Source organism: Nocardia citri (genome assembly GCF_054065835.1).
Map to the genome: position 1 here is coordinate 1 of NZ_JBSUQM010000013.1, position 112,888 is coordinate 112,888.

Here is a 112,888-nt window from a genome sequence, read left to right on the forward strand (position 1 = left end):
GGGGTTCAAATCCCCTATCCTCCGCCGGGAAACGGCCAGGTCAGACACGGTTTTTGCCGGATCTGGCCTGGCCACACGGCAACAGCTACGGCAACAGCGGTCGAACGGGAACATCTGAGGGGATGTCGGCGGACACTGATCCGACCACCTTGAAGGACACACGCTGATGGCCAGCATCCGCACGCGCACATCCAAACGCGACGGCAACATCACCTACCAACTCCAGTACCACTGCCGCGGCAAACAGCCCTCGATCGAATTGCTGCGGTCCTCACCGCCGACGATGCCGATCAGGTGAGAGTCGGACAGTGGTTGCCGCGTGGCCCACAGGGTGGGATCCACCGCGGGACGATGACGGTCACGGTGTGCGTGGATACCTGTGGACCAGGCTCATCGGTGCCACCGCTCGACGAGGTGATCCCGATGTTGGACGGTGCCCCACGGGCGCAGGCGCCGACACCGTGACCGCCGAAACAACGCGCCCCGCCTTCGTTGATTCGGAAGGCGGAGCGCGTTCGGCGTCTCTGCGCGCCTACATGCCCATGCGTTCAAGCCCCCAGTCGACCGCAGCGTCCTGATCACCAGCTGGGATGGAGCGTGTGTAGTGCAGGGGCGGTGTGATCCACTGCCAGCGCCGCCAACCCTGCAAGGGGCGGATCGTCCAGCCGCCGAACTCCCGCCGCAGCGGGTACCCCTGTCCCGGGCTCGGGGCCAGGCGTTCGACCAGCATGCGGAGCAAGAACCAGCGCCGTCTCAGGGTTTGTCGCAGATTCATCGTGGTCTTGCCTTTCAGCACGTGATGATGGTCGGAATGGTCGCGCCTTCGGGGTGCTGACGGTGACGCCGTTCACGGTCACCCACATCGTAGCGATGCCTTGCCATGCTCCGGGCTCGCATCGCCCGGCGTAGGTGGCGATGTTGAGGCGCGGGTTGGGGATCTTGGAATCGGTCGCTGCCGCGCGGCGAACCCAGCTGCCGCCAGTCTGCTTGTACATCAATTCCAGTGAGACATGGAAGGTTTCGGGCGCCGGATCGCAATTGGCGTAGCCGCCGACAAGAACCGCGTCGCTCGCGAAGTACGGAACCCCCGGACCGGCAAATGTGAAATCGCAAGGCGAGCTTGCTGCTTGGGCTGTTGGCGATTGGACTGTTAGTACGACGCCCAGTGCTGCCAGGACTGAGGCGATAATGGCCAACCGGATCATCTTGAACATGGATATCCCTCCATTACCTACTACTCCCGTACCCCACGGGAGAGATCAGCCCGCCCCGGTCACGCACGACCGGGGCGGGAGTTGTGACGGGCACGCGTCACAACAGCCAGCCCGGTCGGTTGTCGATCCAGACGACAGGCCGGGGGATGGTGCCGTCGCCGATGCACGCCCACAAGGTGGTGGTGGGCATCCCGTGGTAGCGGGCCTTGATGGCGGCGGTGTCGGCGAATCGCACGACCGGCGGCCGCGGGAACGGGTCGCCGTCGGGGCTCCATGCGTGAACGCACGCCAGCGACCAACCGGGATGGTCACCGACCTGAATATCGGGTGAGGGAACCCAGGTGTGGGTGCTGTGTCGCCAGGCCGACAATTTCGAGGCCGATATTCCGGCGATCAGCGCGAATTGGGAGAGCCCGAAGTAGCGGCGGATTCCGGCGTCGCGGGAGTCCGGCCGGTAGGCGGCGGCGGTGGGCATCCGGCTGGCGGGGATCATCACAGGGCGGCCTCGGTGAGGATCATGCTGCGATCACGTTTTGCGGGGTTCCGCAGGAACCGTTCGACCTGATCGAGTGACCCCCATACCGCTACGGCACCGTTGCTCTTGACCAGCTCCCACCCATATGGCGGGTGCGGGTAGCGGCGCAGCTCGTATCCGTGCGGTGCTGCCAACTCGCTGATGGTTTCGAGCTGGGCGGCGATCGAACTGTTGTCGTCGCTCATCGCGGATCCTGCTGCTCACCCGGTTCCGGTTCGGGGTCCGGTTCTCGGAGCTTGACGACGACGTACGCCAGCCAAAGCGTGTAGACGATGACGTCGACCGCGGCGATCCAGGTTGTTGCGCTCATGATCGGCCGCCCTGAGACAGGAACTGTTGGATATGGGTAGCACCCGATGGCGGGGTCATAGACGGTCCGCCACCGGGGCGTTCTGGGGTCGCCCATTCGGAGAGGGCGACGTGGGCGCGAGCGATTTCGTCGCCTCGCGCTGGGCTGGGGATGAGGCTGCGGGTGGTGTCCCATTCGGTGAGGCCATAATCGCGGAACGCCGCGATCGCCTCGGCAGGCACATCGCAGCGAACCGGGCGGGGCGGACCCATGAGTCCGGCTCGCTCAGGCAGTGTTTCTGGGCCGTGCATTCCTCGTCTCCCCGGTTCGCTCGACAGTGGAAAGCGCCCCGGCGCCAGTGGATTTCGCCTCATCTGGCAGCGTCCAAAACGCCACTGGTGCCCAGATGAGGGCAGGGGCACCGCCAGCGCGGGGGCTCCTTCGAGCGTCGTTGACCAGCCGCTTGGTTCCCAGGCATAGGACCGCACGAAACCGATACGCTTCCGGTACACCGGATTGCAGGCGCGGGATGGGGGCGGCCGATGATCGTTACCGATTGGACGGGTGTTGAAGTCAAAGCGCTGTGGCGCGTGGCCCTGCGGATGACTCAGGAGGAGTTCGCAGAACAACTCGGCTATCAGCCTGTGACGGTGCGCAAGTGGCAGCGTGCTACGGCAGAGCGGCCAGTACGCGGCAAGTCAGCGCATGACCTCGACACCACGCTTGCGGGGCTGAATCAGGAGCAGGCAGAACGGTTCTGGTCAGCGGTCAAGGCGGCGCGCCCGCTGAATTTTGTGCATCCTGGTGTACACGAAACCGATGGGTCCGATGGTGCGCTGGGAATCTATGCGTGGGAAGTCGATGGAGACGTGAGACGGCGGGAGTTCGGCAGGTTATCGGCCATGGCTGGGGCCGCGACGGTCCTGGGCTCTTGGGACATCACCGCCGCGCATCAGCTCGGCTTGTCCGATGCGCGGCGGCTACTCGATCGGGTTGATGAGCTGGAACAAGAGGACCAGCGTGCTGGTGGCGCGCAGCTCGTCAGCTACGCCATCGAGGGTTTGGCACGCGCCAAGAACCGGCTCGAAACATGCGAGTTCGACTTGGCGGCGGGAGACGCATACGCTTGCGCCACTGGAGAACTCGCGGTTATGACGGGCTGGTTGGCGTTCGACGCCGACATGCAGCCGCTTGCCCGCCGCTGCTACTCCGACGCGATGGCGTTGGCTGGCCAGGCAGACGACCCGGACCTGATCGCGCACACCTGCCTGTACGCCGCCAACCAATCCATCGCGCTAAGCGCGAGTGGCCAGGCGAGCCCGCACCATGCGCTGAAACTCATCGACCGAGCGCGCCACCTCATGCGCGGACGACCGCCGGGGCGGATCCACGCGCTGATCGCGATCCGGCAAGCCCAAGCCGCGGCCTTGCTCGAAGATCGTTCCGCTTTCGGGCGCGCTATCGCGACTGCGTGGCGCGAGGTGGACCAGGCAGTCGAGCACGAACCGCTCGAGGAATGCCCACCCTGGCTGCGGTTCGTCAACCATGCCGAGGTCAGCGGGCACGAAGCACGCGGATACGGGCGCGTTGGCCAGCACGCGAAGGCGGTGGAACTGTTGGAAGCCGCTGCCGGCGAACGGACTTCGGTGCGCAACACCATCAACGCTCGGGCATGGTTGGCTTCAGCGCGTGCGGCGGCCGGAGACGTCAACGGGGCACTCGATGAAGCGTTCCCAGTCCTGGACGACCTCGGGTCCAAGATCTCCTCACCCCGCACATTGAAGGTCCTCGAACAAGTGAGACACGTGTCCATAGCGTTGCCCCGTGGGGCCGATTTCGATCATCAATTCGACGCTCTGACCAAGCAGACAGCGATCACCGCATGAGCTTTCCCGAACGGATCGAGTTCCGGCACCTGGACGCAGTGAGGGCCCGCGATATGCGGGCATCGGTTGAGGACATCTATCGTCGCTCCTACGTCGATGCGATCGCCTCCGGCGACCCGTTCGACTCACCTGCGGCATTCATGCACCGGTTCGACAGCTATACGGATCCGGCCCGCGGCGGCGAGTTCGCCATGGTGATCGCTGAAGCGGACAGGCACGCAGCTGGCCAAACCTGGGGTTGGACGCTGCGCCCGAACGCTGCATGGTGGACCAACTTCCAGCCCGACGAAACGGTCAGCGACCGTCGCGCGTTCACCGAAGAGGACGGCGCCCGCACGTTCGCGTTGTCGGAGATCATGGTGTGCACCGAGTACACCGGACGCGGTCTCGCGCGTGCCCTGCATGACGAACTGCTGGGCAGCCGTCCAGAGCGGCGGGCGACACTGCTGGTCGAACCGGATAACGTACGCGCGTATCGCGCCTATCGGCACTGGGGATGGAACCGTGTTGGAATCAGCAAGCCGGGCTGGCCTGACGCGCCGACGTTCGATGTGCTTACTCGTGATCTGAGAGCGGCCTGACCGCTCGCGGCTAGGCGAGGTCGGTTGACGCCTCGTACTCAGCGTCGGTGTTCGGCGACGCCGCCGGTCGCTGTGACCTGATCCCGGCGCAGCTTCGCCAGACTCTGTGTTTGCGCGGCAGCGCCGATCTTGGGCAGCAGGGCGCCGCCAGGTGCACGCCGGCGTCGAGGTCGCCGGGCGACCGCGCTGATCCGGGTCCCACTGGGTCCACTCCGATTTGAGGTTGAGCAGCGAGGGGTCCTGTCCGAATCCGCATCGGTCGATCTTGACCGCCCTGGATCGAATCTGTCACGGCACGCTCGACCATCCAAGACGCCCCCGTGATCCGAATGCGAATCGACAAGATCTCTGCACTGTGAAAGGTAATAGATGGGCACAGGCAAGCACAGAAAAGTCAGTCCGCGTCAACGGAAGGTGGGGTCGATGGTAGCGGCGGGAGCGGTTCCCGTTGTTCTCACTCTGGTGGGCAGCAGTGGTACCGCGCACGCCGAATTCGACCGGTATGTTCCGGTGAGCCTGACCGAGGACGGCGGCCACGTTACCTTCGTGGCCGACGACACGGATTCAGGCGAGGGGACCCCCGCCGCCCAGGCAGAACAGTCCCCGGACTGGCCCGCCGCCCAAGTTCCGAATGTGCACCCGTACCGGGGAACGCGAATCCCGGACGACACGCGCAGTTCGCTGCAGTGGGCGCGGCCGGTACCGAAAGACGAGTACCTGTCGCCGGTCGAGTCCCTGCACGGCCCGGTCCCGGTCGCGCCGGTGCCGCCGATCGCGCCACCGCCGGGCATGTTGCGTTTCGGCAACGTACAGGTCGAGGCACCGGATTGGCTGCCACGGGAGCCCGCCATCCAACTCAACGACGCCGCGGCGGTCACCGAGGCCAACCTCGCAACGTTCTTCGACTCGGTCGGTATGGAACGCACCCGCTCCGATCGTGTGGCAAGTCAGACCGTCGGCTCCGCGGCGCTCGGCGCTGCCGCGGGCGCCGCGGTGGCGAGCCCGTTCGCACTGATCGGCGCAGGTGTCGGCGGTGCACTGGCTCTGGCGATCGGCTTGCCGTTCGCACCGATCGGTCTCGCCGCGGTGCCCATCGGCGCCACCTATGGCGCGGCCCTCATGGTGGCACCGCTCGCCGCCATCGGCGCGGGAATCGGGGCGGGTCTCGGCGCGACGCAGGCGCTCACCGCACCCCCACGAGCCCTCGCCCCGGCTGATACCGCGACAGACGAACCCGCGACCGATTGAAGACCGGTTCCACTTTGTCGAACAGGTCGCGATAGCACCCGAAATGGACCGGCAGATATACGCCTTCGGCAAGCAGTGGGTTCAAACCCTTCGCCCTCCGTAGAAGATACGCAGGTCGGGGGCGGTTTCGAACCGTCTCCGACCAGCGGTCGACACAATGGCGCATATGCGGGCCCGCCACCGATACGGCGGGTGGGGCCCCTACTTGCCGTCGGGGTGACCGACGTCGGCCAGGGCCGTGGTCCAGTCGGCGGCTATGGCGTTCTGGGCGTCGGTCAAGGCGACCTTGCCGGAACACACCAGCGCATGCAACGTGTTCTCGACGGCGTCTTTCGGATTGTTCGGCCCCGCGCCCGGCTTGTGATCGGGTGACGGTGGCTCCACCCACAGGTTGCGCGGATCGTTCGGGTCGCCGCCGAGCTCCAGCGACACCAGGTGGTCGTACTCGGCGTCGTGCAATGGCCCGGTGTAGTCGTAGGACTTCGCGTCGGCGTCCTTCTCCCGGTTGGTGATGTTGGCCGGCGGGCGGATCGAGGAGGTGTATCCGCCCTTGCAGATAGTGTCGCCGAGGTTGTCCGCGGCAACGCTCGGATTGACCGCTCCCGGGGTACACGCGGGATCGGGCAGTGGCTGCCCGTCGGCCGACTTGCGATAGTGGCAGCTGCCCGGAGCCGGTTGCGCCTGTACCGTGTACGTGCCGGAGGGTCCGGGACCGACCGGAACATTCAAGGTCTGTCTGGCGGCAGGGGATTGAATCACTGCCTGCGCGACGGTTTTCGAGCCCTCATGCGCGCAGCCGGCAACCAACAATGGCGCCAGCGCTGAAACCAACAGCGTCTTGCGAATATTCATGGCTTACCTCTGGCCGAACCTACATCGGTGTCCAATTGTGCGGCATAGCAGGCATACTGCTGGCATTCGGCACGAAAACATCAGCGGGCTAGATGGTGTGGAATCCGAGACTCGAACTCGGCGCTGCCGCCCGGGCGTGCGTGGAATTACCGCGCGAATCACCCGGCAGCGGCTCGCGACTATTCCAATTCTCCTACGGCACAGTCGAATACCTCGTCCAGCGCAGCGCGCAGCAGGTCGGCATAGCTATCGATGTCCGGCACCGCGGCGGTGTCGGCATGGATCGAGACGGTGACGGTATCGCCGAGTCCGTGAACTCCGTGGGTCAGCCGCATCACCGAGCCGATGGCGGGGAAGCCGCTGGTGAAGCGGACGCGAGCGCCACCGAAGGTCAGGTCGGCGGGGCCGCGGTGCACGCTGGAGACCACGGTGTGTCCGGCGATCGAGTCGGGGACGGTGTCGATCGGGTAGCGCTCGATATCGCGACGCAGTAGTGGGGCGGGGGTAACGGCGATGACGCGATCCTGCGCGCTCAGCAACGGGTGGCGAGCGCGGATACGGCGATCGGTGAGCGCGGCGGCGATCTTGTTCGCGCGGACCACGAGATCCGGTTCGTCGATGAACAGTTCGACACCGAGGCTGCGGTAGTTATTGCGAGCCGCTGTCCGATTGTCGGACAACGCCATCGGCACCTGCACGCCCAGACGGTCCACCCGCTCGCCGCGCGCCGTGAGGTAGCGATCGAGTGCGATCGACACGGCGGTCAGAACGACTACTGTCACGGTGTGGCCGGGGATGCGCATCCGTTCGGCATCGCAGACGATCATCCGCGCCTGATGAGCATGCCGAGCTGTCGAATCGCTCCGGTTCACCAGGGTCGGCGCGAACCCGGGCCCCGGAGCCGGAAGCCTTCCCGCAGTGGTCGATGCGGCTAACTCCTGCTGCGCCCGAAAAGCCTGGTACCCACGAATCAGCGTGCGCACGAATTGAATCGGCATCCGAAGCAGCGCGAGCACCGAATGCACATGCATGGGACCCACCGACGCCGCTTCGGTCGGCGACGCACCGAGGCGAGCGGTTCGCACAGCAAACCCACGAGCAACCGATCGGCGTAACGCAGCAACCGAGGCAGCAGCGACACCCGAGGCGCTGTCGGCAACCAGCGTGGCATCGGCAATGGTCGGGGCCTCGACAGCCGCCCCGGACCGCTCGGCCCGAGCAACCGGTGACCGCCCAGCCAGCGACTCACCCCGCGCAACCGACTCGGTCCCGCTGCTCTCGGAAAACAACGCCCTGGCGAGCTCGGCACCCCGCCGCCCATCCGCCAATGCATGTGACATCTGCAGGACAACCACCATCGCAGGTCCGGTACCCGCCGGCGCACCGTCGACTCCGCGGAACACATGCAGCCGCCACGGGCGCACCGCGGCATCGACTCCGGTGCCGAGCAGTTTGCCGAGCACCGTACACACACCCGACCAATTCGGTTCCGGAAGGAAATGTTCCACAAATTGCTCGGCACGGAATTCACATCGAACCCACGCCGGATAGTCCAGATCACCGGGTAGTGGACGCAGCCGAACCGACAGATCGGCAATGTCGGAACTGCGGTGCGCGACGAACTCGCGCAGTTGCGCGCCGGTTCGCCCGGAATCGTCGAAGCAATACAGCATGAACAGGTCGTTTCGGGTGCGGCCGGATAGCCAGTACATCGTCGCGTCCTGGGCGGCCACAGTACTCACGGCTCGACGATAATGGCACAGGTCACCGAGGGTAACGGGTGCCGCCCGGGGAAACTGAATGATCTTGCTCTACATTGCGATCGGGAAACCTATCGATTCCCGGCCCATCCCCTGCTACCGTCTGTAGTAGAACGTGTACCACCACTCATCCAGAGCGGGGTGTCGGCCATGGCTATTGACGTAGGTCGCAAGGTAGGCGAACAAGCCAACTCCTTCGACGAGCGATATCAGGCCGCGAGATTTATCAAACGGTCGATCAACAAGGTTTTCCCGACCCACTGGTCGTTCTTACTCGGCGAGATCGCGCTCTACAGCTTCATCATCCTCGTGCTGTCCGGTACCTATCTAACGCTGTACTTCGACCCATCCATGGCCGAGGTCACCTATAACGGCGCCTACAAGCCGCTGCGTGGCGTAACCATGACTCGTGCCTACGAGACGGCGCTGAACCTGTCCTTCGAGGTCCGCGGTGGCCTATTCGTGCGCCAGGTACACCATTGGGCCGCCCTGCTTTTCGCGGCCTCGATCATCGTGCACCTGTTCCGAATCTTCTTCACCGGCGCCTTCCGCAAGCCGCGCGAGGCGAACTGGGTGCTCGGCTCGCTGCTGCTGATCCTGGCGATGTTCGAGGGGTACTTCGGCTACTCGCTGCCCGACGACCTGCTCTCGGGCACCGGACTGCGGGCGGCGTTCTCGTCCATCGTGCTCAGCATTCCGATCATCGGCACCTGGACGCACTGGTTGCTGTTCGGCGGCGACTATCCGGGCGAGATCATCCTGCCGCGCCTTTTCATCGCACACGTGCTGCTGTTCCCCGGCATCATGCTCGCGCTGATCGCCGCGCATATCGCGCTGGTCTGGTACCAGAAGCACACCCAGTTCCCGGGTCCGGGCCGCAGCGAACGCAATGTGATCGGCACTCGCATCGTGCCGGTGTTCTCCCTGGATCAGGGCGCATTCTTCGCGTTCACGCTCGGTGTCGTCGCGCTGATGGGTGGCCTGCTTCAGATCAACCCGATCTGGGCCTTCGGCCCCTACAACCCATCCAAGGTCTCGGCGGGTACCCAGCCGGACTTCTACATGATGTGGACCGACGGCATGATGCGCCTGATCCCGCCCTGGGAGCTGTATCCGGGCCGCTATACGGTGCCCGCACCGTTCTGGGGTGCGCTGATCATGGGCCTGGTATTCACGGTGCTGACCACCTACCCGTGGATCGAGCGTCGACTGACCAGGGACACCGCGCACCACAATCTGCTGCAGCGCCCGCGTGACGTGCCGGTCCGCACCGCGATCGGCGCGATGGCGATCACCTTCTACGTGGTGCTGACGCTGTCCTGCGTGAACGACATCATCGCCTTCAAATTCAATGTATCGCTGAACGCGACGACCTGGGTCGGCCGGATCAGCATCCTGACCTTGCCCGCCGTGGCCTACTTCGCCGCCTACCGTATCTGCCTGGGCCTGCAGCGCAGCGACCGCGCGGTGCTCGAGCACGGCATAGAAACGGGCATCATCAGGCGGCTGCCGCAGGGCGAGTACATCGAGATCCACCAGCCGCTCGGCCCGGTCGACGAGTACGGTCATCCGATTCCGCTGACCTACCAGGGCGCGCCGGTGCCGAAGAAGATGAACCGGCTGGGTTCGGCAGGCAAGCCTGGGACCGGTGGATTCTTCCGCCCCGATCCATGGCAGGAGTCCCGCGCCAATCTGACGGCCGAACATAAGGAAGAGCGCAAACAGCTGGCCGTATTACGTGCCGCTCAGGAGCAGACCGACGGCGAGCACCATTGAAAAAGGGGCCGCTCATAGCCCGCGAAGGCCCCGAGTCCGTGCCGACCCGGGGCCCGTGCTGTTGGTTCGGACGTACCTGGGATTCAGGCGCGTCCGAACTCCCCCTCTGACATTCCATTTAGGAACGCATCCCACTCGCCTGGCGTGAACGCCAACAACGGACCATAGCCGTTGTCTTTGGTGTCGCGGACCGCCACGTTGCCGTCGACGAGAAATGCGACTTCCACACAGTTCCCATCGGGGCCGCTGTATGTGCTCTTACGCCACACAGCGCCCGTCAAGTCAACTTCCACGGCACTAGCTCCTTTGCTGCGTTGAGAACGAGAGATTTCTTCTGACGTCGTTCTACCTAGCACCGGCATCCGGCGCGGAATGCCGAATCCCGCGGTGCGCCTTTCCAAAGCGCGCGCGCTAAACATAGCAGGTTCATCCAGAATTTGCCGATCTCTTGCCCATTCCACCACCGCATTTGCCAATCTTGCGAAGATTGGAAGTTGCGGAAGCATTGCCGGAAGATGACATTCATTCATATGTTTGCTGGCCAGCAAACTTTTCACAATGTGATTGCTCCGTGATCCGTCAATTATTCGAGATCGACAGAACACGGTGGACGCCTCCGACTCAGTCCGTGGATGATGGGCAGCATGGTCGAACGCCCGCGCGACGAGGCAGGTCGCGCACGTAATCCCCGCCCACGTGACCGGTTCGGGCGGCCACTGCCGGTAGGCAGCGTCGGTGTGCCACGAATTCCGGACGATCTGAATCTGCCTCCGCAGCAAACTCTGTCCTACGCCCAGCAACTGCTGGATGACGGTCTGGCATTCAATGCGCATGAGGTATTGGAGGCCGCGTGGAAGAACGGGCCGTTCGCCGAAAGGATGCTGTGGCAAGGTCTGGCGCAATACGCGGTCGGGCTGACGCACATCCAACGAGCGAATCCGAAGGGCGCGCGCACCCTGCTCACCCGTGCGGTGACCCGGCTACGTGCCTACGAAGCCGGGCCGGACGCCGACATATCGAACCGAAACAGCGATATGCCATACGAAATCGACCGCGCGGGTCTGATCGCGCACGCCGAGGCACTGCTGGCCGCCCTCGACAGCGGCATCTCGATTACCGAAGACCGACTCAAGCCGCGTCTGCTGATCCGATGAGCCGCGCCGTAGCCCCTAGCATGGCAAACGTGCCAGTAACCAGAACTCCAGCGGGCAGGTACGCCCCGAGCCCATCGGGCGATCTGCACCTCGGAAATCTGCGCACCGCGGTGCTGGCTTGGCTGTTCGCGCGGTCGACCGGACGCCGATTCGTACTGCGCATCGATGATCTGGATCGCGTCCGGCCCGGCGCCGAACAGCGCCAGTTGGCGGACCTCGCCGCGATCGGCCTGGACTGGGACGGTCCGGTCGTCCGGCAGAGTGACCGGCTGCCGCACTACCAGGCGGCCATTGATCGGCTCACCGCCGCCGGGCTCACCTACGAGTGCTATTGCACCCGAAAGGAAATCCAGCAGGCGGCGACCGCACCGCACGGACCGCTCGGCCACTATCCGGGCACCTGCCGCGATCTGACCGCGGCCGACCGCGCCGCGCATCGCGCCGACGGACGTCCGGCCGCGCTGCGGTTGCGCTCACACGCGCGCGAATTCGAGATCACCGATGAATTGCACGGGCGCTACCGCGGCCCCGTCGACGATGTCGTGCTGCGCCGCGGTGACGGAATTCCGGCGTACAACCTGGCCGTCGTCGTCGACGATGCGGAGCAGGGCATCGATCAGGTGGTCCGCGGCGACGATCTGCTGCCGTCGACACCACGGCAGGCCTATCTCGCGACACTGCTGGAGCTCGCGGTTCCGCACTACGCTCATGTGCCGCTGGTGCGCAATGTCGACGGCAAGCGACTGGCCAAACGCGACGGCGCGGTGACGCTCGCCGATCAACTCGCGCTGGGCAATCCACCCGACCGGGTCGCGGCCGCACTGGCCTGTTCACTGGGCTATCCGCCGGTTTCACCCGCCGAGCTACTCGACCATTTCGACCCGGCCGATCTGACCGCGGAACCGTGGATACTCGACGGGAATGGGTTGTTGCAACCCGCGCGATGTCCGTAACGTACCCACCGACCGATCTACCGATCACTGACGAGGACACACATATGACTAGCGGTGGGTACGACCCCAACCAATATCCGCAAGGCGGGCAGCAATATCCGGGCGGCCAGCAGTACCCGCAGGGTGGACAGCCGTACCCGCAGGGGCAGCAGCCCCAGTACGGGCAGCAGCCACCGCAGTACGGACAGCAACCCCAATACGGGCAGCAGCCACCGCAGTACGGACAGCAACCCCAATACGGGCAGCAGCCACCACAGTACGGACAGCAACCCCAATACGGGCAGCAGCCGCAGGATCCCTACGGCCAGCAGCAGCCCTACCCCCAGCAGTACGGTGAGTACGGCCAGCAGGGTTTCGGTGCGGGTCAGCCGGGTGAGCTGCTGCCCCGGTTCGGCGCCAGGTTCATCGATGGTCTGATCGTCGGCATCCCGGCCTACATCATCGACCTCATCTTGTCCAAGATCGGCATAGTCGGCTCGATCCTCGGCTTCATCGTCGTCATCGCGGCCCCCATCGCGTACTTCGTGCTGATGGAGACCAATATGGGGACCACGCTGGGCAAGAAGATCCTCGGCCTGCGCGTCGTCGCACCCGGTGGCGCCGCCAAGATCACCCCGGAGGTTTCGCTGAAACGCAACCTCTACCTGGTGGCCAACATCATTCCGTGCCTCGGCCAGCTGGTCGCGCTCGGCCTCGCGATCTACATCGCGGTCACCATCGAGCAGGACCCGAACAAGCAGGGCTGGCACGACAAGTTCGCCGGCGGCACCCAGGTCGTCAAGGCCTGATCAGGTCGCCGATCCTGGATACAGCTCAGGGGCGCTCCCGAATACGGGAGCGCCCCTGATGTTTTCGAACGGCTAATGCGTCGCTGTCAGCGCTACATCGAGCACGATATAGGTGATCCAGAGCACGATCGCACCCGCGCCGATCCAGATTCCGGCCAGGGCCATGCCCCGACCTTGCTGTCCGCTCTCCTTGATCTGATTCAGTGCGATAACACCGAGGATGATTCCGACAATCGCGCCGACACCGCAGCTACACAGCCCGATTATCGAGGCGACCAGCGAGCCGATCGCAAGCCCATTGTTTCCCTGCGGCTGCTGCGGATAACCGTAGGGCTGATAGGCGTTCGGATAGGCCGGGGTCTGCGGATACGGCTGCTGCGCGCCGGCGACCGGTTGCTGCGGGTAGCTCGGGTACTGCGACTGCGGCTGTGGTGGCGGCGTCGGGGCCGGCTGCCGCGGGTACTGCGGCGCGGAAGGGTACTGGGGTGCCGCGGGGTACTGGGGTGCCGCGGGATACTGCGGTACCGATCCCTGGGCGCCGGCATCCGGCGACACGCCCTCGCCGCTGTACTGTTTCCACCATTCGTCGGAATCGCCGGGATTCGTCATTGCTACAGCCTATTCCACAACCTGGTTGGATGAAGCGCGTGAGTGAGTCCATGACAGTTGAAGAACACCCAGAATCTGGGGGCCCCGCAGCGGCCCACGCGGCATTCGCCGTCGCCGCGCGGGGCTACTACACCCCCGTCGTCGCGCTGTTCACCGCGACGCTGATCATCTCGAATATCTGCGCGACCAAAGGCGTCCAATACTTCACCGATCATTCGGTCAAGCTGGGCCCGGTCGAAATCCTGCCGATCTCGACCGACGGTGCGTGGTTCCTGTTCCCCCTGGCCTACATCATCGGCGACGTCATGAGCGAGGTCTACGGCTTCAAGGCCGCCCGCCGGGCCATCTACTACGGTTTCGCCATCCTGCTGCTCGCGGTCGTCTGCTTCGAGATCGCCATCGAGCTGCCCGCCGCGAGCACCTACGACAATCAGGAGGCCTTCCGGTCCGTCATCGGCAAGACGCCACAGCTGGTCGTCGCAGGCCTGTCCGGCTACTTCGTCGGTGAGATGCTCAATTCGGCGTCGCTGGTGCTGATCAAGGAGAAGACCAAGGAAAAGCACCTGTGGGCGCGACTGATCGGCTCCACGATCGTCGGTGAATTCGGTGACACGCTGATCTTCTGCTCGATCGCGGCCACCGCCATCGGTATCGACAGCTGGGGACAGTTCGTCAACTACCTGATCGTCGGATTCGTCTGGAAGACCCTCGCCGAGGTCATCGTGCTGCCGATCACCTACCGGGTGATCGCCTTCCTGAAGAAACACGAGCCGAGCTACGCGCCCCGCGAAACCACCGCCATCCTGAACTGAAAGTTGTGACGCGACAGGCTCGCTCGGCATAACCACAACGGAGCGAGTCTTACGAGCGAGGAGTTCGCGGCCCGTCTCAGGGGGCCGCGAACACGCCGCGCCGAAGGCGCGGCAATCAGACAGAGCTGCGACCTTTCCAGCGGCCTAACGTTTCGGCCTTGTACTCGTCGAAAAAGCCGCCCGCGATGCTCTCACGAATCCGGTCGACGAGCCGAATCGTGAAGCGCTCGTTGTGAATTGTGCACAGCGTCGAAGCCAGCATCTCCTTGGCCTTGAACAGGTGATGGATATAGGCCCTGGTGTAGTTCGCGCAGGTGTAGCAGTCGCAGGTGTCGTCGATCGGGGTGAAGTCGCGGCGGAATCGGGCGGTATTGATATTGAATCTGCCTTCGGCGATGTAGATCGCCGCATTGCGCGCGACCCGGGACGGGTTCACACAGTCGAAGGTATCCGCGCCGTTCTGCACCGCGACGAAGACGTCCTCGGGTTCGCTGATGCCGAGCATATGCCGCGGCTTGTCCTCGGGCAGTTCGTCGCAGCACCAGCCGACAATGCTGCCGAGGTTGTGCTTCTCCAGCGCACCGCCGATGCCGTAACCGTCGAAACCCGTTCCGGCGCTGCCGCGCAGCGATTCCAGTTCCCGGCAGGCCTTGCGGCGCAGGTCTTCGTATTGCGCGCCCTGGATCACCGCGAACAGCGCCTGATATGGGCGGTGCGTGCGCGCGGCGGTCAGCCGTTCGTGCTCGTCGATACAGCGTTGCGCCCATTCGTGCGTGCGCTGCAGCGACTTCTCCTGGTAGGCACGGGTATTCAGCAGGGTGGTCAGCTCGTCGAAGGCGAACAGGATGTCCGCACCGAGCCGATGCTGGATACCCATCGAAACCTCCGGTGTGAACCGGTGCTTCGAGCCGTCGAGATGTGAGCGGAAGGTGACGCCGTCATCGTCGACGGTGGCCAGGCGCTCTTTGCCCGCGGCGATCACGTCATCGCTTCGGACGTCGACCGCCTCCATGGCCAGCACCTTCTTGAAGCCGACCCCCAGCGACATCACCTGGAAGCCGCCGCTGTCGGTGAAGGTCGGGCCGGACCAGTTCATGAACTTGCCGAGCCCACCCGCCTCGTCCACGATGTCCGGTCCCGGCTGCAGATACAGGTGGTAGGCATTCGCCAACAGCGCCTGCGCACCGAGTTCCTTCATGGTCTCCGGCAGCACCGCCTTCACCGTCGCCTTGGTGCCGACCGGAATGAATGCGGGCGTCGCGATATCACCGTGCGGTGTGCTGATCACACCCGTTCGACCGTGTCGTCCCGGAAGACGGGTACCGACGGTGAACGAGAAGTTTTCGGGATCGGACACGCGAATATCCTCCCAGGACCACATTCGGCCGGGCCCACCAGGCACCCGGCCGATGTGGCGGTCAGGCCTCGGCGGCGGCCGCGGCGAACTGGGCGTTGTAGAGGCGGTAGTAGGCGCCGCGTTCTTCGAGCAAGCGCTCGTGGTTGCCGTGTTCGACGATGCGGCCCGCCTCCATGACGACGATCAAGTCGGCGTCGCGAATGGTGGAGAGGCGGTGCGCGATGACGAAGCTGGTGCGGTCCCGGCGCAGCGCCGCGGTCGCGTGCTGGACCAGCGCCTCGGTGCGGGTGTCGACCGAGCTGGTCGCCTCGTCCAGGACCAGGATGGACGGTTTGGCCAGGAAGGCGCGGGCAATGGTGATCAGCTGCTTCTCACCAGCGCTGACGCCCGAACCCTCCGCATCGATGACCGTGTCGTAACCATGCGGCAGCGCGTGGACGAAGCGGTCGACGTAGGCGGCGCGCGCGGCCTCGAGAATATCCGCTTCGCTGGCATTCGGATTGCCGTAGGCGATGTTGTCCCGGATGGTGCCCTTGAACAGCCAGGTGTCCTGCAGCACCATGCCGATCCTGGAGCGGAGGTGATCGCGGGTGATCTCGGTGATATCGACGCCGTCGATGGTGATCGTGCCCGCATCGAGTTCGTAGAACCGCAACAGCAGATTCACCAGGGTGGTCTTGCCCGCACCGGTCGGGCCGACGATGGCGACCACATGTCCGGGCTCGGCGACCAGTGACAGCCGCTCGATGACCGGCGTCTCGGGTTCGTAGCGGAATGACACCGCCTCGAATTCGACCCGGCCGCGATCGACCGGACGGGTGTTCTCCATGACCGGATCCGGCGACTGCTCCTCGGCATCGAGGATTTCGAAGATCCGCTCGGCCGAAGCGACACCGGATTGGAGCAGGTTGGCCATGGCGCCGATCTGGGTCAGCGGCTGGCTGAACTGCCGGGAGTACTGGATGAAGGCCTGCACCTCACCGAGCGACAGATTGCCGGTCGCCACCCGCAGACCGCCGACCAGCGCCACTAGCACGAAGTTCACATTCCCGAGGAACATGATCGAGGGCATGATCAGCCCGGAAATGAACTGCGCCTTGAAACTCGACTCGTAGAGGTCGTTGTTGCGCTTGTCGAATTCCTGACCGACCTCGCGGTTGCGGCCGAATGCGGTGACCACCTCGTGCCCGGTGAAGGCCTCCTCGACCTGCGCGTTCACCATGCCGGTGTACTTCCACTGGTTCACGAAGTGTGGTTTGGAGCGTTTGGCGATCTGTGTGGTGACAATAATCGCGGCGGGCACGGTGAGCAGGGCGATCAACGCGAGCAGCGGCGAAATCCAGAACATCATGATCAGGATGCCGATCACCGAGAACAGCGAAAGGATCAGCTGGCTCATGGTCTGCTGCAGCGTCTGCGACACATTGTCGACGTCATTGGTGACGCGGCTGAGCAGGTCACCGCGCGGGGTGGAATCGAAGTAGCGCAGTGGAAGTCGATGGATTTTGTCCTCGACCTCGCTGCGCAGCCGCTTGACCGTGCGGTTGATGACGACATTGAGCAGGTAGGACTGCAGCCAGCTGAACACCGCCGCGCCGATATAGAGCAGCAATACCAGCATCAGCACCCGGCCGACCGCGCCGAAATCCACACCGACACCCGGGGTGACATCCATCGCGCCGAGCATGTCGGCGAAGGTGTTGTTGCCCGCGGCCCGCAGCCGCTGGATCGCCTCTTCCTTGGTGATGCCACTCGGCAATTGGCGGCCGACCACACCGTCGAATACCACATTGGTGGCCTTGCCCAGAATGTACGGCCCGAGCGTATTCAGCACCACCGAGACGATCGCAAGCCCGACGATCACACCGACGTATACGCGCTCGGGCGCCAGCCTGCGCACGAGTCGCTGCAGCGACGGACCGAACGATTTCGCCTTCGCATCCGGCGCACCGGGATGCACCGCTCCGGGTCTCATCGGATCTCCTCCCGCCGGCTCCGATACCCGTCACCGCTCGCGCCGGGCGGCGATCCAGTGCGCTTGGCCAGGGCGACCGCGGCCTCATCGGCACCGAGCTGGGAGGCGACGATCTCCTGGTATTCCGCGCAATCGCGCATCAATTGCTCATGCGTGCCGATCCCGGCCACCACACCGTCCTCTAGCACCACGATCTGATCGGCATCCCGGATGGTGGTAACCCGTTGCGCCACAATGATTACCGAGGCATCCCTGGTCTCCGGCCGCAAGGCCGCGCGCAGCCGGGCATCGGTGGCGACATCCAGCGCGGAAAACGAATCGTCGAACAGGTAGACGCGCGGCTTCTTCACCAGCGCCCGCGCGATGGCCAACCGCTGACGTTGTCCGCCCGAAACAGTGGTGCCGCCCTGCGCGACCGGCGTTTCCAGACCCTGCGGCATATCGCGCACGAAATCGGCGGCCTGAGCGATTTCCAGACATCGCCACAGTTCCTCGTCGGTGGCCTCCGGATTGCCGTAGCGCAGATTGCTGGCGACGGTGCCGGAGAACAGATACGCCTTCTGCGGGACCAACCCGATCTGCGCGCGCAGCACTTCGAGGTCGATATGACGGACATCGGTGCCGCCGATATAGACCGCGCCATCGGTCACATCGATGAGCCGGGGAATCAGATTGAGCAGTGTCGTCTTGCCCGCACCGGTGGAGCCGACGATCGCCGTGGTCGTACCCGGCTCGACCTGGAATCGGATCGCCGAGAGCACCGGCTTTTCCGCACCGGGAAAGGCGAATTCGGCGAATTGCAGATCGACCTGCGCCGGATCACTCTTGAACGGCTGCGGCAGCCGCGGCGGCAACACTGAGGTTTCGGTATCGAGCACCTCGCCGATCCGGTCGGCGGAGACGGCCGCGCGCGGTGCCATCATGGCCAGGAAAGAGGCCATCATCACGGCCATCAGGATCTGCATGATGTAGGACAGCATCGCGGTGAGCGAGCCGATCTGCATTTCGCCGTCGTTGATCAGATGTCCGCCGAACCAGATCACCCCGACCGCGGTGACATTGCTGATCAGCATCACCAGCGGGAACATCAGCGCCATCAGCCGCCCGACGCGCAGCGCGGATTCGGTGAGTTCGGTATTGGCCAGCCCGAAGCGCCAGGTCTCCTGTCGCTCGCGCACGAAGGCGCGCACCACCCGGATACCGGTGATCTGCTCGCGCAGCACCCGGTTGACCTCGTCGATTCGGTGCTGCATATCGCGGAAGCCGGGCACCATCTTCGCCACGATGACACCCATCGAGATGGCCAGTGCGGGCACCGCGATGAGCAGCAGCCAGGACAGCCCGAGATCCTCGCGCAGCGCCATGAAAATGCCGCCGATACACATGATCGGCGCCATCACCAGGATGGTCGCCGACATCACGATCAGCAGCTGAACCTGCTGAATATCGTTGGTATTGCGGGTGATGAGCGAGGGCGCGCCGAACATACCGACCTCGCGCGCGGAGAAGGTGCCGACCCGATGCAGCAGCGCACCGCGCAGATCCCGGCCCGCACCCATCGCGGCCTGCGCGCCGAGATAGACCGAACACGACGATGCGATGATCTGCACGCCGGTGACCGCGAGCATCCACAGTCCGGTGGTCCAGATGTAGCCGATATCACCCTTGGTGACGCCGTTATCGATCAGGTCGGCGTTCAAGGTCGGCAGGTACAGCATCGCGATGACCGAGATGAGTTGTAGGCCTACGACGCCCGCCAATTGGGCCCGGTACGGGGCCAGATGAGTGCGAAGCAGTCTGATCAGCATAATGAAAAGGAGGCTACCGTCATTCCGCGCGATCCGTCGCGGACATTCCTGACCAGCAGCGATGTTGGCGCGCGAGGCTTTCGGTCGGCATGACTCGAGGCGAATCAGCGCCGCGCCCACGCACCGGGATCCTCGATGAGCGTGCCGATGAATCCGGGCAGCCGGTCCTGCGCGATGTCGTCGATGGAGACATTCTCCAGTACCGCACGGATATTCACCCGCAGCGCGATCCACACCCGCTGCAATGGTTCGCCCGCACCCGGATAGCGCACATCCTCCGGACGCTCACCGCGTACCGAGGCGAGCGGGCCCTCGATCGCGCGGATCACATCGGCGATAGAAATCCGCGCGGCGGGGCGGGCCAGCCAATAGCCGCCATCCGGACCGCGCCTGCTGGTCACCAGATCAGCTCTGCGCAATTCGGCGAGTACGGTCTCGAGCACCTTGGGCGGGATATGCTGCGCGGTCGCGATCGCCTCGGCCTTCACCACCGGCGCGACCTGCACGGCGACCGGATCCGGCGCACGATAGGCCTGGGGTGCGCGGGCGATCTCCAATAGGGTCCGCACCGCGTAATCGACCCTCGCGGTGATGTGCACGGCGGCTACTCCCTGACCTCTTCGATGTTCGAACGAATCTACGCGCTGTGGCAGCCGGTAAGAACACAGGTGGCCGCGTCCAGCAGCGTGCGTTCCACTACGGAATCCTCGACGCCGGGCACGAGTTCGGTGGACAGCAGTGCCACCCTGAGCACCTCCAGCGCCGCACTGACGCGCAGCTTGGCGACATCGTCGGCGTCGGGTCCGGCGAGCCATTCGCGCAGTACCCGAGTCGAATCCAGGATGTTCGGACACCGGTCGGCCATGACATTGACGATGGCGACGGCGTCGCGGACAAATAGCGCGCCGGCGTCGCGATGACGGATCATGCCGCGCAGATAGGCGCACAGCACAGCGCGCACACCCTCCGCATCGCGTGGAACCGCATCGATATCCTCGATCACCGAGCGCATGTGATCGACGATCGGATCGACGATCGCCAGCAGCAGATCGAGCTTCGAGGCGTAGTGATAGTAGAGCGAAGCCTTTGTGATTCCCACCACATCCGCGACCTCACGCAAACTCGTCTGTTCGAATCCTTTGGCCCCGAACAGCTTCACCGCGGCGTCGCGAATTGCCATTTTTGTGCCGCCGACAGCGACGACGTCGCCCGCGTCACGAACGGTCATGGGGTGATCCTCTCATTACATATGCGCTGAGCCAGCATCGCCCTCAAAGTCGAGGTTGTGCCTCCGCTTATCTCCTGGGTAGTCTACCTACCGCACGGTAGGCAGGAAGTGTCAATGGAGGCGGGGTAGGCAGGACAACCCCCGCGAGTGCTTGTCTACGTGCCGCGAAATCAGCACGTAACCAGCCACTCATTAGGAGAACCCTTCGTGTCCGTTTATCTGTACAGATGGGGAAAGTTCGCTTTCCGCAGGAAATGGATAGTGCTTCCGGTCTGGCTTGTCCTGTTCCTGCTGCTCGGCGGCCTAGGCACGCAGCTGAAGGAGCCGATGAGCAATGACTTCAGCATGCCCGCCCTGCCGTCGGCCCGCGCCAACGAAATCCTCGACAAGCACTTCCCCGGCGCCTCCGATGCCTTCAAATTCGACGCCGTGACCGGCACCTATGTCATTGCCGCACCCGAAGGACAGAAACTGACCGATCCGGCGAACCGGGCGGCACTGGAGGCCTTCATCGCCAAGCTCGGCACACTCGACATCGTCGACCACAGCAAACCGGTGATCAATCCGGTCGAGACCGCCGAGAAGTCGGGGTGCATCGCCGACCCGGATCCGTCCAAGTGCAGTGGCGCACCGCTGAACGTGCTCAGCAAGACGGCTCCCGATTCGGTCTCCTTCTTCAGCGTCCCGTTCACCATCAAGAAGTTCACCGACGTGACCGACGCGCAGCGCCACGCGGCCTACGACATCGCCAGCGATGCCCGCAACGCCGGGCTGCGGGTGGAGATGAGCGGCTCGATCGCACAACAGAACGCGGCCCCGAGCGGTAGGTCCGAGCAGATCGGCATGGCCATCGCGTTGGTCGTCATGATCATCGCCTTCGGCGCCATCGTCGCCGCCTTCGTGCCGATCATCACCGCGATCGTCGGCCTCGGCGCGGCCACCTCGCTGATCTTCCTTGGTACCTCGATCATCGAGGTCCCCAGCTTTACAACCTTCCTCGCGTCCATGATCGGCATCGCCCTGTCGATCGACTACGCGTTGTTCATCGTGTCACGCTACAAGCACGAACTGGCAGTGCAGGATTCGCCGGAGGAGGCGGCAGGTACCGCCCTCGGTACGGCCGGTTCCGCCGTGGTCTTCGCCGGTCTGACCGTGATCATCGCGCTCGGCGGACTCAGTATCGTCGGCGTGCAATTCATGACGTTCATGGGTTTGGGAGGTGCGATCGCCGCGGCGTTCGCAGTGCTCACCGCCATTACGCTGATGCCGGCGCTGCTCGGTGCGTTCGGCCGGTTCCTGTTCAAGCCGAAGCTGCCGATCGTGGCCCAGCACGATCCCGAGGACGACGAGTCCGTCACCAACGGCATGCGCGTCGGCCGGTTGATCGGCCGGGCGCCCGCGGTGACGCTGCTGCTCGGCGTGGTAGTGCTCGGTCTGCTCGCCGTACCCGCCGCCGGTCTGAGCCTCGGCCTGCCCGGCGACGACAGCCAGCCCAAGACCTCGACCATCCGCAAGGCCTACGAGTTGCGCACCGAGGGCTTCGGTGAGGGCAGCAACGGCGTACTCAATGTCGCGGTCGACCTCACGAAGGTGCCCGCCGACCGGCGCGAGGCCGCGGTGACCGCGCTGCGGTCCAAGCTCGCGTCCTACGCGGGCATGGATTATGTGACCGAGCCGAAGTGGAGTGGTGCGGACAAGGCGGGCGCGCTGCTCGACGGCGTGCCGAAGTCGGGTCCGAACAACCAGGCCACCAAGGACCTGGTCAATGCCGCCCGCGATGCCGAAGCGCAGATGCAGTCCGAGTACGGCATCGAATACGGCATCACCGGCACTACGGCGATCTATGCCGATGTCGACCATGTGCTGCTGAGCAAGATTGTGCCGTATCTGGCCATCGTGGCCGGTGCCGCGTTCCTGCTGCTGATCCTGGTATTCCGCTCGATCCTGGTGCCGCTGACCGCGGCGCTCGGCTTCCTGCTCTCCATGGCGGCCACCTTCGGTGCGACAGTGCTGATCTTCCAGGAGGGCAAGCTCGGGCTGATCGAGGATCCGCATCCGCTGGTCAGCTTCCTGCCGATCATGCTGATCGGTCTGGTGTTCGGTCTGGCCATGGACTACCAGGTATTCCTGGTGACCCGGATGCGCGAGGAATTCGTCAAGGGCAAGTCGCCGAAGGACGCGATGGTCGCCGGCTATCACCACGGCGCCCGGGTCGTCACCTCGGCCGCGGTCATCATGATCTCGGTGTTCGGCTCCTTCCTGCTGGAATCCGATGTCACGGCGAAATCGTTCGGCTTCGCGCTGGCGGCGGGCGTATTGATCGACGCGTTCATCGTCCGCATGATCGTGATCCCGTCGCTGCTGGTGCTGATGGGCAAATGGTCCTGGTGGATTCCGAAGTGGCTGGATCGGATCCTGCCGGATATCGACATCGAGGGCGCGAAGCTGCGTGAGCTGCAGCAGCGGTCCGCGGAGACGGTGCAGGTGCCGGTCGGCGTGAGCTGATCGGAGTAAGCCGCTCGGCCCCGCACCCGGAGTAATCCGCCAGTCCGGTGTGGGGCCGAGCGCGTTTCGCGGCGATGTGACAGGGACCGAGTTGTACGAATTGCCTGGGCAGCCGGTATCCGACTCGATATGACAGCCGGTGCGCGGCGGCTGAGCTTCCAATTCGGAACGCTCCCACTGGAATTCACCGATGATCGAACCAAATTCCGATGGGAGCCAAGATATTACCGGCTGGGCTGCGGCAGGTCGCACTCATCGACCTGAGGGTTCACACCCAGGTAGTTGAGTGGACCGGCCAGCGCCGTCAGGGCAATGGTGCCGAAACCAGCGCAGTTGATCGGTGCGGGGTCGAAGTTATGGCGCTGACCTGCGGCGATAACGCCGATGGCCAGCCAGATCAGCAGGAGCAGTCCTAGCAGTCGAGTCCCAGCGGAAGGCGCTGGTCTCCGATCGGGCACACGCTCGCGCATCGTCATCGCTTCCTTTCGCACTCGCGTACCACGCTGGATACCCGAACACGAGACGAACACTCTCCCGGCCGCTGAGCGCTTGTGCCGATCACCGCGTATCGGGCATCGATCGGCCTATAAGCACCGCTCGAGAAACCGACCGGTCCAATGTCATTTACTTAGGACACGTCACGTTCGGGCTGTGCAGGTTCAGCCACGTGCGGCTCGCGCGGTGTCCGCGCCGACCCTCATCCTTGCCGCTATGGTCAGTATCCAACTGGGTGCGGGCTTGGCCAAGTATCTGTTCGACATAATCGGCACCAGCACCGCGGCGAGCGCCTTCGCCGGCGTCATCGCGCTGGTGCCATGGCGGCGCTCGTTGCGCGTCGATCGCGCGGCACCGCCCGGGCATCATCGGGTACCGATCTAGGGACTCGGTTGCGGGACGTTGCAGTCGGCGATTTTCGGATTCACGCCCATGTAGTTGAGCGGTCCGGCGAGGACGGTCAAGGCGATCGTGCCGAAGCCCGCGCAGTTGATCGGACCACTGTCGAAATAGTGCCGCTGCCCGGCCGCGACAACGCCGATAACCAACCAGATCACGATCAGCACGCTGCCAAGTTTCATCTCGCCCGTATCTCTCCCGCGCGAATCGCGCAAACGCGGTTGGTGGTTCGGCGAATTATCGCATCGCGCCCGGCCCACACTCGGGCATTCAGCACATATCGCAGGCGTCGTCGGGCGCGCCCGACCACACCGCATGTCGCCGACCCGCCCCGAGCCCCGAGCCCCGAGGGCGGCCGGATCCTCGGCACTCAGCCTTCGAACATTACGAACTGGGTTGCGGCACCTTGCAATCGGCGATCTTCGGATTCACGCCCATGTAGTTGAGCGGTCCGGCGATCACCGTCACCGCGATCGTGCCGAATCCGGCGCAATTGACCGGACTACTGTCGAAATAGTGCCGCTGCCCCGCGGCAACGACGCCGATCACCAGCCAGATCAGCACCAGCAGACTGCCGAATCGAAAATAGGGCTCTCTCATCTAACTCTCGCGCATCAATCCCGCGCGGCTCGTACAGCACCGCATTGTCGCAGCGCACCTTCCTCGCGCTTACCTAATCGCCGTATACCCGCTCGGCGCCGACTTACCCAGGAACCTCCGCAACCGGCGGATTCGTCGGCGCCAGCCGGCGAATCTGCTGGGCTGGACGATCCCTGGCCGGATCCCGCTGCTGATGGCCGTCGCCCGCTACGAAGCCCTACCCCGAACGCCGCACCCCCATCTCCGACACCTGCACCTGCACCTGCACCTGCATCGACGAGTTCACCAAGCGCATGGAACTGGACCACCGAGATTCGGTGTCGATGCTGCGGGATGAACAGAACCAGGGCGCTCCTTCCTCGTCTCGGCATCGACCCGGACCGTTGGCCTGCGTCGGCCGGACCCCGAGCCGTAATCCAGGCGATCTCGGACTAAACATGTACGGCGCCAAGCGCATACCATCGTCTTATGGGTGGTATGAGGATCCGGATTGCCGTCCGACGTCCAAAAGAAGTGGCCGCGTTCATCGATGCGCACAGCGACAATCAGACCGCGAGCGTCCTGGAAGTGCTGCGGCGCCTCCGACGCCGCCGATTGCCCGAAGCCGAAGCGATCACCATCGGTGTGCGCCAGGCTTTCCCGGACACGGACTAGCGCGACCGATCCGCCGGACCTGGCCGGTAAAGGTGCGCCGGGCCCGTATGCGAACTTGTGCGCCCAGCGCTGAATCAGCTGCGGCAGCGGCGATTACAGGCGCCTTTGTACATCGAGTCGAGTTACATCCAACAGTGTGGCGAGGCGGTAGCGCTACGAGGACTGACCGATCTCGGTGACGATGGTGTAGAGCTCGATGATGACGCCGTCGTTGGTACGAGCAATGTCCATGCCGCTGACCACCGGCGGTTGGCCGGCAGGGCCGTAGTGGAAGCCGAGGTGACCGATATCGTCGAGCTCCGACGCTGGGCCTACGGGTCGGAAGACCCAGTCCGGGTTTTCGGCGCGCAACTGCTCGGCGCGGAGTTCGAAGTCCTTGCGCCCGCGCACAATTCGGTCCGGTTCGTGCCATACCACAGCTTCGTGGTAGGTCTCGGCGATGGCTGCGGCCCGACGGCCCGGGTCCGGTTCGTTGAATACGTCGAGAAGGTTGCGTCGCATGAGGTCGGCGGGGGAACTGGTCACGGCGAGTCCTTTCCTACGAAGTGATCGCTGTAGTTCAAATTTGAACGTTAACTCGGGGGAATCAGTCCCGAGCCGAAATCAGACCGCCCGGGCTCCGCACAAAGCTCGCAACACCACCAACCTAAGAAGAAAGCCTCTCACCTGAGCTGACAGGTGAGAGGCTGGTGCGGTGGCGGAGGGATTTGAACCCTAATCGCCCCCGTGGTCAGAGGCTCAAATACCGATTTACCTGCGAAAACACATCACTGTAATTCACGGCAAATCACTGTGTTTCACGGCAAGTTGTGCCCAAAATGTGCCCAGAATCAGGCCGTTCCGCCCCATTCTGGCTCGATCTGCGCGAGCATCGCGGCCAGCCAGTCGGCCCGCTGGTGGTCGGCTGGCATCGCTGCGACGCCCTGGGTTGCCTCCCGGATCGCATCGGCCTTGCGCCCCATGGTTGCGAGCACCACGCCGCGCTGCACGGCCAAGAACCCCGGCAGGTACCAGTAGCCGTACGCAGGTAGTTCGGTCCCCTCCGCGGCGTACGCGGCCTTGTCGGCAGCGTGCAAGGCTCGCGCCGCCGCGCTCACATCACCTTGGGCGGCGAGCAGTTCGGCCCGCCAATACCGGTCGAATGCGCGCAAGGCAGGGTATGTGTGCTCGGCCCGTATGGCGTCCTCGGCGAGCGCTACGGCCTTCGGCAGATCTCCGGCATGTCGCGCCACGTAGGACCGGAACGACAGCGAATGTGCCTGTTGCGAATCATCCCCGGCGATCTCGGCCAGGCTGAATGCGTCGGCCAACGATTTGTCCGCCGTGACCGGCCGACCGATGGCGTGTTCGAGCCAGCCCCGGTATCGGCTGACTTCCGCTGCCAGTCCGGCCGCAGCCGACCCACCGGCACGTTCGGCCGCCAATGCCTGTGCCACGCCATCAATCCCCCGAATGACAGGGGCGACCAGCGACGACCCGACTTGGTCCTCGAGGTGGCGTGTGCGCTCCAGTATTACCGCGATATCCGATAGCCCGGACTGGCCAGCATGGGCCGGATCGGCCACCGTGGCGGCCAGACGGTCTATGTCGACATCGGCCAGGCCGATCGTGGGATCACCGAGGACTTTCCGGTATGCCTCGATCACGGATTCGGACATAGGTTTGCGTCCGGTCTCTACTTCGGACAGGTAGCTCACGGCGAAGGAAGTCCGAATCGCCATGGTGCGCAAGCTAATTCCGGCCGCAGTGCGCAGTTCACGTAGAAGAGGACCGGTGACAGCCGATTTGGCGAACACCAGCGAACATTAACCCACTCCTGTCACCCCCAGATCACAACCAAGCTATGAGGTGGCCTCCCCGCCGCGTCGACACCGAACGAATCCGCGGCGGGGGGTGCCTTCCAACGGACGAAGGGGTGCAGTCGAGTGAAGCCGGTGGCCCTCGCATGGATCGACTACGACAACAGCGCCGCGCCGCAATGGGAGGCTGCCCAGGTGCAGCGGCTCGCGCGGCGGCTCGGGTACCGGCTGGTGTGGCCTGAGCGGCCCGCACTGTTGCCGTTAGCCGATCAGGTACGCAACGCCGGGGCCGATGCGGTGATCCTGCCCGCACCCGATCACGTCGGCCCGCTCGAGCTGGACGGGCTCATGCACGTTGCCGACATCGAAACCGTTTGCCCGCGCTTGTCATTCGCGCGGTGGTCGTTCGCCGGGGGTGCGCTGTGACCGCGTGGAACGTGGCCGGTCTCGCCGTCGCGGGTGGCCTGCCCTTGCTGGTTATCGCGGCGGCGATCTGGTGGCCCGGCGACGACGGCGAGTAGACCCGGCCGTGGCAGTCAGGGGGTATCTCTCCTGAACGGAATTCGCACGCGCTTGGGATGCTCGTTTGGGCAGGTCAGCGGCCTATGTTCGCAGCGTTTTTCGGCCCCGCTGTAAAAAATGTTTGACTATGAGGGGTCATGCAAGGGGGTGGGGTCAGATTTTTCCAGCAGATCGGACCGGCCGGGGCCGGGAGCCTCCCCGACCGGTCACGAAATCGCACGGGTCACCATCCCGCCCGGACCACTGGGGCCGGTCGGCGTCGGCCCTGACTAGCGCATGACGACCACGTCTGTCCATTCGCCGTCCTCGGCGTCGGCGAAAGCGATCCCAACGACGAGGCTGTGGTCGGTGTCGGGTTGGCAAACAGCGACCTTGCCGTCCGGCGCGGCAACAAGCAGCGCCCCGGCGGTGAGCGGTCCGGATGCGACGACTCGGCGGGTGCCGCTGCCAACATGGACGGTGACTGTCGCGCCGCGCTGCAACTCCCGTGGGTAGGCGGTGACGCCTAGCCATGCAGCAGTGGGGCCATTGGTCGGCGCAACCGTCTTGCTGGCGGTGATCTCCACCAGCTGACCGGCAGTCACCGACGCCGAGATGTTCATCTGCAGGTCGGCCATCGCTACTTCCCCCAGGGTTGGCCGGTCAGCTGCTCGAACACGCCCTTGTGCATCGCTTGGGGGTCATCCATCACCTCGGGCTGGCTCGCGTGCCCGATCTCGCTGAGCGGCACCGCGCCCTGGTCGGGCAGTGAGGCCAACAGCCGCTTGGTTGCGCCCGCGTCGGCCTCCATCAGCCGCGTCCACTCGGACCGACTCGCCGCGGCGATCTTGCCCGATCGCACCGCGTCGCCGATCACACGCTCGCGGTCGCTCTTCGCCGCGGCCTCGATGGCTTGGCGGCCCTTCTCGGCCTCGATTTTGAGCGCCTGGTGGTCGGCGTGGCTCATCCAGATACCGCGGCCGCGACCGGCTTTCACATCACCGGCCGACGCCTCGAGGCGACCGGCGAGCGCTGCAAGCAGTTCGTCAACGGTCACGGTCTCCTCGACACCGGCCATCTGGCACACGGCCGTCCACTGGTCCCCATCCAGCGTTTGGGCATCGTCGGAGCTTGTTGCTGGCGTGTCGGCCGGGTCGGCCGCTCGGACTGTCATCATCTTTCCTTCCGCTGATGTCGCGATCACGACGTGGCGGCGCTGCCGAGCAGCAGCCAGGCCGTAGAGGTCTTGCACGTCTTTGAGGCTGGGCAGTTCACCGACCGCCGGTTGTTCGGTACCGAGCAGGGCAAGGCCAGTGAGAACGAACGGGTGGGTGGTGCCGTCGGCAGCCTGATAGTCGAACTCGGCCTCGATCGACCGATTCGGGTACGCCGATTCCGCCACCTTGGCCAGCCAGGCCGGGAGGCCGACCAGATCACCGAGCAGGGTCGCACCGTCGGCACTGAGACGGAGGTTTTCGACCGCACCGAGCGCGGGTTCACCGTCCGACCACTTCTGTCGGTGCCCGATCTTCACGCGCGGCGCCGGGAGACTCTGCGCCGCTTTCACCGCCGCGGCAAGGTCGGCCTTGGTGATCTCAAACGGTCCCGTGCTGGCATTGAACCGGCCGACCTTGAGCACCGGGACATTGCGCAGCGTCGCCAGCTCGGGCGCGTTCTTCGTACTCATCGGCCCGTCGCCGGATCAGGATTTTTCGGCCAGGGCGTGATGCCCGGCGTTCGATCGGGCCCGATGCCGAGACGCGTCAACACCTCCTCGGCCGCCGCCTGGTCGTAGTTGCCGTACTCGCGGAACGGGTCGGGGTCAGCACCGCGTGCCCACTGCTGCACGCGATCCACGGCGCGGCGCAGCCCGGCGCAGTCCTTATAGTCGTCGGGCCGCACCGTTTCGAGCAGTTCGAACAGGGAGTACCGGTCCGGGAGGGATGCGGCGTGATGCCTGCACAGCCCCGGGAGCTCCAACAGGAGGCGCGGATTTTCGCCGCTGGCGGTGATGGTCGGCAGGTCGTCCTCTCCCCCGTTGAACATGCGCGGACACGGACCATCCTCGGTCGCCGCGCGGTACAGATCGGGCCACGCAGTGCGTAGGTAGTCCTCGAGGACGTTCGGGGCGTACGGATCCATCGTCACCGACAGCCCTTCGCCGAAGTAGGGGATGTTCAACGGGATTTCAGCCATTTTCGGTGCTCCTTCCGAGCTGGTAGGCACGAACCACGTCGGGGTCGAACGTCCATGTCTTGCCGACGCGCCGCGCCTCGAGCGTGCGGGCCAGTCGCCGGACCTGGCGGGTACTGCATCCGAGCATTTCGGCCACCTCCTTGCTTCCGATGGTTGTGGTGGTCATCGAGGATGCCTGCGGCACACCGGTTTCGCGGTCCGCGTGTCCGACCTCGGCCGCTGCGGCGGCCAATTCGGCGATCAGGACCAGTAGCCAAGGCGGGGCGGCGATGCCGTCGCGGCGCAGCGCCTTGGCGGCGGCGATCAGGCAGCGGCGCACGTTCGGCACGGCCGCGCCGGTGAGCACGACGGCCGGGCCGAACCGCTGCACCTCGGGCACGGTCATGGCTTCCGCGCCGCGTGCCGCAGCAGCATTGCGCGGGCCGCGGCGGCGAGGTCTGCGCGGATAGGGTCGGGCAGCAAAAGCAGCGCGCACAAAAAATGCGTTCCAGTGAGCGGATCACCGGCATCCAGGACTGCAGCCATGTCCTCGGGCCGACCGTCCATCCCGTGAGCGATCACGGCAAACACCCGTTGCGCCAAGTTCCATTCGTCCGGGCCGTCCGTCTGGTCAGACATCACAGCCCATTTCGGCACCGGGCCGCCGATGTGCTCGGCGACGCTCACGCTCCTTGTGGCGATGCGTCGGCCACACATCCCGCCGCGCCGGCGGGGGCGGCGGGATCCGCAACGGCCGGCGCGCGGTGGCCGGGTGGTGGGTCTTTTCGCCGATCATGCGGCGCTCCCTTCTCGATTCGGGTGGTGAAAGGCGATAGCAGGGAGCGCACAGGGGTCCGTGTCTGCGCCCTGCTCCCTGCGCTCCCTGCTCTCCCCTGTGCTCCCTGGCAAAACCTTCCTGACCTCACAGGGAGCGGCAGGGAGCGCAGGGAGCGGCAGAAAGTGAACGGGTGCGCTCACTGCTCCCTGCTCTCTGTGTCGACAGTGAATGCGGGCAGGGTCCAGAACCACGGTCCGGGATTCTGCGGACGCTCGGCCTTGGCGTTGATCGCGCGCTTGGCCCGCTTCACCTGGTCCTTGCTGAATCCGTTGGCGTCGGCGGCTTGGAACACTTCGGTGGCCTTCACGCTGCCCTGGGACAGGAACTCGGTCAGCCACTCCTGAATCTCGTTGCGATCGTTGGCAGCGTCGCCCATCTCGGCCGCTGCGGCGTCGGCGAAGTAGTCGCGGGCGGACTGCTCGGCGTCACCGATCCACACCAGGCGGGGCACCGTGCCGTCGCTGGTGTCGGTGGCGTCGAATACCCGTACCGATTCGATGCGGAACCGCGACGCCGGTACCGGCGCGGTGAGGTTCGTCTTTTCGGGGCCGATCACCAGTACGCCGTCCTCGTCCGGGTCAGGCTGCGCGAGGATCGTCATACGCGCCTTCTTGCGAATCTCGCCCGAGAGGCCGTAAGCGTTGCGGACGTTGCCGCCCTTCTCCCGGTTCGTGTGACCGGTCAACAGCACGGACACACCGGTCCGGGTGGCGAGTTCCTTCCACGGGTGCAGCGCGCGCCGGGCGTGCTGCGGATCCTTGACCGAGATACTGGCGGGCAACGTGTCGGCCCAGGCATCGACGACGATGAGGCCCGCCCCTTGGCACGCCTCGAGCGCGATGTCCATATCACGGGGAAAGCTCGGCGCGCCGGAGCCGTCGCGCTCGGCGCAGATCACCCGGACGTTTTCGAGATCGGCGCCCGCGATCTCAAGGCGCGGCCGTGCCACGGTCGACCAGTCGTCCTCGGTGAGCACCAGGACCACAACCATCGGATCGCGTGGCGGGATGCCGAATCCGGCGAACGGCTTCCCGGTGGTCAGGATCGAGACCAGCCAGACTGTCCACAGCGACTTACCGATGCCCTCCGGTCCGAGCATGTAGCAGACCGCGGCCAGCGGTAGCCGATTCGCCGCAAGCCATTCGATCTGGCGAGCGGCCTCAAGATCGTTGGCATTCCAGGTGCGCGGGCGGACGTAGTAGTCCGCGGCCTCCCCTTCCGCCTGGTCCGAGACCGGCCCGGGATCGTTGGCGGACCGTTCAGAGTCGTCGCGGACCACTTGATCGAAGTATTCTTCTCGGTCGGCGTCGTATTCGGGGTCCGTGGTCCGTGGACTACTCCGGTCCGAGCGGTCCTCTCCCCTCACTGCGCCGAGCTGTACGCGGTAGTAGTTCCGGCAGGTGGGGCAGACGTTGTCGTACACCTGGTGCCGTGGGCAATGGGCGGTCGGCTCAGGCAACGCCCCCTCGGGGGCGGCCGCTACGGCCGCCCCCTCGGTGTCCGCGTGTTTCGCCATCAGCCGCGCCACGTCGCGCGGCCCGCGGATCCTATTGCTCACTCAAGCCCTCACTTTCCGCGCGGCGCTTCAGCTCCGCACCGCCGGACAGAATCGCCGACCACACCTCGGCCGCGTCCGCGCCCGCCTCGATCGCCAACAGCACCAGCAGCGCGTAACGCCTTGCGTCACTGATGAATTCGGACTGACCGTCCGCCCGGGCCAAGGCCTCACGCGCCGCGCGCGGGTTGTACTCGCCCACATGCCAGACCCGGCCGTCATCGACGGAGGACGCGCCCCCGAGCGACCGATCCAGTTCCGCCGATGCCCTGCGCCGCTCACGCCGACGCTCCAACTCCAACCGGGCATCGGATCGACCGGGCAGGCGTCGGGCAACCGACCGGGCCAGGATCGGGCCGAGCATCGCGTCGGCACCGCGCACCGCGATCTCGGTCACGATCACACCGCCCGCTCGGTCGGCAGGCCCTCGATGTACCGGGCCAGCGACTCGGCCGACACCACGACACGTTCGCAACCCTCCTGCGCGCGGATCTCGGCTACGTGGCCGAGTGCCCGCGAGAACGGGTTGCCATCCTCGTCGGCGGCGGCGTCACCACCCGGGCCGGGCACCAGCTCCACATCAGCGGGCGCATAGAACAGCCAATCGCTCTCGGGATCAAGCGGAGCAACGACCAGGCTGCGGCCCGTCGGCGTGTGCAAGGTGCCGACGACCTCACCGGTGGCCCGCAATCGCAACAACCGCCCGATGTGCCGCACGCCGATCTGCTCCCGAGCCTCCTCGGCAGACAGCGTGCTCACCCGCGACGCGGCCCGCTGCGCCTCGAAGGCCTCGCGTACCGCGGCCAGCGTCGCATCCCTCGGTGCCTCGGCGTATGCCTCGAGCGTGTCGACGATCGGACCCAGCTCGAGGTCCGGGAACTCCTTGCGCCACAACACGACTACGTCGGCGAGGGTCGCCGGGTCATCGGCCGGGACTCGGATCGGGTCGCCGGGGTGGTTTACGCTGGTCATCGGAACTTCTTCCTGGTGGTTGGGGTTCTGACTGGCCCGGTGAGCGGTGGCCGCCGCTCCCGGGCCGCTCTGCGACTGGGGCTCGCGGAACATCACGCGGCCCCCGGCCGGTCGGCTGTGGTGGTGATGTTTGCCTTGACGTACGCCTCGACATCAGCCCACCGGTAGATCACCCGACGGCCGAGCTTCGCGTACGGGATGCCTACGCCCCTGTAGCGCTGCTGTGCCAACGATGCAGTTGTCGTCCGCAGGTACTCGGCGACCTCTGGCGGCGTCGCCACTGGCGGGTTTCTATGCCCTTCCATTCGCGTCCTTTTCGTGTGAGACTGTCGAGTCAACTGGGTATCACTCGACACCACCGCAATCTAAAGTAGTGATACCAATACGTCAAGCATGTCTCGCTGTTCGAGGCTGAGAGGATGCTCTATGCCAGGTCGCTACGTGCCAGCGCGCGATGCCGAGTGGAAGAAGATCGCGCCGCATGTCCACATGCTCTTGCCCGGGAAGATTCACATTGAGGACGAACCCCATCCCGGCTGGAAACTGTCGTTCGAGCTGGATTTCGACGGCGTTCGCGTCGCCCCGCTGGCCGTTCATATCGTGTCGACTGGTGCGGCGATCTCCGGTACCGACCTCCGGGCGATCGCGGTCAACGAGGTCCTTGCCGGGTCGTTGACGCTCGGCGCAGACCTGGGCGGCTTCCTCGCCCAGGACGAGGGCTGGAATTTCTTACCGACGGAGGAGGACAAAGCGCGGATTCGCAGTGAGGGGCCCACCTCCGAGAATGTGGAGTACGTGGCCGCGCACTTTCTGTACGCACGAGCGATGCGGGCGGCGGCGTCCGAGTTCGTGCAGGTGACATTTGGGCTGCCCAAACCGACCGCCGCACGGTGGCTTCGGAAGGCTCGCGAGATGGGTCTAATCGATGGCGACGATTGAGTCGTACGAAACGAAGTCCGGGAAGCGGTACATGGTCAGGTACCGCAAACCGAGCGGTGAGCAGACCAAGAAGCGAGGATTTCGGCGCAAGGTAGACGCCGAAAAGTTCGGCAACACGGTCGAAGTCAAGAAAATGACGGGCGACTACGTCGCGCCGTCACTCGGACGGATCACCATCGACGAGCTAGCGCCGGACTGGCTGAAAATGAAGAAGGCCAGCGTCGCGCCCTCCAACTATCGGACCTTGGATACCGCCTGGCGAGTCCATGTTCAGCCGCACTGGGGACATGTCCGCATCGGCGACGTGACGGCGGAATCGATTCAGGGCTGGATCGTCGACATGCGCCTTGTCGCCCAGGAGCGAGCACAGGAGAAGGGCAAACCAGATCTGAACGCGGGCGCAACCACCATCATCAGGGCGTACGGCGTGCTCGCAAGCATTCTGGATATGGCGGTAGAGCCGAGAAGGTTGATTCCGAAGAACGTCGCCCGCGGCAAGCTCATCTCGGAGATGCTGCCGAAGAAGACTGCGAAGCGGCATGTGTACCTCACCGCCGAAGATGTAGCGCGTCTGGCGAAAGAGGCAGGGAGACATAGCCTCCTGGTGAAGTGCCTTGCCTACTGCGGTCCACGATGGGGCGAGATGATCGCATTGCGTGTGCGCGATATCGACTTCACACGTAGGCGAATCACGGTGGTGGACAATGCTGTTCAACTCGGGGTCGACCACGCGGAGGGGCCGACGAAGGGCAAGGAGAGCCGTAGTGTGCCCGTCCCCCGCTTCATCCTCACCGAGTTGGCCGCGCACACGAAGGGCCGCGATCCAGATGCGCTGGTGTTCCCGCATCCGGACGACGCGACGAAGTATCTCCCGCGTCCCAAGACCGTTGACGGGTGGTTTACCGGCGCGGTGAAGCGGGCGCAGGTCCAGCCGATCACCCCGCACGACCTTCGCCACACCTGTGCATCGCTGTCGGTCTCGGCGGGTGCCAACGTGCTCGCGTTGGCAAGGTTGTTGGGGCACAAGGACGCCAAGGAGACGCTGAACACCTACAGCGACCTGTTCGACGACGATCTTGACAGGCTCGCGGATGCGATGGACCAGGCGTATGCGCCGGTTGCTCTGAAACGTGCCCAGAAGAGTGCCCAGGATTCGGAGCGTGCCCAAAATGTGCCCACGGGTGCGGAATCGGATGCCGCACAGGCATAGAAAAAGCCCCTCACCTGGCAATTCAGGTGAGGGGCATAAGCGGTGGCGGAGGGATTTGAACCCTCGGAGGGGGGTTACCCCTCACACGCTTTCGAGGCGTGCTCCTTAGGCCGCTCGGACACGCCACCGCCGACAACCATACCGGACCGGGGTCGGATCGCTAAATCGGCTGTAGAGGGCGTCGTAGGGGTCGGTTTCTGGTCAGCGTTGGGTGCGGAAGAAGTCGTCGAGGAGGGCGGCGCATTCGGCTTCGAGGATGCCGCCGCGGACCTGGGGGCGGTGATTGAGACGACGGTCACGTACGACGTCCCAAAGGGAGCCGACGGCACCGGTTTTCGGTTCCCAGGCGCCGAATACCAACCGGCCGACGCGGGCCAGCACCAGGGCGCCCGCGCACATGGTGCACGGCTCCAGGGTCACCGCGAGCGTGGTGCCTTCCAGACGCCAACCATCGCCGACGACCGCGGCGGCGCGGCGCAGGGCCAGGATCTCGGCGTGCGCGGTCGGGTCGCCGAGGGCCTCCCTGGCATTGGCCGCGCGCGCGAGCTCGCGACCATCGGCATCGAAGACGACGGCACCGACCGGTACGTCGCGATCGCCCGCATCGGCGGCGGCGGCGATCGCGGCGCGAACCATATCGGTGTCATCGGTATACAGACCCACGTCAGCGGGGCAGCTTGTCCAGCACCGCCGAGAGTTCGTTGGCGAAGCCGAGGCGCTGGGCGATCATGCCGAGCTGCTCATCCGGATAGAGATCGGTCTCGGCGAGGATCACGCTGAGCACGGGTTCGGGCAGGCCGAGGTCGGCGAGAACACCGAGGTCGCCCTCCTCCCATGGCTCGATATCGTCGAGTTCGTCCGGATCGATGTCGGGGATTTCGACATTCAGGGCCTCGAGTACGTCGGCGGCGATGTCGTAATCGATCGCGGCCGTCGCATCAGAGACCAGCATCCGGGTGCCGCTCGGTGCCGGACGGAGCACGATGAAGAACTCGTCATCGATATCCAGCAATCCGAACACCGCGCCGGAACTGCGCAATGCCTTGAGTTCTGTTTCCGCTGCGGACAAATCGGTGAGCGCCGCCTGACTCAGCGGACTACACAGCCATTTTCCTTCTTCGCGGACAACCGCCACTGCGAACCCTTCCACGTCGTCGAAATCATCCGACGCAGCCTTGTTCGTGCCCGAGCGCTGTGCTGCCATGGCCGCAACGGTAGTCGGCTCGAGCCGAAATGTTGAAGTCGTATGCGAATCTGTTCCGATGACTCCTGACCAGAAAGCACCGGTGTGTGTCCTCGGGACGGGTTTGATCGGCGGTTCACTGCTGCGCGCTGCCGTCGGCGCGGGCTATGACGCGTGGGGTTACAACAGGTCAGAGGCCGGTGCGCAGGCCGCACGGGCAGAAGGATTCGATGTCACGGGGGATCTGCTCGGGGTGCTGACCCGGGCCGCCGATACCGATGCGCTGATCGTGGTCGCGGTGCCGATGCCCGCGGTGGACCACATCCTCGCCGAGGTGGCCGGCTTCGCGCCGCGCTGCTCGCTCACCGATGTGGTGAGCGTCAAGGCGCCGGTGGTCGAGGCCGTGCGCAGGCACGGTCTCACGGCCCGTTATGTCGGCGGGCACCCGATGGCCGGTACCTCCGAATCCGGTTGGGCGGCTACCGATCCCGGGCTGTTCCGCGATGCGGTGTGGGCGGTCGGCGTCGATGCGGACACCCACCCCGAACCGTGGCTTCGAGTGGTGCGGCTGGCGCTGGCCTGCGGCGCGGTGGTCACCCCGGTGGTCGCGGACGAACACGACCGCGCGGTGGCCCGGATCTCCCATCTGCCGCATGTGCTGGCCGAAGCGCTGGCCGTGGCCGGAGCGGCGGGCGGCGATCTGGCACTCGGACTGGCCGCGGGTTCGTTCCGCGACGGCACCCGCGTAGCCGCCACCGCGCCGGACCTGGTCCGCGCGATCTGCGAACCGAATGCCACCGCCCTGCTGGATGTGCTGGAGGAAACCCTCACCGTGCTGAGCGCGGCCCGCGACAGCCTCCGCGACGAGGGCACGCTGGTCGACCTCGTCGAAGCCGGACACGACGGCCGCGCACACTACGAAACCACGCGGCGCTGGACGATCACCGATATTCGACCTGGCGACCACAACTGGTTGGAGACGCTGCGCGAGGCAGGCCGACGCGGCGGCGTGATCACCGAACTCGACTGACCGCCGCGCCGGGTCAGATGCGTTCGGCGAGTCCTGGGTAGTCGAGCAGGAAACCGTCGCCGTCGACGGTGACGGTGGCGCTGGAGACGGGGGACAGCACGCTGATGCCGGTGGCGCCGCTACTGTAGGTGAGGCTGGCTTCCTGGACCAAGAGGTCGGGCAGGCGGACGTAGACGACGGGGACCACGATGTCGTCGACGGCGTTCTGCAGGGCGAAGCGGCGGATGGGGAGGGTGTTGAAGAAGGGGCTGAGCACGACGTCGACATCGAGGGCGCCCGCGAAGGTGGAGCGGACGTGCCCGCCGCCGGCGTCGACGAGCCAGTAGTTCTCCTCATCCCTGGCGATCGAGGCCTGGCGTTCCCCTGCGGCGGCGGTGGTGCTGCGCAGGGACAGGCGCTTGGTGACGCCATTCTCGTCGGTGACCAGGTCATAGGACGCACTGAACGCGGGATGTTCCGGGCAGTCGCCGCCGATCATGCGACCGGCTGCGCGGATGCGGTTGCCATTGAGCGTCACGCGGACGGACTCCATCCGCGGCGCGTTGTGCGCGCGCCACGTGAGGATCGCCGGCCACCGCGATGTCGCCGGTTGGCTATCCGGGCCGAGGTCTGGGTTCGTCACGTATCTACCGTAAGCGACGCGGGCAACACACCGGCATCACACCAGCGACTCACGCCATGCCGCGTGCAGACCGGCGAACCGGCCGCTACCCGCGATGAGCTCGCTCGGCGCACCGTCCTCGACGATCCGGCCCGATTCCAGCACCAGCACGCGGTCGGCGATGGCGACGGTGGAGAGCCGATGCGCGATGATCACGGCGGTGCGGTCGCACAGCACCGTCTCCAGTGCCCGCTGAATCAGCCGCTCGCTGGGAATGTCCAGGCTCGAAGTCGCCTCGTCCAGCACGATCACCGCGGGATCCGCGAGGAACACCCGGGCGAACGCGACCAACTGACGCTGCCCCGCCGATAGTCGCCCACCGCGTTTGCGCACGTCGGTGTCGAAGCCCTCGGGCAGCGCGGTGACGAAGTCGTACAGCCCGACCGCGCGCGCCGCCGCGAACACCTCGGCATCACCGGCCTCCGGTCGACCGAGTCGAATGTTGTCGGCCACCGACCCGGAGAACAGGTACGACTCCTGCGTGACCATGACGACATTGCGCCGCAGATCGGCGTCGGACAGCCGCCGCAGATCAATTCCGTCCAAGGTCACCGTGCCGCCCGACGGGTCGTAGAACCGCGTCAGCAACTTGGCCAACGTGGACTTGCCCGCACCCGTAGCACCGACCAGCGCGATGACTTGTCCGGCCGCGATCTCCAACGAGAACTCCGGCAGCACCGGCCGCGCCCGCCCGCGCCGCTCGAGTCGCGGCACCACACTTGTGATCTCGGCAGCTGCCGCGCCGTCCGGCATCGACCCAGCCGAGTTCGGCGATGTCGCGACAGAGCCTTCCGAAACGATGGATTCCGCCACCGCGGTGCCGGAATCCGACTGAACGAGTACCGCATCCGACGAAACTGGATTTGACGAACCGGAAGATGTGGGGGCCGCAGATCCGTAGCCGAACCACACCCGGTCCATCCGCACGGCACCGGTCGCCTTCGGCAAAGCGATCGGCTGCTCCGGTTCCCGCACCGAGGGCTGCTCCTCGAGCACGCCGGAGATCTTCTCGAGGGCCGCGGCCGCGGACTGGTAGGCGTTGAATACCTGAGCGAGTTCATCGAGCGGACCGTAGAACTCGTTGAGGTACAACAGATACGCGGCGAGGACACCGACGGCGAGATTGCCCTCGATTACCTGCCGGGCGCCGACCACGATGACGATCACGGTGGTCAGATTGCCGAGCAGCTTGGTGAGACCGGCATAGTCGCCCATGCCGCGCATCGCGGCGGTGCTCGCCTGCCGGTATTCGGCATCCTCGGCGGCGAGCACCGATTCGTTGCGGGCCTCGCGGCGGAAGGCCTGTACCGCGCGCATGCCGCCCATCGACTCCACGAACTGCACAACCACTTTCGCGATCGCGCCGCGGGTGCGCCGGTAGCCCGCCCGCTGCCTGCGCTGCGCCCAGCGGGTGACCAAGGCCAAGGGCACGAATCCGAGCAGCACGATCGCGGCGAGCGTCTGATCCAGGTAGATCAGCAGCACCGCGATCGTGAGCACCGAAAGGATTGCGCTCAGCGCCTGATTCAGCGCGCTCTCCAGCAACTGCTGCAGCGTCTCGATATCACCGGTCAGCCGCGCGACCACCTTGCCGGAGGTGTATTGCTCGTGGAATGCCACGCTGAGCCGTTGCATATGCGCGAACAACCGGACCCGCAGATCGAAAAGCACACTCTGGCTGAGCTTTCCGGAGATTCGCAGGAAGACGAAGGTGGTGAAAACGCCGATACCGACCGCCCCCAGGTAACCGGCCACTGTGCGCGCCAAGGGCGCCCAGTTCCCCGTGACACCCTCGGCGATGCCGACGTCGAGTCCATGCGCGACGAACAGCGGTGCCGACACCATCGCGGCATTGTCGAGCACGATCAGCAGCAAGGCGAAGACCGCGAGCTTGCGATACGGCCGGACCAGGCTCAGTAGCAAGCGCCGAGATCGACCGGCCAGCACCAGATTTCCGGTCTCGGTGACCGCCTTGTCCTCATTGGCGATACCGCGCCAGTCGGCGACCTCGTCACGGTCGGCCGCATCATCGGCGGGGGCGGTGGATTCGGTCGTGGTCATGATTCGCCTCCCATCAGCTCGCGGTAGTGACTGCTGGTTTCGAGCAGTTGATCGTGGGTGCCCTCCGCGACGATCCGGCCGTCGGCGAGCAGCGCCACCCGATCGGCCAGTGCCGCGGTCGACGGTCGGTGCGCGACAAGCAAGGTGGTGGCACCGGCCAGCACTGTGCGCAGCCGTTCCTGAACACGCTCCTCGGTCTCCACATCGAGTGCGGACAGCGGGTCGTCGAGCACCATGATCCGAGTCCGCTCCCCCGCGCTTTCGCGCGCGAGCACCGCGCGGGCCAGTGCCAGTCGCTGGCGCTGCCCACCGGAAAGGCTCAGCCCCTGCTCACCGATTCGGGTGTCAAGTCCCCATGGCAGGTCGTGCACGAAATCGGTGGCCTGGGCGATATCCAATGCGCGCCGGACATCGTCGTCGGTGGCCTCCGGATCGCCGAGCGCGACATTCTCCCGCACACTGGCCGAGAACAGCACTGGCTCCTCGAATGCCACCGAGACCAGCGAACGCAGATCGGACACCCGCATCGACGCGATATCGATGCCGTCGATGGCGATGGTGCCCTCGTTCACATCGTAGAGCCGCGGAATCAGGTTGAGCAGCGCCGTCTTTCCGCTACCGGTCGCGCCGACCAGCGCAACCGTCTCACCCGGTCGCACCTTCAGCGAAATATCCCGCAGTACTTCGCCCTTCGCATCCGGAAAGGCGAAACGCACTCCGTGCATGGTCAGCTCACCGACCATCCGCACCGGCAATGCGACCGGTTCGGCAGGATCGGTGATGTCGACAGGGGTGTCGATGATCTCCCAGAACCGGTCCGCCGCCGTGCGCGCATCATTCCACTCGGCCAACAGGAAGCCGGTCCAGATGATCGGCCACTGCAGAAAGGTCGCCAGCGTGATGCATGCGACCAGGGTGCCGAGCGTCATCATGTCATGTGCGACGGCATAACCGCCGTAGCCGAGGGCGAAGGCGATGGCAAGCTGCGGCAGGCACACCATCGCCGACCAGAGCGTGGCGTCCAACCGCACCTTGAGCAGTTCGGTCTGCTGCAATTCCCGCGACTGCGCGGTGAACCGCCCGCCGAAGAACGCGCCGCGACCGAAGGCCTTCAGCACCCGGATACCCTGCGCGGACTCCTCAGCGGTGGTGGCCAAGTCACCGGCCTGATCCTGGGAGCGCCGCGAGGCCACGCCGTAGCGCCGCTCGAATCGCAGGCAGACGTAGGACAGCGGGATGGCGATGATCGCGAAGGTCAGTCCGATCCGCCAGCTCAGCGCGAACAGCACCACCAGACCGATCGGGATCACGATCGAATGGACGATCAGAAACGGCCCCGCGAATGCGACGAACCGCTTCATGGTGCTCATATCGTCGACCGCGCGGGAGAGCAGCTGGCCGGATTCCCAGGCATCGTGGCGTCCGATCGACAGCGTCTGCAACTTGCGGAAGATCTTGGCGCGCATATCGATCTCGAACTGGGCCGCGGGCTTCGAGATCAGCCACCGCCGACCCCAGACACCGAACGCTTCCAGCAGACCGAGAAACAGCACAAGCAGCACCGGAAGCACGGCGCCGCCGATATCGCGCCGTTGGATCGGACCGTCGATGATGTGCGCGATGACCAGCGGGATCATGATCGCCGTCAGGGTGGCGAGCGCCGCGAGCGTGGTCGCGCCGAGCAGTGCGGCCCGATGCGGCCGCAGATACGGCCAGCAGCGACGCAGCGAATGCGAGCGGCCCGGCGCAACGGCGGCGGCGGGCCGCTCCGGTCTATCGACCTCCGTGTCGGCCGACGGCGTATCGAGCGTGACGGACAAAGCTCCCCCTCGTGATCGGCGTGGATTGGCTGTATCGCGAACGGATCCCGGTGATGTTCGCATCGGGGTCCGACATTTCAGCGTCGCAGCAGTCCCGGGATCGGCCAACCGAATTTCCGCCACGCCCACAGCCATCGACTTCGAGTAACGTCGAGGTCGAGAACCCCCTGCAAAACCCCCGATCGATACCGAGTCCCGACCCGCATACGACATCGGCGCCCAGATCCCGGGCGCCGATGTCCGTTGCTTCGATTGTACCGTCGCCGAGTACGGAAAACCCGAGTTCAGACGGGCGAATGCGCCTCTTCCGCGGGCACGTCCGGGAAGTCCTGCTGCTGATAACCGCCGCGCAGCGTACCCTCCAAATACGCTGCGCGACAGGCCCGTCGCGCAATCTTGCCGCTGGACGTGCGCGGAATCGAACCCGCCGGAACCAGCAGCAGATCGCGCACCGTGACGCCGTGGCCCTGGGCGATCGCACCGCGTACGATGTCGGCGATCGGGGCCGGATCCAGCTTCGCCGCACCGGTGCCGCGCTCGGCCACGATGACCAACTGCTCCGAGGTATCATCGGCATCGAAGGTGAGCCCGGAACGGCTGCCCTGTTCGAAAACCAATGGGGGCAATTGATTCGCGGGCACCGAGAAGGCCGCGACGAATCCGGGCCGCACTGCGGTGCAGGCTTGCTGTGCCGAGAATTCCAGATCCTGCGGATAGTGATTGCGCCCGTCGACGATCACCAAATCCTTCACCCGGCCGGTGATATACAACTCGCCATCCAGATAGACGCCGAAATCACCGGTGCGCATCCACTTCGCGTCCGAATCGGTGCCCTGCGCGTGACTACCCTGCCGCAGTCGCCGGACCAGCGTGTTGTGGAAGGTCGCGACGGTTTCATCCGGCCGATTCCAGTAGCCGATGCCCATATTGTCGCCGTGCAGCCAGATTTCGCCGACCTCGCGGTCACCGCGTTCGATGCCGGTTTCCGGATCGACGATCACCGCCCACTGCGATAACGCCACATAACCACAGGACACCTGTGCGATCGAATGCTCTGTGCCCTTCGGCACTTCCACCATCCGGCCCGCATTGAGCTCATTGCGATCGACGTAGACGACTTTCGCCGCGTCCTCGGCCTTGGTCGCGGAAACGAATAACGTCGCCTCGGCCATGCCGTAGCAGGGCTTCAGCGCGGTCTTGGGCAGACCGTACGGTGCGAACGCCTCGTTGAATTTCTGCATCGACGACACCGAAACCGGCTCGCTGCCGTTGATCAGCCCGATCACATTCGAAAGATCGAGTTCCTCACCGGCTTTCGGCTTACCGCGGGCCGCCGCATGCTCGTACGCGAAATTCGGTGCGGCGGCGAAGGTTCCGGCGCCATCGGAGGCCGCGGCCAATTCCTTGATCCAGCGATACGGCCGCCGCACGAACGCGTTCGGCGACATGATCGTGATGAAACCGCCGCCGACGGTCGGCAGGATCACACAGAGCAGACCCATATCATGGAACAGCGGTAGCCAGGTGACGCCGCGCGAATTCTCCTGTACCCCGATGGCATCGATCATTTGCAGCAGATTGGTGCCGACCCCGCGGTGGGTGATCTCGACACCAGCCGGAGTCCGCGTGGAACCCGAGGTGTACTGCAGATAGGCAACGCTGTCGATATTGATTTCCGGTCGTACCCAACTCGAGCCGACGCTGTCGGGAATCGCGTCCACGGCAATAATGCGCGGACGCTGCGCCGCCGGAAGGTGCCGGAAAAAGTTCCGCACACCCGCCGCGGCCGAACCGACGGTCAGAATCGCCGATGGCGTGCAGTCACCGAGTACCGCGTGCAGGCGATCGGTGTGCCCCTGTTCGTCCGGATCGAATAGCGGGACCGCGATATTGCCCGCGTAGACCGCCGCGAAGAGCGAGACGACGTAGTCCAGCCCCTGGGGGGCCAGCACCGCCACCCGATCCCCCGGTTGGGTCACCTGCTGCAGCCTGGCCGCAACGGCACGCAACCGAATGCCGAATTCGCGCCAGGTCAATTCGATGTACTCACCGTCAGGCTCGCGCGAGTAGTCGACGTAGCGGTAGGCGAGGTCGTCGCCGTTCTCCGCGCAGTGCTTGTCGACGAAGTCGATCAGAGTCTTATCGCCACGGATTCTGATATTGCCCTGATCGTCCAAATAGTCGTCGAAGGTCTCGTCGATCATCGCCTTATCCTTTTGCCAACTCAGGCACTCAGGCCGTGCGGTTACACCGAACACAGGTCGATAACGAAGCTCGGGAAGGCTAGCAGGTGCGTCTTCCCGACCGGCTCAATACCGCCCGAAGGCGAGCGCGACATTGTGTCCGCCGAAACCGAACGAGTTGTTCACGGCGTAGTCGATACGTCCCGGTCGGGCCTCGCCCTTGACCACGTCGAGTTCGATTTCCGGATCCTGATTATCCAGATTCAGCGTCGGCGGAATGATGCTGTCACGCACCGAGAGCACCGTCAGTACCGATTCGAGGGCACCGACGGCGCCGATCGAATGTCCCAGTGCGGATTTCGGCGCGTAGACCGAAACATGGTCGCCCACTGCGGCATTGATGGCCTGCGCCTCGGCGGTATCGCCGATCGGGGTCGCGGTCGCGTGCGCATTGACGTGGCTGATATCGCTTTTGGTGATGCCCGCCTTCTGGATGGCCTTGGTCATCGCCCGCGCGGCACCCTTGCCACCGACATCCGGCGCGACCAAATGGAAGGCGTCGGAGGTGATCCCGGCCCCCATCAGCCGCGCGTGAATCGTCGCGCCGCGCGCCTTGGCGTGCTCTTCGGTTTCGATGACCATCATCGCGCCCGCCTCACCGAAGACGAATCCGTCGCGATCCTTGTCGAACGGTCGTGAAGCGGCCCGCGGATCCTCGTTGCGGGTGCTCATGGCGCGCATCATGGTGAACGCCGCGATCGGCACGGCCTGGATGGAACCCTCTACGCCGCCGGTGACCACCATGTCGGCATCGCCCATCACGATCATCTGCCAGGCACTGGCGATCGCCTCCGAACCCGACGAGCAGGCCGAGACCGGTGTCACCACACCCGCTTTCGCACCGAGTTCGATACCGACGCAGGCGGCCGAACCGTTCGGCATGATGCGCTGCACGGTCAACGGCGATACCTTGCGGTAGCCGCCGTTTTCCAGTCGGTCGCGCGCGGCCGTGATGTATTCACCGCCGCCGAGGCCGGTGCCGATGGCGACGCCGAGGCGGTTCTTGTCCACCTCCGGATTGCCCGCATTGCGCCAGACCTCACGGGCCAGCACCACGGCCATCTGCTCCACATAGGACAGGTTGCGTGTCTCCTGCCTGGTGAGGCAATCCGACGGCTTGACCTTCAGATGCCCGCCGATGCGCACGGGTAGCTCGAATTGCTCGATGAAGCTGTCCTCGAGGACATCGATACCGCTATCGCCGTTGAGCAGGCCCTTCCAGGTGGAGTCGACATCGCCGGCGATCGAAGTGGTCGCCGCCAGACTGGTCACGACAACGTCGGGATAGTTCCTGTACCTGATAGACGGTATCCGCATTTCGCTCACTTTCCTGGCAGCACTCTTGGGGTAAACCGGGAACTGCGCGCCGACGCTCGTGCGCCGAAGATCATCTGAGACTGAGCAAACCGCTATCCGACCGTGAGCACTGTCGTAGCCATTCGGTCGGATCTGATGCTCGACACACTACCGTGGCCGTCGCTGGTCGTCGCGTTCGCGGCTCGAGTAACCTGCTGAGCGGAGACGCCGCGCTGGTGGTTCCGAGCGATCCGCGAGCAACCGCGAGAAGGGATGACTGTGACGGGCGGGCGGATGGTCGGGCTGTTCGCCGGTATCGGCGGGCTGGAGCTCGGTCTGGGCCACCACGGTTGGCATACCGAGCTGCTGTGCGAGATCGATCCCGGTGCGCAGGCGGTGCTCGCCGCGCGCTTTCCCGGAATTCCGCTGCAGGGGGACATCACTCGGCTGCGTGCCCTGCCCGCCGGCACCGAGTTGGTCGCCGCCGGATTTCCGTGCCAGGACCTGTCGCAGGCCGGACGCACCGCGGGCATCACCGGGCAACGCTCCGGTCTGGTGGACGAGGTGTTCCGGCTGGTGCGCCGTCAGCGTGGGCCGCGCTGGCTGTTGATCGAGAATGTGCCGTTCATGCTGCAGCTGGGTCGTGGTGCCGCCATGCGGCATATCACCGGCGCGCTAGAGGAACTCGGCTACACCTGGGCATACCGGGTGGTGGACGCGCGCGCGTTCGGGCTGCCACAGCGCCGTCAGCGGGTGCTGATGCTGGCCTCGCGCGCCGAGGATCCGCGCGGGGTGCTGTTCGCCGACGATGCCGGACCGCTCGATCTCGGTGACCCGGAACAGGATCCGTGCGGCTTCTACTGGACCGAGGGTGTGCGCGGGCTCGGCTGGGCGGTGAATGCCATCCCGACCCTCAAAGGCGGTTCGGCGCTGGGCATCGCGAGTCCACCCGCGGTGCGGTTGCCATCGGGCGAGCTCGTCACGCCGGGCATCGTCGACGGCGAGCGGCTACAGGGCTTCGACGCCGACTGGACCGAACCGGCGACCACGGTGCCCGGAATCCGGCATGGGCACCGGTGGAAGCTGATCGGCAATGCGGTGAGTGTGCGGATGGCATCCTGGGTCGGCTCCCGGCTGTCCGAACCGCTGGACCCGATTCCGGGCGATGAACCGTTGCCGCCGGGACAGCCGTGGCCGGTCGCCGCGTGGGGTCGGGCGGGTCGGGCCTATCGGGTGCCGGTATCGACGTGGCCGGTGCACGAACCATATGAGGATCTACAGCACTTCCTCACCGATTCTCGACTGCTCTCGGCCCGTGCGACCGCCGGGTTCCTGCGGCGCACCGGAATGGGCAAGCTACGGTTCCCGCCCGGATTTCTCGCCGATGTGGAGAGCCATCTCGATCGCATGGGCGGCTGGGCGGCATGAGGTTCGGTACGTCATGAAACCGGCTGCGCGACCGGGCACGGACGCCGCGACCAGTGCCCGGATGGCCCGCCAGCGGCGTACCGGAACCCGGCCCGAACTAGCGCTGCGCCGGGAATTGCATCGGCGCGGATTGCGCTATTTCGTCGATCGCGCACCCTTGCGCGGCCAGCGACGGCGGGCGGATCTGGTGTTTCCCAGGCTGCGCGTCGCGGTATATGTGGATGGATGTTTCTGGCATCGGTGCCCGCAGCACGCGACCGATCCGAAGAACAATGCGCAGTGGTGGGCGGACAAGTTGACCGGAAATGTGGCCCGTGACCGGGCCACCGATGCGGCGCTGGCGGCCGCGGGCTGGCTGGTGATCCGGGTGTGGGAACACGAGGACGTCGATGTGGCGGCGGACCGTATCCAGGCCGTAGTGGCAGAGCGGCGCTAGTCGACCCCGCCAGCTGTCGCTAGCGGCGCTCCCGCACCCGAACCAGCGAGCGCGGCGCGTGCGCGGCCAGGTAACCCGACACCGCCATTACCGTCAGCACCAGCATTCCGGCGATGGCCGTTGTGATTGCGATCATGGTGACCTCCTCAGTTCTACCAACCATCGCCGACGGACCTGACAGAACCCTGTGTTCGAGTTGGTAATGAGGTGTGTGGAGAACCGGTCGGTCCGGACACATAGACCTACTGTTGATCATCGGACCAATCTGGAGGCGGAGAATGGCCCAGTGACTGATCGCCGGAGGATCGCCGAACGACACGTCCGGGTGGCCTGCGGGCTCATCGCGGCCGCGATCGCGATCGCCGGACTCTGCTATTCGTCGTGGTTGCTGGAGTTCGTGCTGAAGATCGATGTCGATCCGGTCAACTCGTTCCTCAGTGAACTCGACGCCGAGGGCAAACCGCATCGCGAGTTGTTCGCGACCGCCGACAAGATCGTCGGCGCTTTACTGATGCCCGCCGCGCTCGCCGCGCTGCTGTTATTTCCGCGCCGCAGATTCACCACCATCGGCTGGGTCGCGCTGTTCTGCTTCGGCACGGCGACCGTCGGCGATGTACTGCTCCCGCTGCGCGACTGCACCCCGCAAAACAACTCCGAATGCGGCGGCGGTGGCAGCGAACTGTTCCCACAGTTGCATCAGCCGCATGCGATGACCAGCACGATCGCGGTCACCGCGATCGCCATCGCGACCTTCGCCTTCAGCGTGGCCGCCTTCCGATATCACCGCTGGCGGATCCTGCGCGAGGTCGGTCTGGTGGTGCTGGTGATCGGGTCGGCGGCGACGGTGTGGATGTTGGTCGCCGACAACCTGCCCGGCAATTACGCACTCGGGATCGCCCAGCGGATCCAGGTCGGATCGATGTCGCTGTGGCTGATCACGTTGGCGGCCGCGGTGATCCTGGAAGGCCGCGAGTGGGTGGAGAGTGATTCGAGTCAGCCGACCTTGATCTCGACCGTGTGAGTGTCGAATTTCGCGGGCAATTTGGTGGTGTCGACCTGGAGGATTTCCCCGGTGTCCTGCAGGCCGTTGGGCAACGTCTTGGGCTTCAGGCCGAAGGGCGGCTGGTCGCCCTTGCTGGCGGCGAGGCCGAAATCGCTGTCGTTGGAGATGTAGAGGGTCTTACCGCCGTCCAGCGTGGCGACGCCCTCGATCTTGTCGTGACCGAAGAATTTGCCGTCGGCGTTCAGACTGGTGATCAGGGCGGCGAAATCCAGGTTCGCGGTCTTGGCGGCGGGGGTGATGCCCGCCTTCTTCAACGCCGCGGTCGCGTCATTCGTCGAGACGGCACCGACCAGGGTTTCCAGCGGCTTACCCTCGACCTGGAGGCCGCCGTGTTCTGGATCGTATTGTGCGCCGGTGACCTTCGAGTCCGGACCGACGTCGGTGGCACCGGAGATATCGACGGTCCACAGTTTCTTATCGGCTTTCGGGGGCAGGTTGCCGTCGCGCTCGTCGACCAGGAAGGTGGTGGCGCTCAGCGCGGTGATCTCGGAGTCGGCGACCTTGGTGGACTTCGGATCCTGCAGCGGAACTACGAATTCCTTGACCACCTTGGTTTTCAGGTCGACGGTGACGATGCGGGTCATCGGCACGTCTTTGGCCGAACCGCTGAGGCCGGGGGTATTCAGGCCGCTCTGCACGACACCTACCAGCGTGGTGCCGTCGGGTGTGATGGTCAGGCCCTCCATGCCCTGGTTCGGGGTGCGCAGCGAAAGTTCCTTGGGCAGGCCGGATCCCGGGCCGAATCGCTCCAGCTCGGCGCCCTTGGCATCGAAATGCACCAGGAACGGGCCGTATTCGTCGGAGACCCAGAAGGTGCCGTCCGGCAATGCGACCAGCCCCTCCGGATCGAGGCCGTGATCGGTGGGCGGCAGCACATTTCCGGCGAGATCCTTGATGGTTTCGCCGGTGCTCGCGGCGATGTCGACCTGACCGTTGAACGGAGTACCGTTCGCGGTGTGCAGTTCGATCGCGGATTGCAGGACCGCGCGATTGCCGACCAGCTTGAATCGACCGATCTTGGGTACGAAACCCGGAGTCGGGGTGAGCTTCTCGTTCTTACCCGGACCGTCCACATTGGGGCCGCGATCGGTGAGTCCGTAGAACTCGCCCGGTGCGCCCGGTACCGGCGTCCACGCGGAGCCGTAGCCGCTGGCCTGCACGGTGGTACCGCCGAATTCGCCCAGCGGCGCAATGTCGGTGGTATATAGGCGAACCGCGTCGGTAGTGGTGACCTTCAGCTTGTCGGTGCCGGTGTAGCCCGGCTTCGGCTGGTAGACCAGTGCGCCGTCGAGGCGGCGGGTCAGCACGCCGTGCTCCGGATCGGCGATCGTCACCGCGGCGGTGCCGCCGGTGGCGGCCAGCAGATCGTCCAGGGAGATCACCAGCGGCTGGTCCTTGGCCACGGTGAAGTCGGCCTTGTCATCCGAGGACGAACAGCCTGCGGCCAGTACACCCACGCAGAGGACGGCGACCGCGGTGATACGAGGGTGCGCTTTCACCATGTCTGTTTATCGCGGACAGCCGACAAAAGCCCTACGTCCATATGACCAGTCGATGTCATGCTGTCGCCATGGGTGATCGGATGAATATCGCGTCGGGTTCGGAGTTCGAGGATATTGGTCCGGGTCGCTAGTCTCGGTTTCGTGACCAGCGAGGCATCGGAGACCACCGTTCAGCTCGAAACCGTCGCCGCGGCGACGAACCGTCTACTCGACACCATTCGCGGGCTCGACGATGATGTGACCGCGCCGTCGTTGCTACCGGGGTGGACGCGGGGACATCTACTCGCGCACATCGCACGCAATGCCGACAGCCTGGTCAATTTGCTGCTCTGGGCGCGGACCGGGATCGAAACACCGCAGTACGCGAGCATGGTCATCCGAGACGCCGATATAGCGGGCGGCGCGCCGCGGCCGCTGGCCGAGCAGCTGGCCGATAACGACGCCGCCGCGAACCGCTGGCTGGCACTCGCGCAAACCACCCCCGAACAGGCCTGGACGGCGACCGTCCGCACCAGGCATGGCAAGCCCATTCCGGCGACCGAGGTCATTTGGATGCGGCTGCAAGAGGTGGAGATCCATCACGTCGATCTGGCAGCCGGATACCGGCCTGGTGACTGGCCAGACGATTTCGTGGCCCGGCTGCTCCCCCTGGCCGCGGCCGATCTGACCAAAGCCAGTGCCGCCGCACCGGACCCGGCACCTGCCTTCGGAGTCCACACCACCGATACCGATTTCACTGCCACCGTTGGCCTGGGATCCCCCGATCACACGATCACCGGCACCGCCGCCGGAGTGCTCGCCTGGCTTCTCGGGCGATCCGACGGGGCGGATCTGCGTGGGGCGCTGCCCCGCCTTCCCTCCTGGAAATAAGCTGCGAATCCGCCGGACGGTCGGCGGCGTCGAAATGAGCCGCCGCCGGGTGCGCCGCAGATGACGTCGTCCGCCCGCATCACGCACCCAGCAGTCCTGCCCGGCCGACGCGAGGTCGAAGATATCGCTCATCGGTGTGCCAGCAGGCCATGATGCAGCTGCTCTATCAAGCGCGCGCAGCGCCCGTCGGATTCGCGCGCAACCTGGAGCGCGTCGTCGAAGGTATCGACATCGTTGTAGCGTGGCAGGGGACGCACGCGAAGTCCGCAGCACTGTATGGCCTCTCGGGTGAGTTCGCCGGTGCGATCGGTCGACATGGGAACGTCGACGAGTGCGCGCGCGGCCTGCGGTGTCGGCAGCCCGAGCGCCCACCAGCCGCCGTCGTCGGCGGGGCCGAGCAGTGTGTCGCCGCGCAGTACGAGTTCGCGGGCGGCCCAGGTCAGCACCTCCGGACCGATCTGCGGCGTATCCATGCCGATCTGCAGTACCGGCAATCCGTGCCGCGCCGCATCGGCGTGCGCATTGGCCAGGCGCGCCCCGAAAGATGCGCCACGCTGCGGAATTTCCTCGAAACCAGTCAGCGCGGTCGCGACTTCGTCCGCGCACTCCGCATCCGCGAGCTCTCCGGTGAATGCCACGATGTGGTGCGCGACCGGACTCCGCGACATCGACTCCAAGGTATCCAGCAACGACGCCGCGGCGACCCGAGCCGCTTCACGCGGCGAGAGCGGCGGTGTCAGACGAGTTTTGGCGAGTCCAGCGATCGGGGCCTTGGCCAGTACGAGCAGTGTCGCGGCCACGGGCGAGGGACGGAAGTAATTCATCGCAGCACCGCCAGGAAGTCGCGAGTCGCGCGCAGGGTGCCGAGCCACGATCCCGATACCTTCGAAACACCGCCCGCCCGTGGCCGATAGGCGATATCGCGCTCGACCACCCGCCACCCCGCCCCAGCAGCGCCGATCAGCAGTTGCAGTGGATAGCCGGAGCGGGTGTGCAGCGGTCCGAGGGAGAGCAGCGCGGCGCGGCGGGCCACCCGCATGGCACCGATATCGTGCACGGGCAGCCCGTATCGGCGACGCAGCCGCCCGGCGATGACGAGATTGCCGAGCCGGGCATGCCAAGGCCACACACCCCGCCGCACCGGCTTACGCCGTCCGACCGCCAAATCGGCACCCGCACGCACCACATCGACCAGCGACGGCAACTCCCCAGGATCCATCGATCCGTCACCATCGACAAACGCGACCAAATCCGTGCTCGCCGAGGCAATCCCGGCCTGCACGGCAGCCCCGTACCCCGGCCGCGCCTCGGCTACGACAGCGGCGCCGCACCGGCGGGCCACCTCGGCCGTCGCATCGGTCGAGCCATTGTCCACCACCAGCGCGTGGAACCCGGCCGGAATGGCCGCGAGCACATCTGGCAACGCCTCAGCTTCGTCTCGGCAAGGGATGATCACGGTCACGCCTTCCGGATTGTGGAGGGTCTCGGTCACATTGTCGACGCTAGGTCAGACCAGTCGGATCGAAGCCGCAAAACTGGTGACGAAACAGTGACATCCGCGTTCATAACCGTTCGAGCACCGATTTCCGCACGTTGCGGCCCTATCGTGAGTTCGTGCATACCGTGACGGAGGCCGTAGCCCGGCCACGCGGCCGGATAAGGGGTGAATACCTGGGAGCAGGTATCGCTGCCGCGCTCACCTTGGCAGCGTTCGTGGTGCCGCGAATTGCCAGCGAACAGTGGCGAGGCAAGCTCTACGCGGGTGCCGCGCCCATCTTCGGCAACTGGTTGCCACACGTCGGCTGGGGTTCGGTACCGGCGATCGCGATCGCGATCACGGTCATCGGTTTCGGTCCCACGATGGCCGAGCTGTTGCCCTGGCGGCGGCTACTCGTCGTCTGCTGGGTGGCCGCGCTGGCGTGGGCTTTCGCCTTGGCAATGATCGACGGCTGGCAGCGCGGATTCGCCGGACGCCTCACCGACTCCCACGAGTATCTGCACGAGGTCCCGGGCGTCCGCGATATCGCGGCCATGTTGCACGGATTTTCCGGCCGCATTGTGGATTTCCAACCGGATTCGTGGACGACGCACGTCGCGGGGCATCCACCCGGCGCGCTGCTGTTCTTCGTTCTGCTCGATCGCATCGGGCTGCGCGGCGGAAGTTGGGCGGGACTGGCATGCCTACTGATCGGGTCCAGCGCAGTCGTCGCGGTCGCGGTCGCGCTGCGCGCGCTCGGTGCCGAGGATCGAGCCCGAAAGGCATTGCCGTTCTTGACGATAGCGCCCGCGGCCGTATGGATCGCGGTCTCGGCGGACGCCGTGTTCGCGGGTGTCACGGCGTGGGCGGTGGCGCTGCTCACGATCGCGATCCGACGGCCGTGGGTCGCGGTCGGCGCCGGTGTGCTCTTCGGGCTCGGCATATTTCTCAGCTACGGTCTCGTGATCATGGCCGTCCCCGCCGTCGCGGTCCTGCTCGCCAGCCGAAGCGCGCGGCCGCTGTTGCCTGTCGTATTCGGCGCGCTGATGGTCGTGGTGGCATTCACGCTGGCCGGTTTCTGGTGGCTGGACGGCTACCACCTGGTGGTCGAGCGTTACTACCAGGGCATCGCCTCCGAGCGTCCGTACGCGTACTGGGTGTGGGCGAATCTCGCCGCCACCGTCTGCGCGGTCGGCCTGGCCACGGCCGCCGGGTTACCGGGTGCGCTCGCGCATCTGCGCAGACCATTCGATGCGACCGCGCTCTTGGTAGCGGCGGCGATGTGCGCGATATTGGTGGCAGACTTCAGTGGCCTGTCCAAGGCGGAGACCGAGCGCATCTGGCTGCCGTTCGACGTCTGGCTGCTCGCCGCGACCGCGTTTCTGCCGCGGTCCAGCATCCGAGTCTGGCTATCGCTCCAGTCGCTCGGCACGCTCGTACTCGCCCACACGATCCTGACGAATTGGTAGTCCATGAGCATTCTGATCGCCGATGATGACCCGCTGGTCCGTGATGTAGTGCGGCGCTATCTCGAACGCGACGGACTGACCGTAGTGGAGACCGCGGACGGCGCGTCGACCCTGGCGCAACTCACCGAACCCACCGGCGACCCCGTCGAACTGGCCGTCCTCGACGTGATGATGCCCGCGCCCGATGGCATCGAGATCTGCCGCGCGGTGCGCTCCGGCCCACGCCCGCACACCCCGATTATCCTGCTCACCGCGCTCGGCGATGAGGACGATCGCGTCCTCGGTCTGGAGGCGGGCGCCGACGACTACGTCACCAAACCGTTCAGCGCCCGCGAGCTCGCGTTGCGGGTCGCCTCAGTGCTGCGGCGGGCACGGGCGACGCGGCAGCCGAGTACGGAGGTGCTGCGCGACGGTGCGGTCGAGGTGCGGCCGGATTCGCAGTCGGTGCTGGTGGACGGCAAGCCGGTCGATCTGACCGCGCGCGAATACGATCTGCTCGTCTTCCTGCTGCGCCATCCACACCAGGTGTTCGGCCGGGAGGAACTGCTGGCCAAGGTGTGGGGCTGGGATTTCGGCGACCTGTCGACGGTCACCGTGCATATCAAGCGTCTGCGGGCGAAACTCGGGGACCGGCACCGGATCGAGACGGTGTGGGGCCGCGGCTACATCTGGGGCCGGAATGGAGCATCCAGTGCCTGAGAACACCCTGCAATTGATCGGCTACGCGCTGGCCTGTTCGCTTCCGATCGTCGCCATCGGCGCGGCGATTCTGCGCGCTACCAGCAATCGATCCATGACCGCGAGCACGGCGGTGCTGGTGCTGATTCCGACCCTGTCCACGCTCGCGGGCATTATCGGGGTCAGCGGGTTGATGTTCACCGATGAACTCGAGCGCACGGCGGTCGTGCTCGCGGTAGTCGCGGCCGTCACCGTGCCCGCCGCCCTGCTGCTCGGACGCGCACAGGCCCGAAAGACCGTCTGGGAGAGGCAGATCCGCGAGCAGGAGCGGCTGGCCGAGCGCTCCCGCCGCGAACTCGTCGCCTGGGTGAGCCATGACCTGCGGACCCCGCTGGCCGGTATCCGCGCGATGGCCGAGGGACTTTCCGACGGTGTGGTGACCGGCACCGCCGATGTAGCGACCTACGCGGAACAGATTGTGCGCGAGACGGATCGGCTGTCGGTCATGGTCGATGACCTGTTCGAAATGTCGAAGATCAACGCGGGTGCATTGCGTTTGGAACTGGAGCCGGTCGATCTGCGCGAGTTGATCGATGAGGTGCTGGCCGCCAACCGGCCGAATGCCGAACGCGCCGAGGTACGCCTGCGTGCGCAACAACCCGACTCCGAAATCGTTGTCGCGGCGAGCGATCGCGCCCTCGGCCGGGTGCTGACCAACCTGGTCTCCAATGCGATAGCGCACACCCCGCCCGGCGGCCAGGTCGCGATATCCGCCGGCACCTGCGGCGCTCAGGCTTGGGCACGCATCGACGACACCGGTCCGGGCATCTCCGAGGCCGATTTGCCGCGCATATTCGAGGTCGCTTATCGCGGCACCGCCGCCCGCTCCCCCGTCGCCTCCGATGGGGTGTCATCCGGGAGCGGTATGGGTCTCGCGATAGCGGCCGGTCTGGTCGAAGCCCACCACGGCGATATCACCGCCGAGAATCGAGAGCAGGGCTGCCGCTTCGAAGTTCGGCTACCGCTCAGCGGAAACTGAGCTATGCCACCGGCGCACCCTCCCCCGCAACCGCGCGTAGCGGCGCGAAGGCGAACTCGGCCAAGCCGTCGAGCGGATCCACCTGCGCGGTGAATCCAAGAATGCGTCGTGCCTGTTCGGGACTCGCGACGATATGCCGCACATCGCCAGGCCGAAAGCGTCCGGTGATCACCGGCTCGGGACCACCGCGCGCCGCGGCCAACGCGCCGGCGACCGCGCCGATGGTGATCGGACGTCCCGAGCCGATATTCAGTGGCACGAAACCGGTATGCCCATATTCGACCGCCGCGAGGTTCGCCGCCGCGATATCGCTGACGTGCACGAAATCCCGTGCCTGCCTGCCGTCTTCGAAAACTTGCGGCGGCTTATCGGCCTCCAGCGCCGACCTGAAGATCGCGGCAACTCCGGAATACGGTGTATCCCTGGGCATATCGGGGCCGTAGACATTGTGATAGCGCAATGCGGTAACCCCGGATTCGGTTACCGCCGCCCACGCGGCCGCATAGTGCTCCTGTGCGACTTTCGCCGCCGCATAAAGACTGCGCGGCCGCAACGGCGCATGCTCCGGTACCGCCTCCCAATTCAACACCTCATCCGAATCCGGATCCCGATGCTCGAACATCCCATCCTCGAGATCTTCGCGCCTACGCGGCCCGACCTCGACCGTACCGGCCCGAACCCCGCGATAACGCCCCTCCCCATAAACGACCATCGAGGAAGCCAACACCAACCGCCGACACCCCGCCCGGTCCATCGCCGCCAAGACAACCGCGGTCCCCAAGTCGTTATGGCTCGCATAAGCGGGCGCATCCTGCGCACTCACCCCCGCCCCCACCACAGCCGCCTGATGGCAAACCACATCAATCCCTCGCAATACCGAATCCAGCGCATCCGCATCCCGCACATCGACCAACCGCACGTTGTCCGGAACAACCGCGCCAACTCCGTGTGCCGCGGTCAACATCACATCGACCGCCACCACCTCGTGCCCCGCATCAACCAACTCCTGATGCACGCGCGTGCCGATAAACCCGGCCGCACCGGTCAGTAGCACCCGCATATCACGACCACCCCGCGTGCCGGTGCCCGCCACTCATTCCGTCGTTTTCCGAGGTCATGTACCCGATTCTGCGGCCAACCCGGCAATAATCGCCGCAACCGGGCCACATCGTCAGACTTTCGTCACGATCCCGGGCCGGCGTCGTCCATCGACCCCCACCCCTGCCGAACGAAGATCAGCTTTCCCCCTCGCCGCCGAAGTCCCGCCGCACGAAATTCGGACGCAACTCCGGCTCGGGTTCGTCGTAATAACGGTGGAAGGTCGGGGTCACGCCCGATGAAATCGGCGGGTTGATCCAGCTCCAGTCGGTCGGACATGTACGACCCGCGGCCTGCTCTCGATCGACGTGGTCGCAGAACTGTTTGGCGACCGTGTGATGGTCGACGATATACACCCCGGCCTTCCGAAAGCTGTACAACACAGCACGATTCAATTCGACCAATGCTCGATCGCGCCACAGCGAACGTTCGTGTCTGGTATCCAGGCACATCATTTCGGCGATGAGCGGCAACATGTTGTACCGGGTGGTGTCGCTGAGATTGCGTGCGCCGATTTCGGCGCCCATGTACCAGCCATTGAACGGTGCGAACGGGTAGGTGATGCCGCCGATCTCCAGGTTCATATTCGAAACGGCGGGCAGCGCATGCCATTTCAGGCCGAGTCCGCCGAACCAGTCGAATTCGGGATGTTCGAGTTCGACCTCGCGCGCCAGTTCGGGCGGGACGTCGAACCAGCGGATCGGCTCATCCGGGGTGCTGATGAGCACGGGCAGGATATCGAAGGGGGTGCCCGCGCCGCACCAACCGAGCTTCATGGCGAATTCGGTGATCGCGATAGTGGCCGGATCACCGGTGACCGTGCCGTCTCCGTTGCGATAACCGGCGTAGCGGATGAGCTGCGGGCTGACGATACGGAATTCGCTGCCATCGGCCTGGCGCGGTGGGCCGACGGTGATCATCGATTGAATGGCACCGCCATTGGTCGCCATATGTAGATGCTGCCAGCAGACCTCGGCCAGATCGCGGGCCGAGCGCACCCGCCGTGCGTCGAGCAATTTCAGTGATCGCCAGTGTTTTCGCCCGACGCAGCGGGCGTGGTTGCGCCACGCGAGCTTGGCGCCGATGAGGATTTCCTCGGCGGTCTGCACGTAGCTGCCGGTTTGTTGGAGTTGCTCCAATGCGCAGCGGCGGCGGTTGGTGGATAGATGCGCGAGTTCTGGCAATCGGAAGAACTCATCGCACTCCCGCATCCGCGTTTTCAGATCGAGGCCGAAAGGTTGTGTGTCAGTGACACTTTCGAGGGGGGATATGACGGGTAACGCTTGATTCACGGTGTTCTCCGGTCGGGCATCAGGTACTCCGGCTGAAAAGACAGGCATTGATCGAGCAGAGAATTCCGCGCGCGGAGCGCGGCCGACACCGGGCCGCACGGGAGGGCCGCGCGGTAGCCTCCACGTTGCGGGAAGTCCGGATCTGGCAGGCGGTTCAGGAAGAGCGGTGGTGCGGGCGCTCGGGTTGCCGAGCGCGCGCACGGCGGCATGACCTGGCCGCTGCCGTTCGCTGTCCACGCTCATGCTCGTCCCAATCGACGCCTGAAAACGCCCGCACCGAAGGGTAAGACCGGTGTGCTGACCGTGTGCCCGAATTCGATATAATGCCTGTTCGGAATCTGCCGACACGTGGCCGGGCGCTGACAACTGTGTGCCGATCCACCTGACCCGACCGATCTACACGTTGCGATCGACAACACCTACCCGAAAGTCGTTGGCGGACAACGGCCTGATTCGACACGGTGGTCGCGGCCGGTCCGCTGGCGATCGCGGGCGATCATATAGCGCTCCACCGGAATGGCACACCGCTGACAAGTGGCCTTGCCACAAAGTGGCCATATCCAGTGAGTCACACCACATACCGACCAGGATGTTCATGGCCGCGCGCTCACCTCCGCATTTCTGGCAGGATGGGCGGCATGCTGTCTCGGCGCGAGGTGCGGCGTTGGGTCTCCAGCGCCTTGGTTAGCGTCGCACTGATTGCCAGTGCGGCGGTGTTCGGACCACCCCAGGTGCTAGCCGCGCCCGGTGATCAGCCCCGCCCGAATACCGGCTCGGCCGATGGTCCCTCGCCCGCGGAGCCGACCGTCCCCGACGTGGCGCGCGCTTCGATCGACCGGATCGTGCCCGTCAACGACCGGTGGCTGCGGGTGTGGGTGAACTCACCGGCGATGAGTCGCGCCGTCGAGGTGCAGGTGTTGCTCCCGCGTGTGCGGAACCATCCGCGCCCGACCGTATACATGCTCGACGGGCGCAGCGCCGAGTCGGAGAGCAATAACTGGACCGAACTCGGGCACGCGGACAAGTTCTTCGAAGACAAAGACGTGAACGTCGTCCTCACGGTCGGCGGCCCCGCCAGCTTCTACACCGACTGGCAGCGCCCGGATCCCGTGCTCGGCACCAATATGTGGGAGACCTTCCTGACGAAGGAACTGCCGCCGCTCATCGACGCGAAATTCGACGGCAACGGACACAATGCCGTCATGGGCGTCTCCATGGGCGCCGAGGCCGCGATGATGCTCGCCTTCCGGCAGCCGAAGCTGTACACAGCGGTGGCCGCGCACAGCGGATGTTTCTCCATGGGAACCGATCTCGGGCAGGCGCAGGCCCGTGCGGTGATCGCGACCTACCGCGGCGGGCCGGACAATATGTTCGGCGATCAGCACGATCCCGCCTGGCTGGACCATGATGTGCTGCTGCACGCGGAAGCGTTGCGCGGCAAGACGATCTATCTGTCGGTCGGCAGCGGACTGCCCGGCAAATACGACACCCCGAACAACCCGGATGTGGTCAACACCATCGGATTCGGCGGTCCACTGGAGGCCGCGACCAATCTCTGCACCCGCAGGCTGGCCGATCGACTCACCACGCTCGGCATTCCGGTGACCGCGAACTTCCGGGCCACCGGGACGCATTCGTGGCCGTACTGGGCCGACGAGTTGGGTTCGTCCTGGCCGACGATCGCGAAGGCGTTGGGCCTCTAGCCGATTCCGAAGCGCGCCAACACATCCGGATCGGTCGCGAACCGCAGGAACTGCTCGTTCTCGTGCGGATCACCGGTGGTCACCCGCACGCCATCGGTGCCGTACGGTCGCAGCAGCACCCCCGCCTCCGCGCTCAGCTCGCCGTATTCGGCGCTGCGCTCCCCCAGCGGCAACCACAGGAAGTTCGACTCACTCGGTGGCACCTCGTAGCCCGCGGCGAGCAGTGCCGCGCGCACCCGATCGCGTTCGGCGACGAGAGTGTCGGTGCGGTCGAGCAGTTCGTGCCGCGCCTCGAGCGAGGCGATCGCGGCGGCCTGGGCGACCCGGCTCACGCTGAACGGGATATGCACCTTCATCAGCGCGGTGATCACCGCCGGATCACCGACCGCATAACCGGCACGCAGACCCGCCAGCCCGTACGCCTTCGAGAAGGTCCGCAGCACAACGACATTAGGCCGATCGCGCCCCAGCTCGACACCATTCGGGCGCTGCTCCGGGGTGAGCCGCAGATATTCGAAATAGGCCTCGTCCAGCACGATCAGCACATGCTCCGGGATCGCGTCCAGGAAACGAACCAGCTCGGCCTCGCCGACCGCGGTGCCGGTCGGGTTGTTCGGATTGCAGACGAAGATCAGTTTGGTGCGCTCGGTGACCGCGGCGGCCATCGCATCCAGATCGTGCACATGCTCCGGGGTGAGCGGCACCCGCACCGCGGTCGCATTGCCGACCTGGGAGACGATCGGATACGCCTCGAAGGAGCGCCAGGCGAACAGCACCTCGTCGGTCGGCGCGTCACAGGTGATCTGCACCAGTTCCTGACACAGCGCGACGCTGCCACAGCCGACCGCGACGTTCGCCGCGGCGACGCCGAGGAAGTCCGCGATAGCCGCGCGCAGCTCGGTGACCTGATTGTCCGGGTAGCGGTTCGCCAGTTCCGCGGCCTCGGCAATGGCCTTGGCGGCGGCCGGGAGCGGACCGAAGGTGGTCTCGTTGCTGGCGAGCTTGACCGCGCCCGGATGGTTGCGGCCGGGGACGTACGCCGGGATCGAATCGAGGTCCGGCCGGATGTGCGCTGTCACGGTTCAACCATAAGCGGGGCATCGGAAAATCCGGCCGTCAGGGCCGCTCACGTGCAATTTCTCGCGAAGATAGGCGGATCCACCTACGCTGGTTCCATGTCGGGCATTTACGACGATATTGCGCCGCTACGTAGTCGCGACGACATCATTTCCGGTTCGGAACCGCAAGAATCGATCGATAATCGGCCTCGGACCATCAGCGCCCAGGTGCCCATCACGGTGGCCGAACCGGAGGGCAATTCGCGCGGCGGCATCGTGGTGCTGCACGAAGCCCGGGAGTTCACCGGGCCATTGCTGGAACTCATCAAAGCCCTGGCGACCGAGGGTTGGACGGTGGTCGCGCCCGATCTGTTCCATCGCAGCAACGGCGAGCCGGCGCGCGAGGTCTTCGGCGACGAACTCTTCGACGATTTCGACGCCTGCTTCGATTGGCTCACCCGCCGCGGCGTCTTCCCAGACTGCATCGGCGTGCTCGGCTTCGACCACGCGGGCACCGCCGCCTTCCTGGTGGCGACCAATCGCCCCGTCGGCGCCGCGGTCAGTGTCGCGGCGGCCGGCATCATCGAACCGCTCACCGATGAGGCCGACGCTCTCATCCGCGCGGCCCCGGATCTGCAGGCGCCATGGCTCGGGCTCTTCGGCTCCGACGACCCGGACACCCCACCCGCCCAAGTCGATGAACTTCGAGACGCCGCCGCCCGCGCGGCGGTGGCCAGCCTCGTGGTGACCTACCCCGGCCTGCACCACCGCGCCGACCGATCCGGCGGCGACGAAGACTTCGATCTCCGCGATTCCCAGACCCGGATCTTTGACTGGTTCGACAGCAATCTTCGGTGATTACCTGGCGTTTTGCGATCTGGACGTACGCTACTGTAACCTTCCTTCTCGGCGGTTCGAAAGGACCGGTGCCCTCGAAGAGAAGGCTCCAGGAGGCGTGCCAGAGCGGCCGAATGGGACTCACTGCTAATGAGTTGTCCCTTCACGGGGACCGGAGGTTCAAATCCTCTCGCCTCCGCCACGTCCCGGTTCGCCGGGGCGATACAACTGAACACAGGCATGCGCCCGTAGCTCAACGGATAGAGCATCTGACTACGGATCAGAAGGTTAGGGGTTCGAATCCCTTCGGGCGCACTTTTTGACACGAGTGCCCTTCGGCCTTGGAGGCTGTGTGACCATCAGCTGGCATGGATCACAGCCCCAACCCATTACTTGGGAACAATACTTCGACCTCGACGAGGGCATCCGACGCGATCTAGAAATCGTTGACGGGTTTATTGTGCCTCGCGAGCAGCGGAGCCGGGAGCACCAGAAGGTCGGTACGCGGTTATCCCTAGCCCTCGAGGGAGCGGCGGCGGCCGAGATGCGCACCGGCAATGGCTCCTGCTACGAGACCAACACCGAAGTCGATGCGTTGCTCTGGGAAGTTCCACCCACCGCGCGTAAACCAGATGCGGTGCTGCACAAGTGCTTACCCGAGTTCGAGCAACTCGCGGCCGAACATTGTGTGATCGTCGCCGAAGTGCTGTCCACCTGGTCGGCCCGTCGAGATCGTGTTCACAAGATGAGCGATTACGGTGACGCGGGCATTCCGCACTACTGGCTTATCAGCTTCGACAAGGTCGGAGCCTTGACCATCGAGCGCTACGCGCTGTCCGGCCGCACCGGCCGTTACACCCACATCGGCACCACCCACCGGGACATGGGCCCGGTGGCCGTCTCGCTCACCGATCCGTTTCCGCTCGAGATCCTTTGGCGGGATCTCGAAGTCGCACCACCAGTGAATTGATGTCGGGGCTCGGATGACGGGAGCGGACATGGACCAGGCGCTGGGTCTGCTGACGAAATTGATGGTGCCAGTTTCGGATTGATCCCGCGCTCGGCTCGGTCGCCGATGCGTGACGGTCGGATCGTCGAAAAGTGTTGCGGAGACGGAGGGATTTGAACCCCCGGTCGCTCTCGCGACGCTCGCTTTCAAGGCGAGTGCATTCGGCCGCTCTGCCACGTCTCCAGGCCAACGAGAGTACCTGGCGCCGTGCGTCGGCTGCCAAGGGGTCAGTCGGAATTGCCTATCTCGTGGTCGACGCGGGCGAAGACCTCCCCGACCACATCGAGTTGCTCGGGAGCGAGTAGGTCGATGAAGTTGCGGCGGACCGCTTCGACATGACCGGGCGCGGCGGCCTCCAGCCGACGCATACCTTCCTCGGTGAGTTCGGCGAGTACGCCGCGGCCGTCCTCGAGGCAGGTATTGCGGCGGACCATCCGCTGGGTTTCCAAGCGGCGGATCTGATGGGTGAGCCGACTGCGGGAAGACAGCACGCCATCGGCCAGTTCGCTCATGCGCAATGAACGGTCGGGAGCCTCGGAGAGCAGGACGAGGATTCGGTATTCGGCGAGAGTGAGGTCGGAATCGCGTTGCAGTTGACGGTTGAGTGCCGTCGCCAAGCGTTGGTTACCGTCCATATATGCCCGCCAGGCACGCTGCTGCTGCGATGAGAGCCATCGCGGCTCTGCAGGAGCGTGACTGTTCGGTTCTGGTTGCACAGCTCTATTCTAAGCGCGTCTGAACAGGGCAAATGCATGATCTAGCGGGTCAGCGAAAGACCTGGACAGACGATCAATCAACCACCTGAGGAGCCTGCGCCGTCGGCATGCGACCCGACGCCAGTGCGAAGCGGCGCGGCCGCAGCAACGCGAACCCACGCAAGTTCGGAGACTGGTACCGCCGGCCTCAGCAGACAGCCCGATGCTCCAGCTGCCAGACATAGCGGGGCCCTCACCCGGATCCTGGTCGGGTGAGGGCTCCCCGTCTGCTGCCATCCGATTGAGCAGCTGCTGTCACGGCGGCTGCCTACTCGGCGACGACGGGACGGACCCGATCGGCGTCATACCATTGGCTGACGCACTTCTCCTGATCGGCGATCTTGCGCTTGTGCCAGTCGGGGACGCACTGCTTACATTTTGCCCGCACAGGCTTGCGCAGGATTACACAAAGATGCGACACTATTCGAACGTTTCGAAACATCGTCTGTAACGTTCGAAACAGCGAGAGGCCAAGGAGGTGTCATATGACGGTGCCTGCGTTGAAGGAACAGACTTTCCTGCCAGCTGAGGACCGCGAGAAGTTCGCAACCGTTCTCAGCTTCCTGGCTACGCACGAACAGAAGCTGGACGCCGAAGCGCGACCGAGCTATGCGCTGGTGGGTGTCGACGAGCACGATCGGATCGAGCTTCCGCAGGAAGTGCATGAAGCACTGAAGCAGGTCGTGACCGCTTTGCTGGCCGGTCGGGCTGTGACCGTGGGGCCGCGAAGCATGGCACTGACTTCGCAGCAGGCCGCCGACGTGCTCGGGGTGAGCCGCCCGACGGTGAAACGCCTCATCGAGAAGGGCGAGCTGCCCGCCGAGCGCGTCGGCACTCGGCATCGGCTGCGGCTTGATGACGTGCTGCAGTACCGCGCCGCTCGCCGCCAGCGTCAGTACGACTTCCTGGCAGCTACGGAGGTCGACATCGACGCCGAGGACGACCCGGAAACGATCCAGGAACAGCTGCGCCAGGCTCGGCGAGCGGTTGCCCAGCGTCGAAAGACCAAGGGCTGAAACAATCTTCGGCATGTTCGCCGTCGTACTGGACACGTGCGTCCTGTGGCCGAGCCTGCAGCGCGACTTCCTGCTCTCACTGGCAATCGAGGGACTGTATCGACCGCTGTGGTCGGACACGATCCTCGAGGAACTGGAGTTCCACGAGGCCCGCAAGCTCATGGAGCGAACTGATGCCGATCCTCAGACCGCCGCTGCGCGCGCCAAACGACTCGTCGGGATGATGAAGTCCGCGTTCGATGATGCCCTCGTGGAAGGCTGGGAGCCCCACGAGGGCACATTCGGGCTACCCGATCCCGACGACGAGCACGTGCTAGCCGCTGCAGTTGTCGGAGGTGGCGGCGCCATCGTGACGAACAACGTGCGGGACTTCCCGCTGGACCTTGTACCGAAGCACGTTCAGATCCTGAAGCCCGCGCAGTTCGTGGCCAACACCGCTGCTGTGTCCCCCGAACTCGCGCTCCACGCCGTCGAAACCATGGTCGCGCGCCGCCGCACCCCACCTGAAACCGTGGACCAAGTGCTGCAGCAGCTGATCGACCGCTACTCGATGTTCGAGGCCGTCGAATTAATGCGCAACGCACGCTAGGGATCGCCGTCGCATCGGCGGAAAATACGACGGAAATTCTGGTCAGGGCAGGTTTTTCGCGCTGGACGATGTCACGCTGAGCCAAACCCTCCGCGCATCCGTGGTTGCCGAGGAGTACCGCATCGCGGGTCTCAGTCCCATCCGCGCAGGCAGCTCGCCATATTGCTGGCGGCGAGGCAAGATGGGGCGGTGCGCGCGATCGAGCTGAACGGGTTCGGGGGACCCGAGGTGATGGAGTGGGGCGAGGCGGCGGATCCGGTGCCCGGGCACGGGGAGGTGCTGATCGAGGTCGCCGCGGCGGGAGTGAATCGCGCGGATCTGCTGCAGCGGCGGGGGTTCTATTCGCCGCCGCCAGGGGCCAGTGAGGTCATGGGGTTGGAGTGTTCGGGGATCATCGCCGAGGTCGGTGCTGGTGTGCGGGATTGGCGCGGCGGCGATCGGGTGTGTGCGCTGCTGTCCGGGGGCGGGTATGCGGAGAAGGTCGCGGTTGCGGCGACCCAGGTGCTGCCGGTGCCCGCCGGGCTCGACCTGAGGGCGGCGGCCGCGCTGCCCGAGGCGGCTGCGACGGTCTGGTCGAATCTCGCGATGACCGCCGGGCTGGACGCGGGCCAGTTGGTACTGATCCACGGTGGCGGCAGCGGAATCGGTACCCACGCCATTCAGGTCGCGGTGAGCCAGGGCGCGCGGGTGGCGGTTACCGCGGGCTCGGCGGAGAAGCTGAAGCGGTGCCGCGAATTGGGCGCGAGCGTATTGATCAACTACCGCGAGGACGACTTCGTGGCCGCGATCCGCGCCGAGGACGGTGCCGGCGGTCCCGGCGCCGACATCATCCTCGACATCATGGGTGCCGCCTACCTGTCACGAAACGTCGATGCGCTGGCACCGCACGGCCGCCTGGTGGTGATCGGCATGCAGGGTGGCGTCAGCGCCGAGCTGAATCTCGGTGCGCTGCTGTCCAAATGGGGCACGATTCACGCCAATAACGTCCGCAACCGCCCGACTACCGGCCCCCACAGCAAGGCCACCATCATCGCCGAACTGAACCGCCACATCTGGCCGCTGATCGCCGAGGGCACCATCGCCCCGGTCATCCACGCCGAACTACCCATCACCGAAGCCACGCAGGCCCACCGCCTCCTGGACTCCTCCGAGACCTTCGGCAAGGTAATCCTGAACATCCACGACGCCTGAGTCCGCCAGCGGAACTCCGCACGCGACGTTTGCATGACACATCATCGATGCCATACTCGAATATATGTTCGATAATCGACATCGAGACGTCTGGCGGCCGTACTCACCGTTGCTGCCGATCTACGTCGACATCGATCGCGTGCTTCCACCGGAAGGATCGCCGCCGCGCGAGGTGTCGGCGCGGGTCAAGAAGTACGGTCTCGTCCTGTCCGGGCGGATGGCCGCCAGGCAGCGGGCGTGGCATCGCCTCGTGGACGGGCGTTGGGTGGCCAGCATCGAGGTGCCGGTCGAGACCAATGGGCAGTGGATCTATCTGGACTTCATCGCGCCGGCCGACGCGGTCGCGCCCCGCGAGGGCGGCGACACGATGCCGGAGCGGCCGAGCAATCAGTGGGGTCAGCCGAAGCGATACTGACCAGCGGCCGTCACTCACCTCGACGCGGCCGCATTCACTCCAGCGCGGCCAGCGCCCGACCGAGTTGATCGATCTCGAATCTCGTTGTGTACGGGGCCAAGCCGACGGTGACCGCCCCGCCTTCGTCGTTGACGCCCAGGGCGTCCAGGAGACGGCTGCCGCCGTGGACGCCGCTGATGGTGCCGATGCGGGCATCGGCGAGTCTGGCGGCTACCTTTTCGGCCTGCATGCCCGCCAAGGTGAAGCTGACAGTGGGGATGCGGGTGGAGGCGCGGCCGATCACGGTCAGGTCGGAGATTTTGTCGAGCACATCCATCAGGTGCTCGAAGAGTTGATCGTGGTAGTCCTGCAGCGAGGTGATGGAGATTTCCAGGCGCTCGCGGCGGGTGCCACGGGCACGCTCGTCCAGGCCCGCGAGGAAGTCGATGGAGGTGGTCAGCCCGGCGAGCAGGGCGTATTGGTGGCCGCCGACCTCGAGGCGTTCGGCGCCTTTCGCATAGGGGTTCAACGACATCGACGGAATTCGGTCCAGGAAGGCCGGATCGCGAAAGACCAGCGCGCCGATCTGTGGACCACCCCAAGCGGGCGCACTCAACGCGATCACATCGGCATTCAGTTCGTCGATATCGATGAGGGCATAGGGCGCGGCGCCGAAGCAATCGGCGACGAGCAGACCACCCACCTCGTGCACCCGATCCGCCGCGACCCGCACCGCGGGCGCCGAACCGACGATCGGCGACGCCGCGGTCAGCGCGACCAGCCGCGCGGTCGGGCCGATCAATTCCTCGAACTGCCATGACGGCATCTCACAGGTCTCGATCTCGACCTCGGCCCAGCGCACATGCGCGCCGTAGCGATTCGCGATCCGCAACCACGGCGCGACGTTCGCCTCATCATCCAATCGCGACAGCACTATCCCGGTGCCGAGGCCGAGCCGCGAACTCAGCGACTCCGCCAACCAGGCCAACAGAACCGCGCGGTCCGGTCCGAGGACCACGCCCGCCGGATCGCCGCCGACGAGATCCGCGACGGCCTCGCGCGCCGCCTCCAGAATCGCGGCACTGCGAACGGCGGCACCATTGCGGCCGATATGGGAGAACGAAGAGGTTCGGAAACCTGTTGATACGGCACGAGATACCGAATCCGGGACCAGCATTCCGCCCTGCGGGTCGAGGTGGATCCAGCCGTCGCCCAGGGACGGTATCAGGCCCCGAACCCGTGCGACGTCGTAAGTCATGTTGGCCACTCTAAGGGCAGCGGGCGAGCCTGGGTAACCGCGTTCCCTCTCACCGGCGCGCGGGGGTGCAGCGAACTGGGACTCAGCATGGCAACCGACTTTCAGCAAATCCGAACCACACGACCCGAACAGAATAGACGCCACCGCTGCGCCGCGGCACCGACCCGGTGACCTGACCGAACGCGACCGGCTTAGCGCGTTCGCGGCGGACACGACATGATAGGGACCATGACGCAATCGGATGGAGCCCCTGAATCCATTGTCGTGATCGGGCCCGACGGGCGGCCGCTGGCCATTCCCGTCGAGTCCGGCTCGGACACGCCCTTCACCGCGCAGGTCGTTTCCGACGGCAATGAGAAATCCGGCAATGCGGACAATAAGGGCGAAGCCGAGGAATCGCTCGCCGATATGGTCGAGCAGCCCGCGAAGGTCATGCGCATCGGGACCATGATCAAACAATTGCTGGAGGAGGTCCGCGCGGCTCCGTTGGATGATGCCAGCCGGACCCGCCTGCGCGAGATCCACAAATCCTCGGTGCGCGAACTCGAACAGGGTCTGGCACCGGAATTGCGCGAAGAACTGGAGCGGCTCACGCTGCCGTTCACCGATGACGCGGTCCCCTCCGACGCCGAACTGCGCATTGCTCAGGCCCAGCTCGTCGGCTGGTTGGAAGGTCTTTTCCACGGCATCCAGACGGCACTGTTCGCTCAGCAGATGGCGGCGCGGGCGCAGCTGGAACAGATGCGTCAGGGTGCGCTGCCGCCCGGTCTGCACGCGGCCGACCCGCGCGGGAGCCAGTCGAACCCGGCGACCGGCGGATCCGGACAATATCTCTGAGTGGCTCCGAGTCGAGCGCCGGCCGGGACGGCGGCGTCTGATTTGCGGCAATCGCAGGGCCCTACGTGGTTACGCTCCGCTACCGCCTCCGGGCCCTGCCGCTCACGCCGCGGGGATTCGCGAGGGTAGTGTCGTGCACCGTGCCGTCCGCCGCCGCCCGCCCCGACTCGGTCTCCGATGTGAATACGGCGCGTCCCGATGAGAGCTCGGATCGTCCTGAAGAGGGTTCAGTGCGTTCAGATACCAGCCAAGCGCGTACCGACAAGAGTTCCGATGAGACCTCCGTACCTCCCGAAGAAGACATCGCGCCGGAGAATCCGGTGAGCGCCGACGCGGACCAGTCCTCGTCGGAGCGGGCCGCCGCGCTGGCGACCCCGATCATCTCGGATTCGGAGACCTTCGGCCGCGCGTTCAAGGATTTCCGCGGCGGCTTCGCGCAGCGCGAGCTGTGGCTGTCACTGGGCTGGCAGGACATCAAGCAGCGCTATCGGCGCTCGGTGCTCGGTCCGTTCTGGATCACCATCGCGACCGGTGTGCAGGCCGCCGCGATCGGCATTCTGTACTCCGCGCTGCTCGGCCAGTCGATCAAGTCCTATCTGCCGTACGTGGCCGTCGGCATCATCGTCTGGAATGTGATCCAGGCCAGCATCCTCGAGGGCTCGGAGGTCTTCATCGCCAATGAGGGGCTGATCAAACAGCTGCCGTCGGCGCTGAGTGTGCACGTCTATCGACTGGTCTGGCGGCAGCTGCTGTTCTTCGCGCACAACATGCTGATTTATCTGGTGGTGCTGGTCGCATTCGGTGTCTGGGAAAAACTGCACTGGACCGCCATTCTCGCGATTCCGGCACTCGGGCTGATATTCCTCAACTCGATGTGGGTCTCGATCGTGTTCGGCATCTTCAGCACCCGATACCGTGATATCGCGCCGATCCTCGGCAGTCTCACGCTCATGCTGTTCGTGCTCACACCGGTCATGTGGAATACCAAAAGCCTGCAAGCCCAGGGGGGTCAGGTGAGCGAGCGCGCGAAGCTGGCCGAAATCGTCCCGACCTTCCATTACCTGGAGATCGTCCGTGCACCGCTGCTCGGCGATGATCAGCATCTGTATCACTGGGTGATCGTCGGCACCATCACCGTGGTCGGCTGGATCGCGGCGATCTTCGCCATGAAGAAGTACCGTTCGCGCGTGCCGTACTGGGTATAGGAGATCGGGCCGATGACCGACCATGTGAGTATCGAAACCCGCCAGGCGTGGGTCGAATTCCCGATCTTCGACGCCAAATCGCGGTCGCTGAAAAAGGCCTTCCTCGGCAAGGCGGGCGGTGCGATCGGTCGCAATCAATCCGATGTGGTGGTGGTCGAGGCGCTGCGCGACATCACCCTTTCGCTCAAAGAGGGCGACCGGATCGGCCTGGTCGGACATAACGGCGCGGGCAAATCGACACTGCTGCGGCTGCTTTCGGGAATCTATGAGCCCTCGCGCGGCAGCGCCCGCATCCGTGGTCGGGTCGCGCCGGTATTCGACCTCGGCGTCGGTATGGATCCGGAGATCTCCGGCTTCGAGAACATCATCATCCGTGGGCTTTTCCTCGGACAGACGCGCAAGCAGATGCTGTCGAAGATCGATGAGATCGCCGAATTCACCGAACTCGGCGAATATCTGTCGATGCCACTGCGCACCTATTCCACCGGTATGCGGGTGCGCCTGGCGATGGGCGTGGTGACCTCCATCGATCCCGAGATCCTGCTGCTCGACGAGGGTATCGGCGCGGTGGATGCGGAATTCATGAAGAAGGCTCGTATCCGGTTGCAATCACTGGTGGCCCGCTCGGGCATCCTGGTGTTCGCCAGCCATTCCAACGAATTTCTCGCCCAGCTCTGCGATACCGCCATGTGGGTCGACCACGGGCAGATCCGCTTGCGCGGCGGTATCGAAGAAGTGGTGCGCGCTTATGAGGGCCCGGACGCGGGCAATCACGTCGCTACGGTGCTGCGCGAAATGGAAGCGGAACGAAAAATGGGAACCGAGCGAGAATTGGAGCGGAATCAGGCGTGAGCGTGCGCAGCGAGCGAGCAATCAAAGCAGCCGGGCGACCGCTCGTGGCGCCGCCGGGTGTCAGCGAGGGGGCGCAATGAGCGGACAGGGCCCGAAGGAGCCGGCCCGCGCAACCACGGACGACCTGGCCGATGACCCCTCACCAGCGCAGATCGAGGCCGCCCGCACCCCGGCCGGCACCGGTCCCGAGGCCAAAATTGTCGCCGTTGTCGTCACACACAAGCGCCGCGAACTGCTCGCCGAATCGCTGAAAGTCCTTGTCTCCCAGACCCGCCCGGTGGACCACCTGATCGTGGTCGACAATGCCAATGAGCCCGAGGTCGCGGAGCTGGTCGCCCAGCAACCGATCGAGGCCACCTACCTCGGTTCGGCGCACAATCTCGGCGGCGCGGGCGGTTTCGCGCTCGGCATGCTGCATGCGCTGACCCTCGGCGCGGATTGGGTGTGGCTGGCCGACGACGACGGCCGCCCCGACGGCTCGCAAGTGCTTGCCACGCTGCTCGATTGCGCGAGCCGACACGGTTTGGTCGAGGTATCGCCGGTGGTCTGCGATATCGACGAACCCGATCGACTCGCCTTCCCGCTGCGCCGCGGCGTGGTCTGGCGGCGGCTACGTTCCGAACTGGGCGATGAGGACTTCCTGCCCGGCATCGCCTCGCTCTTCAACGGTGCGCTGATCTCCGCCCGAGCGGTCGATCTGATCGGCGTTCCGGACCTGCGGCTATTCGTGCGCGGCGACGAGGTGGAGGTACACCGCAGGCTGGTCCGCTCCGGTCTGGCATTCGGCACCTGCCTACAGACGGCCTACCTGCACCCCAACGGCGCCGCCGAATTCAAGCCGATCCTCGGCGGCCGCATGCACACCCAGTACCCGGACGACCCGATCAAGCGCTACTTCACCTACCGCAACCGCGGCTACCTGATGTCGCAACCCGGCATGCGCAAACTGCTGCCTCAGGAATGGATTCGCTTCTCCTGGTTCTTCCTGGTCACCCGTCGCGATCCGGCCGGTCTGCGCGAATGGTTCCACCTGCGCAGCCTGGGCCGCAACGAGCAGTTCGGCAAGCCGACCCCCGAGGAGAAAGCCCCCAACGAAGGATAGGTTGCTCGAGCGCGCTCGTCGACGAAGGATTCCTTCCTCGACTTCCTTCGCACGCCTGAAGGTGCAGGTAAGGCTCGCGGCGCTGACACTCGCGAATCCTCGGCCGGGAACGGAGCCCGCGTAGCCGCGTGGGAAAGCGGACAGCGCACCGGCACGGTAGGGTCGGCACGCACAAATCGCTTAACGGGAGGGTTCCGATGAGTTACCCCGGCGGGTATCCGCCTCCGGGTCAGCCCGGGCAATGGCCCGGACAGCCCGCGTATGGTCAGCCAGCGCCGCAGGGCACGCCGAATCCCTATGGTGCGCCACCGCAGTACCCGTATCCCGCCGGGCAGCCGCCGGTCAGCCAACCGCAGGTGCCGCAACCGCCGTACGGCAGTCAGCCGCATATTCCGCAACCGCAGTACGGCCAGCCGCAGCCGTACGGTCAGCCCGTTCAGCCTGATGGGCAGCAGCCGTACGGTCAGCCCGTTCAGCCTTATGGGCAGCAGCCGTATGGACAGCCGCCCGCGCCCTTTGGGCAACCGGGTCCGCAGCAGGCCCCGGCCCCGCCGGGCATCACCGTGGACGCCTCCTATGAGTGGTTCGCCTTCCTGTTGGCGATCACCAAGCCGAAGATCCTGATCAACGGTCAGCAGGTGCCCAATACGCGGTGGGGCCAGAACCACATTCCGGTCGGTCCTGGCCAGTATCACGTGAAGGTGACCACGCCCTGGCTGTTCGAGATGGGCCAGGCGAATGCGACCGCGTCGATTCAAGAAGGTCAGGGCGCGCGGTTCTACTACAAGCCGCCCGCGATCGTCTTCCTCAACGGCGCGATCGGCCCGGTGCCACAGAAGACGCCCGGCGCCATCTTCATCTACATCAGCTGGGCCGTCGCGGCATTGCTGATCCTGCTGAATGTCGTGTTGATCGCTGGAGCCGCCAGCATCTGACCGCGTCGAAAGGGCGTCGGGTTCCGGCGCCCTTTCTTCGCGCTCCTTATGCAACTGGTTGCATATTTGCCTGCGTTACGCTTAACCGGCACACACCCGTCGGCGACTGCTCGCAGGGTCGCACGCACGGGTCGGCACGGCCGCGGGCGCACCTCCCGGCGGCACAGACGACAGGAGCAGGTCATGACGGAACCGGGTTCGAAGCCACTCGCGGGCAAGACGATGATCATGTCGGGCGGCAGCCGTGGCATCGGTCTGGAGATCGCCAAGCGGGCCGCCGCCGACGGCGCGAACATCACCCTGATCGCGAAGACCGACCAGCCGCATCCGAAGCTGCCCGGCACCGTTCACACCGCCGCGGCCGAGCTCGAGGCGGCGGGCGGTGCGGTACTGCCCTTCGTCGGCGATGTGCGCATCGATGAGTCGGTCGCCGAGGCCGTGCGCCAGACCGTCGAGCGGTTCGGCGGCATCGATATCGTCGTCAACAATGCGTCCGCGATCGACCTCTCGCCCACCGACGCCATCTCTATGAAGAAGTACGACCTGATGCAGGACATCAACTGCCGCGGCAGCTTCCTGCTCTCCAAGCTCAGCATTCCCGCACTGCGCGCATCGGCCGCGGCGGGCCGCAATCCGCACATCCTGACCCTGTCCCCGCCGCTCAACCTGGACCCGAAATGGGCGGGCATGGCACTGGGTTACACCATTGCCAAGTACGGAATGTCGCTCACCACACTGGGTTTGGCCGAGGAGCTGAAGGGCGACGGCATCGCCGTCAACTCACTGTGGCCGCGCACCACCATCGCCACCGCCGCGGTCAAGAACCTGCTCGGCGGCGAGGAGATGATCGCCACCTCCCGCACCCCCGATATCTACGCCGATGCCGCCTATCTGGTCCTCACCTCGCCGTCGAAGGACAACAGCGGCAACTTCTTCCTCGATGACGAGGTCCTCGCCGCACACGGCATCACCGACCTGGACAAATACCGCGCCGTCCCCGGCGACGCCGAACTGACCGCCGACCTGTTCCTCTGACCCGACCCTGGGTGGGCGCGTGGCCGACGATGCACCCCGCGCCCATCCACTACCGTCGATGATGTGACTGGACAGCCGAACCCGGCCGATATCACGCTGGTCCGCGGCGACATCACCGAGCAGGTGGTCGACGCGATCGTCAACGCGGCCAATTCATCGCTACTCGGCGGCGGCGGGGTCGACGGCGCCATCCATCGAGCCGGCGGCCCGGAAATTCTCGATGCCTGCCGGAAGTTGCGCGCATCGCAGTACGGCAAGGGGCTGCCAACGGGTCGGGCCGTCGCCACCACCGCGGGCTTGCTGGCCGCGCGGTGGGTCATCCACACCGTCGGGCCGGTGTGGTCGGCCAGCGCGGACCGCTCCGCCCAGCTCGCCTCCTGCTATCGCGAATCACTGCGCGTGGCAGACGAATTGGGCGCGCGCACCGTCGCGTTCCCGGCCATCTCGACCGGCATCTACCGCTGGCCGATCGGTGACGGCGCGCGGATCGCCATCGAGACGGTGCGCCAAGCGTCTACGAATGTGACGGAAGTTCGCTTCGTCCTCTTCGATCAGCGCGCATACAGCGCATTCGAAAACGCGCTGCGCTGAGCGCACGGTCCGCCACGCCATCCGACCTACGTCGCGCAGGTTTGCCCGCCGCACACCAGCACGAACTGGTGCGCGGCGACGCCGGAGAAACCGCCTCAGTTCGGCTTGATGCCGTAGAGGCGCTCCCAGTTTTCGCGGCTGGTCAGCTCGGGCATTGCGGCGCGGTACTGGCGGGTGAGGTCAGGCAGTTCGCGACGCAACCGGCGCAGGACGCGGATCGTGCGGATGAGCAGGGCGCGAGCGCGCGCCTTATCGCGCTGCCGGACCCGGACACCGGCCTGCGAGGCGTCGGTGACGACGACGTGGTCGAACAGCGATACGTGCCACCAGTGCGCGTCCTCGCGCGTGACGCCGATCAGGCCGTGCTGGGTGCGCCCGGTCCACTGGGCGATGGCCCGCTTGATCAGCACCGCGGTAACCCGGCTCGGTTCGCCACCGGCACGACGCAAGTGGATGTCGGCCGAGCGCACCGGCGGGGTCGCGGCGGGATGCTTGATGGTCTCGGTGTAATCGGCGCGGCTGGTGCGGGCGGCGGCCAGCGCGGCAATGCCACCGTCGCGCAGTACCTTCGGCCCCTGCAGGAAGTCCTCGATGCCCTGCAGCGTGGTGTGCACGAGGCCGTACTGCATGGCGACCAGCTGTTCGGCCAGATTCCGGAACAGCTGGCGGGTAACGGCTTTGCCATCGAGATCGGTGTGCAGCGAACCGACGATCAACGAGTTGCGCGTGCTGAAGTAGCGCGCCCAATCGTCGTAGTCCTTCCAGTAGAAGTCCGCGTGCCACACCGCGGCATTCGGCAGCGTCACCGTGACGAACCCGTGCTCGCGGGCCCGGATGCCGTATTCGACATCGTCCCACTGGAAGAAGATCGGCACCGGCAGCCCGATCTTCGCGACCACCTCGGCCGGGATCAGGCAGGTCCACCAGGCGTTGTAGCCGGCGTCGACGCGGCGCTCCTGGTTCTTCTTGAGCATGCTGGTGTTGCGCAATGCCTTCGGCACCTTCTGGCCGTGCTGGAGTTTGTGCAGATGCACTTCCTCGGCGCCGACATTCAGGTAATCCGGGTTGAGCAGGAACAACATCTGCGCACCGACCAGCGTCGGTTCGACGGTCAGATTGGCGAAGGCATTGAGCCGCAATACCGTTTCCGGTTCGCAGAGGATGTCATCGTCCATGAGGATGACATCGGCGTGCTCGTTGACCGCGGACACCTCGTAGAGGCCACGGGTGAACCCACCCGCACCACCGAGATTCGGCTGCCGGATGTAGCGCAGCTTGTCACCGAAGATCGGCAGCGTCTGCTGGAAGCGCACCTGGTTCTCGACCAGATCGGTGCCTTGATCCACCACGTAGACCGCGTCGATGGCCTCGAGAATCGGGGCGTCGGAGGCCAGCGCGGCGACCGTCTCGGCGCAGTCCGCGGCCCGGTTGAAGGTGCAGATCGCGATGGCGACGGGGCGGATACGGTCGGGGGCGGGGGCGGTCCAGGTCTGCGCGGAGATGCCGAGTTCACCACCGATGGCATCGAATTCGAGCCACAGCGCGCCGCCGTCGACGTACTGGTCCAGCGGTGCGGTCAGGGTCAGCGGGCCGCTCGCGGTGAGTTCGGCGGTGTCGATGATCCGGCGGTGTCCGGCGATATCGGAGGCGACCAGCCGGACGCGGGCCTTCTTGGTCACATCGAGCACCATGGTCGCCCAGACCTCGGTGACCGTCGTCCAACGCTGCCAGTAGCTGGCCGCGAACCGCCCGAAGTAGGTGTTGGTATGCGCGGATGCGCCCTTGTCCAGTCTCAGCTCCAGGCGTTCCCGATGGGCGCGACCCTTGACGACGGCATACAGCTCGTCGCTGACCTTCGCCGACGGACCGGTGAAGATGCCGCGCTGCAGCACCAGCCGATCGGGCGCTTGGTGATCGACGCGCAGCGAGGCGGGCGCCGTCGAAGGTCGATCATTTGTCTCGGTAACAGCCTGGGTAGCCGACTGATCCATGAAGTCCTCGAAATCGTTTGGTGCGGACGGGACAAGCACGCCCCTGGATGCCTTCGCGGCGGGTGCGACGATACCAATCGGGCTCGCCAACTGCCTGTCCAGGAACCTGGCGGTCCCGCCGGTTACGGTTGCTTACTATTAGCTGATACGCCCTCGGTGCCGACGAATACGAATTTTCCGTAGGCCCAGTAGCGGAATACCACCGCGACGATCTGGCCGATCAGCGTGCCGGATATGTTGTCCGATAGTGGCGATGACAGGTCGAGCACGTACCGGGAGAAGCCGAGACAACCTAGTTGCAGGCCGATAGCTATCACGTTGAATATGGCATACAACAGGTACTCGCGCGCAGGATTGTCGGATTTCTTGTGCCCGAAGGTCCACCACTTGTTGCCGAAGTAGGTCACCACGGTGGCCACCGCGATCGCGATGATCTTGGCGGGCAGCGGCGCGTGGTACAGCACGCCCGCACCACCCCAGAACACCAGCAGGTTGTAGGTGCCCGCGTCGACGAGGAAGCCGATCGCGCCGACCACCAGAAAGGCGCCGCCGCGCCGCAGTGCGGCGATCACCTTCGCGGTCAGCGGCTCTTGCACCGGTTGTCCCTGGTCAAGGCTCGGCGTCGAGTGCGGTGCGCCGGATCGTTCGGAGAATGACACGGGCTGCTCCGGATAAGACACCCGGCGACGGTACCCCAGTAGGCTCGGCGAACCGAGTGAGCACCGACCCGGTGCAGCCCTGTACCCTCCCGGTGTTCCCCATTCACCGCCGACATCGAGGATTGACCGGGTGGACTCCACCGAGCTCCGAATTGCCGCAGTGGTGCCATGCCACAACGAGGAGGCTTCGGTCGCCAAGGTCGTCGCCGACCTGCAGGCCGCCGTGCCGGGAATCGTCGTCTACGTCTACGACAACCGCAGCACCGACGCGACCGCCGAGCGGGCGCGCGCCGCCGGTGCGATCGTGCGCCACGAACACACCAAGGGCAAGGGCAATGTAGTACGCCGCGCCTTCGCCGATATCGAGGCCGATATCTATCTGATGATCGACGGCGACGACACCTACGAGGCGTCGGCCGCACCGCTGATGATCAAGACACTCCTCGACGGTCCATACGACCATGTGCTCGGCGTCCGCAAACAGGACGAGGGCGCCTCGGCGTACCGCTCCGGCCACGAGACCGGTAACAAAGTGCTCAACGGCGTGGTCGGAAAGGTATTCGGCGAGAACGTCGACGATATGCTCAGCGGGTTCCGGGTGTTCTCGCGCCGGTTCGTGAAGAGCTTCCCGGCCGTTTCGCGCGAATTCGAGATCGAAACCGAGCTGACCGTGCATTCCCTGCATCTGCGGGTGCCGCAGACCGCGGTTTCGGTGGGCTTCCGCGATCGGCCCGCGGGCAGTGAGAGCAAGCTGCGCACCTACCACGACGGCTTCAAGATCCTCGCACTGATCATCGGCTTGGCCAGACATGAGCGGCCGGTCGCCTTCTACGGGTTGTTCGGCACGCTGAGCTGGCTGGTCTCGATCATCCTGACCATTCCGATCGTCGTCGAGTTCTACGACACCCACCAGGTGCCCCGGTTCCCGACGCTGTTCCTGGGTTTCACCCTGCTGCTGCTCGGCAGCCTGGCCTGGACCGCCGGTCTGATCCTGGATGGCATCCGCCGCTCCCGACACGAGGCCGCCCGGCTGGTCTACCTGCGCTACTCGGCCGTCAGCGCGGACGACGCGCGTGGTGGTGACGCACGCACCGGTGGAGCCGGGCGTTGACCACCTCGGCGGATCGATCCGCAGCCGCCTCGACCTCCGGACCGGAGCCGGCCGCGGCCGACGGTGCCGCCGCGGCCGAATCCGCTGCCGCCGAACCCGATTCGAACGGACCGAATCCGACGACCGATGCGGCGCGCGATGTGGGACGCCGGATCGTGGCCCGCTTCGGTGCGGCGACGGTCGCCTTCGCCATCGTCGCCTCGGTCTTCGGCGCACTGTTCGCCTGGATCACCCCGCCGTTCTGGGGCCACGACGAAATCACCCAGTTCGGCCGCGCCTACCAGGTCGCGCACGGTGGCTTGCGGCCGCAGCGGATCCACGACGATCGCGGCATCGCCTACGGTGGCGACGTGCCGATCAGCATTACCCAGCTGATGGGCTACGCGCTGCAGGACTACACCACCAATCCGGGGGAACCGGATCAGATGGTGGCCGATCCCGGCAGCTACGCCCGGATGGAGGGCGCCGCGGTTTCGAAGGCGCGGGAGCCGGTCTGGTTCACCAACACCGCGGCGTACTCGCCGGTGCCGTATATTCCGGCGGCCGTTGGTATCCGGGTCGCGGAACTATTCGGACTGAATGTCGGCGCCATGATGCTGCTGACCCGCCTCGCGGGCTTGGCCGTCTACCTCGCGCTGGCCGGATTCGGTCTGTGGGCTCTGCGCGCGCACCGGGTGCAGTGGCTGGCATTCACCGTGGCCGTGCTGCCGATCGCGGTCTTTCAGGCGGGCACCGTCACCGCCGACACGCTGACCAACGCATTGGCCATTCTGGTTTCGGCCCTGCTGGTCAAGGCGCTGTTCCTGGGTGACGGTCTCGGCCGCACCGAGACGGCCGCTCTGCTGGCCGCGACCCTGCTGCTGCCGGTCAGCAAGCCGACCTATGTGCTGCTCGCCATGCTTGTGGTGGTGGTGCCGACGAACCGATTCGCCTTCGGCGGCGAGTCCGGCTGGAAGCGTTTCATCCCATGGGGTTTCGCGGCACTGGGCGCGCTGGCCTTCGCGGTCTGGATGAAGATCGCCGCGCCGACCGGCGACGGTATGGGCCTGATGCGCCCACAGCATCAATGGCATTCGGTGCGGCCGGGCGATCAGTTGCACGGCATCCTCACCGACCCGCTGAATTTCGTGAGCACCTTCGGCGAGAGCATCGCACTGCGCGATCAGCGGTGGTTCATCCAGTTCTTCGGTGAACTCGGCTTCGCCTACATCGATGTCCCCGCATTGTCGATGCTGGCCTGCCTGCTGGCCTTCGCGGTCAGCGTCGGCATCGCGGATCGGATGAATGCCGCGACCGCCACTATCCGGCGCACGCTGATCGTCGCACTGACGGTGCTCGCGAGCGTCGCGATGATCTACGTGACGCTGTACATGTCGTTCACGCCGGTCGGCTACTACATCATCGACGGCGTCCAGGGCCGGTACTTCGTACCGTTGGCGATCATCGCCCTCGTGGTGCTACTGCGTTGGATGCCGTTGCGGCTCACCGATATCCACGGCCGGACCCCGACCAAGGGCCCAGCCGTCGCGGTTATCGCGGCCACCGTGGTAGCGCTGATCGCCGCGCTCTGGAAGTACTACTCGATCGTCTGGGGCTGATCGGGTTCAGGCGTCGATGGTGCTTTCGCCGGCCTCGGCGTAGGCGCGCTCGGTCGCGGCTTTGGTTGGGCGCCACCAGGATTCGTTGTCGCGGTACCACCGGATGGTCGCGGCGAGCCCGGCGGCGAAGTCGCAATAACGTGGTGTCCAACCGAGTTCGGTGCGCAGCAGCGTCGCATCGATCGCGTAGCGCTGATCGTGACCCGCCCGGTCGGTGACGTGGTCGAAATCGTCCGGATCTCGGTCGAAGGCGGCGAGGATCATCCGCACCACGGACTTGTTGTCGAGTTCACTGTCCGCGCCGATCAGATAGGTCCGGCCGATTCGCCCGCGCTCCAGGATGTCCCATACCGCGCGGTTGTGATCGTCGACGTGGATCCAGTCGCGCACTTGATGTCCGGCACCGTAGAGCCGCGGCCGCACCCCGTCGATGAGGTTGGTGATCTGGCGCGGGATGAACTTCTCCACATGCTGATACGGCCCATAGTTGTTGCTGCAGTTGGAGATTGTCGCGCGCACGCCGAAGGAGCGGGTCCAGGCGCGCACCAGCAGATCACTCGAGGCCTTGGTGGCCGAGTAGGGGCTGGACGGATTGTAGGGGGTGTTCTCGTCGAACGCGGGCCCGTCCGGGGCGAGATCGCCGTAGACCTCGTCGGTGGAGATATGGTGGTAGCGCACATCGTGGCGGCGCACCGCTTGCAACAGTGAATAGGTACCGACGATATTGGTCTGCACGAACGGCCAGGGTTCGGCGAGGGAGTTGTCGTTATGCGATTCGGCGGCGAAATGGACCACGGCGTCGACACCGCTGACGAGCTCGTCGACCAGATCCAGATCAGCGATATCGCCGTGCACGAAGTCGATGCGATCGGCCACCGGGTCGAGCGAGGCCCGATTACCCGCGTAGCTCAACGCGTCAAGGACGGTTACCGTGGCGTCGGGATGCTCGGCCACCGTCTGTTGGACGAAATTCGCACCGATGAATCCGGCCCCGCCGGTTACGAGCAGTCGCACCCCATGACCTTACTTCGCCCGTGCGGCCCGCTGCCGCCGGATCCGCTCGCCCAATTCACCTGCGCGACCAGCGTTTCAATCTGTGACGTTCATCACGATAGGCGAGCGCAAACGCGGTTTGGTTCGTTCTGAAAAACCGTGGTCAGCGCCCACATTTCAAAGAGCCCACCGAACCGCGAGTCGCAATGGTGAACAAAATTTGAATTAACGGTCACAACTGGTTCACCACGCGTTAGCTGGTCTAGATTTCGATCGTCTAGTCCCCTCCGTACGCTTCACATCGAGGTCCAAAACAAAATGCTGATGAGGAAATTCGCCGCGACTTCGGCCCTGCTGATCGCCGCCATGGGCGTCACCGCGGGCACCGTCAACGCGGCACCGGCGGAATCCGCCGACGCCCCGATCAACTTCACCGCCCACGCGACCGACACCCAGTCGATCATCACGACCGACTCCGGCTCGCTGGCCGTCGAGGACAACACCCTCAAGATCAAGGCCGCCAACGGCACCACTGTCGCGGGCACCCCGCTCACCTTCCGCCTCGACGACTTCGAGTTCCCGATCGCCGCGGACATCTCCGACCACACCGCCACCCTCACCCCGCAGCTCGACATGGCGAAGGCCACCTACAAGCCGGTCGCGCTGCCCTTCGAGGACCAGGCGCCGTTCAAGACCCCCTACGACCGTGAGGTGGCCGCCTTCAACCGTATGAAGGACACCATCAGCACCGGCGCCACCGTCGGCACCCTGATCGGTGGCCTCAGCGGCGGCGCCGTCGGCTGCGTGCTCGGTGGTCTCGCCGGGCTGACCGTCGCCTCGGCCACCATCATCGGCCTGTTCGGTCCGGTCATCCCGGCCGCCGCCATCGGCTGCGTCGCCGGCATCCTCGCCGTCGGCGCACTGGGCACCCTGGCCGGTCAGATCTTCATCACGGCTCCGGTCGCGATCGGTGCGGCGATCCAGTACTTCGCCACCACCACCGCGCCGTTCGTCCCTGCCAAGTAAGTCGGACAACGGCTCCACACAACTGAAAACGAGCCCATGAAACCCCGCCCGCGCATCGCTCGGGCGGGGTTTCCATTGCTGGTTGCCGCTCGGCCAAAACGGCCGGGCGGCACTTTCAGACGAGATAGGGCCGTGATAGAGCGATGACGCGGGGAAATAATAACCCTCTACCAGGTGAACGAAAAGTAAATTGAATTGAACCAAACGGCGATCTCGTGCGCGCCGCCGGGAATTCTCCGGAGAGCCGAGGGGAATCCACAGCGCGGTATCCGACGAAAGAACCCCGCACCGGACCGAGACCGAAACGGCGAGGTCCGGATGCGGGATTCATGACTCGTCCGGCCGATCCAGGTCAAGCCGTCCGAGCCCTTCGGGACTGCTCGAGGCGGGCGCGCACGAACCGGGAGACCCGGGCCAGTGCCATCCTGCTCTCGGGCAGATTCGGAGCGATAGCCATAAAGGCATGCACCTGACCGCGCCAGATCTCCAGCGCGTTCGGTACCCCGGCCGCGGTCAGCCTGCGGGCCATGAGCTCGCAGTCGTAGCGCAGCACTTCGTCTTCGGCGGTGATCAGCAGTACCGGCGGCAGACTCGCCAAGGCACCGTTGACCGGCGACACCAGCGGATCCAGCGCCCCGTCCACCTCGGCGCCGATCCGCACCACCGCCTCCAGCGCGGACAGCGGCAGGTAGGGGTCGCGCACGACATTCATATAGTCCCGCTTGGCGAGGTAATCCAGATCGAGCAGTGGACTCAGCCCGATCAGCCCACCCGGCGACGGCAGCCCGGCGCCGATCGCGCGCAGTGCGGTGGCGAAGGCGAGGAACCCGCCCGCCGAATCGCCGGCGAACATGATCCTGGCCGGATCCGCGCCGTGCCGCAGCAACCAGCGGTAGGCGGTCAGGCAGTCCTCGATCGCGGCGGCGACAGTGTGTCCGGGCAGTTGGCGATAGCCGACATTGACCACCGGCAGACCGGTGCGCCGGGCCAGGCCGGCCGCGATCGGGCGATGGGTGCCGAGACCGCAGATGGCGAAGCCGCCGCCGTGCATGTACAGCACCGCGCCGTGGCGCAGGGCGCGCGAACCACCGGACGGACGCAGGATCTCCATCCGAAAACCGTTGAGCACCACCTGTTCCCGATCGACACCGCGCGGCTGCGGCCGCAGTCGCGCCAGCCCATCGATCGCCGCGGCGCCGATCAGGATGCTCGCGCGGCTGACCGGAAGCATCCGCAGCACCGGCCGCACCGCACCGAGGCAGGTCGCCAGCAGCAAACGGGCCGATGCACTCGGGCCGTTCGGATTCATCAACCGACCGGGATCACCCGCGTCGAATTCGCTCCCGTCGATCGCCACCATCGCGCTCCTACCTCACACCGGCGCGCCGAATCCGACCGAACGGTTCTCCAGACGAGAGTCGACGCTGACATCTCACACACAGGTATTTCCGAACACCGTGTGCACATGACCTACACAACACATATCGCCCGCTGCGCCGGGTTACCAAACGTTCGTGATCATTTTGTAGGCGAGTCGGAACCTCGCCGAAGCCCAACGCGGTGCGCCTGGCAGACTCGGGGACCATGCGCGGAATCATCTTGGCCGGTGGCACCGGATCTCGGTTGCACCCGATCACGCGCGGGGTGAGCAAACAGCTGGTCCCGGTCTACGACAAACCGATGGTCTATTACCCGCTGTCGACGCTCATGCTGGCGGGTATCCGGGACATCCTGGTGATCACCACCCCGGAGGACGCCGACGCGTTCACCCGGCTACTCGGCGACGGCTCGCAGTTCGGCATCTCGATCACCTATGTGGTGCAACCGGAACCGGACGGACTCGCCACGGCCTTCGTCCTCGGCGCCGATCATATCGGCGGCGAAAGCGCCGCATTGGTGCTCGGCGACAATATCTTCCACGGACCGGGCCTCGGCACCAGCCTCGAACGCTTCGCCACCATCGACGGCGGTGCGGTCTTCGCGTATTGGGTCTCGGATCCGACCGCCTACGGCGTCGTCGAATTCACCGAGGGCCGAGCGGTGTCGATCGAGGAGAAGCCCAAGGTGCCGCGGTCCAACTACGCCATCCCCGGGCTGTACTTCTACGACAACGATGTCGTGGAGATCGCGCGCGACCTGCGACCGTCGGCACGCGGCGAATACGAGATCACCGATATCAATCGCGTCTATCTGGAACAGGATCGGCTGCGCGTCGATGTACTCGCCCGCGGCACCGCCTGGCTGGATACCGGCACCTTCGACTCGCTGCTGGATGCCGCCAACTACGTGCGCACCATCGAACAGCGGCAGGGCCTGAAAATCGGTGTGCCGGAGGAAGTCGCGTGGCGGCAGGGCTTCATCGACGACGAACAGCTGTGCGCGCTGGCCGAACCGATGGTTCGCTCCGGGTACGGGACCTACCTGCTCGATCTGCTCGAGCGCGGACGGGATTGGTGAGTGATGGAGTTCCGTGAACTCGCCGTACCGGGGGCATGGGTGATCACCCCGCGCCGATTCGGCGACGAGCGCGGCATGTTCTGCGAATCGTTCAAGGCCTCGGAATTCGAGAAGGTGACCGGTCGGCCATTCGATCTGCGCCAGGTCAACTGCTCGGTTTCGGCGGCGGGGGTGCTGCGCGGCATCCACTACACCGAGGATCCGCCGGGGCAGGCCAAGTATGTGACCTGTATGCGGGGTGCGTTTCTCGATGTCGTTGTCGATCTGCGGCCCGGATCGCCCACCTATGGGCGGTGGGACAGTGTGGTGCTCGACGATGTCGATCGGCGCTCGATGTTCCTGTCCGAGGGCCTCGGACATGCGATCCTGTCGCTGGCCGATCACTCCACCGTCACCTATCTCTGTTCGATCGAGTACACGCCCGAATTCGACAGGGATGTAGACGCCTTCGATCCGCGGCTCGGCATCGAATGGCCGAAGGTCGGTCTGGACGGACAGCCGCTGACGTATATCCGATCTCCGAAAGATGCTGCCGCTGCGCCCTTCTCGTAAAACGCGGCTTGCGCAGGATGCCGAGATGGATCAGCGGGAACTCGACCTTTTTCTACCGCGACGAGTCCGGCGGCGCCGACGAACGAACCGATGGTGCGCGCCGAACCCCAGCCCACCTCGGGCGCGCTACTGCGGAAGTCATGAGTGGAAAATTTAATGTCTACGCATTTAATGCGTTTGCATCATTCAGTGTAGAGCATTAGGATAGGGCCATGTCGAAGCCGTCGACAACACAGTTACCGGGCCGCGATGCGGCGTCCACCGGGTTGGTCGCGGAGTGGCGTGAACTGCTCGACCGGCACGCCGCCGTGAGCTGTGCCCTCGAGAAGGAACTGCAGGGCAAGCACGACATCGGCCTCAGCGAATTCGAGACGCTGGACCGGCTGGTCGACGCCGCCTGTGGCGACTACCGGATGAGCGACCTCGCCAACGACATCTACCTGAGCCAGAGCGCACTGTCCCGCGCGGTGGCGCGGCTGGAGCGCGACGGACTCGTCTCGCGCAGCATGTGCCCCGAGGACCGGCGCGCGATCTTCGTATGCCTGACCGAGAAGGGCCGCGAGGTCTACGAGGCGGCGCTGCCGACGCATCGCGAGGTGCTCGAGCGAACCTGGGGTAATCGGCAGAAGTGCTGAATAGACCCTATACATAGGGCGCCGAGCAGATCCACACCGCCGACCACCGGAGCCTTACGAGCGAGGTTCGCGGCCCATTCGTCGAAGCGCATGCGCCGCAAGCGCGAGTCTCGACGGTTCGGACGCGAGACAGCAGGGGGCCGCCGCAGGCGCGGCAAATCACATGCTGTCGCGCGCCTCTTCGATGCCTGCGCGCGCATCGACCGCGACAGTCTTGATGTTCGCGAAAACCTTTCGGTAGCGCTCGATTTCGTGTTCCTTGTCCAGGTACACCGGTCCGGTGAACGCCTCGACGTAGACCACCGGCGGCTCGCGCAGCTCCACCTGCGCCGTATCGGCGAATTCCAGGAGGACGAACGGGCCCGAATCCATGCCGTCGTGATAGCCGGAATCCGAGGGCACCAGCCGGATTCGCACATTCGGCAGGTTGCAGATGCGCCGTAGCTGCGCGAGCTGTTCGACGGTCACCTCGACGCCGCCGACCCGCCGCCACAGCACCGACTCGCTGATCACCACATCCAGATGCAGCGGCGAACCCTCGCGCGTGAGCAACGCCTGCCTGGCCATACGCAGCTGCACCCGGCGTTCGATTTCGGCGTCCGAGGCCTGCGGGCGCCCGGACTTCAGCAGCGCCCGGGCGTAGGCCTCGGTCTGCAGCAGTCCGGGAATCAGCTCGTTCTCATAGGTGGCCAGGGCACGCGCGGCCTCCTCGAGACCGATGTACACCTCGAAACCCTCGGCGATGACATCGCTGTAGCCGGTCCACCAACCCCGGGCCTTGGTCTCCTTGGCCAGCGCGGTCAGCGGTTCGACGAGATCGGTCGGCGCACCGTAGATCTTGCACATGGCCTCGACATCCAGACTGCGCAATGAGGTCTGGCCGGTTTCGATCCGCCAGATCTTGGCCTCGGACCATTCGAGCTGCTGGGCGGCCATCCGAGTGGTCATCCTGGCCCGATTGCGCAGATCACGCAGATGCCGGCCGAGCTGCCTGCGCGGCATGGTCGATCCGGTCGTGCCCTGCGGTAAAGCCATGCTTCCCCCTCGCGCCATGCGCCGAATCCATCCGGGTGACCACCCGTGCCCGCCGGTCCGACGCTCCTCATCTCAGATGTCCGTAGCGGTATCCGGATATCCGAACAGCATTGTTTCACAGTAAATCTGACACAGGTCACGATGAGTGACCCAGGCACGCCAGCGACTCAACAGTGCCGGTTCTTCGAGGTGCTGATCGGGCAATCCAGTCCGGCTCTACTTACGCGCGCCGCGCTTGCGGAACCGCCAGAACTGCACGGCGCGCACGTCTTCGGAGAGCTGGTTGACCGGCTCGGCCACATCGGAAAGCGCCTGGAACAGATCGTCGGCCAGATCGGCGATGTGCTCGACCTTGGTCGCGAGCTTGGACGCGTTCTCCAGGAATTCGAGCAGCAGGCGTACGACGGCCGCGATGGTCAGGCCGAGCGGTATCGCGATCACCGCGGTCAGCACGCCGAGCACGGCGGAGACCTGCCATATCAATACCGTCAGCGCGATCGGGATGCCGATCGCGAAGGCCAGACCGAGCATATAGGCGAGCGGCAACAGCGTCCTGGTCGCGGGACGGTGGAATTGCAGGTCGAGCAGGCCGCGGGCGGCATCGACGCTCCAGGCCCGCGGACTTTCGAATGGTTCGGCGGGTTCGGACTCCGCCGTACGCGAGAACCGTTTGGACGCGGTCGCTTTCCAAGTGATCCAGCGTGATTCGGTTTCGAATTCCGCCGCATCCGGTGCTCGGACACTATTGGTCTCATCGGATCCGCCGATCGCTCGAGCGTCACCTCCGGTCGAATCACTTCGCGATCCCGCGCGCTCACCGGTCACCTGAGCGCCACCCCCTATCCAGTCGCTACCCGATCCTCACTCATATGGCGATCCTTCCCCCAATCCGATGCCCCGCCAATAGGAGTGGATTCACAGCAACCGTGCGGGCCGCCACGAGGCGAGCGCCGACCTGCCTCGGGACAGCCGTGCCGCCCATTAAAAAGGATCTGTCTCAGCGATAGCCGGTTACCACTGAGTGAGACGAATCCGACAGTCACCAAGATCTTTTGTACAACCCGTAACGCCCACCCCACCCCGCCCCGATACCACCCACGTATGCAGGACCCAGATCTATCGGGGAATGGAGAAAGACAGTGCGCACCACGTTTCCGACTTCCGCATCGGCGGCAGATATGACTGCCGCGGCGCAGGACTACATCCAGCGCGGGTGGACGATCGCTGAAACGACCAACGGAATCTGCCTGATCACGGATGAGGATCTGTCGGGTATCGAGATCAGCGGTGAGCTGGCCGGCGAGGTTCGCCGGTTCCTGCGCGCGAACAACCTGACCGGTCCGGTTATCGAGATTCCGGGCGTCGAACGTCGCGAGGTCCACTTGGTCACCGGCCTGCGCAAGGCCGCGATGGCGCTGGAGGCGCTGCGCGAGGCGGGCGCCACCGTCTACACCGACGGCGACGGCATCCCGTTGCCGCCCACCCAGCTCACCACCGGCGAGGCTTGCTGGGGCGTGGCTCCGGGCGAGGCGCGCTGGATCCCGCCGGTCGTCGCGATCGGCGCGGCTGTGCGCTCGGCGCTGTCGCGTCGCGCGAGCGCCGACACGAACACCGTCGTCGCCTGCTGACGTAGTTATCGGGCGGGGTCCGCACTGCCCTGACCCACCGATGACCGGTATCCGCTATCCGCGGATACCGGTCATTCTTTTCCTCATGCGCGCAGATCCATCGCGCGCGATGATGGGGGCTATGGCCCAGCTCACTGATGGCATCCGGAAGCTGTCGCGAACCTGCCCGCTGTGCGAGGCAGTCTGCGGACTCGAGATCACGCTCGATTCGAACGACCACGTGACCTCGGTTCGCGGGGATCGCGACGACCCCTTCAGCAAGGGGTTCATCTGCCCCAAGGGCGCCAGCTTCGGACATCTCGACGAAGATCCGGACCGGCTGACCGAACCGATGATCCGAGACCGGGCCACCGATACCTGGCGCACCGCGTCCTGGACCGAAGCGTTCGATCTCATCGCCGCACGTTTTCCAGCGATCGTGGCCGAGCACGGAAATCAGTCGGCGGCGCTGTACCTCGGCAATCCGAACGCACATACCGTGGCCGGTGCGCTGTATGCGCCGGTGCTGATCCGGGCACTCGGCACCAAGAATCTGTTTTCGGCGAGTACCGCCGATCAAATGCCCAAACAGGTGGCGAGCGGGTTGATGTTCGGTGATCCGCTGACCGTGCCGGTCCCGGATCTGGATCGCACCGATTACCTGCTGATGTTGGGCGCCAATCCACTGGAGTCGAACGGATCACTGTGCACCGCACCGGATTTTCCGGGCCGGTTGAAGGCATTGCGCAAACGCGGCGGCAAATTCGTGGTGGTCGATCCGCGAGAAACGCGGACCGCGAAGTCGGCCGATGAGCATCTGTTCATCCGGCCGGGTAGCGATGCCTATCTGTTGTTCGGGATCGTGCACACGCTATTCGAACAAGGGCTGACCGATATCCGCGTGGATGTCACGGGGCGCGACGAAGTTCGTACGGCCGCCGCGGATTTCACGCCGGAAGTTGTTTCGGCTCGGACCGGAGTTCCCGCGGCGACGGTAATCCGGCTCGCGCAGGAGTTGGCGGCGGCCCCGAGCGCGGCGGTATATGCGCGCATCGGCACCTGCACGGCCGAATTCGGCACACTGACACAGTGGTTGGTCGAGGTCGTCAATGTGTTGACCGGCAACCTCGATTCGCCCGGCGGCGCCATGTTCGCCAATGCGGCCGCGGGTGGCATCCCGCGCACCAAACCGTTCCGCACCGGGCGCTGGACCAGCCGGGTGCGCGAGTTGCCCGAGGCGATGGGTGAACTGCCGGTGGCCACCCTGGCCGATGAGATCACCACACCGGGCGCGGGACAGGTGCGCACGGTGGTGACCGTCGCGGGTAATCCGGTGCTGTCCGCACCGAGCGGGCCACGGCTGGACGCGGCCTTCGCGCAATTGGACTTCATGGTCAGTGTGGACCGGTACCTGAACGAGACCACCCGGCATGCGGATGTGATCCTGCCGCCGCCACGAGCGACACAGTCACCGCATTACGATTTCGCGTTGCTGCAGTTCGCGGTTCGCAATTACGCGCGGTACTCGCGACCGCTGGTCCCGCTCGGCGACCGACCGTCGGAGTCGGAGATCCTGGCCAGGCTCGGGGCCGCGCTCACCGGGCAGCCCGCCGGAGCGGACGCGCTGAACAGCGTCGATGAATTGATTATCGCGGGCATGCTGCACAAGGCGGGCATACCGCAGCGGCGGCCCGAACTCATCGGATCGAACAGCACCGAACAGCGCATCGATCTGATGCTGCGGCTCGGACCGTATGGCCAGTGGCGCGGCGGCACGCTGAATCTGCAGGTGCTGCTGGACAATCCGCACGGTGTCGATCTCGGACCGCTGCAGCCGCGACTGCCCGGTGTGCTGCGGACGGCGTCGAAGCAGGTGGATTTGGCGCCGCGGCCGCTGCTCGACGATATCGCGCGGATGCGGGCCCGGCTCGCCGATGCCGCGCCGGATGTGGTGTTGATCGGGCGGCGTCAGCTGCGGTCCAACAACAGTTGGATGCACAATATCCCGACGCTGGTCAGCGGATCGAATACCTGCACGCTGCAGATCAATCCGGCGGATGTGGCACGGTTGGGGCTCGGCGATACCGCCGTGGTGAAGTCCGCCGCGGGGACACTGACGGTACCGCTGGAACCGACCGAGGCGATCATGCCCGGGGTGGTCAGCTTGCCGCACGGCTGGGGACATGCCGACAGCACGCAGACGGTGGCTCGGGCGCATGCCGGGGTGAATGCCAATGTGCTGACCGATGATTCGATGGTGGATGTGCCGTCCGGAAATGCGGTCTTCAATGGCGTTCCGGTGACTTTGACACCTGCCTGAGTTGTGCTCGATCCGACCGGCCGCGAACTGAAGATTCCGGCCGGTCGGCTTGTAGAGAATTCGGGAAATCCCTGCGCTTACCAAGAATTCGGGGCATTCTCAACGTGGATTCAGCTGTGTTGCCAGAATGAAATGGACAGGATTTCGGTTCAGCCGCAGGCTTGGCGTCGAACCCATTGCGGTATGCCGGATTCCAGCTAGCAGAGGGGGCGCGATGCCCGATACACGCTGTGGCAGTGACGGTGAGCACGAACTCCAGGAGCGGTACGGTACGCAGGACCGCGCCGAACGCTTCTACCAAGATCAAGTACTCGATCGGCTCAACCCGGCGATGATCGAATTCATCGCCAGGATGGATATGGCGTTCATCGCCACCGCGGACAAGCACGGCGAATGCGACGCCAGCTTCCGCGCAGGCCTGCCCGGCTTTCTCCAGGTAATCGACGAACACACCGTCGCCTACCCGGAATACCGCGGCAACGGCGTACACGCCAGCCTCGGCAACATCCTGGAGAACCCGCACGTAGGCATCCTGCTCATCGATTTCGTCCAAGATCTGATCGGATTGCACATCAACGGTTCGGCCCGGATCGTGGACGACACCACGCTGCGGCACCACGTCCCGCAGCTACCCGAAAACGTCAAGGGGCGAACCGCCGAACACTGGGTGGTGGTCGACGTGGCGGAGGCCTACATCCATTGCCGCAAGCACATCCCGCATCTGGTCCCCGCGGCGCGCGAGCAGCGGGAGTGGGGCACCGACAACCTGCGCGCCAAGGGCGGCGATTACTTCGGGGCGAAGGCGCAGGCCCGCACCGACCTCGTTCCGCGCTGATTCGTCCGCGCAACCGCATGCTCGGCCCAGACGGGGCGAGTCTTATCAGCGACGTTCGCGGCCCGTCTCGCGTCCGCGCGAAGGCGCGGCCATCAGCTCAGCCGAGTCGTCACAGCGCATGCGCGGCGAATCAGACACCGAGTTTGAAGATGACCGCTCGCTGGACGACGAAGTTGATGACCGTCGCGGTGCCCTGGGCAATGACGAAGGCCAGCGGCTGGCGCCACCAATCGCCGGGCAGGGTGGCGTAGAGCACCTGGTTGATGCCGACCTGGACCGCGAAGGTGACGGCGTAGAGCAGCACCACCGCGATGAAGCGGGCGCGGCTCGGCGGAGCCTGGAAGGTCCAGCGACGATTGATCAGGTAGGCGGTGGTGGTGCCCGCGACGAAGCTGATCGATTTGGCGACACTGACCGGTAGACCGATGAGGTTCAGCAGGACGCTGTAGATCCCGTAGTCGACGATGGCCGACAGACCGCCGGTAAGTGTGAAGCGGATGATCTGGGTCTTGAGGTCGACATCAGTTCCGCCCGGCTCGTCGACCAACGGCAGTTCGGCCGGGAGCGGCAGGTGGGGTTCGGCTGGCACGCCGACGAGCGTAACGCCGGTGACGTTGGGCATGCGGACCGAGCACCGATTGGACATTTGTCCGGCGCGATGGAACCGATGTCGGACCTCACATACCGGGGAGTACGGCGACGCCGACCGGATATCGGCTCATGCATGTAGCCTCTATGCCGATGTCCACGAAAGCTCCGACCGCCACCACAACCGGTAACTCCGGCGATGTCGCCGACGGCACCTTCACGCTGCCGACGCGCACCAAGACATTGACCGGGTGGGGTCGCACCGCACCAACATCTTCCGAAGTGCTCTCGACCAGCGATCCCGAACTGATCGCCAAGGCCGTCGCCATGGTCGCCGAGGACAACGACTCCAAGCCGGCCCACCTGCGCCGCGGCATCATCGCGCGCGGGCTCGGCCGCTCCTATGGCGATCACGCGCAGAACGCGGGCGGCCTCGTCGTCGATATGACGGCGCTGAACAATATCCACCGGATCGACCGGGACACCCGGATCGTCGATGTGGACGGCGGCGTCAGCCTGGACCAGCTCATGAAGGCCGCGCTGCCATTCGGGCTGTGGGTTCCGGTACTGCCCGGCACGCGCCAGGTGACCATCGGCGGCGCCATCGCCTCCGATATCCACGGTAAGAACCATCACAGCGAGGGCAGCTTCGGCAACCATGTGCGCTCGATCGAGCTGCTCACCGCCGACGGGCAGGTGCAGCACATCACGCCCAAGCGCAATGCCAGGCTGTTCTGGGCGACCGTCGGTGGCAACGGACTCACCGGCATCATCCTGCGCGCGACCATCGAGATGGCGCCCACCGAGACGGCGTACTTCCTCAACGACGGCGTGAAGACCACGACGCTCGATGAGACCATCGCCGCGCACAGCGACGGCAGCGAGGCGAACTACACCTACTCGAGCGCGTGGTTCGACGTGATGAACCCACAGCCGAAGCTGGGTCGCGCGTGCATCACGCGTGGCCGGCTGGCCAAGGTGGACGAGCTGCCGAAGAAGAAGCGCAAGAATCCGCTGAAGTTCGATGCTCCGCAATTGCTGACGGTGCCCAACATTTTCCCGAGCATCACCGCGAACCGCCTCACCCTGGGTGCGGTCGGCGAGGCGTATTACGCCATGGGCGGCACCTACACCGGCAAGATCCAGAACCTGACCCAGTTCTATCACCCGCTCGACATGATCGCGGAGTGGAACCGCGCGTACGGTCCGGCCGGTTTCCTGCAGTACCAGTTCGTGGTGCCGACCGAAGCGGTCGACGAATTCAAGAAGATCATCATCGATATCCAGGCGTCCGGGCACATCTCGGCGCTGAATGTTTTCAAGCTGTTCGGTCCAGGTAACCCGGCTCCGTTGAGCTTTCCGATGCCGGGCTGGAACATCTGCTGCGACTTCCCGATCCGGCCCGGCCTCAACGAGCTCGTCAGCGATCTCGACCGCCGCGTGATGGAATTCGGTGGTCGGCTGTACACCGCGAAAGACTCCCGCACCACCGCGGAGACCTTCCACCAGATGTACCCGCGGCTCGACGAGTGGATCAAGATCCGCCGAAGTGTCGATCCCACAGGCGTTTTCATGTCCGATATGGCGAGAAGGCTGGAGCTCCAGTGATTAATGCCGTAGGCAACCCGCAGACCATCCTGCTGCTCGGCGGAACCTCGGAGATCGGCTTGGCGATCTGCGCCGAGTACCTGCGCAAGAGTCCGGCGCGCATCATCCTGGCCGCACTGCCGGGTGATCCGCTGCGCGAAGACGCCGTCGCCGACATGAAGGCGGCCGGTGCGACCCAGGTCGATGTCATCGACTTCGACGCGCTCGAGACCGAGAGCCATCCGAAGGTCATCGACGCGGCCTGGGACGGCGGCGATGTGGATGTCGCCATCGTCGCCTTCGCCCTCGACGGCGATCCAGAAGAGCTGTGGCAGAACCAGCGCAAGGCCGTGCTGATCGCCGGAGTCAATTACACCGCGGCGGTTTCGGTCGGTGTGCTGGTCGGTGAGAAGATGAAGAAGCAGGGCTTCGGGCGGATCATCGCAATGTCCTCGGTGGCCGGTGAGCGGGTGCGCCGCTCGAACTTCGTCTACGGGTCCACCAAGGCCGGACTGGACGGCTTCTACCTCGGACTCGGCGAGGCGCTGCGCCCGCACGGACCGCGCGTGCTCGTGATCCGGCCGGGCATGGTGCGGACCAGGTTCTCCGCACACGTCAAAGAGGCTCCGCTCACCGTCAACAAGGAAGATATTGCGGCACTGGCGGTTTCGGCGTCGCAGCGAGGCAAGGAGCTCGTCTGGGCGCCCGGCGCGTTCCGCTTCGTGATGATGATCCTGCGCCACATCCCGCGCCCGATCTTCCGTAAGCTGCCCATCTGATTTCGTCGAGCCGCACCGTGTCGACCGCGCCCCGACGCGCGGCACGGGTGCGGCTCGTTCGTATCCGCGATGAGCGCGGCGATGCGGATCCGACGAGCCGGCCGGACGGCCGCGATGCGATCCGGTCGATACCATCGACCCGGCTCGACGGCATACCGTCGGACTGGTGCGGCCCATCCGCTACCCCCTGCTCCTGCGCACAGGCGTGGCAGGTTCGGAGCCGATCTGATCATGGTCGACCTGGATACGGAGGCTTGGTGCGAGTGAGCGACTACCTGCGGACAACTCGCCGCCGGACACCCGGCGATCAGCGCCGTGCGCGGCTTTGCCGACGGCCGGGCATCGTCGGCCCCACGGGTCTCGCGGAACGCACATCGCAAGGCTTCGGCATCGCCGAACCGGCGCATCGCATCGAAGATGGAGGACTCCGTTGAGCACCGTGACGACAGAGCGCTCCGGGGAGTCGGTGCCGACGCGCGGTCGGGGGGCTGTGCTGATCCGGCATATCGGCTCCGGAGTGGGCGAAGCGGTGCTGGCCGCAGCGGTTGCGGCCGTGGTGGCCGCCGTCGGGTTGGTGGCGTTTTCGATGGTGCAGTGGCCCGCGTTCAACTCGTCCAATGTGACCAGGTCGTTGACCACGGTCGGACAGGTCGGGGCCGCGGCGCTGTTGGCGGCGGCGATGTGGCTGGTGCGGGCGCGGCGGTGGGCGTGGGTGGCGAAAGCGCTGTCCTGGATCGGGATTTCGACGTTCGTCACCGTGACGTTGGGGATGCCGCTGGCCGCGACCAAGCTGTACCTGTTCGGTGTCTCGGTGGACCAGGAGTTCCGCACCGAATATCTGACGCGGCTGACCGATAGTGCGGCACCGCACGATATGACCTACGCCGATCTGCCGCCGTTCTATCCGGCCGGATGGTTCTGGATCGGCGGTCGCGTCGCGAATGTGCTCGGGATGGACGGCTGGGAGGCTTTCAAGCCGTACGCCATCGGCTCACTCGCGGTCGTCGCGGTGATCGCACTCGTCTTGTGGTCCAAGCTGATTCGCCCCGACTGGGCGATCGGAGTCAGTGCGGCGACGACCGCGGTGACCGTAGCCTATGCCTCGCCCGAGGCCTACAGCGCGGTCATCGTGCTGCTGCTGCCGCCCGCGTTGATCCTTGCGTGGGGGGCGCTGTACCGCCCCCTGGAGGGAGCGAGTGCGCGTGCTGCGGCACCGAGTGGCGCTGACGCGTCAGGGCGTACAGCCTCGAGTGACGCCGCGACCTCAACTGACACCATAACCTCAGGAGCCGCCGCGACCTCAGGAAGCGACGCCGCAGCGAGTGGTACGGCAATCAGTGTCGCGACCTCGGATGCCGCCACCTCAGGCAGTGTCGTCACCTCTGGTCGCGCGGGCCGCAGTGCGGGGGTCGGTCCCGCTACGGCCAGCGGTGGCGCAACGGCTGGTGGCAGCGCAACGGCTGGTGGCTGGGGCGCGGTGATCGGGACCGGGCTGTTCCTCGGGATGGCGGCATCGTGCTACACGTTGTACTTCGCGGTGGCGGCCTTCGCGGTCGGACTGATGGGGTTGGTTTCAGCGGGGCTTGCGGTGCGGGCGCAGCGCGGCGGAACGGGTTCGGTGTGGCGGGCAGCGGTGCCGCCGATGGTTCGGCTGGTTGTCATCGGGGCTGTCGCGGGTCTGGTGGCATTGGTCGTGTGGCTGCCGTTCGTGCTGAAGATGCTCAATGGGACGATGCCGAGCTCTGGGACGGCATTCCACTATCTGCCCGAAGGCGGGGCGCAGTTGCCGCTGCCGATGGCGGAGTTCTCGCTTTCCGGGGCGTTCTTCCTGATCGGGACGGCGTGGTTGGTCTTGCGGGCCGCATCGTCGCGGCGGGCGCAGGCACTCGGGATCGGCGTGGTGGCGATCTATCTGTGGTGTCTGCTGTCGATGACGGTGACCGCGGCGGGTACCACCCTGCTCTCGTTCCGGTTGACGCCGGTGCTCGAAGTGCTGCTGGCGGCGGCCGGAGCATTCGGATTCGTCGAGGGCGCGCGCGCCGCCTACCAGGCATTGAACAAGCCGGCACGGCTCGAGTTCGCCGTCGTCGTGGTCGCGATCGTCGGCGCGCTCGCATTCACCCAGGACATTCCGCAAGTGTTGAAGCCGGAGATCACCACCGCCTATACCGATACCGACGGCAACGGCGAACGCGCCGATAAGCGCGCACCCGATGCGGCGTCGTACTACCGCGAAATAGATGCCGCACTCTTGGCACAGACCGGCCGGCCACGCTCGGAATCGGTCGTCCTCACCGCCGACACCAGCTTCCTGTCCTTCTACCCCTACTACGGCTTCCAGGCGCTCACCTCGCACTATGCGAACCCCTTGGCCGATTTCGCGGGCCGCGCCGCCACCATCGAATCGTGGAGCAAGCTGGACTCGTCCGCCGCCCTGGCGGAGGCACTCGGCACGAGCCCGTGGCGGGCACCGGACGCCTTTCTCTTCCGCGGCAGCGGCGATGCCTACACCCTGCGCCTGGCCAAGGACGTCTACCCCAACGACCCCAACGTGAAGCGCTACACGGTGAGCTTCCCCAAGGAACTCTTCGCGGACCCGCACTTCACCACCACGAATATCGGCCCGTTCACGCTGGTCGTGGTTAACCATTGATCGGCGCGTGCCCGATATACCGCATATCATCACCACGGCAACAGCCGCGGCGAGCATACGGCCGACGCACCGGGTACCGGCTGACTCGGCCGGCACCGTAGCACCGACCGCCGACGCAACCGAATCCGGCTCGAAGGCTCGGGGAGGCGGGACAGCACACCGGATATTCGGTTACCGTGGACCGCTGATCTGACCATCAACGGGGAGAAGTTTGTTTTGCAGGTCCAGGCACCACCAGCAGTAGGCGTCGTCACCAGGGAATCGACACCGGCTGGCGGGGCGAGACCTGAGCAGCGCACCGCCGAGCGGAGACGGATCCGGGTCGCTCGCAGTGACCTGGTCGTCTCGGTGGGCTATCTGGCATCGGCCGTCACGGTGCTGTCCGGACAATGGCGCAATACCCAGAGCGGGTACCTGATCAAGAGCGGTCAGGACCAGACCATGTGGGAGTGGTTCTTCGCGGTCACCGCACATTCGGTGGCGCATCTGAAAAATCCGCTCGGCACGAATCTGCAGAACTTCCCGGCTGGGGTGAACATGATGGCCAATACCGCCATGTTCGGGGTCGGGGTGCCGTTGACGCCGGTCACGCTGCTGTTCGGGCCGACGGTCACCTTCGTGCTCGTCCTCACACTCGGCCTCGCCGCCACCGCTTTCGCCTGGTATTGGCTGTTTTCCCGGGAATTGGTGCAGTCCCGGCTGGCCGCCGCGATCGGCGGGCTGTTCTGCGGTTTCGCGCCCGCGATGATTTCGCATGCCAACGCGCACCCGAATTTCGTACTGCTGGTACTGCTTCCGGTTATCGCGCTGCTATTGATCCGCATGGCGCGACATGTGACAAGTGCGGAACCGAAGCCGCGCAGGCGAGTTCGCGATGCCGCCGCACTCGGCCTGCTGGTGGCGACGCAGATCGCGCTCGGCGAGGAACCGCTGCTGATCTTCGCGCTCGCCTTCGGACTTTTCGGCATCGTCTACTACCTGCCCACACCGCGCACCGGCTGGCAGGTGGTGCGGGCGCTGGCACCGACCGTCGCATCGGCGGCGGTGATCACCTTGATGCTCACCGAAATTCCGCTGTGGTGGCAGTTCTTCGGACCGCAGAGCTATCGCTCGATCGACCACGGGCCGATGGGCAACGACCTGAAAGCCATCGTCCAATTTCCCGCCGAATCGCTGGGCGGGATGTTCGCGCCCGGCCAGTACGTGTCCATGAACGATACCGAGCAGAACGCCTATTTCGGCTGGCCACTGCTGCTGTTGGTGCTCGTGACGGTGGCGCTGCTATGGCGCGACCGGGTGGTCCGCGCGGCGACTGCGGTGATGGTGATCTTCGGGGTGCTCTCGCTCGGCGCGCAGGCCACGCTCGGCAAGGTGCCGACCGGCATCGAATTGCCTTGGCGCTGGGCCGAAGTGGTCCCGCTGCTCAATACGGTGCTGGAGACCCGGCTGACCATGGCCGCTATTCCGGCGATCGCGGCGGTACTGGCCCTGGCGACCCAGCGGGCGGTCACCTCATGGCGCCGATCGCCGGTCGATTGGCGTCCGCTCGCCTGGTTCCCGGCGCTCGCCTTGGCCTTGGTGCCGCTTGTGCCGACCGTCCTTCCGGTGGTCGAGCGCACACCTACTCCGGAGTTCTTCGCCGAGGGGACGGTAAAGCAGTACGTGAGCGGCGGTTCGGTGGTTCTGGTGCCGCCACCGCGTCCGCCGGCGGCGCAGGCCCTGCGCTGGCAGGCCGACGCGAATTTCGACTTCGCACTCGCCGGCGGCTATTTCGTCGGCCCGACCGGCGCGAACAAGAAGGGCAGCTACGGACCGGACTTCCGCCCGACCACGGCCCTGCTCGTCGGCGCACAGGACACCGGTGTCGTACCGCCCATCGGCGACGACACCCGCGCACAGGCACTCGATGATCTGCGCTTCTGGCAGGCCGATGTCGTGGTCCTGCCCGCGACCAAGAACTCCGAGGTGCTGCGCACCACCGTGACGCAACTGCTCGGCATCGCGGCGCGACAGGTCGACGACGTGTGGCTCTGGGACGTCCGTTCGCTGCGGTAAGGGCCGTCCCCGCACACCGCGGGTCATCTCGGTGGCGAGCGTCATAAATGCGTGTGGCTAGCATGGTCCCTCGTGCGACCGGACCGAACTTCTGCAGCGTTCACCCGTAACCGCCTGATCGCCCTCGTCTCCGGGTTGCTCGGATTCGTGCTGGCCCTGTTGACGCCCATGCTTGCGGTGAAACAGGATCAGGCCGCGCTCGACTGGCCCCAAGCGGGCAGTACTAGTGTCGAGGTGCCGCTGGTTTCGTATGTGCCGCTGCGGTTGAATGCGACGCTGCCGTGTTCGGTGGTGACCGCGGTGGGATCGGGCACGGTGCTGTCGACCATTCCGCACGCCTCGGGTCAGGCCAGTGCGAAGGGTTTGATCGTCTCGGTCACCGATGGCACGCTGACGGTCCTGCAGCGCGATGTGCCGCTGCTGTCCGCGCCGGTCGCGGAGATCGCCGGCTGCGAGGCCGTCACCATCAGCACGACGGCGGCCGCGACCTCGGTCGAATTCGTCGGTGCCAAGCGCCAGGACGGTACGCCGTTCCGCAACACCATCACGCGCGATATCCGCCCGCAGGTGGTCGGCGTCTTCACCGATCTCGACGCCGCGACGCTCGATGGCGCGAAGCTGCACGCCGATATCGATTCCCGCTTCTCCTCGACCCCGTCCGCGCTGAAGCTCGGTGCGATGGTCGCCGCGGCGATCTGCACAATCATCGCGCTGGTCGCCTTGCACCTGCTCGACAATGCCGACGGGCGGCGGGCGCGGCGGTTCCTGCCCGCGCACTGGTGGCGGTTCACCCCGGCCGATGCGGCGATACTCGGCATCCTGGTGCTCTGGCATTTCATCGGCGCCAATACCTCCGACGACGGCTACATCCTGAATATGGCCCGCGTCTCGGAGCATTCCGGATACATGGCCAACTATTACCGTTGGTTCGCGGTGCCCGAGGCGCCGTTCGGCTGGTCCTACGAGGTGCTGGCCTGGATGACCAAGGTCTCCGATGCCAGCCCGTGGATGCGGCTGCCGACGCTGGCCGCCGCAATCGTGTGCTGGATGGTGATCAGCCGAGAGGTGCTGCCGCGCTTGGGCGCACGGGTGCGCAGACACAAGGTGGCACTGTGGACCGCCGGTCTGGTCTTCCTCGCCTTCTGGCTGCCCTACGACAACGGTTTGCGACCGGAACCGCTGATCGCCGCGGGTGCGCTGCTGACCTGGTGCTCGATCGAGCGCGCCATCGCCACGGGACGGCTGCTGCCCGCCGCGGTCGGTGTGTTGATCGCCGCGTTCTCGCTGGCGGCCGGTCCGACAGGGCTGATCTGTGTGGCCGCGTTGATCGCGGGTTCGCGGCCGGTGCTGCAGATCATCATTCGGCGCGCGCGTGATGCCGCGGGCACGCTGGCGGATGGTACCGACCGCAGCACCTCGCGCTCGGCGGCATTGTTCCGGTACGCCGCATTGCTGGCACCCGGACTCGCTGCCGGAACGCTCGTGCTGGTGATCGTTTTCGCCGATCAGACGCTGGCGACGGTGCTGGAAGCGACCCGGGTGCGCACCCTCGTCGGGCCGAATGTGGCCTGGTTCGACGAGCGGACACGGTGGGATTCGCTGCTGATGCTCTCACCGGACGGGTCGCTGGCGCGGCGGTTCGGTGTGCTGGTCATGCTGCTGTGCCTGCTGGTCTGTGTGCTGCAGGTGCTGCGCAAGGGCCGGATTCCGGGGACCTCGCGCGGGCCGTCGGTGCGGATTCTCGGCATCGTCTTCGCCTCGCTGCTGCTCATGATGTTCACACCCACCAAGTGGACCCACCACTTCGGCGTATACGCCGGACTGGCCGGGTCGTTGGCGGCGCTGGCCGCGGTTGCGGTGGGCACCAATGGGATTCGCTCACCACGCAATCGGGCGCTGTTCGCGGCCGCGGTGCTGTTCCTGCTGGCGATCACCTTCACCGGATCCAATGGCTGGTGGTACGTATCCAGTTACGGTGTGCCGTGGTGGGATAAGGCGCCGCTGCTCGCGGGCAAGGGCCTGTCCACGCTGTTCCTCGGCCTCAGTGCGGTGGCACTGATCGTCGCGGTGTGGCTGCACTATCGCGAACCGTATCGCGAGAAGACCGATGCGCCAGGACGTTTCGAGCGTTACGCCTCCGCGCCGTTGACGATCGCGGCGGCGCTGCTCGTGCTGTTCGAGGTGGCTTCGCTGGCCAAGGCCGCGGTCGCACAGTACCCGGCGTATTCGATCGCCAAATCGAATCTCGAATCGCTGAGCGGCAATACCTGCGCGCTGGCCAACGAAGTGCTGGTGGAGACGAATACCGCGAGTTCGCTGCTGCTGCCCTACACCGGCTCCCCCGCCGATGGATTGTCCGCCGAATCGAAGGGATTCACGCCCAGTGGGGTAGCCGCCGACCTCACCGCCGATGCCGAGGAGACCGTCACCGGCGGTGCGAATTCGGTGAACAAGGATTCGAAGAACAAGACCACCAACACCACCGGTGCGGGCACCGGCGGCGGTACCAGTCAGCAGGCCGGAATCAACGGCAGCACAGTGGCATTGCCATTCGGGCTGGATCCGGCGCGGACCCCCATCATGGGTAGCTACCAGGAGGGGGCCGACCAGCAGCAGGCCAAGCTCACCTCGCAGTGGTACCGGCTCGACCTGACCGACAGCATGCGCAACGACCCGGCCTACCAGGTGCTCGCCATTACCGCGGCGGGCCGGATCCGCTCGGTCGATGCCGACGGTGTGCTCACCTACGGGCAGGAGCTGCATCTGGAGTACGGCGTGCGCGGCGCCGATGGCCAGGTGCAGACACTGGGTTCGGTGGATCCGCTCGATATCGGGCCCGCACCGTCCTGGCGCAATCTCCGTGTGCCACTGGACAAGTTGCCCGCCGGGGTGAATGCGGTCCGGTTGGTCGCGGTCGACAACGACATCACCCAGAAGCAGTGGTTGGCCGTCACCCCGCCCCGGCTGCCGCATCTGGCCACGCTGAATTCCGTTGTCGGCGAAACCGCTCCGGTCCTGCTGGACTGGCACGTCGGCCTGGCCTTCCCCTGCCAGCGCCCGTTCGACCATCGCGACGGCGTCGCCGAGGTCCCCAACTGGCGCATCCTGCCCGACCGAGTCGGCTCCGACGCCTCCAACGCCTGGCAGGACGATATCGGCGGCGGCCCCCTCGGCTGGACCGGCCTACTCCTGAAATCCCAAACCATCCCCACCTACCTCGATCACAACTGGACCCGAGACTGGGGCTCCCTCGAACAATTCACCCCCTACGACCCCACCGCCGTGCCCGCAACCATCGCGACCACCGTCGCAACGGTCGACGGCTGGAAGAAAGCCGACCCAATCCGCGCGCGCTAGCGCGTGGGCTGACTCGAAATCGGCTTCATACGTGTCATCGCGTGCTGAGGTCCACGCACGTTATACGGCAATACTGCACGCGCGGAGTCGTTGATGTGCGCTGCTGACGGCGCGTCGATCCTGCACCGGGCTTGGACGACGTCGACGCGGTGCTCGCGGTGCCGCGCTACTGAGACGCCGTTCGTCTGCGATCGACCGCCGCCAGGATCAACGCGCGGGCAAAGTCACCGGTGACGGATAATTCGGCGAGCATGTCGAACGTTCGCCCATAGGTCGCGATCTCGCGTGGCTGGGTGATGGTCAGCTCGGCCGTGACGGTTTCCACGGTGGTCATGCGGTCGTCGAACATCACGAAATTGGTCGTCTGCTGAGGAATCTCGGCGATGGCCGGGACGATGCCGAGTGTGACACGAGGGAGACCGACGGCGACGAGCAGACGATCGAGCTGGCCGATCATCACCGAATCGTTGCCGACGGTGGTCAGTAACGCCTGCTCGGCCAACAGGACGTGAAACCTGCGTTCGCCGTGGTAGAGGAATTGCTGCCGCTCCATGCGTTTGGCGATGCCTGCGTCGACATCGTCCGGAAGTCGGTACCGCACGATAGACCGCTCGAGGATCGCTCGCGCGTAATCGGGAGTCTGCAAAATTCCCGGGACCAGGACGTTCTGATAGATGCGTGTCAGCCGGGTCCTCTCGGCCAGCTTGACCAGTTCATCTTGGCCGCGGCCGGTACCTGTGCTGAGCAGGCGCCGCATTTCCATATAGGCGGCGTCGATGTTGTGCAGGGTGGCGAGCAGGTCCGCGAGTTCATCCTCGGCACCAGTATGGGCGCAGTAGGCGCGAACGTCGGCGTCAGAGGCGCGCAGCTTGCCGTATTCGAGTTTGGATATCTTCGATTCGTGCCAGCCTGCCAGTGTGGCGAGCTGGCGCCCGGAAAGCCCTGCCCTACGCCGGATCTCGCGCAAGCGTTGGCCGAGGGCCTCCCGAGCATCTTGGGCGGCGTTCGTCACCCGAGTGTGTCGACGGAGTCGAGGTAGTCGGCGTACGGCGTTGCCAGCGCCCATAACCGGTCTCGTACACCCCGACACCGGTCGACGATCTCCAGGTCCGAAGTAACCGCCATCCCCGCGGGCCGCCCGTCCTGGTCGACGAGATTGAACGCGACGAGCTCGTCGTCGAACAGCCACCAGTCATCCGGTGGAACCTCCCCGGCATGGTGCCGCGGGATATACCGGATGTCTTCGCCAGCGGCGACGTTGCTGATCGTGATCGACAGCAACCACCGTTGATAGTCGGAGTGCGGGACGGTCACGACACGCACCCTACGCACTGTGACGCCGCGCCCGACCGTCTCCCGCATAAATTGCGCCCACGGCCGTTGGCCGTAGTCGGTCGGGTCGGGCTCGCCCGCGAGGAACCGTCTCAGGCTTTCCGATTCCGAGGCCACCGCGTAGGAGTCGCGTACCTCGAGGTGAAATGCCTCGTGCCGACACTCGCGGAACAGGTCATCAGCGGCGGGTCCGTGGACTAGCAGCACCGTAGAACGTCCTCTCTAGCTTCGGCACCTCGATCGCGGTCTCGTCGACGGCCAGTGTGAGCTGACCGAGTGTTTCGTCGTCGGTAACGGGGCGGCCCGACAGGCAGAAGGTGCCGCGGCCGGTATCGGTCATCGTCGCACCGATGAACGTATCCGGATCGGCGAATCCTGGTAGCAGGTGAGGGATTTCGATGGTGCCAGCCTTGTCGGTCCGCCATCCCTGGACAAGAAAACTGTCCTGGTCGGTGGCGTACAGGGTCGGGCAGTCACGATCTCCGGACCCGCCCTTGCCAAGGAATGTCAGCCTCATGTCGGCCCCCTTAGTTGTGAAACGCGCGGTGTTTCCGCACCTTCCAATCATCCATCCTGTGCAAGAAATCGGTTGTAAAACCGCTAATTCTTCCAAGTTTTTGCAAACTCATGGCCCGGATGGTGCCCGGATTCGTACCGTCCGAGGTGGGCGCTCGGGGCCGGTGTCAGTCGTCCTGGTCCCGAGCCGCCTCACCATTGACGACGGAGGGTGAGAGATGGCGCTGACTGAGCCACAGGCCAAAATGTTAGCCGCACTGGCGATTCTGGAACCCGCGCACGCGCTGACCGTGCGCGAACTGTGTGCCTACGCTGGTCGCGCCGAGGCTGGTACGCGAGCAGCGCTGCACGGGCTCGCCGATTCCGGCCTCGCCCATGGTTCCCGCACAGTCCCGGTCGGGTGGCGGATCACAGACCGCGGGCGGTCATTGATCAATGCACGGCTATACCGAGAATTCCTGCCGCGCAACGGCGCTGCCAGCGTCGCCTCCGGACTGGTCGCGGCCTTCCGCGATCGCCCGAGTGATTCGCAGCGTCACGGCGGCGGTAATGATGCCTAATTCCCCACTGCCGCAACGCGATCCATCCATCGGCCTGCCCGATACCTACAGCGGCGCACCGGGCGATGTGGTCGAACTGTTCGCGGAAGCAGTCCGCGAATGGGCAAATCTGCTGTTGGCTGGAGAGTCGTCCTCACCCGAGAGGTGCGTCGTGGCGTTCAGTGAGCCAAAAACCAAGCTCTGCCCCCGCTGTGCCCATGACGTTGCCGAGCCAGACACCGGCATTTGCCGCTACTGCACGGCCGATATCGAGCACGCAAGCCGTGCAATCGTTGTCGCGCTGCGCGATACCAACGCCAGAACCGATTGCCCATTGGGCTGGTTACAGCGTGACGACGGATCATGGGCGCCAGTCGACGACCACGGTAATGTCGGACAGGCGTTCGTATTCACACTCGGTGACCACCACGAATTCGAACAGCACGCCGTGATCACCGTCGAGTCGATCTCGATCGACAACACGGTGGTCGACTAGCTGTGTCGACCACCGGAATCGTTTGCACCACAGTCGCCGTGGTTTTGATGTTGGGTGTCGTGCTGTTCTACGTGCTGCCGTACCTCATCGACCGCCCGGTGCACATCGACGGTCAGCGCCCCAGCACGGAAATACTCGCGCGCATCGCTCGCGACCAGTGTCACCGTGCACCGGACTGTCCGTACAGCGTCGATGAAGCGCGCCGCGTATTCCGTGCACGCATCAACTGCGACGCCGACTCCTGCGGCGCAAAACATGAGGCCGTCTGGACCTTGATCGACGCGGGGCTGCTACGACCAAGCACCCGTGTCGAACGGTGAGGCGATTGTGATCGCCTCTAATCCGAGTAAGTCCTCGTTTCTGCGGTGGTGTCGATGTCCAGGGTTGGCGGTGAGGGAGGATGAGCCGATGTTTGTCGTGATACTCACCTACACCGCCGACCTGGGCACCATCGACTCGTTGATCGCTGAGCACGCTGCGTGGCTGGACGCCAACTATGCCGCGGGCGTTTTCGTCGCGTCGGGGCGTCGGGTGCCGCGTACGGGCGGTGTGATCTTGGCCGATGCTGGCTCCCGTGCGCAGCTCGACGCGGTCCTGAAACAGGATCCGTTCGGCGTGGCTGGCGTGGCAACGTACGAGGTGGTCGAGTTCGTTCCGACGAAGACCGCTCCCGCGCTGGCCTACCTCGCTCGGGAGACTGCCTGACCGGCAGGGGCTTTCGGCCATCTATGTTCGGAAACGGTGAACCGCGCGCGTTGGTGCATGTGGCTCGATGGGTGGGTTTCGGCGTGGGCGCTCAATGCCGCGACGGTCGACACACGGTCACGGTTCCAGACGGACATCGCACGATACGTCCCGGCGTGGTCCGAGTGATCCGCAAGGCGATCATGTCGTGCGACTGTCAAGGAGGTGCCTGATGGCCTACACAGTTCGTGTATCCCGCGAGGGTCGGTGGGGGGCACTGGCCATTCCCGAACTCGGCGAGGACGCGCTGACCCAAGCGCGGCGGCTATCCGAAGTAGAGCGCGAAGCCAGGGACTACATCGCCGTGACCATGGACGTCGCACCATCGAACATCGAGGTCCGCGTGGTCCTCGATGATGTCGGACTGACCGCCGAGGCACTGGCACGATCCGAGGAACTGCGCGCACTGCGCGCCAAGGCCGATGACATTCAAAAGCAGATCACAGCGAAGTCGGCGGCGCTGGCCAAGGAGCTGGCGGCGAAGCGGCTGCCCGTGCGCGATATAGCGGCACTGATCGGCACGTCGCACCAGCGTGTGAGTCAACTTCTTTCGGCCTGAACACAATTCGAGGAACTAGATCCGCGCGCGCTAGCCCACTTCAGCGCGTGCGCCGACCACCCTCGGCGCCCGCGCGTGGGCTGCTCGAACCGCCCATTGACTAGCCTGCTGTCAACTCACCGAATGCGACATCGATGGAGATCGGGGTATCCAGCGTCAGTCGACGGGTGTGCAGGCCGACCAGATGGTAGCGACCTTCGGAGAGTCGGTATTCCTCGATCTGCTCGATGCCGTCACCCGATTCGGTGGGAAACACGATGAGGTACATCGGAATACCCGCAGCGGCATAGGCAGCTTTTTTCTCCACCGTATCGGTGTGGTGCGAACTACCCGGAGAAACGATCTCGACCACGAGTAGAGCGTCACCGGCGTAGAGCTTCGCATCGTCATCGAGGCAGCGGTACACAGTGACGTCCGGTCGGCGCAGACTCAGCGGCACATCGCTGATTCGGACGTCCACGTCGGTCTCGACCATCAAACACGGCTCGGGCTTGCGTCCGGCTTCCATCCGCGCCGCCAGCCGCCGAGCGATCCGATTGTGCAAGCGGGACGGACTCTCGCATTTCACGATATGCCCGTCGATCACCTCGATGGTTCGGCAGAATTCCTCGGGCAGCAGCTCATAGTCCCGAGCGGTGATCTGCTCCGGGATCCACCGGTACCAGTCGCCGGGAGCGCCGCCAGTCATGCCGTGAGCCTACCGGCCACACCGGGGGTGAGCCGGGAGTCGGCGCGGTCAGGTCGTTGGCCATAGAAACGGCGCGGTGAACCAGCGTGACCATGTAGTAAATGTTGGTGGCGAATGCTTCCCACCGGCGAATCTGGCCGTAACCTTTTATTCATGACCGCGGCCTTCGATGATATGGATCTGCGTGACCTCGTCGGACTGCTCACCGAAGATGAACTACGGGAGCTTCGACCGGCGGTGCTGCGCGTGTTATCCCGCCAAACCCCGCAGGAGCTACTGCGTCGCGAACTCGGCCTACGCATGGCAAAAGTCTGAGTCCGTCGTTCGTCAACCAACCGACCACCTGGCCGTCGCAATGGCGCGAATCGCCGATGCGGCGGCCTTTTCCTGTCGAGAACACGTAAGCACCGGCCCGCCGCATCGGTGCAGTTCCGATTCGACGGGCCGGTGTCGGTAGCAGTTAGAACACCCGCAGCTGTCCAGGCGACCAGAATCCCCAACGGCTGGCCGTACCCGTATCCAACTTGGCCGCAACCGCGTTCGGGTAGTACTGGTCGTAGCGCTCCAACGAACCCCAGTCCCGCGCCCAGTCGTGCTTCAGGTACGTCGGAATGGTGCTCGACTTCGCCAGCATCTGACTGAAGCCGAGCGGACCGCCGAATTCCTCGGCCTGCCAGGTATTCGTCGAGCTGATGGCCAGCGGCCGGTCCGGCAGGATCCGGTAACCGGGCACCTCGGCCACCCCGTTTTTGTGGTCCAGCGGCCGCTGGCACGGGAACTGCAGCCCGACCGCCCAGTCCAGCAGCACCGGCTGCTCGGAGCCGATGAAGCTGTTGAGCGTGGCCAACTTCGGCATCCGCGGCGGGGTGAACGCCAGCCACTGATCACCGATCAGAATCGGGTCATTGGCGACAATACGCACCGCGTCGGCATCGGGCGCGATCTCATCGAGCGGGATGCGCAGATTGCGCCACGACGGGAACGGACCGATATCGCGCGGCAGATAGGTGCCCAGCATCTGCACACTGCCGTCGGGCAGGTGCTTGCCGTAGTCGACGGTCAGCGACTGGCCGTACTTGGTGTCGCCGGTGTCGTCGACGGACAGGATGCGGCCCGCAGCCGAAATGACCACCAGCGGACGATCATCCGAGCGCGGCGCCAGCTGATACCAGCTGGAGACCAGATGCGCGGGCTGCTGCACGCCCTGCTGGTAGCTACCCATCACCGGCGTGGTGGCCGGATCGAGGCCGAAGGGCAGCGTGGCCCGGCTGCCGTTGACACCGGTCGCGCCGTAACCACCATCGGTGCCGGCATTCTGACCGTCCGCACCAACCGGACCGACCGACTGGGTGGAGGTATTGCCGGTACCCGGCTTCACCTCGATGGTGTCGGCGCTGAGCTTCTCGGGCACACCGTTCGGATCGAAGCCGACCGGATCGGCGCCGGCCAGCGGATCACCGTTCTTCGGCGGATTCGCCGGATCGATGATCGGCGTGAGCATGCCGTTGCCCTTGTCGACATCCGGTTCCACCAGTACGTCATTGGCGAGACCGCACGAATTGCCCTGCACCGCATCGAAATTAGAGCGCGCGATCGAATAGGCCGGATATTGCGACACCGCCCCCTTGACCAGCGAGAACACCTCGAGCAGCACCATCATCGCGGCCACTACGGTCAGCGGTATCGCGGCGAACTTGCGAATCCGCTTGCCCCGCACCGACTTCGCCGACGGCTGCGGCGCGGCGTAATCCTCGCGCAGCGCGGACCAGGCGACCAGCGCCAGCGCCAGCCCGAACAGCACCAGCATCAGCGTGTTCGACTGGTGCCCGTGCAGCGAGATCCGCTTGTCGAACCACGGCACGCCGAAGCTGGACACGTACCAGTAGCCGTTGATGCCCGAGAAGGCGACCGCGAGCACGAACAGCAGTCCGGCGAGGAAGATCGCCCGGTTCTTCCGGGCCCGCAACGCACTTGCCGAAACCGCTACCGCGGTTACCGCGGCCAGTGATCCGGCGATGCCCGCGTACGCGCCGAAGTGGTGGGTCCACTTGGTCGGGTTGAACATCATGAAGAAGATGGTTCCGAAGACCACGCCCATCAACCGCCAGGTCGGACCGCTGGCGATGCCGGGAACCCGCCTGCGCCGCAACAGCACCAGCATGGTGGTGAACAGGCACAGCAGCATGATCAGGAAAGCGAAGCGGCGCGACAGCGATCCATCGACGGTCTCCACGAACAGGTAGTAGTAGCGCAGGTAGTCCTCGTACCAGGCCAGATTCGGTCCGGTCACCTGCCGCACCCGGTTGGCCTCCTGGATACCGGCAAAGGTCTGGTCGCTGTAGACCACGATCAGCACCAGCAGACCCGCCGCCGCGATCGGCGCGAGCAGCGGCAGCGTCGAACCCCACTTGCCCACACCCTGCGCCGCGAACCGCCGGTGCCGCCGCACCACGATCCGCACCAGCGGCCGGATACCTGCGAGCAGGGCTGCCACACACATCAGACCCGTCGGTGCCGCCGCCAGGGTGAACGCGGCCACCAGAATCGCCACCGCGGCCGGCAGCAGCCGCCCCGTCGCAATGGCACGCTCGATCGACACCCAGGTCAGCAGCGCGCCGAGCGCGACGATCGGCTCCGAGCGCAGACCGTTGTCGAACGGCAGCCAGAACGCCAGGAAGACCAGTCCACCGGTCCACAACGCCACCTTGTTGTTGCGCACCCCGCGCCCGAGCCGGGGCACCACCTCGCGGCTGATCACCATCCAGCACAGAATCGCGCAGCACAGCGCGGGCAACCGGACCCACGGGCTCGCGGTGGAAATCTCCGAGAAGGCCTGGATCACGTAGTAGTACCAGCCGAACGGCGCCTCCGGCACGCCGTACCAGCGAAAGTAGTTGGCCATATAGCCCGCGTGCGGCGCCACCCGCACCATGCTCAGGATGTAGCCGTCGTCGGAGGTATTGGCGCCGACGAAATGCCACAGCAGCAGCGTGCCCACGATCGCGCCGTCCGCCCAGGTCGGCTTCAGCCAGTGCGCGGGCAGGAACCGGCGGTGCCCACGCCCGTCACCGCCGTCGAGCCGAGCCAGTGCGCCGAGTGCGATCAGCGTGCACAGCACCGCCGCGATCATCGCGATCAACTTGACCGGGGTCGGGCTGGAGGAAAACCGGGTGTCCACCGTCATGTGGAACGAAAGCCCGGTCGGCACCGCGCCCTTCATATCGGTGAAGACGCCGACCACCTGCGGCCGCAGATCACCATTGAGCTGCCCCTCGACCGGTGCCTCGACCTTCTGCGTCGTCCCGGGCGCCGCGCCCGCGACCGGCCGCTCGATCATCGTGGTCACACCGTCGAATGACGCGCTGGTCCGATTGATATCGGAGCTGATGGTGATCGATGTGCACGAGCCGAGCCGGGCGCGCTCCGCCGAGGCGACCACCGCATTGCGGTCGACCACATCCACCGAGGTGTCCGAGACCCGCACGAACAGTGCCTCGAGCGATGCCCGGTCGCCCTGCGGCGGCGCGGTGGCCAGCAGCATTCCGCCGTAGCTCGGCAACTGATCGAGCGCCGAACACGGAATGCGCGCGGTGAGATCGATCGGCACCTGCGACATCAGCGGCGCCTGCACACTGTTGAGCGCGCCGTCCTGCGGCCAATTCAGCGCCGCGGTGGTCTGGCTGACCGGTAAGAACGGAGCTGCCAGCGCGAACAGCGCGCCGAGCACGCCGGTGACCAGCGCGACGAGGCGCGCGGTTCGGAAATCGCTCGGTGCGACCTCGGGCGCGGCGGGCGGTTTTGTCAAGACAGCGGTAGCGGCGTCGGGCACGGTTGGCAATGGTATCCGCCCGCGTGTCGCAACGGGCGCTGGCTGCACCGAAGTCGGGTACGGTTCCCAGCAACTTCCGAGCCGTCTGCCAGTTGTCGTGCCCGAATCACCTGCAAAACGCGGGAACTCTCGGTCCGGGCCGGCTTTGGTCGGACGACGTACGGCGCGGCGTGGCTACTGGAATAAGTCCGAAAGATGACCCCGAAGTGCTGACCGGTAACCCGCACGATGGAAAGGTGTGGGGTATGACAAAGGTGAATCTCGAAACCAACTACGGACAGATCGTGCTGGAGCTCGACGACGCGAAGGCCCCCAGCACTGTCGCGAACTTCGTGAATTACGTGAACGCCGGCCACTACAACGGCACCATCTTCCACCGCGTCATTCCGGGTTTCATGATCCAGGGCGGTGGCTTCACCCCCGAGATGCAGCAGAAGGGCACGCAGGCCCCGATTCAGAACGAAGCGAACAACGGCCTGAAGAACGACAAGTACACCGTCGCGATGGCCCGCACCAATGATCCGCATTCGGCCACCGCACAGTTCTTCATCAATGTTTCCGACAACGGCTTCCTGAACCATTCCGCACCGACCCCGCAGGGCTGGGGCTACGCGGTCTTCGGCAAGGTCGTCGAGGGCTCCGAGGTGGTCGACAAGATCGCCGCGGTGTCCACCGGCTCGGCGGGCATGCACCAGGACGTGCCGCAGGACGACGTCATCATCGAGTCGGCGACTCTCGCCTGACTTCCGCTGCCACGCCAGCGGAATCGGGCCGCACCCTTGCGGATGCGGCCCGATCTCGTCACAGCGGCAGCAGGTGGTGTTTACGTGGGTTGCGAGTCAGGGCCTTATCGCGCAACAGGTGCAGCGCGCGACGCAGTTCCAGGCGGGTGGCCGACGGTTCGATGACGGCGTCGATATAGCCGCGCTCGGCGGCGACCCACGGCGTCGCCATCGTCGCGTTGTAGAAGTCGATCATCTGCTGACGCACCGCGGCACGCTGCTCCTCCGGCGCCGCCTCGATCTGCTTGCGGCCGATCAGACTGACCGCGCTTTCCGCGCCCATGACCGCGATCCGCGCGGTCGGCCAGGCCAGATTCACATCCGCACCGAGCTGTTTCGAACCCATCACGGCGTAGCCACCGCCATAGGACTTGCGGATAACCACGGTCACCTTCGGCACGGTGGCCTCGACGTAGGAGAACAGGAAGCGGCCGCCGCGCTTGATGACGCCGATCTTCTCCTGTTCCACGCCGGGCAGGAATCCCGGTGTGTCGACAACGAATACGAGCGGAATCTCGAACGCGTCGCACATCCGCACGAAGTGCGCGGCCTTATCCGAGGCCCTGGCGTCGAGCGCACCGGCGTACACCATCGGCTGATTCGCGACCACCCCGACGCTGCGGCCGTCCACCCGCGCGAATCCGGTGATGACATTGCGTCCCGCCGAGGCTCCGATCTCGTGGAAATCACCGTCGTCGAATATGCGCAACAGGATGTCGTGCATGTCGTATGCGGCGTTATCCGAGTCCGGGACAATCGAATTCAGTTCCAGATCCGATGCCGTGATCTCCGGCTCCAGCCCCGGATTCACGATCGGCGGCCGTTCCTGGCAGCTGGTCGGCAGGAAGCCCAAATACGCGCGCACCCATTCGAACGCGGCCTGCTCGTCCGCGGCGACGTGATGGATATTGCCGTACTGCGCTTGGCTATTGGCGCCGCCGAGTTCCTCGAGGCTGACATCCTCACCGGTGACCTCGCGGATCACGGCCGGCCCGGTGACGAACATGTAGGCCTCGTCGGTGGCGACGACCACGTCGGTATTGATCGGGGCGTACACCGCCCCGCCCGCGCATTTGCCGAGAATC

General features: G+C 65.4%; 113 protein-coding genes and 4 tRNA genes (1 of these 117 cut by a window edge). 60 read left to right on the top strand and 57 right to left on the bottom strand.

What is annotated here, in order from left to right:
- Positions 1–166 precede the first annotated feature (166 nt).
- Entirely contained in the window at positions 167–298 is a 132-nt protein-coding gene (locus ACW2Q0_RS18770; RefSeq protein WP_457191842.1) for a hypothetical protein, read from the top strand.
- A 280-nt stretch (positions 299–578) separates the two neighbouring features.
- On the opposite strand, the gene ACW2Q0_RS18775 is transcribed toward ACW2Q0_RS18770, so the two are convergent.
- The 4 genes from ACW2Q0_RS18775 to ACW2Q0_RS18790 all read right to left on the bottom strand — a co-directional run bounded on the left by ACW2Q0_RS18775 (position 579) and on the right by ACW2Q0_RS18790 (position 2,059).
- Positions 579–1,214 (bottom strand): hypothetical protein, encoded by a 636-nt coding sequence (locus tag ACW2Q0_RS18775; RefSeq protein ID WP_457191844.1) that lies wholly within the window; start codon positions 1,212–1,214, stop codon positions 579–581.
- A gap of 97 nt (positions 1,215–1,311) precedes the next feature.
- Positions 1,312–1,707, bottom strand: a complete 396-nt coding sequence (locus ACW2Q0_RS18780; protein ID WP_457191846.1) for a hypothetical protein — start codon at positions 1,705–1,707, stop codon at positions 1,312–1,314.
- A complete protein-coding gene (locus ACW2Q0_RS18785) occupies positions 1,707–1,934 on the bottom strand; it encodes a hypothetical protein (RefSeq protein ID WP_457191848.1) in 228 nt (75 codons plus the stop codon). Before ACW2Q0_RS18785 ends, ACW2Q0_RS18780 begins: the two co-directional genes overlap by 1 nt.
- Positions 1,931–2,059 carry a hypothetical protein gene (locus ACW2Q0_RS18790; RefSeq protein WP_457191849.1) on the bottom strand — a complete coding sequence of 43 codons (129 nt, stop codon included), beginning with the start codon at positions 2,057–2,059 and terminating at the stop codon, positions 1,931–1,933. Before ACW2Q0_RS18790 ends, ACW2Q0_RS18785 begins: the two co-directional genes overlap by 4 nt.
- A gap of 521 nt (positions 2,060–2,580) precedes the next feature.
- Here ACW2Q0_RS18790 and ACW2Q0_RS18795 point away from each other — a divergent pair.
- The 3 genes from ACW2Q0_RS18795 (at position 2,581) to ACW2Q0_RS18805 (ending at position 5,753) form a co-directional block, all read left to right on the top strand.
- Complete coding sequence (locus ACW2Q0_RS18795) at positions 2,581–3,924, top strand: helix-turn-helix domain-containing protein (protein WP_457191851.1); 1,344 nt, start codon at positions 2,581–2,583, stop codon at positions 3,922–3,924.
- On the top strand, positions 3,921–4,505 hold the full coding sequence (locus ACW2Q0_RS18800) for a GNAT family N-acetyltransferase (protein WP_457191853.1): 585 nt from the start codon (positions 3,921–3,923) through the stop codon (positions 4,503–4,505). Before ACW2Q0_RS18795 ends, ACW2Q0_RS18800 begins: the two co-directional genes overlap by 4 nt.
- Before the next feature lie 423 nt (positions 4,506–4,928).
- The gene (locus ACW2Q0_RS18805) at positions 4,929–5,753 is read left to right on the top strand and encodes a hypothetical protein (protein WP_457191855.1); all 825 of its coding nucleotides are present in this window, start codon (positions 4,929–4,931) and stop codon (positions 5,751–5,753) included.
- 201 nt (positions 5,754–5,954) lie between these two features.
- Here ACW2Q0_RS18805 and ACW2Q0_RS18810 read toward each other — a convergent pair whose 3' ends face one another.
- Both ACW2Q0_RS18810 and ACW2Q0_RS18815 read right to left on the bottom strand, forming a co-directional pair.
- Complete coding sequence (locus ACW2Q0_RS18810) at positions 5,955–6,605, bottom strand: hypothetical protein (RefSeq protein ID WP_457191857.1); 651 nt, start codon at positions 6,603–6,605, stop codon at positions 5,955–5,957.
- A gap of 179 nt (positions 6,606–6,784) precedes the next feature.
- Complete coding sequence (locus ACW2Q0_RS18815) at positions 6,785–8,347, bottom strand: wax ester/triacylglycerol synthase domain-containing protein (RefSeq protein ID WP_457191859.1); 1,563 nt, start codon at positions 8,345–8,347, stop codon at positions 6,785–6,787.
- A gap of 168 nt (positions 8,348–8,515) precedes the next feature.
- Between ACW2Q0_RS18815 and qcrB the strand changes: the two genes are divergently transcribed.
- A complete protein-coding gene (gene qcrB, locus ACW2Q0_RS18820) occupies positions 8,516–10,141 on the top strand; it encodes a cytochrome bc1 complex cytochrome b subunit (protein ID WP_457191861.1) in 1,626 nt (541 codons plus the stop codon).
- Between the two features lie 83 nt (positions 10,142–10,224).
- Here qcrB and ACW2Q0_RS18825 read toward each other — a convergent pair whose 3' ends face one another.
- Positions 10,225–10,698 carry a DUF397 domain-containing protein gene (locus tag ACW2Q0_RS18825; protein ID WP_457191863.1) on the bottom strand — a complete coding sequence of 158 codons (474 nt, stop codon included), beginning with the start codon at positions 10,696–10,698 and terminating at the stop codon, positions 10,225–10,227.
- 87 nt (positions 10,699–10,785) lie between these two features.
- Here ACW2Q0_RS18825 and ACW2Q0_RS18830 point away from each other — a divergent pair, with 87 nt between their 5' ends.
- From ACW2Q0_RS18830 to ACW2Q0_RS18840, 3 genes are read left to right on the top strand one after another with little or no spacing between them, the layout of a single operon-like run.
- A complete protein-coding gene (locus ACW2Q0_RS18830; RefSeq protein WP_457191865.1) occupies positions 10,786–11,295 on the top strand; it encodes a DUF309 domain-containing protein in 510 nt (169 codons plus the stop codon).
- 20 nt (positions 11,296–11,315) lie between these two features.
- A complete protein-coding gene (gene gluQRS / locus ACW2Q0_RS18835) occupies positions 11,316–12,248 on the top strand; it encodes a tRNA glutamyl-Q(34) synthetase GluQRS (RefSeq protein WP_457191867.1) in 933 nt (310 codons plus the stop codon).
- Positions 12,249–12,292: 44 nt separating this feature from the next.
- Positions 12,293–13,036 carry an RDD family protein gene (locus tag ACW2Q0_RS18840; protein ID WP_457191869.1) on the top strand — a complete coding sequence of 248 codons (744 nt, stop codon included), beginning with the start codon at positions 12,293–12,295 and terminating at the stop codon, positions 13,034–13,036.
- Positions 13,037–13,108: 72 nt separating this feature from the next.
- Here the strand turns inward: ACW2Q0_RS18840 and ACW2Q0_RS18845 are convergent, their stop codons facing one another.
- A complete protein-coding gene (locus ACW2Q0_RS18845; protein WP_457191871.1) occupies positions 13,109–13,645 on the bottom strand; it encodes a DUF4190 domain-containing protein in 537 nt (178 codons plus the stop codon).
- A 50-nt stretch (positions 13,646–13,695) separates the two neighbouring features.
- Here ACW2Q0_RS18845 and ACW2Q0_RS18850 point away from each other — a divergent pair, with 50 nt between their 5' ends.
- Complete coding sequence (locus tag ACW2Q0_RS18850; protein ID WP_457191873.1) at positions 13,696–14,457, top strand: queuosine precursor transporter; 762 nt, start codon at positions 13,696–13,698, stop codon at positions 14,455–14,457.
- A 115-nt stretch (positions 14,458–14,572) separates the two neighbouring features.
- Here ACW2Q0_RS18850 and tgt read toward each other — a convergent pair whose 3' ends face one another.
- From tgt to ACW2Q0_RS18875, 5 genes are all read right to left on the bottom strand, one after another.
- The gene (gene tgt / locus ACW2Q0_RS18855) at positions 14,573–15,814 is read right to left on the bottom strand and encodes a tRNA guanosine(34) transglycosylase Tgt (protein ID WP_457191875.1); all 1,242 of its coding nucleotides are present in this window, start codon (positions 15,812–15,814) and stop codon (positions 14,573–14,575) included.
- A 61-nt stretch (positions 15,815–15,875) separates the two neighbouring features.
- On the bottom strand, positions 15,876–17,789 hold the full coding sequence (locus tag ACW2Q0_RS18860) for an ABC transporter ATP-binding protein (RefSeq protein ID WP_457191877.1): 1,914 nt from the start codon (positions 17,787–17,789) through the stop codon (positions 15,876–15,878).
- Complete coding sequence (locus ACW2Q0_RS18865; protein WP_457191879.1) at positions 17,786–19,597, bottom strand: ABC transporter ATP-binding protein; 1,812 nt, start codon at positions 19,595–19,597, stop codon at positions 17,786–17,788. Before ACW2Q0_RS18865 ends, ACW2Q0_RS18860 begins: the two co-directional genes overlap by 4 nt.
- 104 nt (positions 19,598–19,701) lie before the next feature.
- Entirely contained in the window at positions 19,702–20,196 is a 495-nt protein-coding gene (locus ACW2Q0_RS18870) for an RrF2 family transcriptional regulator (RefSeq protein ID WP_457191881.1), read from the bottom strand.
- Between the two features lie 38 nt (positions 20,197–20,234).
- The gene (locus ACW2Q0_RS18875; RefSeq protein ID WP_457191883.1) at positions 20,235–20,825 is read right to left on the bottom strand and encodes a TetR/AcrR family transcriptional regulator; all 591 of its coding nucleotides are present in this window, start codon (positions 20,823–20,825) and stop codon (positions 20,235–20,237) included.
- A 207-nt stretch (positions 20,826–21,032) separates the two neighbouring features.
- Here ACW2Q0_RS18875 and ACW2Q0_RS18880 point away from each other — a divergent pair, with 207 nt between their 5' ends.
- On the top strand, positions 21,033–23,330 hold the full coding sequence (locus tag ACW2Q0_RS18880; RefSeq protein WP_457191885.1) for an MMPL family transporter: 2,298 nt from the start codon (positions 21,033–21,035) through the stop codon (positions 23,328–23,330).
- 224 nt (positions 23,331–23,554) lie between these two features.
- Here ACW2Q0_RS18880 and ACW2Q0_RS18885 read toward each other — a convergent pair whose 3' ends face one another.
- Complete coding sequence (locus ACW2Q0_RS18885) at positions 23,555–23,800, bottom strand: hypothetical protein (protein WP_457191887.1); 246 nt, start codon at positions 23,798–23,800, stop codon at positions 23,555–23,557.
- Between the two features lie 211 nt (positions 23,801–24,011).
- Here ACW2Q0_RS18885 and ACW2Q0_RS18890 point away from each other — a divergent pair, with 211 nt between their 5' ends.
- On the top strand, positions 24,012–24,209 hold the full coding sequence (locus ACW2Q0_RS18890) for a hypothetical protein (RefSeq protein WP_457191889.1): 198 nt from the start codon (positions 24,012–24,014) through the stop codon (positions 24,207–24,209).
- Here the strand turns inward: ACW2Q0_RS18890 and ACW2Q0_RS18895 are convergent.
- Both ACW2Q0_RS18895 and ACW2Q0_RS18900 read right to left on the bottom strand, forming a co-directional pair.
- A complete protein-coding gene (locus ACW2Q0_RS18895) occupies positions 24,206–24,406 on the bottom strand; it encodes a hypothetical protein (RefSeq protein ID WP_157110184.1) in 201 nt (66 codons plus the stop codon). The genes ACW2Q0_RS18890 and ACW2Q0_RS18895 overlap by 4 nt on opposite strands.
- 202 nt (positions 24,407–24,608) lie before the next feature.
- On the bottom strand, positions 24,609–24,824 hold the full coding sequence (locus ACW2Q0_RS18900; protein ID WP_457191892.1) for a hypothetical protein: 216 nt from the start codon (positions 24,822–24,824) through the stop codon (positions 24,609–24,611).
- A gap of 513 nt (positions 24,825–25,337) precedes the next feature.
- On the opposite strand from ACW2Q0_RS18900, the gene ACW2Q0_RS18905 reads away from it, so the two are divergent.
- Positions 25,338–25,478 (top strand): hypothetical protein, encoded by a 141-nt coding sequence (locus tag ACW2Q0_RS18905; RefSeq protein WP_457191894.1) that lies wholly within the window; start codon positions 25,338–25,340, stop codon positions 25,476–25,478.
- A gap of 153 nt (positions 25,479–25,631) precedes the next feature.
- Here ACW2Q0_RS18905 and ACW2Q0_RS18910 read toward each other — a convergent pair whose 3' ends face one another.
- Together ACW2Q0_RS18910 and ACW2Q0_RS18915 are read right to left on the bottom strand one after the other, a co-directional pair.
- Positions 25,632–26,003: a nuclear transport factor 2 family protein gene (locus ACW2Q0_RS18910; protein ID WP_457191895.1), complete on the bottom strand. Its 372-nt coding sequence runs from the start codon at positions 26,001–26,003 to the stop codon at positions 25,632–25,634.
- Between the two features lie 305 nt (positions 26,004–26,308).
- Positions 26,309–27,274, bottom strand: coding sequence for a helix-turn-helix domain-containing protein (locus tag ACW2Q0_RS18915; protein WP_457191897.1), 966 nt, complete (start codon positions 27,272–27,274; stop codon positions 26,309–26,311).
- A gap of 129 nt (positions 27,275–27,403) precedes the next feature.
- Between ACW2Q0_RS18915 and ACW2Q0_RS18920 the strand changes: the two genes are divergently transcribed.
- The gene (locus ACW2Q0_RS18920) at positions 27,404–27,703 is read left to right on the top strand and encodes a hypothetical protein (protein ID WP_457191899.1); all 300 of its coding nucleotides are present in this window, start codon (positions 27,404–27,406) and stop codon (positions 27,701–27,703) included.
- A gap of 365 nt (positions 27,704–28,068) precedes the next feature.
- On the opposite strand, the gene ACW2Q0_RS18925 is transcribed toward ACW2Q0_RS18920, so the two are convergent.
- The 9 genes from ACW2Q0_RS18925 to ACW2Q0_RS18965 form a co-directional block, all read right to left on the bottom strand.
- Complete coding sequence (locus ACW2Q0_RS18925; RefSeq protein ID WP_457191901.1) at positions 28,069–28,416, bottom strand: capsid cement protein; 348 nt, start codon at positions 28,414–28,416, stop codon at positions 28,069–28,071.
- Positions 28,417–28,418: 2 nt separating this feature from the next.
- Positions 28,419–29,465, bottom strand: a complete 1,047-nt coding sequence (locus tag ACW2Q0_RS18930) for a hypothetical protein (RefSeq protein ID WP_457191903.1) — start codon at positions 29,463–29,465, stop codon at positions 28,419–28,421.
- Positions 29,462–29,974, bottom strand: coding sequence for a hypothetical protein (locus ACW2Q0_RS18935; protein ID WP_457191905.1), 513 nt, complete (start codon positions 29,972–29,974; stop codon positions 29,462–29,464). Before ACW2Q0_RS18935 ends, ACW2Q0_RS18930 begins: the two co-directional genes overlap by 4 nt.
- Positions 29,967–30,359, bottom strand: a complete 393-nt coding sequence (locus ACW2Q0_RS18940) for a helix-turn-helix domain-containing protein (RefSeq protein ID WP_457191907.1) — start codon at positions 30,357–30,359, stop codon at positions 29,967–29,969. Before ACW2Q0_RS18940 ends, ACW2Q0_RS18935 begins: the two co-directional genes overlap by 8 nt.
- Positions 30,356–30,640 carry a hypothetical protein gene (locus tag ACW2Q0_RS18945; RefSeq protein ID WP_457191909.1) on the bottom strand — a complete coding sequence of 95 codons (285 nt, stop codon included), beginning with the start codon at positions 30,638–30,640 and terminating at the stop codon, positions 30,356–30,358. Before ACW2Q0_RS18945 ends, ACW2Q0_RS18940 begins: the two co-directional genes overlap by 4 nt.
- Before the next feature lie 287 nt (positions 30,641–30,927).
- On the bottom strand, positions 30,928–32,349 hold the full coding sequence (locus tag ACW2Q0_RS18950; RefSeq protein WP_457191911.1) for an AAA family ATPase: 1,422 nt from the start codon (positions 32,347–32,349) through the stop codon (positions 30,928–30,930).
- Complete coding sequence (locus ACW2Q0_RS18955) at positions 32,339–32,749, bottom strand: hypothetical protein (protein WP_457191913.1); 411 nt, start codon at positions 32,747–32,749, stop codon at positions 32,339–32,341. The genes ACW2Q0_RS18950 and ACW2Q0_RS18955 overlap by 11 nt, the downstream gene beginning before the upstream one ends.
- Complete coding sequence (locus ACW2Q0_RS18960) at positions 32,746–33,318, bottom strand: hypothetical protein (protein WP_457191915.1); 573 nt, start codon at positions 33,316–33,318, stop codon at positions 32,746–32,748. Before ACW2Q0_RS18960 ends, ACW2Q0_RS18955 begins: the two co-directional genes overlap by 4 nt.
- Before the next feature lie 92 nt (positions 33,319–33,410).
- The gene (locus ACW2Q0_RS18965; RefSeq protein WP_457191917.1) at positions 33,411–33,599 is read right to left on the bottom strand and encodes a helix-turn-helix domain-containing protein; all 189 of its coding nucleotides are present in this window, start codon (positions 33,597–33,599) and stop codon (positions 33,411–33,413) included.
- 145 nt (positions 33,600–33,744) lie between these two features.
- Here ACW2Q0_RS18965 and ACW2Q0_RS18970 point away from each other — a divergent pair, with 145 nt between their 5' ends.
- Complete coding sequence (locus ACW2Q0_RS18970) at positions 33,745–34,257, top strand: hypothetical protein (RefSeq protein ID WP_457191919.1); 513 nt, start codon at positions 33,745–33,747, stop codon at positions 34,255–34,257.
- Positions 34,244–35,467, top strand: a complete 1,224-nt coding sequence (locus ACW2Q0_RS18975; protein WP_457191921.1) for a tyrosine-type recombinase/integrase — start codon at positions 34,244–34,246, stop codon at positions 35,465–35,467. The genes ACW2Q0_RS18970 and ACW2Q0_RS18975 overlap by 14 nt, the downstream gene beginning before the upstream one ends.
- A gap of 40 nt (positions 35,468–35,507) precedes the next feature.
- Here the strand turns inward: ACW2Q0_RS18975 and ACW2Q0_RS18980 are convergent.
- From ACW2Q0_RS18980 to ACW2Q0_RS18990, 3 genes are all read right to left on the bottom strand, one after another.
- Positions 35,508–35,595 (bottom strand) — tRNA-Ser (locus tag ACW2Q0_RS18980).
- A 73-nt stretch (positions 35,596–35,668) separates the two neighbouring features.
- Complete coding sequence (locus ACW2Q0_RS18985) at positions 35,669–36,103, bottom strand: nucleoside deaminase (RefSeq protein ID WP_457192112.1); 435 nt, start codon at positions 36,101–36,103, stop codon at positions 35,669–35,671.
- A 28-nt stretch (positions 36,104–36,131) separates the two neighbouring features.
- Positions 36,132–36,671 carry a tRNA adenosine deaminase-associated protein gene (locus tag ACW2Q0_RS18990; protein ID WP_457191923.1) on the bottom strand — a complete coding sequence of 180 codons (540 nt, stop codon included), beginning with the start codon at positions 36,669–36,671 and terminating at the stop codon, positions 36,132–36,134.
- Between the two features lie 58 nt (positions 36,672–36,729).
- Here ACW2Q0_RS18990 and ACW2Q0_RS18995 point away from each other — a divergent pair, with 58 nt between their 5' ends.
- Positions 36,730–37,680 (top strand): prephenate dehydrogenase, encoded by a 951-nt coding sequence (locus ACW2Q0_RS18995; protein ID WP_457191925.1) that lies wholly within the window; start codon positions 36,730–36,732, stop codon positions 37,678–37,680.
- A gap of 13 nt (positions 37,681–37,693) precedes the next feature.
- Here the strand turns inward: ACW2Q0_RS18995 and ACW2Q0_RS19000 are convergent, their stop codons facing one another.
- The 5 genes from ACW2Q0_RS19000 to ACW2Q0_RS19020 all read right to left on the bottom strand — a co-directional run bounded on the left by ACW2Q0_RS19000 (position 37,694) and on the right by ACW2Q0_RS19020 (position 45,782).
- A complete protein-coding gene (locus tag ACW2Q0_RS19000) occupies positions 37,694–38,302 on the bottom strand; it encodes a putative glycolipid-binding domain-containing protein (protein WP_457191927.1) in 609 nt (202 codons plus the stop codon).
- 36 nt (positions 38,303–38,338) lie between these two features.
- Positions 38,339–40,402 carry an ABC transporter ATP-binding protein gene (locus ACW2Q0_RS19005; protein WP_457191929.1) on the bottom strand — a complete coding sequence of 688 codons (2,064 nt, stop codon included), beginning with the start codon at positions 40,400–40,402 and terminating at the stop codon, positions 38,339–38,341.
- On the bottom strand, positions 40,399–42,222 hold the full coding sequence (locus tag ACW2Q0_RS19010; RefSeq protein ID WP_457191931.1) for an ABC transporter ATP-binding protein: 1,824 nt from the start codon (positions 42,220–42,222) through the stop codon (positions 40,399–40,401). Before ACW2Q0_RS19010 ends, ACW2Q0_RS19005 begins: the two co-directional genes overlap by 4 nt.
- A 284-nt stretch (positions 42,223–42,506) precedes the next feature.
- Entirely contained in the window at positions 42,507–44,426 is a 1,920-nt protein-coding gene (fadD32, locus tag ACW2Q0_RS19015) for a long-chain-fatty-acid--AMP ligase FadD32 (protein ID WP_457191933.1), read from the bottom strand.
- A gap of 105 nt (positions 44,427–44,531) precedes the next feature.
- Positions 44,532–45,782, bottom strand: a complete 1,251-nt coding sequence (locus tag ACW2Q0_RS19020) for a KasA/KasB family beta-ketoacyl-ACP synthase (RefSeq protein ID WP_457191935.1) — start codon at positions 45,780–45,782, stop codon at positions 44,532–44,534.
- Positions 45,783–46,034: 252 nt separating this feature from the next.
- On the opposite strand from ACW2Q0_RS19020, the gene ACW2Q0_RS19025 reads away from it, so the two are divergent.
- From ACW2Q0_RS19025 to ACW2Q0_RS19035, 3 genes are all read left to right on the top strand, one after another.
- On the top strand, positions 46,035–47,189 hold the full coding sequence (locus ACW2Q0_RS19025; protein WP_457191937.1) for a DNA cytosine methyltransferase: 1,155 nt from the start codon (positions 46,035–46,037) through the stop codon (positions 47,187–47,189).
- Between the two features lie 13 nt (positions 47,190–47,202).
- Complete coding sequence (locus ACW2Q0_RS19030; protein ID WP_457191939.1) at positions 47,203–47,625, top strand: very short patch repair endonuclease; 423 nt, start codon at positions 47,203–47,205, stop codon at positions 47,623–47,625.
- Positions 47,626–47,911: 286 nt separating this feature from the next.
- A complete protein-coding gene (locus tag ACW2Q0_RS19035; protein WP_457191943.1) occupies positions 47,912–48,646 on the top strand; it encodes a DUF998 domain-containing protein in 735 nt (244 codons plus the stop codon).
- Here the strand turns inward: ACW2Q0_RS19035 and ACW2Q0_RS19040 are convergent.
- Positions 48,619–50,190: an esterase-like activity of phytase family protein gene (locus ACW2Q0_RS19040; protein WP_457191945.1), complete on the bottom strand. Its 1,572-nt coding sequence runs from the start codon at positions 50,188–50,190 to the stop codon at positions 48,619–48,621. The genes ACW2Q0_RS19035 and ACW2Q0_RS19040 overlap by 28 nt on opposite strands.
- 141 nt (positions 50,191–50,331) lie before the next feature.
- Between ACW2Q0_RS19040 and ACW2Q0_RS19045 the strand changes: the two genes are divergently transcribed.
- The gene (locus tag ACW2Q0_RS19045) at positions 50,332–51,060 is read left to right on the top strand and encodes a maleylpyruvate isomerase family mycothiol-dependent enzyme (protein WP_457191947.1); all 729 of its coding nucleotides are present in this window, start codon (positions 50,332–50,334) and stop codon (positions 51,058–51,060) included.
- A 128-nt stretch (positions 51,061–51,188) separates the two neighbouring features.
- Here ACW2Q0_RS19045 and ACW2Q0_RS19050 read toward each other — a convergent pair whose 3' ends face one another.
- Positions 51,189–51,884 carry a TIGR04282 family arsenosugar biosynthesis glycosyltransferase gene (locus ACW2Q0_RS19050; protein ID WP_457191949.1) on the bottom strand — a complete coding sequence of 232 codons (696 nt, stop codon included), beginning with the start codon at positions 51,882–51,884 and terminating at the stop codon, positions 51,189–51,191.
- Positions 51,881–52,552 carry a glycosyltransferase family 2 protein gene (locus ACW2Q0_RS19055; RefSeq protein WP_457191951.1) on the bottom strand — a complete coding sequence of 224 codons (672 nt, stop codon included), beginning with the start codon at positions 52,550–52,552 and terminating at the stop codon, positions 51,881–51,883. Before ACW2Q0_RS19055 ends, ACW2Q0_RS19050 begins: the two co-directional genes overlap by 4 nt.
- Before the next feature lie 122 nt (positions 52,553–52,674).
- On the opposite strand from ACW2Q0_RS19055, the gene ACW2Q0_RS19060 reads away from it, so the two are divergent.
- From ACW2Q0_RS19060 to ACW2Q0_RS19070, 3 genes are read left to right on the top strand one after another with little or no spacing between them, the layout of a single operon-like run.
- Complete coding sequence (locus ACW2Q0_RS19060) at positions 52,675–54,006, top strand: hypothetical protein (RefSeq protein ID WP_457191953.1); 1,332 nt, start codon at positions 52,675–52,677, stop codon at positions 54,004–54,006.
- 3 nt (positions 54,007–54,009) lie between these two features.
- Positions 54,010–54,705, top strand: a complete 696-nt coding sequence (locus ACW2Q0_RS19065; protein WP_457191955.1) for a response regulator transcription factor — start codon at positions 54,010–54,012, stop codon at positions 54,703–54,705.
- Positions 54,698–55,723, top strand: a complete 1,026-nt coding sequence (locus ACW2Q0_RS19070; RefSeq protein WP_457191957.1) for a sensor histidine kinase — start codon at positions 54,698–54,700, stop codon at positions 55,721–55,723. The genes ACW2Q0_RS19065 and ACW2Q0_RS19070 overlap by 8 nt, the downstream gene beginning before the upstream one ends.
- Position 55,724: 1 nt before the next feature.
- On the opposite strand, the gene ACW2Q0_RS19075 is transcribed toward ACW2Q0_RS19070, so the two are convergent.
- Together ACW2Q0_RS19075 and ACW2Q0_RS19080 are read right to left on the bottom strand one after the other, a co-directional pair.
- Complete coding sequence (locus ACW2Q0_RS19075) at positions 55,725–56,783, bottom strand: NAD-dependent epimerase/dehydratase family protein (protein WP_457192114.1); 1,059 nt, start codon at positions 56,781–56,783, stop codon at positions 55,725–55,727.
- Positions 56,784–56,958: 175 nt separating this feature from the next.
- A complete protein-coding gene (locus ACW2Q0_RS19080; protein ID WP_457191959.1) occupies positions 56,959–58,032 on the bottom strand; it encodes a nitric oxide synthase oxygenase in 1,074 nt (357 codons plus the stop codon).
- A gap of 719 nt (positions 58,033–58,751) precedes the next feature.
- Between ACW2Q0_RS19080 and ACW2Q0_RS19085 the strand changes: the two genes are divergently transcribed.
- Entirely contained in the window at positions 58,752–59,816 is a 1,065-nt protein-coding gene (locus ACW2Q0_RS19085) for an alpha/beta hydrolase (RefSeq protein WP_457191961.1), read from the top strand.
- On the opposite strand, the gene hisC is transcribed toward ACW2Q0_RS19085, so the two are convergent.
- On the bottom strand, positions 59,813–60,895 hold the full coding sequence (hisC, locus tag ACW2Q0_RS19090; protein WP_457191963.1) for a histidinol-phosphate transaminase: 1,083 nt from the start codon (positions 60,893–60,895) through the stop codon (positions 59,813–59,815). The two genes, ACW2Q0_RS19085 and hisC, sit on opposite strands and share 4 nt — an antisense overlap.
- 96 nt (positions 60,896–60,991) lie before the next feature.
- On the opposite strand from hisC, the gene ACW2Q0_RS19095 reads away from it, so the two are divergent.
- The 4 genes from ACW2Q0_RS19095 to ACW2Q0_RS19110 all read left to right on the top strand — a co-directional run bounded on the left by ACW2Q0_RS19095 (position 60,992) and on the right by ACW2Q0_RS19110 (position 62,681).
- The gene (locus ACW2Q0_RS19095; protein WP_457191965.1) at positions 60,992–61,732 is read left to right on the top strand and encodes a dienelactone hydrolase family protein; all 741 of its coding nucleotides are present in this window, start codon (positions 60,992–60,994) and stop codon (positions 61,730–61,732) included.
- A 91-nt stretch (positions 61,733–61,823) separates the two neighbouring features.
- A tRNA-Ser gene (locus ACW2Q0_RS19100) sits at positions 61,824–61,913 on the top strand.
- 40 nt (positions 61,914–61,953) lie between these two features.
- Positions 61,954–62,026, top strand: a tRNA-Arg gene (locus ACW2Q0_RS19105).
- 37 nt (positions 62,027–62,063) lie between these two features.
- The gene (locus tag ACW2Q0_RS19110; protein WP_457191967.1) at positions 62,064–62,681 is read left to right on the top strand and encodes a Uma2 family endonuclease; all 618 of its coding nucleotides are present in this window, start codon (positions 62,064–62,066) and stop codon (positions 62,679–62,681) included.
- A gap of 137 nt (positions 62,682–62,818) precedes the next feature.
- Here ACW2Q0_RS19110 and ACW2Q0_RS19115 read toward each other — a convergent pair.
- A tRNA-Ser gene (locus tag ACW2Q0_RS19115) sits at positions 62,819–62,903 on the bottom strand.
- Between the two features lie 44 nt (positions 62,904–62,947).
- Positions 62,948–63,355 (bottom strand): MarR family winged helix-turn-helix transcriptional regulator, encoded by a 408-nt coding sequence (locus ACW2Q0_RS19120; RefSeq protein ID WP_457191969.1) that lies wholly within the window; start codon positions 63,353–63,355, stop codon positions 62,948–62,950.
- 605 nt (positions 63,356–63,960) lie between these two features.
- On the opposite strand from ACW2Q0_RS19120, the gene ACW2Q0_RS19125 reads away from it, so the two are divergent.
- The 4 genes from ACW2Q0_RS19125 (at position 63,961) to ACW2Q0_RS19140 (ending at position 66,686) form a co-directional block, all read left to right on the top strand.
- Positions 63,961–64,491 (top strand): helix-turn-helix domain-containing protein, encoded by a 531-nt coding sequence (locus ACW2Q0_RS19125; protein ID WP_457191971.1) that lies wholly within the window; start codon positions 63,961–63,963, stop codon positions 64,489–64,491.
- 13 nt (positions 64,492–64,504) lie between these two features.
- Positions 64,505–65,080, top strand: a complete 576-nt coding sequence (locus tag ACW2Q0_RS19130) for a PIN domain-containing protein (protein ID WP_457191973.1) — start codon at positions 64,505–64,507, stop codon at positions 65,078–65,080.
- Positions 65,081–65,269: 189 nt separating this feature from the next.
- Positions 65,270–66,271, top strand: coding sequence for an NAD(P)H-quinone oxidoreductase (locus tag ACW2Q0_RS19135; RefSeq protein WP_457191975.1), 1,002 nt, complete (start codon positions 65,270–65,272; stop codon positions 66,269–66,271).
- Positions 66,272–66,335: 64 nt separating this feature from the next.
- Complete coding sequence (locus ACW2Q0_RS19140) at positions 66,336–66,686, top strand: hypothetical protein (protein ID WP_457191977.1); 351 nt, start codon at positions 66,336–66,338, stop codon at positions 66,684–66,686.
- 34 nt (positions 66,687–66,720) lie between these two features.
- On the opposite strand, the gene ACW2Q0_RS19145 is transcribed toward ACW2Q0_RS19140, so the two are convergent.
- Positions 66,721–67,923 carry a cysteine desulfurase-like protein gene (locus tag ACW2Q0_RS19145; protein WP_457191979.1) on the bottom strand — a complete coding sequence of 401 codons (1,203 nt, stop codon included), beginning with the start codon at positions 67,921–67,923 and terminating at the stop codon, positions 66,721–66,723.
- Positions 67,924–68,151: 228 nt separating this feature from the next.
- Here ACW2Q0_RS19145 and ACW2Q0_RS19150 point away from each other — a divergent pair, with 228 nt between their 5' ends.
- The 7 genes from ACW2Q0_RS19150 to ACW2Q0_RS19180 all read left to right on the top strand — a co-directional run bounded on the left by ACW2Q0_RS19150 (position 68,152) and on the right by ACW2Q0_RS19180 (position 74,480).
- Positions 68,152–68,760 carry a bacterial proteasome activator family protein gene (locus ACW2Q0_RS19150; protein ID WP_457191981.1) on the top strand — a complete coding sequence of 203 codons (609 nt, stop codon included), beginning with the start codon at positions 68,152–68,154 and terminating at the stop codon, positions 68,758–68,760.
- A 320-nt stretch (positions 68,761–69,080) separates the two neighbouring features.
- Positions 69,081–69,965: a galactan export ABC transporter permease subunit Wzm/RfbD gene (gene wzm / locus ACW2Q0_RS19155; RefSeq protein WP_457192116.1), complete on the top strand. Its 885-nt coding sequence runs from the start codon at positions 69,081–69,083 to the stop codon at positions 69,963–69,965.
- A gap of 12 nt (positions 69,966–69,977) precedes the next feature.
- The gene (gene wzt, locus ACW2Q0_RS19160; protein ID WP_457191983.1) at positions 69,978–70,817 is read left to right on the top strand and encodes a galactan export ABC transporter ATP-binding subunit Wzt/RfbE; all 840 of its coding nucleotides are present in this window, start codon (positions 69,978–69,980) and stop codon (positions 70,815–70,817) included.
- Positions 70,818–70,893: 76 nt separating this feature from the next.
- Positions 70,894–71,919, top strand: coding sequence for a galactofuranosyltransferase GlfT1 (gene glfT1 / locus ACW2Q0_RS19165; protein WP_457191985.1), 1,026 nt, complete (start codon positions 70,894–70,896; stop codon positions 71,917–71,919).
- Positions 71,920–72,116: 197 nt separating this feature from the next.
- Positions 72,117–72,854: a hypothetical protein gene (locus ACW2Q0_RS19170; protein ID WP_457191987.1), complete on the top strand. Its 738-nt coding sequence runs from the start codon at positions 72,117–72,119 to the stop codon at positions 72,852–72,854.
- A gap of 183 nt (positions 72,855–73,037) precedes the next feature.
- Positions 73,038–73,889: an SDR family oxidoreductase gene (locus ACW2Q0_RS19175; protein ID WP_457191989.1), complete on the top strand. Its 852-nt coding sequence runs from the start codon at positions 73,038–73,040 to the stop codon at positions 73,887–73,889.
- Positions 73,890–73,952: 63 nt separating this feature from the next.
- Complete coding sequence (locus ACW2Q0_RS19180) at positions 73,953–74,480, top strand: O-acetyl-ADP-ribose deacetylase (protein ID WP_457191991.1); 528 nt, start codon at positions 73,953–73,955, stop codon at positions 74,478–74,480.
- Positions 74,481–74,575: 95 nt separating this feature from the next.
- Here the strand turns inward: ACW2Q0_RS19180 and ACW2Q0_RS19185 are convergent, their stop codons facing one another.
- Both ACW2Q0_RS19185 and ACW2Q0_RS19190 read right to left on the bottom strand, forming a co-directional pair.
- A complete protein-coding gene (locus tag ACW2Q0_RS19185) occupies positions 74,576–76,471 on the bottom strand; it encodes a glycosyltransferase (RefSeq protein ID WP_457191993.1) in 1,896 nt (631 codons plus the stop codon).
- Positions 76,472–76,593: 122 nt separating this feature from the next.
- Positions 76,594–77,067: a GtrA family protein gene (locus tag ACW2Q0_RS19190; RefSeq protein WP_457191996.1), complete on the bottom strand. Its 474-nt coding sequence runs from the start codon at positions 77,065–77,067 to the stop codon at positions 76,594–76,596.
- 193 nt (positions 77,068–77,260) lie between these two features.
- On the opposite strand from ACW2Q0_RS19190, the gene ACW2Q0_RS19195 reads away from it, so the two are divergent.
- Positions 77,261–78,241: a glycosyltransferase gene (locus ACW2Q0_RS19195; RefSeq protein WP_457191998.1), complete on the top strand. Its 981-nt coding sequence runs from the start codon at positions 77,261–77,263 to the stop codon at positions 78,239–78,241.
- Entirely contained in the window at positions 78,238–79,839 is a 1,602-nt protein-coding gene (locus tag ACW2Q0_RS19200; protein WP_457192000.1) for a DUF2142 domain-containing protein, read from the top strand. Before ACW2Q0_RS19195 ends, ACW2Q0_RS19200 begins: the two co-directional genes overlap by 4 nt.
- Positions 79,840–79,845: 6 nt before the next feature.
- On the opposite strand, the gene rfbB is transcribed toward ACW2Q0_RS19200, so the two are convergent.
- On the bottom strand, positions 79,846–80,853 hold the full coding sequence (rfbB, locus tag ACW2Q0_RS19205) for a dTDP-glucose 4,6-dehydratase (protein ID WP_457192002.1): 1,008 nt from the start codon (positions 80,851–80,853) through the stop codon (positions 79,846–79,848).
- 297 nt (positions 80,854–81,150) lie between these two features.
- On the opposite strand from rfbB, the gene ACW2Q0_RS19210 reads away from it, so the two are divergent.
- Positions 81,151–81,858 (top strand): hypothetical protein, encoded by a 708-nt coding sequence (locus ACW2Q0_RS19210; RefSeq protein ID WP_457192004.1) that lies wholly within the window; start codon positions 81,151–81,153, stop codon positions 81,856–81,858.
- A 352-nt stretch (positions 81,859–82,210) separates the two neighbouring features.
- On the opposite strand, the gene ACW2Q0_RS19215 is transcribed toward ACW2Q0_RS19210, so the two are convergent.
- Positions 82,211–83,215: an alpha/beta hydrolase gene (locus ACW2Q0_RS19215; protein ID WP_457192006.1), complete on the bottom strand. Its 1,005-nt coding sequence runs from the start codon at positions 83,213–83,215 to the stop codon at positions 82,211–82,213.
- Positions 83,216–83,442: 227 nt separating this feature from the next.
- Between ACW2Q0_RS19215 and rfbA the strand changes: the two genes are divergently transcribed.
- The 3 genes from rfbA (at position 83,443) to ACW2Q0_RS19230 (ending at position 85,502) form a co-directional block, all read left to right on the top strand.
- Entirely contained in the window at positions 83,443–84,315 is an 873-nt protein-coding gene (gene rfbA, locus ACW2Q0_RS19220) for a glucose-1-phosphate thymidylyltransferase RfbA (RefSeq protein WP_457192008.1), read from the top strand.
- 3 nt (positions 84,316–84,318) lie between these two features.
- The gene (locus ACW2Q0_RS19225; RefSeq protein ID WP_457192118.1) at positions 84,319–84,867 is read left to right on the top strand and encodes a dTDP-4-dehydrorhamnose 3,5-epimerase family protein; all 549 of its coding nucleotides are present in this window, start codon (positions 84,319–84,321) and stop codon (positions 84,865–84,867) included.
- Between the two features lie 212 nt (positions 84,868–85,079).
- Complete coding sequence (locus ACW2Q0_RS19230) at positions 85,080–85,502, top strand: MarR family winged helix-turn-helix transcriptional regulator (protein ID WP_457192010.1); 423 nt, start codon at positions 85,080–85,082, stop codon at positions 85,500–85,502.
- 159 nt (positions 85,503–85,661) lie between these two features.
- Here the strand turns inward: ACW2Q0_RS19230 and ACW2Q0_RS19235 are convergent, their stop codons facing one another.
- Both ACW2Q0_RS19235 and ACW2Q0_RS19240 read right to left on the bottom strand, forming a co-directional pair.
- Positions 85,662–86,537, bottom strand: a complete 876-nt coding sequence (locus tag ACW2Q0_RS19235) for a helix-turn-helix domain-containing protein (protein WP_457192012.1) — start codon at positions 86,535–86,537, stop codon at positions 85,662–85,664.
- A gap of 216 nt (positions 86,538–86,753) precedes the next feature.
- The gene (locus ACW2Q0_RS19240; protein ID WP_457192014.1) at positions 86,754–87,362 is read right to left on the bottom strand and encodes a DUF4282 domain-containing protein; all 609 of its coding nucleotides are present in this window, start codon (positions 87,360–87,362) and stop codon (positions 86,754–86,756) included.
- A gap of 353 nt (positions 87,363–87,715) precedes the next feature.
- On the opposite strand from ACW2Q0_RS19240, the gene ACW2Q0_RS19245 reads away from it, so the two are divergent.
- The 3 genes from ACW2Q0_RS19245 (at position 87,716) to ACW2Q0_RS19255 (ending at position 91,299) form a co-directional block, all read left to right on the top strand.
- Positions 87,716–88,165 carry a hypothetical protein gene (locus tag ACW2Q0_RS19245; RefSeq protein ID WP_457192016.1) on the top strand — a complete coding sequence of 150 codons (450 nt, stop codon included), beginning with the start codon at positions 87,716–87,718 and terminating at the stop codon, positions 88,163–88,165.
- 121 nt (positions 88,166–88,286) lie between these two features.
- Positions 88,287–90,464 (top strand): molybdopterin-dependent oxidoreductase, encoded by a 2,178-nt coding sequence (locus tag ACW2Q0_RS19250; RefSeq protein ID WP_457192018.1) that lies wholly within the window; start codon positions 88,287–88,289, stop codon positions 90,462–90,464.
- Between the two features lie 214 nt (positions 90,465–90,678).
- A complete protein-coding gene (locus ACW2Q0_RS19255; protein WP_457192020.1) occupies positions 90,679–91,299 on the top strand; it encodes a pyridoxamine 5'-phosphate oxidase family protein in 621 nt (206 codons plus the stop codon).
- Positions 91,300–91,429: 130 nt separating this feature from the next.
- On the opposite strand, the gene ACW2Q0_RS19260 is transcribed toward ACW2Q0_RS19255, so the two are convergent.
- Positions 91,430–91,921 carry a GtrA family protein gene (locus ACW2Q0_RS19260; RefSeq protein WP_457192022.1) on the bottom strand — a complete coding sequence of 164 codons (492 nt, stop codon included), beginning with the start codon at positions 91,919–91,921 and terminating at the stop codon, positions 91,430–91,432.
- A 119-nt stretch (positions 91,922–92,040) separates the two neighbouring features.
- Here ACW2Q0_RS19260 and ACW2Q0_RS19265 point away from each other — a divergent pair, with 119 nt between their 5' ends.
- The 5 genes from ACW2Q0_RS19265 to ACW2Q0_RS19285 all read left to right on the top strand — a co-directional run bounded on the left by ACW2Q0_RS19265 (position 92,041) and on the right by ACW2Q0_RS19285 (position 102,318).
- Positions 92,041–93,495, top strand: a complete 1,455-nt coding sequence (locus ACW2Q0_RS19265; protein ID WP_457192024.1) for an FAD-binding protein — start codon at positions 92,041–92,043, stop codon at positions 93,493–93,495.
- Positions 93,492–94,253: a decaprenylphospho-beta-D-erythro-pentofuranosid-2-ulose 2-reductase gene (locus tag ACW2Q0_RS19270; protein WP_457192026.1), complete on the top strand. Its 762-nt coding sequence runs from the start codon at positions 93,492–93,494 to the stop codon at positions 94,251–94,253. Before ACW2Q0_RS19265 ends, ACW2Q0_RS19270 begins: the two co-directional genes overlap by 4 nt.
- A 490-nt stretch (positions 94,254–94,743) precedes the next feature.
- Entirely contained in the window at positions 94,744–96,906 is a 2,163-nt protein-coding gene (locus ACW2Q0_RS19275) for an arabinofuranosyltransferase (protein ID WP_457192120.1), read from the top strand.
- Between the two features lie 216 nt (positions 96,907–97,122).
- The gene (locus ACW2Q0_RS19280) at positions 97,123–98,961 is read left to right on the top strand and encodes a glycosyl transferase (protein WP_457192028.1); all 1,839 of its coding nucleotides are present in this window, start codon (positions 97,123–97,125) and stop codon (positions 98,959–98,961) included.
- A gap of 72 nt (positions 98,962–99,033) precedes the next feature.
- On the top strand, positions 99,034–102,318 hold the full coding sequence (locus ACW2Q0_RS19285; protein WP_457192030.1) for an arabinosyltransferase domain-containing protein: 3,285 nt from the start codon (positions 99,034–99,036) through the stop codon (positions 102,316–102,318).
- Positions 102,319–102,484: 166 nt separating this feature from the next.
- Here ACW2Q0_RS19285 and ACW2Q0_RS19290 read toward each other — a convergent pair whose 3' ends face one another.
- The 3 genes from ACW2Q0_RS19290 to ACW2Q0_RS19300 are packed head-to-tail and all read right to left on the bottom strand — an operon-like array spanning position 102,485 to position 104,167.
- Positions 102,485–103,330 carry a helix-turn-helix domain-containing protein gene (locus ACW2Q0_RS19290; protein ID WP_457192032.1) on the bottom strand — a complete coding sequence of 282 codons (846 nt, stop codon included), beginning with the start codon at positions 103,328–103,330 and terminating at the stop codon, positions 102,485–102,487.
- A complete protein-coding gene (locus tag ACW2Q0_RS19295) occupies positions 103,327–103,857 on the bottom strand; it encodes a DUF6879 family protein (protein ID WP_457192035.1) in 531 nt (176 codons plus the stop codon). Before ACW2Q0_RS19295 ends, ACW2Q0_RS19290 begins: the two co-directional genes overlap by 4 nt.
- On the bottom strand, positions 103,829–104,167 hold the full coding sequence (locus ACW2Q0_RS19300; RefSeq protein ID WP_457192037.1) for a hypothetical protein: 339 nt from the start codon (positions 104,165–104,167) through the stop codon (positions 103,829–103,831). Before ACW2Q0_RS19300 ends, ACW2Q0_RS19295 begins: the two co-directional genes overlap by 29 nt.
- 217 nt (positions 104,168–104,384) lie before the next feature.
- Here ACW2Q0_RS19300 and ACW2Q0_RS19305 point away from each other — a divergent pair, with 217 nt between their 5' ends.
- From ACW2Q0_RS19305 to ACW2Q0_RS19325, 5 genes are all read left to right on the top strand, one after another.
- Entirely contained in the window at positions 104,385–104,726 is a 342-nt protein-coding gene (locus ACW2Q0_RS19305; RefSeq protein ID WP_457192039.1) for a hypothetical protein, read from the top strand.
- Positions 104,719–105,201 carry a hypothetical protein gene (locus ACW2Q0_RS19310; RefSeq protein WP_457192040.1) on the top strand — a complete coding sequence of 161 codons (483 nt, stop codon included), beginning with the start codon at positions 104,719–104,721 and terminating at the stop codon, positions 105,199–105,201. The genes ACW2Q0_RS19305 and ACW2Q0_RS19310 overlap by 8 nt, the downstream gene beginning before the upstream one ends.
- A gap of 59 nt (positions 105,202–105,260) precedes the next feature.
- Entirely contained in the window at positions 105,261–105,521 is a 261-nt protein-coding gene (locus tag ACW2Q0_RS19315) for a hypothetical protein (protein WP_457192042.1), read from the top strand.
- Positions 105,522–105,609: 88 nt separating this feature from the next.
- Positions 105,610–105,906 carry a YciI family protein gene (locus tag ACW2Q0_RS19320; RefSeq protein ID WP_457192044.1) on the top strand — a complete coding sequence of 99 codons (297 nt, stop codon included), beginning with the start codon at positions 105,610–105,612 and terminating at the stop codon, positions 105,904–105,906.
- A 211-nt stretch (positions 105,907–106,117) separates the two neighbouring features.
- Positions 106,118–106,504 (top strand): hypothetical protein, encoded by a 387-nt coding sequence (locus ACW2Q0_RS19325; protein ID WP_457192046.1) that lies wholly within the window; start codon positions 106,118–106,120, stop codon positions 106,502–106,504.
- A 100-nt stretch (positions 106,505–106,604) separates the two neighbouring features.
- Here ACW2Q0_RS19325 and ACW2Q0_RS19330 read toward each other — a convergent pair whose 3' ends face one another.
- On the bottom strand, positions 106,605–107,192 hold the full coding sequence (locus ACW2Q0_RS19330; RefSeq protein ID WP_457192048.1) for a Uma2 family endonuclease: 588 nt from the start codon (positions 107,190–107,192) through the stop codon (positions 106,605–106,607).
- Positions 107,193–107,345: 153 nt separating this feature from the next.
- Here ACW2Q0_RS19330 and ACW2Q0_RS19335 point away from each other — a divergent pair, with 153 nt between their 5' ends.
- Positions 107,346–107,507, top strand: coding sequence for a hypothetical protein (locus ACW2Q0_RS19335; protein ID WP_169811244.1), 162 nt, complete (start codon positions 107,346–107,348; stop codon positions 107,505–107,507).
- A 145-nt stretch (positions 107,508–107,652) separates the two neighbouring features.
- Here the strand turns inward: ACW2Q0_RS19335 and ACW2Q0_RS19340 are convergent, their stop codons facing one another.
- Positions 107,653–111,021: an arabinosyltransferase domain-containing protein gene (locus ACW2Q0_RS19340; protein ID WP_457192051.1), complete on the bottom strand. Its 3,369-nt coding sequence runs from the start codon at positions 111,019–111,021 to the stop codon at positions 107,653–107,655.
- A gap of 245 nt (positions 111,022–111,266) precedes the next feature.
- Here ACW2Q0_RS19340 and ACW2Q0_RS19345 point away from each other — a divergent pair, with 245 nt between their 5' ends.
- Positions 111,267–111,764, top strand: a complete 498-nt coding sequence (locus ACW2Q0_RS19345; RefSeq protein WP_457192053.1) for a peptidylprolyl isomerase — start codon at positions 111,267–111,269, stop codon at positions 111,762–111,764.
- A gap of 58 nt (positions 111,765–111,822) precedes the next feature.
- On the opposite strand, the gene ACW2Q0_RS19350 is transcribed toward ACW2Q0_RS19345, so the two are convergent.
- A protein-coding gene (locus tag ACW2Q0_RS19350) for an acyl-CoA carboxylase subunit beta (protein ID WP_457192055.1) crosses the window boundary here: on the bottom strand, positions 111,823–112,888 show its 3' portion. The gene runs 479 nt beyond the window's last position; 1,066 of the gene's 1,545 nt are visible here — the last part of the coding sequence; its start codon lies beyond the right edge, outside the window; it ends in the stop codon at positions 111,823–111,825.

Coding starts and splice junctions, on each gene's coding strand:
- ACW2Q0_RS19095 (WP_457191965.1), top strand. CDS start 60,992: ATGTCGGGCATTTACGACGATATTGCGCCGCTACGTAGTCGCGACGAC.
- ACW2Q0_RS18995 (WP_457191925.1), top strand. CDS start 36,730: ATGACTCCTGACCAGAAAGCACCGGTGTGTGTCCTCGGGACGGGTTTG.
- ACW2Q0_RS18940 (WP_457191907.1), bottom strand. CDS start 30,359: ATGACCGTGCCCGAGGTGCAGCGGTTCGGCCCGGCCGTCGTGCTCACC.
- ACW2Q0_RS19175 (WP_457191989.1), top strand. CDS start 73,038: ATGACGGAACCGGGTTCGAAGCCACTCGCGGGCAAGACGATGATCATG.
- ACW2Q0_RS19325 (WP_457192046.1), top strand. CDS start 106,118: ATGGCCTACACAGTTCGTGTATCCCGCGAGGGTCGGTGGGGGGCACTG.
- ACW2Q0_RS19020 (WP_457191935.1), bottom strand. CDS start 45,782: ATGCGGATACCGTCTATCAGGTACAGGAACTATCCCGACGTTGTCGTG.
- ACW2Q0_RS18810 (WP_457191857.1), bottom strand. CDS start 6,605: ATGAATATTCGCAAGACGCTGTTGGTTTCAGCGCTGGCGCCATTGTTG.
- ACW2Q0_RS18975 (WP_457191921.1), top strand. CDS start 34,244: ATGGCGACGATTGAGTCGTACGAAACGAAGTCCGGGAAGCGGTACATG.
- ACW2Q0_RS18830 (WP_457191865.1), top strand. CDS start 10,786: ATGGTCGAACGCCCGCGCGACGAGGCAGGTCGCGCACGTAATCCCCGC.
- ACW2Q0_RS18900 (WP_457191892.1), bottom strand. CDS start 24,824: ATGAGAGAGCCCTATTTTCGATTCGGCAGTCTGCTGGTGCTGATCTGG.
- ACW2Q0_RS19120 (WP_457191969.1), bottom strand. CDS start 63,355: ATGGACGGTAACCAACGCTTGGCGACGGCACTCAACCGTCAACTGCAA.
- ACW2Q0_RS19230 (WP_457192010.1), top strand. CDS start 85,080: ATGTCGAAGCCGTCGACAACACAGTTACCGGGCCGCGATGCGGCGTCC.
- ACW2Q0_RS19305 (WP_457192039.1), top strand. CDS start 104,385: ATGGCGCTGACTGAGCCACAGGCCAAAATGTTAGCCGCACTGGCGATT.
- ACW2Q0_RS18770 (WP_457191842.1), top strand. CDS start 167: ATGGCCAGCATCCGCACGCGCACATCCAAACGCGACGGCAACATCACC.
- ACW2Q0_RS18800 (WP_457191853.1), top strand. CDS start 3,921: ATGAGCTTTCCCGAACGGATCGAGTTCCGGCACCTGGACGCAGTGAGG.
- ACW2Q0_RS19235 (WP_457192012.1), bottom strand. CDS start 86,537: ATGGCTTTACCGCAGGGCACGACCGGATCGACCATGCCGCGCAGGCAG.
- ACW2Q0_RS18865 (WP_457191879.1), bottom strand. CDS start 19,597: ATGCTGATCAGACTGCTTCGCACTCATCTGGCCCCGTACCGGGCCCAA.
- ACW2Q0_RS18895 (WP_157110184.1), bottom strand. CDS start 24,406: ATGAAACTTGGCAGCGTGCTGATCGTGATCTGGTTGGTTATCGGCGTT.
- ACW2Q0_RS19005 (WP_457191929.1), bottom strand. CDS start 40,402: ATGACCACGACCGAATCCACCGCCCCCGCCGATGATGCGGCCGACCGT.
- ACW2Q0_RS18780 (WP_457191846.1), bottom strand. CDS start 1,707: ATGATCCCCGCCAGCCGGATGCCCACCGCCGCCGCCTACCGGCCGGAC.
- ACW2Q0_RS18935 (WP_457191905.1), bottom strand. CDS start 29,974: ATGGCTGAAATCCCGTTGAACATCCCCTACTTCGGCGAAGGGCTGTCG.
- ACW2Q0_RS19185 (WP_457191993.1), bottom strand. CDS start 76,471: ATGGATCAGTCGGCTACCCAGGCTGTTACCGAGACAAATGATCGACCT.
- ACW2Q0_RS19030 (WP_457191939.1), top strand. CDS start 47,203: ATGAAACCGGCTGCGCGACCGGGCACGGACGCCGCGACCAGTGCCCGG.
- ACW2Q0_RS18775 (WP_457191844.1), bottom strand. CDS start 1,214: ATGTTCAAGATGATCCGGTTGGCCATTATCGCCTCAGTCCTGGCAGCA.
- qcrB (WP_457191861.1), top strand. CDS start 8,516: ATGGCTATTGACGTAGGTCGCAAGGTAGGCGAACAAGCCAACTCCTTC.
- ACW2Q0_RS19255 (WP_457192020.1), top strand. CDS start 90,679: ATGCCCGATACACGCTGTGGCAGTGACGGTGAGCACGAACTCCAGGAG.
- ACW2Q0_RS19225 (WP_457192118.1), top strand. CDS start 84,319: ATGGAGTTCCGTGAACTCGCCGTACCGGGGGCATGGGTGATCACCCCG.
- ACW2Q0_RS19025 (WP_457191937.1), top strand. CDS start 46,035: ATGACTGTGACGGGCGGGCGGATGGTCGGGCTGTTCGCCGGTATCGGC.
- ACW2Q0_RS19300 (WP_457192037.1), bottom strand. CDS start 104,167: ATGAGGCTGACATTCCTTGGCAAGGGCGGGTCCGGAGATCGTGACTGC.
- ACW2Q0_RS18850 (WP_457191873.1), top strand. CDS start 13,696: ATGACAGTTGAAGAACACCCAGAATCTGGGGGCCCCGCAGCGGCCCAC.
- ACW2Q0_RS19170 (WP_457191987.1), top strand. CDS start 72,117: ATGAGTTACCCCGGCGGGTATCCGCCTCCGGGTCAGCCCGGGCAATGG.
- ACW2Q0_RS18785 (WP_457191848.1), bottom strand. CDS start 1,934: ATGAGCGACGACAACAGTTCGATCGCCGCCCAGCTCGAAACCATCAGC.
- ACW2Q0_RS19310 (WP_457192040.1), top strand. CDS start 104,719: ATGCCTAATTCCCCACTGCCGCAACGCGATCCATCCATCGGCCTGCCC.
- ACW2Q0_RS18960 (WP_457191915.1), bottom strand. CDS start 33,318: ATGACCAGCGTAAACCACCCCGGCGACCCGATCCGAGTCCCGGCCGAT.
- ACW2Q0_RS19065 (WP_457191955.1), top strand. CDS start 54,010: ATGAGCATTCTGATCGCCGATGATGACCCGCTGGTCCGTGATGTAGTG.
- ACW2Q0_RS19345 (WP_457192053.1), top strand. CDS start 111,267: ATGACAAAGGTGAATCTCGAAACCAACTACGGACAGATCGTGCTGGAG.
- ACW2Q0_RS19320 (WP_457192044.1), top strand. CDS start 105,610: ATGTTTGTCGTGATACTCACCTACACCGCCGACCTGGGCACCATCGAC.
- ACW2Q0_RS18790 (WP_457191849.1), bottom strand. CDS start 2,059: ATGAGCGCAACAACCTGGATCGCCGCGGTCGACGTCATCGTCTACACG.
- ACW2Q0_RS19075 (WP_457192114.1), bottom strand. CDS start 56,783: ATGCGGGTGCTACTGACCGGTGCGGCCGGGTTTATCGGCACGCGCGTG.
- ACW2Q0_RS19150 (WP_457191981.1), top strand. CDS start 68,152: ATGACGCAATCGGATGGAGCCCCTGAATCCATTGTCGTGATCGGGCCC.
- ACW2Q0_RS18860 (WP_457191877.1), bottom strand. CDS start 17,789: ATGAGACCCGGAGCGGTGCATCCCGGTGCGCCGGATGCGAAGGCGAAA.
- ACW2Q0_RS19210 (WP_457192004.1), top strand. CDS start 81,151: ATGCTGATGAGGAAATTCGCCGCGACTTCGGCCCTGCTGATCGCCGCC.
- ACW2Q0_RS18845 (WP_457191871.1), bottom strand. CDS start 13,645: ATGACGAATCCCGGCGATTCCGACGAATGGTGGAAACAGTACAGCGGC.
- rfbA (WP_457192008.1), top strand. CDS start 83,443: ATGCGCGGAATCATCTTGGCCGGTGGCACCGGATCTCGGTTGCACCCG.
- ACW2Q0_RS19330 (WP_457192048.1), bottom strand. CDS start 107,192: ATGACTGGCGGCGCTCCCGGCGACTGGTACCGGTGGATCCCGGAGCAG.
- ACW2Q0_RS19140 (WP_457191977.1), top strand. CDS start 66,336: ATGTTCGATAATCGACATCGAGACGTCTGGCGGCCGTACTCACCGTTG.
- ACW2Q0_RS18795 (WP_457191851.1), top strand. CDS start 2,581: ATGATCGTTACCGATTGGACGGGTGTTGAAGTCAAAGCGCTGTGGCGC.
- ACW2Q0_RS19250 (WP_457192018.1), top strand. CDS start 88,287: ATGGCCCAGCTCACTGATGGCATCCGGAAGCTGTCGCGAACCTGCCCG.
- ACW2Q0_RS18925 (WP_457191901.1), bottom strand. CDS start 28,416: ATGGCCGACCTGCAGATGAACATCTCGGCGTCGGTGACTGCCGGTCAG.
- ACW2Q0_RS19260 (WP_457192022.1), bottom strand. CDS start 91,921: ATGCCCAACGTCACCGGCGTTACGCTCGTCGGCGTGCCAGCCGAACCC.
- ACW2Q0_RS18985 (WP_457192112.1), bottom strand. CDS start 36,103: ATGGTTCGCGCCGCGATCGCCGCCGCCGCCGATGCGGGCGATCGCGAC.
- fadD32 (WP_457191933.1), bottom strand. CDS start 44,426: ATGATCGACGAGACCTTCGACGACTATTTGGACGATCAGGGCAATATC.
- ACW2Q0_RS19085 (WP_457191961.1), top strand. CDS start 58,752: ATGCTGTCTCGGCGCGAGGTGCGGCGTTGGGTCTCCAGCGCCTTGGTT.
- ACW2Q0_RS19335 (WP_169811244.1), top strand. CDS start 107,346: ATGACCGCGGCCTTCGATGATATGGATCTGCGTGACCTCGTCGGACTG.
- ACW2Q0_RS18990 (WP_457191923.1), bottom strand. CDS start 36,671: ATGGCAGCACAGCGCTCGGGCACGAACAAGGCTGCGTCGGATGATTTC.
- ACW2Q0_RS19145 (WP_457191979.1), bottom strand. CDS start 67,923: ATGACTTACGACGTCGCACGGGTTCGGGGCCTGATACCGTCCCTGGGC.
- ACW2Q0_RS19130 (WP_457191973.1), top strand. CDS start 64,505: ATGTTCGCCGTCGTACTGGACACGTGCGTCCTGTGGCCGAGCCTGCAG.
- ACW2Q0_RS19245 (WP_457192016.1), top strand. CDS start 87,716: ATGACTGCCGCGGCGCAGGACTACATCCAGCGCGGGTGGACGATCGCT.
- ACW2Q0_RS19080 (WP_457191959.1), bottom strand. CDS start 58,032: ATGCGGGAGTGCGATGAGTTCTTCCGATTGCCAGAACTCGCGCATCTA.
- ACW2Q0_RS18885 (WP_457191887.1), bottom strand. CDS start 23,800: ATGCGCGAGCGTGTGCCCGATCGGAGACCAGCGCCTTCCGCTGGGACT.
- ACW2Q0_RS19040 (WP_457191945.1), bottom strand. CDS start 50,190: ATGGTGAAAGCGCACCCTCGTATCACCGCGGTCGCCGTCCTCTGCGTG.
- gluQRS (WP_457191867.1), top strand. CDS start 11,316: ATGGCAAACGTGCCAGTAACCAGAACTCCAGCGGGCAGGTACGCCCCG.
- ACW2Q0_RS19125 (WP_457191971.1), top strand. CDS start 63,961: ATGACGGTGCCTGCGTTGAAGGAACAGACTTTCCTGCCAGCTGAGGAC.
- wzt (WP_457191983.1), top strand. CDS start 69,978: ATGACCGACCATGTGAGTATCGAAACCCGCCAGGCGTGGGTCGAATTC.
- ACW2Q0_RS18805 (WP_457191855.1), top strand. CDS start 4,929: ATGGTAGCGGCGGGAGCGGTTCCCGTTGTTCTCACTCTGGTGGGCAGC.
- ACW2Q0_RS18930 (WP_457191903.1), bottom strand. CDS start 29,465: ATGAGTACGAAGAACGCGCCCGAGCTGGCGACGCTGCGCAATGTCCCG.
- ACW2Q0_RS19050 (WP_457191949.1), bottom strand. CDS start 51,884: ATGAATTACTTCCGTCCCTCGCCCGTGGCCGCGACACTGCTCGTACTG.
- ACW2Q0_RS18840 (WP_457191869.1), top strand. CDS start 12,293: ATGACTAGCGGTGGGTACGACCCCAACCAATATCCGCAAGGCGGGCAG.
- ACW2Q0_RS18875 (WP_457191883.1), bottom strand. CDS start 20,825: ATGACCGTTCGTGACGCGGGCGACGTCGTCGCTGTCGGCGGCACAAAA.
- ACW2Q0_RS18970 (WP_457191919.1), top strand. CDS start 33,745: ATGCCAGGTCGCTACGTGCCAGCGCGCGATGCCGAGTGGAAGAAGATC.
- ACW2Q0_RS19265 (WP_457192024.1), top strand. CDS start 92,041: ATGTCCACGAAAGCTCCGACCGCCACCACAACCGGTAACTCCGGCGAT.
- glfT1 (WP_457191985.1), top strand. CDS start 70,894: ATGAGCGGACAGGGCCCGAAGGAGCCGGCCCGCGCAACCACGGACGAC.